This window comes from Actinopolyspora mortivallis, from assembly GCF_003001495.1.
Classification (GTDB): Bacteria; Actinomycetota; Actinomycetes; order Mycobacteriales; family Pseudonocardiaceae; genus Actinopolyspora; species Actinopolyspora mortivallis_A.
In genome coordinates this window covers 461,373-552,861 of record NZ_PVSR01000001.1, presented here as the reverse complement: position 1 = coordinate 552,861, position 91,489 = coordinate 461,373, and the positions used below count along the sequence as shown (strand labels likewise).

At 66.7% G+C, this 91,489-nt stretch carries 69 protein-coding genes, 1 tRNA gene, 4 pseudogenes and 1 riboswitch (1 of these 75 running past the window's edge); of the genes and pseudogenes, 49 read left to right on the top strand and 25 right to left on the bottom strand.

Going from position 1 to position 91,489, the window contains the following annotated elements; all coding sequences use genetic code 11:
* Together CEP50_RS02460 and CEP50_RS02455 are read left to right on the top strand one after the other, a co-directional pair.
* Window positions 1-1,643 (top strand): DUF2339 domain-containing protein (locus CEP50_RS02460; RefSeq protein ID WP_258174700.1); only part of this gene is annotated, 1,643 nt, incomplete at its 5' end.
* A gap of 267 nt (window positions 1,644-1,910) precedes the next feature.
* A complete protein-coding gene (locus CEP50_RS02455; RefSeq protein WP_106112239.1) occupies window positions 1,911-2,675 on the top strand; it encodes a MerR family transcriptional regulator in 765 nt (254 codons plus the stop codon).
* Between the two features lie 38 nt (window positions 2,676-2,713).
* On the opposite strand, the gene CEP50_RS02450 is transcribed toward CEP50_RS02455, so the two are convergent.
* A complete protein-coding gene (locus tag CEP50_RS02450) occupies window positions 2,714-3,160 on the bottom strand; it encodes an RrF2 family transcriptional regulator (protein ID WP_106112238.1) in 447 nt (148 codons plus the stop codon).
* Between the two features lie 142 nt (window positions 3,161-3,302).
* Between CEP50_RS02450 and CEP50_RS02445 the strand changes: the two genes are divergently transcribed.
* Window positions 3,303-4,424 carry an NADH:flavin oxidoreductase gene (locus CEP50_RS02445; protein WP_106112237.1) on the top strand — a complete coding sequence of 374 codons (1,122 nt, stop codon included), beginning with the start codon at window positions 3,303-3,305 and terminating at the stop codon, window positions 4,422-4,424.
* A gap of 66 nt (window positions 4,425-4,490) precedes the next feature.
* Here CEP50_RS02445 and CEP50_RS02440 read toward each other — a convergent pair whose 3' ends face one another.
* Window positions 4,491-5,708 (bottom strand): metal-dependent hydrolase family protein, encoded by a 1,218-nt coding sequence (locus CEP50_RS02440; protein WP_106112236.1) that lies wholly within the window; start codon window positions 5,706-5,708, stop codon window positions 4,491-4,493.
* 437 nt (window positions 5,709-6,145) lie between these two features.
* Between CEP50_RS02440 and CEP50_RS02435 the strand changes: the two genes are divergently transcribed.
* From CEP50_RS02435 to CEP50_RS02425, 3 genes are all read left to right on the top strand, one after another.
* Complete coding sequence (locus CEP50_RS02435; RefSeq protein ID WP_106112235.1) at window positions 6,146-6,778, top strand: DUF4360 domain-containing protein; 633 nt, start codon at window positions 6,146-6,148, stop codon at window positions 6,776-6,778.
* A gap of 507 nt (window positions 6,779-7,285) precedes the next feature.
* On the top strand, window positions 7,286-8,257 hold the full coding sequence (locus tag CEP50_RS02430; protein ID WP_106112234.1) for a 3-oxoacyl-ACP synthase III family protein: 972 nt from the start codon (window positions 7,286-7,288) through the stop codon (window positions 8,255-8,257).
* Window positions 8,258-8,288: 31 nt separating this feature from the next.
* Window positions 8,289-9,116 (top strand): SDR family oxidoreductase, encoded by an 828-nt coding sequence (locus tag CEP50_RS02425; RefSeq protein ID WP_106112233.1) that lies wholly within the window; start codon window positions 8,289-8,291, stop codon window positions 9,114-9,116.
* Window positions 9,117-9,271: 155 nt separating this feature from the next.
* On the opposite strand, the gene CEP50_RS02420 is transcribed toward CEP50_RS02425, so the two are convergent.
* Entirely contained in the window at window positions 9,272-9,988 is a 717-nt protein-coding gene (locus CEP50_RS02420; RefSeq protein ID WP_106112232.1) for a spermidine synthase, read from the bottom strand.
* Between the two features lie 398 nt (window positions 9,989-10,386).
* Between CEP50_RS02420 and CEP50_RS02415 the strand changes: the two genes are divergently transcribed.
* Entirely contained in the window at window positions 10,387-12,024 is a 1,638-nt protein-coding gene (locus tag CEP50_RS02415; protein WP_106112231.1) for an ABC-F family ATP-binding cassette domain-containing protein, read from the top strand.
* Window positions 12,025-12,221: 197 nt separating this feature from the next.
* On the opposite strand, the gene CEP50_RS02410 is transcribed toward CEP50_RS02415, so the two are convergent.
* A complete protein-coding gene (locus tag CEP50_RS02410) occupies window positions 12,222-12,491 on the bottom strand; it encodes a YdeI/OmpD-associated family protein (RefSeq protein WP_106112296.1) in 270 nt (89 codons plus the stop codon).
* A 310-nt stretch (window positions 12,492-12,801) separates the two neighbouring features.
* Between CEP50_RS02410 and CEP50_RS02405 the strand changes: the two genes are divergently transcribed.
* From CEP50_RS02405 to CEP50_RS02380, 6 genes are all read left to right on the top strand, one after another.
* Window positions 12,802-19,011, top strand: coding sequence for a protein kinase domain-containing protein (locus CEP50_RS02405; RefSeq protein ID WP_106112230.1), 6,210 nt, complete (start codon window positions 12,802-12,804; stop codon window positions 19,009-19,011).
* Window positions 19,012-19,050: 39 nt separating this feature from the next.
* Window positions 19,051-21,948: a DEAD/DEAH box helicase gene (locus tag CEP50_RS02400; RefSeq protein ID WP_106112229.1), complete on the top strand. Its 2,898-nt coding sequence runs from the start codon at window positions 19,051-19,053 to the stop codon at window positions 21,946-21,948.
* Window positions 21,948-26,069: an Eco57I restriction-modification methylase domain-containing protein gene (locus tag CEP50_RS02395; protein WP_106112228.1), complete on the top strand. Its 4,122-nt coding sequence runs from the start codon at window positions 21,948-21,950 to the stop codon at window positions 26,067-26,069. Before CEP50_RS02400 ends, CEP50_RS02395 begins: the two co-directional genes overlap by 1 nt.
* A 225-nt stretch (window positions 26,070-26,294) precedes the next feature.
* Window positions 26,295-28,112, top strand: coding sequence for a DUF4357 domain-containing protein (locus CEP50_RS02390; RefSeq protein WP_106112227.1), 1,818 nt, complete (start codon window positions 26,295-26,297; stop codon window positions 28,110-28,112).
* Window positions 28,109-29,305 carry an McrC family protein gene (locus tag CEP50_RS02385; protein WP_106112226.1) on the top strand — a complete coding sequence of 399 codons (1,197 nt, stop codon included), beginning with the start codon at window positions 28,109-28,111 and terminating at the stop codon, window positions 29,303-29,305. The genes CEP50_RS02390 and CEP50_RS02385 overlap by 4 nt, the downstream gene beginning before the upstream one ends.
* A gap of 8 nt (window positions 29,306-29,313) precedes the next feature.
* Entirely contained in the window at window positions 29,314-31,446 is a 2,133-nt protein-coding gene (locus CEP50_RS02380; protein ID WP_106112225.1) for a UvrD-helicase domain-containing protein, read from the top strand.
* 36 nt (window positions 31,447-31,482) lie between these two features.
* Here the strand turns inward: CEP50_RS02380 and CEP50_RS02375 are convergent, their stop codons facing one another.
* On the bottom strand, window positions 31,483-33,372 hold the full coding sequence (locus CEP50_RS02375; protein ID WP_106112224.1) for an N-6 DNA methylase: 1,890 nt from the start codon (window positions 33,370-33,372) through the stop codon (window positions 31,483-31,485).
* A gap of 703 nt (window positions 33,373-34,075) precedes the next feature.
* Between CEP50_RS02375 and CEP50_RS02370 the strand changes: the two genes are divergently transcribed.
* Complete coding sequence (locus CEP50_RS02370) at window positions 34,076-35,089, top strand: Shedu immune nuclease family protein (RefSeq protein ID WP_219905273.1); 1,014 nt, start codon at window positions 34,076-34,078, stop codon at window positions 35,087-35,089.
* A 268-nt stretch (window positions 35,090-35,357) separates the two neighbouring features.
* On the opposite strand, the pseudogene CEP50_RS20810 reads toward CEP50_RS02370, so the two are convergent.
* Window positions 35,358-36,857 (bottom strand): annotated as a pseudogene (locus tag CEP50_RS20810) (flavin-containing monooxygenase).
* 125 nt (window positions 36,858-36,982) lie between these two features.
* On the opposite strand from CEP50_RS20810, the gene CEP50_RS20260 reads away from it, so the two are divergent.
* From CEP50_RS20260 to CEP50_RS02350, 4 genes are all read left to right on the top strand, one after another.
* Complete coding sequence (locus CEP50_RS20260) at window positions 36,983-37,303, top strand: hypothetical protein (protein WP_219905272.1); 321 nt, start codon at window positions 36,983-36,985, stop codon at window positions 37,301-37,303.
* A gap of 416 nt (window positions 37,304-37,719) precedes the next feature.
* Window positions 37,720-38,223: a helix-turn-helix domain-containing protein gene (locus CEP50_RS20255; protein WP_219905271.1), complete on the top strand. Its 504-nt coding sequence runs from the start codon at window positions 37,720-37,722 to the stop codon at window positions 38,221-38,223.
* 180 nt (window positions 38,224-38,403) lie between these two features.
* A complete protein-coding gene (locus CEP50_RS02355) occupies window positions 38,404-39,048 on the top strand; it encodes a TetR/AcrR family transcriptional regulator (RefSeq protein WP_106112222.1) in 645 nt (214 codons plus the stop codon).
* A 237-nt stretch (window positions 39,049-39,285) separates the two neighbouring features.
* Window positions 39,286-40,569, top strand: coding sequence for a DUF2254 domain-containing protein (locus CEP50_RS02350; RefSeq protein ID WP_106112221.1), 1,284 nt, complete (start codon window positions 39,286-39,288; stop codon window positions 40,567-40,569).
* A 376-nt stretch (window positions 40,570-40,945) separates the two neighbouring features.
* Here the strand turns inward: CEP50_RS02350 and CEP50_RS02345 are convergent, their stop codons facing one another.
* Window positions 40,946-41,629: a TetR/AcrR family transcriptional regulator gene (locus CEP50_RS02345; protein WP_106112220.1), complete on the bottom strand. Its 684-nt coding sequence runs from the start codon at window positions 41,627-41,629 to the stop codon at window positions 40,946-40,948.
* Between the two features lie 189 nt (window positions 41,630-41,818).
* Here CEP50_RS02345 and CEP50_RS02340 point away from each other — a divergent pair, with 189 nt between their 5' ends.
* Window positions 41,819-42,208, top strand: a complete 390-nt coding sequence (locus CEP50_RS02340) for an NAD(P)-binding domain-containing protein (RefSeq protein WP_258174728.1) — start codon at window positions 41,819-41,821, stop codon at window positions 42,206-42,208.
* Between the two features lies 1 nt (window position 42,209).
* The gene (locus CEP50_RS02335; RefSeq protein ID WP_106112218.1) at window positions 42,210-43,523 is read left to right on the top strand and encodes an NAD(P)/FAD-dependent oxidoreductase; all 1,314 of its coding nucleotides are present in this window, start codon (window positions 42,210-42,212) and stop codon (window positions 43,521-43,523) included.
* Window positions 43,524-43,643: 120 nt separating this feature from the next.
* Here the strand turns inward: CEP50_RS02335 and htpG are convergent, their stop codons facing one another.
* Window positions 43,644-45,554, bottom strand: coding sequence for a molecular chaperone HtpG (gene htpG / locus CEP50_RS02330; RefSeq protein WP_106112217.1), 1,911 nt, complete (start codon window positions 45,552-45,554; stop codon window positions 43,644-43,646).
* 347 nt (window positions 45,555-45,901) lie between these two features.
* Here htpG and CEP50_RS02325 point away from each other — a divergent pair, with 347 nt between their 5' ends.
* The 6 genes and pseudogenes from CEP50_RS02325 (at window position 45,902) to CEP50_RS02300 (ending at window position 52,126) form a co-directional block, all read left to right on the top strand.
* Window positions 45,902-47,131: a glycosyltransferase family 87 protein gene (locus CEP50_RS02325; RefSeq protein ID WP_258174690.1), complete on the top strand. Its 1,230-nt coding sequence runs from the start codon at window positions 45,902-45,904 to the stop codon at window positions 47,129-47,131.
* Between the two features lie 257 nt (window positions 47,132-47,388).
* Window positions 47,389-48,009 (top strand): CHAP domain-containing protein, encoded by a 621-nt coding sequence (locus CEP50_RS02320; RefSeq protein WP_258174688.1) that lies wholly within the window; start codon window positions 47,389-47,391, stop codon window positions 48,007-48,009.
* A 164-nt stretch (window positions 48,010-48,173) separates the two neighbouring features.
* Window positions 48,174-48,346, top strand: a riboswitch (cobalamin riboswitch).
* A gap of 20 nt (window positions 48,347-48,366) precedes the next feature.
* Complete coding sequence (locus tag CEP50_RS02315; RefSeq protein ID WP_258174686.1) at window positions 48,367-49,404, top strand: ABC transporter substrate-binding protein; 1,038 nt, start codon at window positions 48,367-48,369, stop codon at window positions 49,402-49,404.
* A 122-nt stretch (window positions 49,405-49,526) separates the two neighbouring features.
* Window positions 49,527-50,546, top strand: coding sequence for a FecCD family ABC transporter permease (locus CEP50_RS02310; RefSeq protein ID WP_106112215.1), 1,020 nt, complete (start codon window positions 49,527-49,529; stop codon window positions 50,544-50,546).
* Window positions 50,547-50,629: 83 nt separating this feature from the next.
* A pseudogene (locus CEP50_RS02305) lies at window positions 50,630-51,328 on the top strand (ABC transporter ATP-binding protein); the annotation flags it as partial.
* Between the two features lie 51 nt (window positions 51,329-51,379).
* Complete coding sequence (locus CEP50_RS02300) at window positions 51,380-52,126, top strand: (2Fe-2S)-binding protein (RefSeq protein ID WP_106112213.1); 747 nt, start codon at window positions 51,380-51,382, stop codon at window positions 52,124-52,126.
* Window positions 52,127-52,264: 138 nt separating this feature from the next.
* Here the strand turns inward: CEP50_RS02300 and CEP50_RS02295 are convergent, their stop codons facing one another.
* The 8 genes and pseudogenes from CEP50_RS02295 to CEP50_RS02255 all read right to left on the bottom strand — a co-directional run bounded on the left by CEP50_RS02295 (window position 52,265) and on the right by CEP50_RS02255 (window position 65,159).
* Window positions 52,265-55,195, bottom strand: a complete 2,931-nt coding sequence (locus CEP50_RS02295; protein WP_106112293.1) for an FAD-binding and (Fe-S)-binding domain-containing protein — start codon at window positions 55,193-55,195, stop codon at window positions 52,265-52,267.
* A gap of 43 nt (window positions 55,196-55,238) precedes the next feature.
* Window positions 55,239-56,363 (bottom strand): enolase C-terminal domain-like protein, encoded by a 1,125-nt coding sequence (locus tag CEP50_RS02290; RefSeq protein ID WP_106112292.1) that lies wholly within the window; start codon window positions 56,361-56,363, stop codon window positions 55,239-55,241.
* 5 nt (window positions 56,364-56,368) lie between these two features.
* The gene (locus tag CEP50_RS02285) at window positions 56,369-58,162 is read right to left on the bottom strand and encodes a thiamine pyrophosphate-requiring protein (protein ID WP_106112291.1); all 1,794 of its coding nucleotides are present in this window, start codon (window positions 58,160-58,162) and stop codon (window positions 56,369-56,371) included.
* Between the two features lie 198 nt (window positions 58,163-58,360).
* Window positions 58,361-59,380 carry an SDR family oxidoreductase gene (locus CEP50_RS02280; protein WP_106112290.1) on the bottom strand — a complete coding sequence of 340 codons (1,020 nt, stop codon included), beginning with the start codon at window positions 59,378-59,380 and terminating at the stop codon, window positions 58,361-58,363.
* A 168-nt stretch (window positions 59,381-59,548) separates the two neighbouring features.
* Window positions 59,549-59,884 (bottom strand): plasmid stabilization protein, encoded by a 336-nt coding sequence (locus tag CEP50_RS02275; RefSeq protein ID WP_106112212.1) that lies wholly within the window; start codon window positions 59,882-59,884, stop codon window positions 59,549-59,551.
* A gap of 137 nt (window positions 59,885-60,021) precedes the next feature.
* A complete protein-coding gene (locus CEP50_RS02270) occupies window positions 60,022-60,825 on the bottom strand; it encodes an SDR family oxidoreductase (RefSeq protein WP_106112211.1) in 804 nt (267 codons plus the stop codon).
* 827 nt (window positions 60,826-61,652) lie between these two features.
* Window positions 61,653-62,405: pseudogene (locus CEP50_RS20805) on the bottom strand (DUF6603 domain-containing protein); the annotation flags it as partial.
* Between the two features lie 738 nt (window positions 62,406-63,143).
* Window positions 63,144-65,159 carry an endo-beta-N-acetylglucosaminidase gene (locus tag CEP50_RS02255; protein WP_219905269.1) on the bottom strand — a complete coding sequence of 672 codons (2,016 nt, stop codon included), beginning with the start codon at window positions 65,157-65,159 and terminating at the stop codon, window positions 63,144-63,146.
* Window positions 65,160-65,626: 467 nt separating this feature from the next.
* Here CEP50_RS02255 and CEP50_RS20430 point away from each other — a divergent pair, with 467 nt between their 5' ends.
* The 7 genes from CEP50_RS20430 (at window position 65,627) to CEP50_RS02220 (ending at window position 70,503) form a co-directional block, all read left to right on the top strand.
* Complete coding sequence (locus CEP50_RS20430; protein ID WP_258174682.1) at window positions 65,627-65,749, top strand: hypothetical protein; 123 nt, start codon at window positions 65,627-65,629, stop codon at window positions 65,747-65,749.
* A gap of 165 nt (window positions 65,750-65,914) precedes the next feature.
* Complete coding sequence (locus CEP50_RS02250; RefSeq protein WP_106112207.1) at window positions 65,915-66,163, top strand: hypothetical protein; 249 nt, start codon at window positions 65,915-65,917, stop codon at window positions 66,161-66,163.
* 905 nt (window positions 66,164-67,068) lie between these two features.
* Window positions 67,069-68,571, top strand: coding sequence for a sensor histidine kinase (locus CEP50_RS20250; protein WP_146134721.1), 1,503 nt, complete (start codon window positions 67,069-67,071; stop codon window positions 68,569-68,571).
* A gap of 20 nt (window positions 68,572-68,591) precedes the next feature.
* A complete protein-coding gene (locus tag CEP50_RS20245) occupies window positions 68,592-69,008 on the top strand; it encodes a roadblock/LC7 domain-containing protein (RefSeq protein WP_219905268.1) in 417 nt (138 codons plus the stop codon).
* On the top strand, window positions 69,005-69,361 hold the full coding sequence (locus tag CEP50_RS02230; protein WP_106112203.1) for a DUF742 domain-containing protein: 357 nt from the start codon (window positions 69,005-69,007) through the stop codon (window positions 69,359-69,361). The genes CEP50_RS20245 and CEP50_RS02230 overlap by 4 nt, the downstream gene beginning before the upstream one ends.
* Entirely contained in the window at window positions 69,339-69,926 is a 588-nt protein-coding gene (locus CEP50_RS02225) for a GTP-binding protein (RefSeq protein ID WP_106112202.1), read from the top strand. Before CEP50_RS02230 ends, CEP50_RS02225 begins: the two co-directional genes overlap by 23 nt.
* A gap of 16 nt (window positions 69,927-69,942) precedes the next feature.
* Complete coding sequence (locus CEP50_RS02220; protein ID WP_106112201.1) at window positions 69,943-70,503, top strand: GAF domain-containing protein; 561 nt, start codon at window positions 69,943-69,945, stop codon at window positions 70,501-70,503.
* Between the two features lie 144 nt (window positions 70,504-70,647).
* Here the strand turns inward: CEP50_RS02220 and CEP50_RS02215 are convergent, their stop codons facing one another.
* Window positions 70,648-71,847 (bottom strand): acyl-CoA dehydrogenase family protein, encoded by a 1,200-nt coding sequence (locus CEP50_RS02215; RefSeq protein ID WP_106112200.1) that lies wholly within the window; start codon window positions 71,845-71,847, stop codon window positions 70,648-70,650.
* A gap of 473 nt (window positions 71,848-72,320) precedes the next feature.
* On the opposite strand from CEP50_RS02215, the gene CEP50_RS02210 reads away from it, so the two are divergent.
* Window positions 72,321-72,503 (top strand): hypothetical protein, encoded by a 183-nt coding sequence (locus tag CEP50_RS02210; protein WP_106112199.1) that lies wholly within the window; start codon window positions 72,321-72,323, stop codon window positions 72,501-72,503.
* Window positions 72,504-72,522: 19 nt separating this feature from the next.
* On the opposite strand, the gene CEP50_RS20005 is transcribed toward CEP50_RS02210, so the two are convergent.
* The gene (locus CEP50_RS20005) at window positions 72,523-72,666 is read right to left on the bottom strand and encodes a hypothetical protein (RefSeq protein WP_181188163.1); all 144 of its coding nucleotides are present in this window, start codon (window positions 72,664-72,666) and stop codon (window positions 72,523-72,525) included.
* A gap of 383 nt (window positions 72,667-73,049) precedes the next feature.
* Between CEP50_RS20005 and CEP50_RS20240 the strand changes: the two genes are divergently transcribed.
* Together CEP50_RS20240 and CEP50_RS02200 are read left to right on the top strand one after the other, a co-directional pair.
* Window positions 73,050-73,442 carry a hypothetical protein gene (locus CEP50_RS20240; protein WP_219905266.1) on the top strand — a complete coding sequence of 131 codons (393 nt, stop codon included), beginning with the start codon at window positions 73,050-73,052 and terminating at the stop codon, window positions 73,440-73,442.
* Window positions 73,443-74,073: 631 nt separating this feature from the next.
* Entirely contained in the window at window positions 74,074-74,976 is a 903-nt protein-coding gene (locus tag CEP50_RS02200; protein WP_146134720.1) for a GNAT family N-acetyltransferase, read from the top strand.
* 703 nt (window positions 74,977-75,679) lie between these two features.
* Here the strand turns inward: CEP50_RS02200 and CEP50_RS19745 are convergent.
* Window positions 75,680-76,021, bottom strand: coding sequence for a hypothetical protein (locus CEP50_RS19745; protein ID WP_146134719.1), 342 nt, complete (start codon window positions 76,019-76,021; stop codon window positions 75,680-75,682).
* Between the two features lie 464 nt (window positions 76,022-76,485).
* Between CEP50_RS19745 and CEP50_RS20000 the strand changes: the two genes are divergently transcribed.
* The gene (locus tag CEP50_RS20000; RefSeq protein ID WP_181188162.1) at window positions 76,486-77,376 is read left to right on the top strand and encodes a hypothetical protein; all 891 of its coding nucleotides are present in this window, start codon (window positions 76,486-76,488) and stop codon (window positions 77,374-77,376) included.
* Window positions 77,377-77,432: 56 nt separating this feature from the next.
* Here CEP50_RS20000 and CEP50_RS02185 read toward each other — a convergent pair whose 3' ends face one another.
* Together CEP50_RS02185 and CEP50_RS02180 are read right to left on the bottom strand one after the other, a co-directional pair.
* Window positions 77,433-78,401, bottom strand: a complete 969-nt coding sequence (locus tag CEP50_RS02185) for a hypothetical protein (protein ID WP_146134718.1) — start codon at window positions 78,399-78,401, stop codon at window positions 77,433-77,435.
* A gap of 147 nt (window positions 78,402-78,548) precedes the next feature.
* Window positions 78,549-78,929: a transcriptional regulator gene (locus CEP50_RS02180; protein WP_084134173.1), complete on the bottom strand. Its 381-nt coding sequence runs from the start codon at window positions 78,927-78,929 to the stop codon at window positions 78,549-78,551.
* A 158-nt stretch (window positions 78,930-79,087) separates the two neighbouring features.
* On the opposite strand from CEP50_RS02180, the gene CEP50_RS02175 reads away from it, so the two are divergent.
* The 7 genes and pseudogenes from CEP50_RS02175 (at window position 79,088) to CEP50_RS20220 (ending at window position 84,090) form a co-directional block, all read left to right on the top strand.
* Window positions 79,088-79,330, top strand: coding sequence for a DNA-binding protein (locus tag CEP50_RS02175; RefSeq protein WP_106112195.1), 243 nt, complete (start codon window positions 79,088-79,090; stop codon window positions 79,328-79,330).
* Entirely contained in the window at window positions 79,330-79,695 is a 366-nt protein-coding gene (locus CEP50_RS02170) for a WhiB family transcriptional regulator (protein WP_106112194.1), read from the top strand. Before CEP50_RS02175 ends, CEP50_RS02170 begins: the two co-directional genes overlap by 1 nt.
* A complete protein-coding gene (locus CEP50_RS02165) occupies window positions 79,685-80,032 on the top strand; it encodes a hypothetical protein (protein ID WP_106112193.1) in 348 nt (115 codons plus the stop codon). Before CEP50_RS02170 ends, CEP50_RS02165 begins: the two co-directional genes overlap by 11 nt.
* Window positions 80,029-82,181 (top strand): annotated as a pseudogene (locus CEP50_RS02160) (cell division protein FtsK). Before CEP50_RS02165 ends, CEP50_RS02160 begins: the two are co-directional and overlap by 4 nt.
* 150 nt (window positions 82,182-82,331) lie before the next feature.
* A complete protein-coding gene (locus CEP50_RS20230; RefSeq protein ID WP_219905263.1) occupies window positions 82,332-82,556 on the top strand; it encodes a hypothetical protein in 225 nt (74 codons plus the stop codon).
* A complete protein-coding gene (locus CEP50_RS20225; protein WP_219905262.1) occupies window positions 82,532-83,605 on the top strand; it encodes a recombinase family protein in 1,074 nt (357 codons plus the stop codon). The genes CEP50_RS20230 and CEP50_RS20225 overlap by 25 nt, the downstream gene beginning before the upstream one ends.
* Window positions 83,602-84,090, top strand: coding sequence for a DUF3131 domain-containing protein (locus CEP50_RS20220; protein WP_219905261.1), 489 nt, complete (start codon window positions 83,602-83,604; stop codon window positions 84,088-84,090). The genes CEP50_RS20225 and CEP50_RS20220 overlap by 4 nt, the downstream gene beginning before the upstream one ends.
* Here the strand turns inward: CEP50_RS20220 and CEP50_RS02150 are convergent.
* A tRNA-Leu gene (locus CEP50_RS02150) sits at window positions 84,072-84,158 on the bottom strand. The genes CEP50_RS20220 and CEP50_RS02150 overlap by 19 nt on opposite strands.
* Window positions 84,159-84,278: 120 nt before the next feature.
* Here CEP50_RS02150 and CEP50_RS02145 point away from each other — a divergent pair.
* Complete coding sequence (locus CEP50_RS02145; protein ID WP_106112192.1) at window positions 84,279-85,640, top strand: M20/M25/M40 family metallo-hydrolase; 1,362 nt, start codon at window positions 84,279-84,281, stop codon at window positions 85,638-85,640.
* A gap of 97 nt (window positions 85,641-85,737) precedes the next feature.
* Window positions 85,738-86,745: a tyrosine-type recombinase/integrase gene (locus tag CEP50_RS02140; protein ID WP_106112191.1), complete on the top strand. Its 1,008-nt coding sequence runs from the start codon at window positions 85,738-85,740 to the stop codon at window positions 86,743-86,745.
* 3 nt (window positions 86,746-86,748) lie between these two features.
* Here CEP50_RS02140 and CEP50_RS02135 read toward each other — a convergent pair whose 3' ends face one another.
* The gene (locus tag CEP50_RS02135; protein ID WP_106112190.1) at window positions 86,749-87,414 is read right to left on the bottom strand and encodes a VOC family protein; all 666 of its coding nucleotides are present in this window, start codon (window positions 87,412-87,414) and stop codon (window positions 86,749-86,751) included.
* A gap of 146 nt (window positions 87,415-87,560) precedes the next feature.
* A complete protein-coding gene (locus CEP50_RS02130; RefSeq protein ID WP_084792070.1) occupies window positions 87,561-87,923 on the bottom strand; it encodes a hypothetical protein in 363 nt (120 codons plus the stop codon).
* Between the two features lie 177 nt (window positions 87,924-88,100).
* Between CEP50_RS02130 and CEP50_RS02125 the strand changes: the two genes are divergently transcribed.
* The 3 genes from CEP50_RS02125 (at window position 88,101) to CEP50_RS02115 (ending at window position 91,305) form a co-directional block, all read left to right on the top strand.
* Window positions 88,101-88,967 (top strand): glycerophosphodiester phosphodiesterase family protein, encoded by an 867-nt coding sequence (locus CEP50_RS02125; protein ID WP_106112189.1) that lies wholly within the window; start codon window positions 88,101-88,103, stop codon window positions 88,965-88,967.
* Between the two features lie 88 nt (window positions 88,968-89,055).
* Window positions 89,056-90,465, top strand: coding sequence for an MFS transporter (locus CEP50_RS02120; protein WP_106112188.1), 1,410 nt, complete (start codon window positions 89,056-89,058; stop codon window positions 90,463-90,465).
* A gap of 483 nt (window positions 90,466-90,948) precedes the next feature.
* Window positions 90,949-91,305 carry an RNA polymerase-binding protein RbpA gene (locus CEP50_RS02115; RefSeq protein WP_019853830.1) on the top strand — a complete coding sequence of 119 codons (357 nt, stop codon included), beginning with the start codon at window positions 90,949-90,951 and terminating at the stop codon, window positions 91,303-91,305.
* A gap of 69 nt (window positions 91,306-91,374) precedes the next feature.
* Here CEP50_RS02115 and CEP50_RS02110 read toward each other — a convergent pair whose 3' ends face one another.
* On the bottom strand, window positions 91,375-91,489 hold the 3' portion of the coding sequence (locus CEP50_RS02110) for a polyprenol monophosphomannose synthase (RefSeq protein WP_106112187.1). It continues 677 nt past the right edge of the window; the window shows 115 of its 792 coding nt (coding positions 678-792); its start codon lies off the right edge, out of view — the gene reads right to left on this strand; it ends in the stop codon at window positions 91,375-91,377.

Here is a 91,489-nt window from a genome sequence, read left to right as displayed (position 1 = left end):
CGTCGGAGGTCTCCCCCTCCCCCGCCGGGTCGGCGTGGCACGCACCACCGATGCCCGCCCAGGAGGCTGTCCCGGGCGAGGAACAGCGCCCCCCGGAGTCCCGGCCGGTGGGCCACGGTTGGACTCCGAGCAGACTGCTGGCCTGGATCGGCGGGGCGGTGACGCTGCTCGGCGTGGTGTTCCTGCTGGTGCTCGCTGTCCAACGTGGTTGGCTCGGCCCCCTCACGCCGGTGCTCGGTGGCGCCGGCCTGGGAGCGGTGCTGCTGGCGGCCGCCTTCCGCGTGCGCGGCAGACCCGGCGGCACGTCCGGCAGTTACGCGCTGGCCGCGACGGGCTTCGCCGTGTTGTACCTGGATGTGGTGGCGGCCACCGTCCTGTACGACTACCTGTCGGTATTCGGTGGTCTCACGGTGGGCTTCGTCCTCGCCGGTGGCGGGTTGCTGTTGTCCGACCGGTGGCGGGCCCAGCCGGTGGCCCTGGGAGTGGTGGCGGGTTGTGCGGTGTGCGCGCCGCTGGTCACCGGCGAGCCGAACGCGGTGCTGGTCGGTTTTCTGGCGCTGCTGCACCTGGTGGCCACTCCGGTGCAGCTCCGGAACGGATGGAGTCAACTGGCCGGGGTCGCCGCGTTGCCCGTGGTGGTCGCCGCGGTCCTCGCCGACCTCTGGGCGATGCTGACCGCGACCGACCACCTCGCCGTGGTGCTCGTGGTGAGCGCCGCCTCCCTGCTGGGGGTGGTGGTCGCCACGGTCACCTCCGCTCTCCGTCCGGAGGACAACACCGCGACCGCCTCGCTGGTGGCCGCACCGGTACCGGTCCTGCTGGCCACCCCGCTGGTGGAGCGTCCGTTCGCGGCCGCCCTCGCGGCGGGCGTGGCCGCGGCGCTGGCGGTCCTGTGGGGCTCGCGGTTCCTCCTGAGCCGGCGTGATCGGCTGCCCGAGGAGTTCACCACCGCGGCGGGCGGAATCGCGGCGGTGGCCGCCGCGCAGTCCACGATGACCTCGCTCGACGCCTCGGCTTGGGCCACGGCGCTGTTGTGCGAGGCGCTGCTGCTGACCCTCGGGGCACTGTGGCTGCGCAGCCCCGGTGTGCTGCTCGGGGCGTTGTGTTACGCGACGCTCGGTACGGCGATGGCGCTGTACCACGACGTCCCGCCGCGCCACCTGGTGCTGGTCTCGCACTCCGCGAGTGCCGCCGGAACTCTGGTGGGCGCGCTGACCGCGCTGGTCGCGGTGGCGGTTCCGATCGCGGGAGTGCGCCTCGGTGTGCTGTCCCGCCCGCCGGCGGCGAAGACCTTGTGGAGTCTGGCGGGAGTCCTGGTGTTGTACGGCACGGCCAGCGCGACGATGGCGCTGGTCTCGCTGTTCCAACCGGATCGTTCCGGATTCCTCCTCGGGCACGTGTCGATCACGTTGAGCTGGGTGGTGGCCGCGATCGCGTTGCTGCTGCGGGGGATCAGGCTGACTTCGCTTCGGGTCGCGGGCATGGTGCTGCTTCCCGTGGCGCTGACCAAGCTGTTCCTGTTCGACCTGGCCACGCTGGACGGCTTCGCGCGGGTGGTGGCGTTCCTGTGCACCGGTCTGGTGCTGCTGGCGGCCGGGGTGCGTTACGCGCGTTCGGTGAGCACGGACCCGACGGCCGGATGAGCTGCGTGCCCGGGTGTCTCCCGGGCGGTCTCGACCGTCTGGTCCGCTCCCGAGGGCAGAACCTCGGCCGTGGGAGCCGGTGGTCCGCCCGGACGGATCACCGGACCGGTGGTGCGCGGTAGGCGCCCCGAAAAAGCACTCGGGACGGGCCGGTTCCCCGCGCGACGTCCTCCGTCATGCCCGACACTTGAACCTGACGTCGCGTCAGGACCTAGCGTCGACGGCACCGACACGGAAGGTCGGTAGGAAGAAGGAAGCGGGTCACTGATGTCCACGGCGAACCCGGGCCGGTTCTGGAAGGTCGGCGAGCTCGCGGCAGCCACGGGGTTGACCGTGCGCACGCTGCACCACTACGACCACGTGGGGCTGGTGTGCCCCTCGCGACGCACGGACTCCGGCCACCGTCTCTACGCGGAAGCCGACGTGCGGCGGCTCTACCAGGTGCTGGCGCTGCGCCAGCTCGGCCTCTCGTTGGAGGAGACGGCCTCCGTCCTGGCCGGCTCGGCCGACATCGACGAGGTGCTCACCGCACACGAGCGGCACCTGCGGCAGCGGCGTGAGGCGCTACGTCGACTCCAGGCCCAGGTGAGCACCCTGCGCGCCGGCCTGCGGGAGTCGCCGCCGACATCGGTCGACGGTTTCCTGGACCTGATCCGAAAGGTGGTCGTCGTGGACGAGACCGTGAAGCGGTACTTCAACGACAGTCAGCTCGCCGAACTGGCCGAACGTCGTCAGCAACTCGGCGAGCAGACCATCGCCGAGGTCGAGCGGGCCTGGAGCGAGCTGATCCCACGCGTGGAAGCGGCCGTAGCCTCGGGCATGGATCCCACCACTCCCGAGGCGCAGGAGATGGCCCGCGAGTGGATGGGGCTGCTCGAACAGTTCCACGGCGGTGACGAGGGACTGCGGGAGAGCCTGCAACGGATGTACGAGGACAACGCCGAGCAGATCGAGCAGCGCTACTGCGGACCCACCCAGGCCCAGCTCGACTTCATCGGCCGCGCCGAGGCCGCCCGGCGGAACGGGCGGTGACCCACGCCGCCCGCATCGCGCCACGGTGCGGGCGGTGCTCACTGCCGTGGCTGTTCCCTGTCGAACCGACGCAGTTCGCGGACCCCATCGGCGAGCGTGCGGTCGCCGAGAGCGTCGAGCACGGCCCGCTCGGCCTCGGCGGTCAACTCGGCGAAGTAAGCCTGCGTGTTCGCGGCGATCCGGCAGTCGTGCTCGTCCCCGGAACGGCAGTTCCAGAGCGGCTTGTCCCCCGCCGAACAGCGGTAGATCTCGGCCAGGGTGATCTCCTCCGCGGGACGCGCCAACCTGGCTCCGCCGGCGCGTCCCTTGGTGCACACGACGAGTTCGGCCCGGGTCAACGGGATGAGCAGCTTGCGCACCAGGCTGGCGTTGGTGTCCATCCGCTCGGCGAGCTGGGCGGAGCTCAGCGTCGGGTTTCCCTCCTCCTCGGCGACCGCGAGGATCAGCATCGCCGTCAGGGAACTGGAAAAGCGGATGTCCAGCACTGCGACGACACCTCCCTCATCGGCCGTCCCGGCGGCTCCGCCTCGACGGAGTCCCAGGTTAGCAACACCCGGCGGGAAGCCCCCACAAAGAAGTGTATCTTTGTCAATAACACTTTTCCGTGTGCACCAGGAGGACCTCCCCATGTCCGCTCGCGCAGCGCAGGCGCTGTCCCGACCACTCACCCTCGGCTCGGTGGAGTTGCCGAACCGACTGGTCATGGCCCCGATGACCCGTGCCCAGTCCCCCGGCGGGGTTCCCGACGAGAACGTCGCCGCCTACTACGCCCGGCGTGCCGCGGCCGGTACCGGTCTGATCATCACCGAGGGCACCTACGTCGACGCCCCCTCGGCCGGTGACCAGGAGAACGTGCCGCGCTTCCACGGTGAGCAGGCACTGGCCGGCTGGGGCGAGGTCGTCTCCGCCGTCCACGCGCACGGCGGAAAGATCATGCCGCAGCTGTGGCACGTCGGCATCCAGCGACGGGCGGGCACACCGCCGGTCCCCGAGGCCCCCTCGGTCGGCCCCTCCGGCATCGCGCTGGACGGGACTGCGGACAGGGGCGAGGCACTGTCCCTGGCCGACATCGAACGCCTCGTCGAGGCCTTCGCCGAAGCCGCGCGACAGGCCGAGCACATCGGCTTCGACGGCGTGGAGCTCCACGGCGCGCACGGCTACCTGATCGACCAGTTCCTCTGGGAACGCACCAACCGACGCACCGACGCCTACGGCGGTTCCCCGGTGGAACGCACCAGGTTCGCCGCCGACATCGTCGCGGCGGTGCGCGAGCGGGTCTCGGCCGACTTCCCCGTCGTGCTGCGGTTCTCGCAGTGGAAGGCCGACAACTACGACGCCCAACTCGCCGACAACCCGGACGAGCTGCGGGCGATACTCGCCCCGCTGAGCGAGGCCGGGGTCGACGCCTTCCACGCCTCCGGACGCCGCTACTGGGAACCCGAGTTCCCCGAGTCCGACCCGGAGCTGAACATCGGCGGCTGGACCCGCAAGCTCACCGGCAAACCGGTCATCACCGTGGGCTCGGTCGGACTGGACGCGGTGTTCGACCCCGCCACCCTCGGCGAGGGCGCGGGCACCAACGTGGCCAGCGTCGAAGGACTGGCCGAACGGCTGGAGCGCGAGGAGTTCGACCTCGTCGCCGTCGGTCGTGCGATGCTGGCCGACCCCGAGTGGAGCCGGAAGGTCCTGGAGGGACGCGAGACCGAACTCGTCCCGTTCACCCGCGAGGCACTGGCCACCCTGTACTGAGCCGGCCTTTTCCCTCCGCCCTCGTCCGAGGAGGCTACCGCCGCATCCCCTCGGGTGGGCCGGAGGCTAGGAGACCCGCTGTCCGACGGCGGCGTCGGGCACGACCGCCTGTCCCCGCGCGAGCACGAGGCGCTGCCGGTGCAGTGCGGTGATGTCGGACAGCGGGTCACCGTCGACGACGAGCACGTCCGCGGCACAACCGGGAGCGAGCCGCCCCACCCCCTCCAGCCCGAGAGCGCGGGCCGCGCCGGTGGTGGCCATCTCGACCACACGGGCGGGAGACCAGCCGACCGCCTCGACGTAGTAGCTCAGCGCACCGACGTAGTTGTCGAACACCGAGGTGGGCAGTCCCGCGTCGGTGCCGGGCACGAACCGTATTCCGTGCTCGTCCATCCAGTGGATCCGCTCCAGCACGGCCCGCGCGCCTTTCTCCCCGACCACCACCCGCTGGAAGCTCCTCCAGTCGGGCGGATAGGCGTGGCACACCGCGATGTCCCGTGCGGCGATCTCCCGGGCGACGTCCTCACGCAGGTCCGGACCGGAGTTCCGCGCACCCTGCCACGAGCAGTGCTCGATGGTGTCCACACCGGCCGCCGTCGCCGCGGCGATCGCCTCGGTGCCGTGCGCGTGCGCGGCCACGGGCAGCCCGGCCGCGTGGGCTTCTCCGACCACCAGGTCCAACTCCTCGGCGGAGAACTGGCTCTGCCAGGTGGGAGGCGAACCTGGGGTCATCTGCCCACCGGAGGCCATCACCTTGATGACGTCGGCGCCGAGCGCGACGTTGCGACGGATGCGAGCGCGGATCTCCTCGGGGCCGGAGACCTCACCACCGAAGAACCAGCAGTGCCCCTCCGGCGGCGTCAGCGGCGGACCCGATCCGAGCAGCCTCGGCCCCACGAGGTCACCGCGTTCGATCGCGTCACGCACCCGCAGCACCAGCCCGTCCCGGTCGCCGAGGTCCCGCAGGGTCGTCACACCCGCCCGCAGGGCCCGCTGCGCCCGACCGGCGATGCCGAGCAGCAGTTCCGCGTAGTCAGCTGCCCGGTAGCGCTCGAGCATCCCGAAATCCGCGTCCCAGGACAGGTGAACGTGGGCGTTGACGAGGCCGGGCAGCACGGTGCCGCCGACCGCGGTGCGGCGACACGTGTCCTCGGCCCGTCGTTCGACCTCGCGGCGGGGGCCGACGGCGCTGATCGTGTCGCCGTCGACGAGTACCGCGCCATCGGCGACGCGCTGTCCGGCCGGTCCGACTACGACCTGTTCGGCGGTGATGAGCTGTTGCATGCCGACCTGCTTCCGACGGTGATCGGGGGCTGGGGCGGAATTCCGCCCGCACCACGGTATCCGCCGGTGGCCGGATTCCGGTCCGCCCCGGGGAAACGGGCGAAACGTCGTGATCACACGATCGGTCCAGTCGGGATCCGATGACGGAGACGACGATGCTCCGAATCCGGCAGAGAACGGGCCCGAACGCTTATTCTTCTTCCCCCGGCTCCGCACAACGAGGCACCGACATGCCCTTTCTTCACGAATCATCCTACCATCGGATCCGAAGTGTTTCCGTACTACCGGAACACCACCAGAATTACTCCGAAAGCATCTGCAAACTCCCGAAATCGCTCCCATACAGTGATCCGCGACCGCCACCCGAAGAGGCGGTCGACAATCCGTGTCACGGAGACGAACAACAACGCATTGTCGGACCGGAGAGGCGAAACACGATGTTCACCAGCATGATCGCGGCAGGAATGGCGTTGTCCACCTTCTTCGCTCCCGCCACGGGAGAATTCAAGAACCCCCCCTCCGACGAGATAGTCATCGACGTCGCCACCGTGAACGGTTCCGGCTGCCCGGAGGGGACGGCCGAGGTGTCCGTCTCCCCCGACAACAAGGCCTTCACCGTCACCTACAGCGACTACCTCGCCGAGGTGGGCCCCGACTCCGACCCCACGGCTTTCCGGAAGAACTGCCAGCTCAACCTCGTCGTGCACGTCCCCCAGGGATTCACATACGGGATAGCCCGGGCCGACTACCGCGGTTTCGCCCACCTCGCTGAGGGAGCCACCGGCACCCAGAAGGCCAGCTACTACTTCCAGGGTGACTCCGAGACGACCCACACCAGCACGACGTTCGAAGGAGCCTACAGCGACAACTGGCAGGTCACCGACGAAACCGACATCGCCGACATCGTCTACAAACCCTGCGGGGTGCAGCGCAACTTCAACATCAACACGGAACTGCGCGTAGACGCGGGCAGTTCCGACTCCGAGGAGACCAGTTTCATGACCATGGACTCCACCGACGGGAGCATCAAGACCACCTACCACTTCTCCTGGAAGAAGTGTGAATCCTGAGAAAAACCGTGAAAGATTCCCGAGCGTTTCTCCCGACCCTTCCGCGAGGAAGGTCCGGGACGACGGAATAATCCGGTGACCCCGGTTTTCGGGAAGCGCTCCCCGAAGAGCCTCGCGGAACGGTTGTTCTCCGCCGGCTGCCAGAATGCTCCGCCCACGTGGAGCACGTGAGGGGTGCCCTTCGGTTCCGTCCCCGAAGGGCACCCCTGTTCGTCTTCCACCTCGGCCACCGTGCCCGAAACACTGCCCCCACGACGCCGCAGTGTTTCGCCCCTCCCGTCGGCAAGCGTCCGACGAGTCGACACGTTCCCACCCGGCCTCCCGGCGGCCGCTCCACTCCCGCGCCGTGTCAGCGCCGAGTCAGTGCCATGTCAGCCGTACCTCGTAGGTTCCGCACCCGAGAGGACGGAAACCCGACAGCCCTGCGACCGCGAGCCCGCCACGGGGGGGCACAAGCTGACTCCGTCGTTTTCGGCCACCGATGACAGAGAACGCGAGGGATCTGGTGTGAACATCGGAATACGGGACGTGTCCGGATACGTCCCCTCCACCGTCATCGACAACGACACGGTCGCGCGATGGACCGGAGCCGACGAACAGTGGATCGTCGACCGCACCGGCGTTCACGAACGACGGTATGCTCTGACGGACGAGAACACCTCCGCCCTGGCGGCCAGTGCGATCCAGCCTCTACTGGAACGCGCGGAGTGCCCCGTCGACGCGCTCGTCCTGGCGACCTCGACGCCCGACCAGCCCCAACCGGCGACCGCGGCGATGGTCCAGGCCTTGTTGGGGTTCGAACGACCTGTCCCCGCCTTCGACGTCAACGCGGTCTGCTCGGGATTCCTCTACGCACTCGACCTGGGGCGTTGCCTGCTCACGACACACCATGACTGGACCGCGGTCATCGTGGCCGGGGCCGACAAGTACTCATCGATCATGAACACCCGCGACCGGCGGACGGTCTCCCTGTTCGGTGACGGCGCGAGCGCGGCACTGCTCACACGCGTCCCCGACGACCGGGGCATCAGGAGCGTCTCCCTGATGGCCGACGGGAACGCGGCCGACCTGGTCAGAGTACCGGGCGGGGGATGCCGGCAACCCACCGACGGCAGCAAGGGCTCGCCCACGAACCACTTCGAGATGGACGGTCGTGCGGTGCTGGAGTGGAGCCTGAAGAACCTGCCCCGGGTGGTCGAGTCGGCCCTGGCGGAAGCGGATCTGAGCGCAGCGGATATCGACCGGGTCTTCCTGCACCAGGGAAACGCGCTCATGGTACGGCGACTCGCGGAGGAGCTGGGAGTGGACCACAGTCATGTCGCTCTCACCGCCCCTCGGTTCGGGAACACGGCCAGCGCCTCCATTCCCCTGACGATGAGTCACGACCGTCAGTACCGCGACTTCGCGCCGAACGAGAAGTTTCTGCTCGCCTCCGTGGGAGGCGGAATGACCGCCGGTGCCGCGGTCATCACATGGTAGTGAGCGGATGTCCACGACGAAGGGGCCGCCGATGACATTCGGGAAACGCTCCGTGGCCAGCCACGAGAACTTCGCCGCCAGGGTCGCGCTCATCACCGGGGGATCGCGCGGCATAGGGCGGGAGATCGCACTCACCCTCGGGGCAGCCGGAGCGACCGTGGTGCTCACGTACAAACGCAGTCAGGACGCGGCCGAACGAACGGCCGAGGAGGTGCGGCGCAGCGGAGGGCGGGCTTTCGCCGTGGCCGCCGACCTCGAGGTCACCGACGACATCGAGGCACTCTTCGAGTTCGTCACCAGACGCTGCGGGAGACTGGACATCCTCGTCGCCAACGCGGCGGCCTCGAGCTTCCAGCGGGTCATGGACGTGAAACCCCACCACCTCGAGCGTGCCTACGCGACGAACGTCCGTTCCTTCGTCCTCGCCGTCCAACGGGCGTTTCCCTTGCTCTCGGAAGCCGGCGGAGGTCGCGTCATCGCCATGACCAGCTACGGGAGCATGAGGGCCTACCAGAACTACGCCGTGCTCGGCCAGGCGAAGGCCGCCCTCGAAGCCTGGGTTCGTTACATGGCCTCCGAGTTCGCTCCGTACGGCATCAACGTCAACGCCGTGAACGGAGGACTCATCAGCACGGACTCCCTCCGGTACTTCCTCGACACAACGGACGCGGAAGACCGTGCGGCACTGGCGAAGCGCATCCCCAAAGAACGGTTCGGTCTTCCGGAGGAGGTCGCCGAGACCGTGATATTCCTGCTCTCCCCCGGAGCCGAGTACATCACCGGGCAGACAGTGGTGGTGGACGGCGGACTGAGCACGGTCGCACCCCCCTACGCGACGGAGCCACCCGGTGACCGGTGAACCGTCGTTCGGCGTTCGGACATGAACGCCCCTCGTCCGAGGAGCGGGCCGAACGACGGCGGCGCCCCCACCCGTTCAGGGTTCGGGTGCCGCTCGGCGAGTTCCCCCGCCACGGTGGAGACGAGTCGCCCCGGAACGGCCGCACCGCCGGTCGTTCACTCCAGCACGGCCGTGTAGACGGTGTTGGCGGACCGACCACCGGTGTAGGGGTTGTCGAAGGTGACGACGTGGGACCGCACCGTGGCGAACACCTCGGCCAGGGCCGCCGTGACCTCCTCCTGCGGCGGATCGTCCGACCACAGCGCGAACACCCCACCGGGACGCAGCTGACCGGCGAGCCGACGCAGCCCTTCGACCTCGTAGAACCCGGCGTGGCTCTGGTCCAGCACGTGTTTCGGCGAGTGGTCGATGTCGAGGAGAACGGCGTGGAAACGCCGCCGCGGCTGTTCGACGTCGAAACCGGTCCCGGAGTCCGCCATCGCGAAGAAGTCCCCGTGCACCAAACGGGTCCGGGGATCCGCGGTCAGCTCCGCGCCGAGCGGCAGCAGACCACGACGGTGCCACTCGATGACCTCCCCGAGGGACTCCACCACGTGCAGCGAGCGCACTCGTGGGTCCGCGAGCGCGGCGTGGGCGGTGTAACCGAGTCCGAGTCCGCCGACGACCACGTCGAGCTCGGCGGCCGAGGACGCGGCGAGCCCGAGCCGCGCGAGTTCGACCTCCGCCACCGTGAACAGGTCGGACATGAGGAACTCGTCGTCCAGTTTGATCTCGTGCACTTCCCGGTCCAACGTCCGGTCCCAGCGGCGACGCAGACTGACCAGCCCGATCGGCGTCCGGCGCCAATCGAGTTCCTCGAAACGGGCACTCACTGACGGCATCCCTTCCGTGCGACCACGCCGCGGTGCCGCTGACGTGCCGCGACACGCGGAGTTCGGAGCGTTGTCATCCAGTGGGGGACGAGTGGGACTGTCTTGCCGGGTGACCACACGTCGGTGACGAGCTCCCCTGAAGCATACGCGCGCCCGCGAGATATCCGTTCGCGGCAGGCTCCGGAGGCTGATACGTTCCGTCCCGCTCGGCCTGTCGAGGAGATGTGGACATGGTGATCGAGGACGACCTCTCGGAGTGATTCCGAAAACCCCGCGGTGATTCCACCCGCACGGCCACCGCGAACGCCGCCTTCGACGCGGCCGGCGCGTGGCCGGGTCTTCGTCCCTGTTCCACGCGCGGGCCCCTGGGGTCCGCCTCGCTCGGGAGAGCACTCGTCATGTCCGAGGCACCGATCACCTGTTCGAACCTGTCCTTTTCCTGGCCGGACGGCACTCCGGTCTTCCGGGGCCTCTCCTTCACCGTCGGACGCGGTCGCACGGGGTTGGTCGCGCCCAACGGTGCGGGCAAGTCCACGCTGCTCACCCTGATCGCCGGGCTGCGCCGACCCGACCACGGCTCGGTCGGAACCGCCGGAACAGTCGGCCATCTGTCACAGACCCTGCCGCTGGACGGTGCGTTGACGGTGGCCGACGCGCTGGAGATCGCCCCGGTGCTGCGGGCCCTGCGCGCCATCGAGTCCGGGGACACCAGTGAGGAGCACTTCACCACGGTCGGATCGGACTGGGACGTCGAGGAACGCGCCCGGGTCGAACTGGACCGTCTCGGCCTCGGTGACGTGTCGCTGGACCGCCGGCTGCACACGTTCAGCGGCGGACAGGTCGTCTCGCTCGGTCTGGCGGCCCAGCTGCTCAAGCAACCCGACGTCCTGCTGCTCGACGAACCGACCAACAACCTCGACCGCGCGGCGCGCCACCGGCTCTACGCCGTGCTCAAGGACTGGCCGGGATGCCTGCTGCTGGTCAGCCACGACCGCCAACTACTGGACCGGACGGACCGGATCGCCGAACTCCACCAGAGCGAGATGCGCTTCTTCGGTGGGAACCTCACCACCTACGAACGGGCCCTGCGCAACGAGCGCGAGGTCGCCGAGAGGAACGTCCGCCACGCCGAGCAGGAGGTCAAACGGGAGAAACGGGAGAGGCAGCGGGCACGCGAACGCGCCGCGCGCCGTGCCGGCACCGGTGCCCGCAAGGCCGGCTCCGGGGGGATGCCGAAGGTCGCCGCCGACGCCAGGCGACGACGAGCGCAGGAGTCGGCGGGCAAGGCGGACGACACGCACGCGCGACGCCTCGGTGAGGCCGAGTCCCGGCTCGAGGAGGCGGAACGGGCGCTGCGCGAGGACGAGACGATCTCGCTGTCCCTGCCCGCCACGAACGTGCCCACCGAGCGCGTGGTGTTCCTCGGGGAACGGATGCGGGTCGACTACGGCGGTCACCCCGTTTTCACCGGCGAAGGCGTGGACCTGACGATCCGCGGTCCCGAGCGCATCGCGCTGCTCGGCGCCAACGGGGCCGGCAAGTCCACGCTGCTGCGGGTGATCAACGGCGATCTCGAGCCGGAGGGCGGCCGGATCAGACGGGGCGAGGGTCGGGTCGCGTACCTGTCGCAACGGCTGGAGCTGCTCGACCCGGAACGCACGGTGGTCCAGAATCTGCGCGCCTTCGCACCGCGAATGCCGGAAACGCGGAGGATGCACCACCTGGCGCGGTTCCTGTTCCGGGGGCCGGACGTGCACCTGCCGGTCGGCGTGCTCTCCGGGGGTGAACGACTGCGCGCCACACTGGCCTGCGTGCTCAGCGCCGAACCCGCACCACAGCTGCTGCTGCTCGACGAGCCGACCAACAACCTGGACCTGGTCAGCATCGAGCGGCTGGAAAACGCGCTCAACGCCTACCGGGGCGCGTTCGTGGTGGTCAGCCACGACGACCGGTTCCTCACCGAGATCGGGGTGAAGCGCTGGCTGCGGCTGTCCGCGGGCACCCTGCTCGACGCGGAAGCGCCGGACGGTGACTGAGCACCGGGTGGACTCCCCGGTCAGGACGAGACCGCAGTTCGGGGAGCAACGCACCGCGCGGGGCGTTCGCGGCAACGTGCCCCCGGGAGGAGAACCTCGCCCCGCGTTCCGGGGACACCGCTCGCCACGGGCGAGCTCGGTTCGTCACCACAGGCATCTCACGCTGCGCCTCCGACGGGCCACACCACCGACGGCGACTACCGACGCGAGGGGCGTTCACGGTGCGCACACCCCGGCCAACAGCAGGGCCGCCGCTGTCCCTGCTCCAGCTCCTCCCGGCACCGACGGATACGACGCTGGCGGGTGCTGTCCTGTTTGGCGTCCTCGACCCAGCAGATGAACTCGTTACGCGCCAGCGGAGTGATGTCGTTCCAGGCCTCCAGGGCGGTGGTGCTGTCGACCAACGCGGCGCGCAGGTCCGCGGGCAACGCGTGCACCACCCCACCGGGCAGCGACCGAGTGTTCACGGCACCCATGATAGCCGGCCTCCGGCGGAAGCGCGAGGTTCTCACCGTCTCCGGAGCGAACCTGCTCGATCGTGCAGCACCGCGTACAAGCATGCGGGATATCCAACCCGCGAGAGTGACAGTCGGGCACAGCAGCCTCATTGGTTTCGGGATTCTGCGACGATGTCACCCGCTTACGATCAAGAGTGTTGACGATGTTAACAATCAATTCTAGGGTTGACCTGACCTCGCTAAGTATCATGACGCCCCATATGGTCCCGCCGCATCAAGTGTGGGAAGCTTCGTCGAGCACGACACTGGAGGGTTTAGCGTGCCACCAACTCCGAAGATCGTGGCGGGACGGTTCCGCATCCTCGGCCCCGTGGGGCGAGGAAACATGGGCGAGGTGCATCGCGCGGAGGATCTCAAGGCGGAGCCCGAATCCCCCACTCGGACCGTCGCGCTCAAACTGATCCTGCAACACCGCCTGAGCAACACCGCCGGTACTGACACTTCCCTGGTCCAGCGGTTTCAGCGCGAAGTCGCCATCATGAATCGGCTGGCCCACAGTCACCCCAACCTCGCCCACATCGTCGACGGGGACATCGACGAAACCGGACTACCTTACCTGGCGATGGAGTATCTCGAGGGGCGTGTGCTGCGTGACCTCATCGAACATCAGCCACAGACACCAGTTTCGTGGGTAGCCGCGATCGGAGCACAGATCGCTGACGGATTGGCGGTCGCACACGACGAGGGGATCGTGCACCGCGACCTCAAACCGGCAAACATCATGCTTCTTCGCGGTGGCCAACTCAAGATCCTCGACTTCGGCATGGGACGGATCGTCGGCAGTCCCGACAGCGAGAGGATCACCAGCACCGGCGTAACGGTCGGCACGGCGCGTTACATGGCCCCAGAACAGTTCACGTCGTCCAAGGTGTTGCCGGCCGCGGACCTCTACGCCCTCGGATGTATTCTCTACGAACTCTTGGTCGGCGTTCCCCCCTTCCACAGCAACAGCGCTCAGGAACTCGGGGAGAAACACAAGCACGACGAGGTGCCTCCGCTGACGCCGCAACGTTCGGACCTACCGGCCGGTTTGACGCGGTTACTCGACCAGCTGCTGGCAAAAGACCCCGCAGATCGCCCCATCGAGGCGGCTGTGGTCCGTGACGAGCTTCGGCCGTGGACTGACGACGAGACGACTGTGCCCGGCTGGGAGAAGTTCGCGCCGCGCCGCCAGCGGATCCCCGCCATACCCGCCGAACCGACGGAGAACGAAGAGAGCACGAACGGCCCATCGTCGAGTTCTGTGATGGATGTCTTCGGCATCCACGAAAACCTCATCAGGGAGTACCGTGCGTTCACCGAGGGCGGCACGGTCATCCGGGACGAACGCATCGCGGAGTTCGTCAAGAAGGAGCTCGACTCCAAAAAGCAGTGGCCCGATCCGTGGGTGTCGCTGAACCCTTTCTTCGCCTCCGGCGGAACCGTGCTCGAACTGGCTCAGGCCGGAGTGCTGCACGAAGAGTGCACGCGCATCTTCCAGTCCGGCAAGTCCGCGGACAGCACGATCTGCAGGGGTAAGCCGATCACCCTGCACCGACACCAGCGTGACGCGATCGAGGCCGCGCAGTCCGGTTCCTCGTACGTGCTGACCACCGGCACGGGCTCCGGTAAATCACTTTCCTACATCGTCCCGATCGTCGACAAGGTACTGCGGGAGCGGGAACACGAATCCGCGAAGGCCCGCAAACGAGTCCGCGCGATCATCGTGTATCCGATGAACGCACTGGCCAACAGCCAGCTCAACGAACTCGACAAGTTCCTGCTCCACGGCTACGGCAAAGGCCGTGAACCGGTCACCTATGCGCGCTATACCGGCCAGGAAAGCCAAGAGGCCCGCCAGGAGATCCGGGACAACCCACCGGACATCCTGCTGACCAACTACGTGATGCTCGAGTTGATGCTCACGCGGCCCGACGACCGCAAGTCCCTGATCAGGATGGCCGAGGGCTTGGAGTTCCTCGTCTTCGACGAGTTGCACACCTACCGCGGTCGTCAGGGAGCCGACGTGTCCCTGCTGATTCGGCGTGTCCGCGAAGCCTGCGGTAGCGAGAACATGCAGTGCGTGGGTACCTCGGCCACCATGTCAACCGAGGGGACCTTCGAGGACCAGCGACAGCTGGTCGCGAACGTGGCCACGACCATCTTCGGCACCGAGGTCAGTCCGGACAACGTCATCGGCGAGACCCTCCAGCGCGCCACCGAGGAAGCCCCCGAGGAGGTACCGGCTTCGCGGTTGAAGACCGCACCACCGCTGACCTATGCCGACCTCGTCGCCGACCCGCTCGCCCGTTGGATCGAGACCCGCTTCGGTCTCACCACCGACAGCTCCGGTCGTGTCGTACGCCAGCGACCGACACAGATCGAATACGCGGCCAAGGAACTGGCCATCTCGAGCGGCCGGACCGAGAAAGAGTGCACGAACGCGATCCGCCGAACGCTCGAAGCCGGGTCCCAGGCCGCGAATCCGGTGACAGGACGACCGTTGTTCGCCTTCCGACTGCACCAGTTCCTGTCCAAGGGTGACACCGTCTACGTGACCCTCGAGGAACCGAGCGAACGCCATCACACGCGGAACTATCAACGAGTGTTGCCGGGTTCAGACGGCAAGATCCTGCTGCCGACAGCGTTCTGTCGCGAGTGCGGTCAGGAATACCTCACGGTGTGGCGCAGGCCGAACCATGACGGAACCGTCGTCTACGAACCCCGGCGTGATGCCACCGCCTCCGGAGGCCGTGCCGAGGACGGATACCTCTACATCGGGAAGTGGCCGAGCACTGTTCAGGAGGCCGTCGACGACAAACGTCTGCCGGACTCGTGGCTGGAGCAGGACCAGCACGGCCACTCCACTGTTCGCGACTCGTACCTCAAGCGCCTGCCCAAGGCCGTAACGGTCGACGCGCTCGGCAACGAAGGACAGGGGGAGCTCGAGGCCACGTTCATTCCGGCACCGTTCGGGTTCTGTCTGCACTGCGGTGTCACCTACGAACAGGTTCGTGGCAAGGACTTCGCCAAGCTCGCCACGCTCGACCAGGAGGGGCGTTCCTCGGCCACCTCGTTGGTGTCGGCTGCGATCGTCCGTTCGCTGCAACAGGCGGAGGCCCTGGATCCCGAAGCTCGCAAGCTGCTGACATTCATCGACAACCGCCAGGACGCGGCGCTACAGTCCGGTCACTTCAACGACTTCGTCCAGGTGACCCAGCTGCGTGGTGCCCTGTATCGAGCGGTACTCGACGCCGGCGAGGACGGACTCCGTCACGAAGAGCTGGCCGCGCGGGTCACGAATGCCATGAAGCTCGACGTTGCCGACTACACCGGCACGAGCGACCTGCCGCCTTCCTTGAGACGCAACGCCGCGAAGACGCTGCGTGACGTCATCTCCTTCCGCCTCTATGTCGACCTACAGCGAGGCTGGCGTGTGACCATGCCGAACCTGGAGCAGACCGGGCTGTTGCGGATTGACTACGAGGATCTCGAGTGGCTTGCCGAGCAGGATTCCCGGTGGAGTGGCGCCCACGAGAGACTGCGGGGGGCGGACCCGCAGCAGCGCGCGGAGATCATGCGTGTGCTGTTGGATCACATGCGTCGCGAGCTGGCCATCGACGTGCAGTTGTTCCGTGACGAGTTCGAGAACCTACGACGTGCCAGCGAGGAAAGACTTGTCCCACCGTGGGTACTCTCGGAGAGTGACCGCCCGGCGATCGGCACAGCCTATCCACGTAGCTCCACACCGGGGATGGATCGTGCCGGTCTGTTCCTCTCCGGTCGCGGCAAGTTCGGCAAGTACCTCCGGCGCACTCACTTCAAGGACGTTTCCGTCGACGAGGCACAGGACATCATCGTTGACCTGTTGGAGACGTTGACCCGTGCCGAACTGCTGGTCAAGGTCACGTCCCAGCCCGAGTACGCCCGCCGTTACAAGCGGAAAGCCACGACCACCACCGGTTATCGGATCTCCGCCCGTGCCCTGGTCTGGCGAGCCGGTTCGGGCAAGACCGGCGTGCACGACCCGCTGAGCCGTACCTATGCCAGCGGGGACGGTCCGAAGGTCAACACGTTCTTCCGTGAGCTGTACCAGCAGACCGCGTTGGAACTCTCCGGTCTGATGGCCAAGGAGCACACGGCCCAGATCGCTCCCCAAGAGCGGGAAAAGCGGGAGGCCGAATTCCGCACCGGAGAGCTCAAGCTGCTGTACTGCTCGCCCACGATGGAGCTCGGTGTGGACATCTCACAGCTCAACGCCGTGCTCATGCGCAATGTTCCGCCGACGCCCGCCAACTACGCGCAGCGCAGTGGCCGTGCCGGTCGTTCCGGTCAGCCCGCGCTGGTCACGACCTACTGCGCCACCGGGAACAGCCACGATCAGTACTACTTCCGTCATTCGGATCGAATGGTCTCGGGAACCGTCGCGGCGCCCCGCTTGGACCTGGCCAACGAGGACCTGGTCCGTTCGCACGTGCAGGCGATCTGGCTGGCGGAGACCGGAGTCAAGCTCGGTGCGGCGATTCCGGCCGTCATCGATATCACGGACAGCGAGGAGGTCACCCGCCCGAACCCGACGCTGGAGCTGTACGAGGATATCGCCAACACGATTCGCGACCGCGACGCACAGCGCAGGGCGATCGAGGCCTCCCGCGAGGTTCTCGGGCAACTCTTCGAGCAGTTCGCCAGCACGACCTGGTGGGACCACCAGTGGATCGAGACGACCGTGCGCAACGCCCCGGACAACTTCGACCGGGCCTTCGAACGGTGGCGTGACCTGTACCGGGCAGCCGTGCAGGACCAAGCAGAGCAGAATCGCCGCGTGCTCGACCACACCCTGTCCGAACGGGAACGCAGGATCGCCACGAACAGACGCCGAGAGGCGGAGACCCAGCTGCACCTGCTCAAGAACGAGAGCGTGGACAGCAAGTCGGTCCTGTCAGACTTCAACCCCTACCGGTATCTGGCCGGTGAGGGCTTTCTGCCCGGCTACTCGTTCCCACGGCTGCCGCTGGCGGCTTACATCCCCCATCCACGTCGCTCTCACGACGGCGACTACCTGCAACGACCGCGATTCCTGGCCATCCGCGAGTTCGGACCGGGTGCGCTCGTCTACCACGAAGGAGCCCGCTACCAGGTCACGCGCATCCAGCTGCCGCCGGATTCCGCCGGCGACGTCGAAACCACCACCGCACAACGGTGTCACTGCTGCGGCTATTTCCACGACGCCCGCGACAACCCCGAGAAGTGCGAGCTGTGCGGGGAGAGATTGGGAGAGAAGACCCAGGGTCTCCTTCGGCTGCACACCGTCTACACCAAACGTCGCGAGCGCATCTCCTCCGACGAGGAGGAGCGCCGCCGTGCCGGGTTCCGTCTGGTGACCTCCTACCGCTTTCAGGACCACGGGGATCGCCCCGGTCGGCGGGACGCGATCGTCTCTGACGACTCCGGGAGGCTGGCGACCCTCAGCTACGGGGATTCGGCGACGGTGCGCATCACCAACATCGGCCGGCTGCGGGCCAGGGAGAACGAACCCGACGGTTTCTGGCTGGACCCCACGGATGGCCGCTGGTTGAACGAGCGGGAGGCCAAGGAGGCTTCCGGTGATTCCAGCGAGATGGCGGTGGTCGACGAGGAGGGTAACGAGAAGCGACGCAAGAAGCGGGTCATTCCGTTCGTCGAGGACCGCCGCAACATCATGGTGTTCAAACTCGACACCCCGCTGGACGAGTCGGTGGCCCTGTCTCTGATGTACGCCCTGGAACGCGGCATCGCGGCGGCTTTCGAGCTCGAGGACAACGAGCTCACCAGCGAGCTGCTGCCACCCGATGACGGACCACGGGACCGGATGTTGTTCACCGAGGCCGCTGAGGGAGGCGCCGGTGTGCTCCGTCGCATGCAGGCCGACCGTCACGCCCTGGCCACCGCGGCCAGGACCGCGCTGGAGATCTGTCACTTCGACGAACACGGCAACGATCTCGGAGGACCGGACACGGACCGCTCCTGCGCCAAGGGCTGTTACGACTGTCTGCTCTCCTACGGAAACCAGGTCGACCACGGCAAGATCGATCGCCACACGATCGGTGAGCTGCTGGTGCGGCTCGCTTCGGCCACCGCCCTCGAGACGGGACGTGGGGAGAGCAGGACCGAACAGCTCGAACGGCTGTCCGAGCGAGCCGAGACGAAGCTGGAGACCAGGTTCATGGCATTCCTGAAAGAACACGGTCTGCGGCTGCCGGACGAGACCCAGCAAATGGTCCCCGATGCCTTGGCCAAGCCGGACTTCGTCTACAGGCGGCAGAACGTGAACGTGGCCGTGTTCGTCGACGGACCGGTGCACGAGTACGCGAACGTGGCACAGCGTGACCGGGAAGCCGAGGACCGACTCATCGATCTCGGCTGGGAGGTGGTCCGCTTCCCGGCCGACTCAGACTGGTTCGAGATCGTCCAGCAGCACCCGAGCTACTTCGGTGCCCAGACACACGGCTGACCCACCACTTCGCTGTTGTTCTGAAACGAGACGTTACTGATGACCACGACATTCACCCCCGGTTCCCTGGTTTCCACCCGCGGGCGGGACTGGGTTGTGCTTCCGGAAAGCGCAGCGGACATGCTGGTGCTGCGCCCACTCGGTGGCAGTGATGACGACGTCACCGCTGTTTTCCCCGCCTTGGAGGAGGTTCGCGGGGCGGAGTTCCCACCGCCCTCGCCCGAGGACCTCGGTGACTCGCAGGCCGCCGGGCTGCTGCGCTCGGCGCTCCGCATCGGTTTCCGATCCGGTGCGGGCCCGTTCCGTTCCCTGGCCGGCATCGCGGTCGAACCGCGTGCCTACCAGCTCGTGCCGTTGATGATGGCCCTGCGACAGCGGACGGCGCGGATGCTCATCGCCGACGACGTCGGTATCGGCAAGACCATCGAAGCCGGTCTCATCGCCGGTGAACTACTCGCACAGGGCACGGCGCAACGACTGGCGGTGCTGTGTTCACCGGCACTGGCCGAGCAGTGGCAGGAGGAGCTGCGCACCAAGTTCGGCATCGACGCCGAACTGGTACTGGCCTCCACCGTATCCAAACTGGAACGTGACCTGGAACTCGGGCAGTCCCTGTTCGACAAGCACCCGCACGTGATCGTCTCCACCGATTTCATCAAGTCGACCCGCCATCGGGACGATTTCGTCAAGCACTGCCCGGACCTAGTCATCGTCGACGAAGCCCACACCTGCGTGACCGCGGACGAGGCGATGACCACGCAGAGTCAGCTGCGCCACGAGCTGCTACAACGTGTCGCCGCTGATGAGGAACGCCACCTGCTGCTGGTCACCGCCACTCCGCACAACGGCAAGGAGAGCGCCTTCCGCGCCCTGCTGGGGCTGTTGCGCCCCGAATTGGAGACCGCGGACTTCGAGACCGAGAGGGGCAGGCAACTGCTGGCGCGCCACTTCGTGCAGCGTAAACGCGCCGACGTCCGCCAGTTCCTCACCACCGACGACGGTCTGTCCGACAACAGCCTGCAGGAGAATACCTCGTTCCCCTCCGACCGGTACTTCAAGGACGAGACCTACAAGCTCTCTGCCGCCTACCGTGACCTGCTGGAAGACGCCATCGCCTACGCCAGTGAACGTGTGCGGGCGTCCGGTGAAGGAGACCGCAGGGAGGCGCGCATCGCCTGGTGGTCGGCGATCGCACTGCTGCGCTCGATCGTGTCCTCCCCACGGGCGGCTGCCCAGACTCTGCTCACCCGATCCGGCGCGGCCAACGCCGCCTCGGCGGAAGAAGCCGACCGGATCGGATCGCCGCCCACCAAGGACTCGGTCGACACCGACAGTCTCGAAGGCACCGATGTCGCCCCGGGCGCCGACACCGACGTGGCCGATGCCCGGCTGCGCGAGTTGGCCGAACGTGCCACGAAGTTGGAAGGCACCGCCCAGGACAGGAAACTCGCCGCGCTGATCAAGCACCTCAAGACGCTGATCGCCGAGGGGTACAACCCGATCGTCTTCTGCCGCTACATCCCCACGGCGGAGTACGTGGCTGAGCACCTGGACGGAAAACTCGGCAAGAACACCCTCGTTCGCTCGGTGACCGGGACCCTCTCCCCGCAGCAGCGTGTGCTGCGTGTCGAGGAGCTGGCCGAGGCCAGCGGGGACGATCCGGCGGCCCGGCGTGTCCTGGTGGCCACGGACTGCCTGTCCGAGGGCATCAACCTACAGCATCACTTCGACGCGGTGGTGCACTACGACCTGGCGTGGAACCCGACCCGGCACGACCAGCGGGAAGGCCGCGTCGACCGCTTCGGGCAGAAGCGCGACGAGGTCAAGGTCATCACGCTCTACGGTGCGGACAACGGCATCGACGGCAAGGTCCTCGACGTGCTGATCAACAAGCACCGGAGGATCCAGAAGACCCTGGGTATCTCGGTGTCGGTACCGGACGCGTCCTCCTCGAAGGTCACCGACGCGATCGTCGAGTGGGTGCTGATGCGCAGCAAGAACCCGGACCAGGCCGGTTTGTTCGAGATCGACACGCTCGAACACACCGTCAACGAGGTGGAGGCCGACTGGAAGTCGGCGGCGGAGAAGGAGACGATCTCCCGCTCACGGTACGCTCAGAACAGCATCCGCATCGACGAGGTTGCCCGGGAGGTCGCGGCAATCCGCGACACCATCGGCCGTTCCGATGAGGTCCGTACCTTCGTCCGACGCAGTCTGCGCGCGATGGACGGTGTGTTGTGGGAGGACGCCGAGGACGATTTCCACGCGGATCTCGGTTCCACTCCGGCGGGCCTGCGCGACGCCCTCGCACCGGTGCTCGGCAACGATGTGATCGAACGGAACAAACCCGTGCCGTTCCGTGACACCGCCGCCGTCGCCCGCGGCGAGGTCGCCCTGGTACGTACCGATCCGACCGTCGGTGCCGTGGCAGGGTACGTGCTCAACTCCGCGTTGGATCCGCAGGTGGAGGGCGCACGTCCGGCACGGCGGTGTGCCGTGATCCGCACGCGAGGGGTCTCGATCCGCACCACGGCCCTGCTGGTGCGCTACCGCTTCCATCTCTCGCTGCCGACCCGCGGTCAGGAGCGGCAGATCGTCGCCGAGGACGTCCGGGTGTTGGCGTTCAGCGGATCCCCGACGAACGCGAGCTGGTTGGCCTCCGAGCAGGCGGTGGGACTGCTCGATGTCGAACCCGACGAGAACACCGACCCGGACTTCGCGCAGAACACCATGCACCGCATCCTGAACGACCTGCCGACCGTGCAACCCCAGTTGGACTCCTACGGTGACGAGCTCGCCGACGAACTGTTGGCCTCGCACCGCCGCGTACGCCAGGCCTCCGGCGAGATCGTGCGCGGGGTCCGCGTTACTGCCCAGAAACCCGCCGACGTCCTCGGCACCTACGTGTACCTGCCGGCCTCGGGAGGGGCCGCCTGATGTCGTCGATCACTCGCAACCAGGTGTTCTCCGCCGTCCACACCATCGGCAGCCTGCTGCCCGCCGATCTGCTACTACGTGTCTCCGAGGGCAAGGACATCTCCGGAAGCACCCCGTCGGACTACCGCGTGGTCGGTGCCCGTTCGGTGCGTGACGAGGCCGAAAGGCACTGGGAGTTCCTACGGTCGGTGTGGGCGGACCTGCGGACGAAGCTGCCCGCCGCACCACAGGGCGAAGCCCCGGCCGACCCGACCGGGCTGGCCGTCTCACAGTGGTTGATGCCGCTGTTCACCGAGCTCGGTTTCGGGGAACTCACTCCGCTGGCCGAGGGCATTCCCGCGGACAACGACAGCAAGACCTTCCCGATCACGCACCGCTGGAACCACGTTCCGATCCACATCGTCTCCTGGAACTCCGAGCTGGACAAGCGCCCCGGCGGGGCCGGCAGCGTACCGCCGCAGTCGCTGGTGCAGGAACTGCTCAACCGCACCGACACGCACCTGTGGGGGGTGGTCACCAACGGCAGACAGGTGCGGATCCTGCGGGACTCCAACGCGCTGTCCACCGCCTCCTACGTCGAGTTCGACTTGGAGGCCATCTTCGACGGTGACCTGTTCAGCGAGTTCGTGCTGCTCTACCGGATGCTGCACGTCTCCCGGTTCTCCGTCGCCGACGGCTCCGGCCCGGCGACCTGCTGGCTGGAGCGCTGGCGCTTGGATGCCATCAGCTCCGGGACCCGTGCCCTGGACCAGCTGCGTGAGGGGGTGGAGAACGCGGTCACCACGCTCGGCACCGGTTTCCTACGTCATCCGGCGAACACAGTGCTGCGCGAGAACGTGGCCCCCCAGGAGCTGCACCGGGCGTTGCTGCGTCTGGTATACCGGATGCTGTTCCTGTTCGTCGTCGAAGATCGCGGCGTGCTGCACCCGAGCCCCACGGCCGAAACCGAGGAGGGCAAACGCGCCGAGGAGTTGGCACGCGAACGTTATGCCGAGTACTTCTCGACAGCGAAGCTGCGCGCGCACGCCCGCCGTCGCCGTGGCAGCACGCACGACGACCTGTTCCGCGCCTTGCGGCTGGTTCTCGACGCGCTCGGCGAGGAGCACGGCCGTCCCGAACTCGCGCTGCCCGGACTCGGCGGCATTTTCGACCGTACCGAGGCCGACGCGCCGCTCGAAGGTCTGTCGCTGTCCAACGAGTACCTGTTGAGCGCGATCCGGCACCTGTCCCAGGTGCGTGATCCCACGTCGAAGCGGCTGCGCACGGTCGACTACCGACACCTGGACGCCGAGGAGCTCGGCTCGATCTACGAGTCGCTGCTGGAACGCGTGCCCCGGCACAGTGCGGTGGACCGGGAGTTCACCCTGACCGGGGTCGCCGGCAACGAGCGCAAGACCACCGGTTCGTACTACACCCCGGCCTCGCTCATCGAGTGTCTGCTGGACAGCACGCTCGACCCGGTCCTGGATGACGCGGTCAAGCGCGGTGAACAGCGCACCCCCCAGGTGGGAAACACCGACCCTTCCGAGAGCATCGTCGCCGAGCTGCTGTCGTTGACGGTGTGCGATCCGGCCTGCGGTTCGGGGCACTTCCTGCTCGCAGCGGCACGTCGTATCGCCAAACGGGTCGCCTCCGTGCGGGAACGCAACCCGGAGCCGACCATCGACTCCGTGCGTCAGGCTCTGCACGAGGTCATCGCCCGCTGTATCTACGGCGTGGACCTCAACCCGATGGCGGTGGAGCTCGCCAAGGTCTCGCTGTGGCTGGAGGCCATGGAACCGGGCAAGCCGCTGAGCTTTCTCGACGCCCACATCAAGGTCGGCAACGCACTGATCGGCGCCACCCCTGCGCTGATTCGCAAGGGAATTCCGGACGAAGCGTTCAAGCCGATCGAGGGCGACGACACGAAGGTCGCGCGCTCACTGCAGAATCGCAACAAGAAGGAACGTCACGGCCAGTATGTCCTGTTCGAGACCGGAACCGAGACGAAGGTCGTCAACACCGCGTTTGCCGACAGCCTCCGTGACATCGTGGACGCACCCGCCGCCACTCTGTCCGAGGTGCGTAAACAGGAGGCCGACTACCGGAAACTGACCGGCTCGACGACGTACTCGTTGGCCCAGCACATCGCGGACGCGTGGTGCGCGGCGTTCCTGTGGCCCAAGACCTCGGAAGCTCCCTTGGCCGTCACCCACGACGTGTTCACCGGACTGCAGGATCCCGACACCGACGCGGCACCGCGGCGTACCCACGAGGAAATCCGCCGGCTGCGCGAGCAGCACCGATTCTTCCACTGGCACCTGGAGTTCCCGGACGTGTTCACCGTCTCCAAGGAGGAAGGAGCCAACGGGGACCACGGTTGGAGCGGCGGTTTCGACTGCGTGCTGGGCAACCCGCCGTGGGAGCATCTGGAACTCAAGGAGCAGGAGTTCTTCGCATCACGTGCCCCGGAGATCGCGAAGGCGAGCGGCGCGAGGCGCAAGCAACTCATCAACGAGCTCTCCACCGCGAATCCTGATCTCCACCACCACTACGCCGCTACCAAACGTCAGATCGACGGCACACGTCACTTCATCGGCAACTCGACCCTGTTCCCACTCTGCGGAAGGGGACGCATCAAGACCGACACTGTTTTCACCGAAGAAGGCCACCGACTTACCGGCCCCCATGGACGCATGGGCGTCATCGTTCCGACCGGCATCGCCACCGACGCGACGACGCAGCACTTCTTCAAGAACCTCGTCGAGACCGGCACGCTCGCCGCGCTCTACGACTTCGAGAACGCATCCGGCCTCTTCACTGATGTGCATCGCTCGTACAAGTTCTGTATCCTGTCCCTGACCGGAGGCGGGATCCGCACGCAGCAGGGCAGCTTCGCGTTCTTCCTCCACGACCCGGCGGAGCTCGATGACGCGAACAAGGCGTTCTTCCTCACACCGGAGGAGATCACGCTGCTCAACCCCAACACCGGCACGTGCCCGGTTTTCCGTTCCCGGCGCGATGCGGAGATCACGGTCGACATCTACCGTCGCGTGCCAGTGCTGGTCAAGGAACCCGACGAACGGGGCCGGGGCGGCAGCAACCCCTGGGGCGTGTCGTTCATGCAAGGCCTGTTCAACATGACCAGCGATTCCCACCTCTTCCACACGCGCGAAGAATTGGAGCAAGACGGCTGGCAACTCGACGGCAACGTCTTCACCAAGGACAACAAGCGGATGCTACCGTTGTACGAGGCGAAGATGCTGCACCACTACGACCACCGCTGGGCCAGCTACGACGCCAACGACAACGCCCGTGAGTTGTCGCTACCGGAAAAACAAGATCCAACCACAGTCGCGCTCCCGCGCTACTGGACCTCCGAACACGATATTCCCACCGAAAAAAGGGACGGAAAAGGCAACACTCGCTACGAATCGGGTGTCACTTCACGTCTCACATCGAAGAACTGGGATCGTGAATGGCTTTTAGGCTGGCGCGATATCTGCCGAGCGACCGATATACGCACCATGATTTCTTCAATCCTAGGAAAAAATTATTCACCTGAAGGTGGAACCCTTCTTGCTTTGCCGCAGAAAGCAACCGATAAAGCAACCGCTCTTTTGGCGCAGTGGAACTCTTTCGCTTTTGATTTTGTAGCCCGCCAGAAAGTCGGAGGAACCCACCTCAAATATTTCACGATCCGACAACTACCAGCGCTAACTCCAAGTAGCGTCGAGCAACACGACCACTTCATCACCCCCCGGGTCCTCGAGCTCACTTACACCGCCTACGACATGACTCCGTTCGCCCGCGACCTCGACGACACCGGCCCGCCGTTCCGCTGGGACGAGGAGCGCCGGGCGGTGATCCGCGCGGAGCTGGACGCGCTGTTCTTCCACCTCTACGGAATCTCTCGGGAGGATGCCGACTACATCCTCGACACGTTCCCCATCGTCAAACGCAAGGACGAGGCCGAGTACGGCACCTACCGCACCAAGGAGCTCATCCTCGCCGAGTACGACCGCATGGAGGCCGCCGGAGTCTCCCTCGACACACCGCTGGTCGACGGCGACCACTACACCTCCACCCTCACCCCGCCTCCCGGCCAAGGTCCCCGCCACCCGAGCCGGAGCACCTCGTGATCGGCACTGATCCGACCGAACCGCTCGGCGAGCTCACCCCAGCCTCCACGCGGGGACAGCATCGCTTCCGGAGGTCGTCGGACAAGGAAGACCACCCTGATACCGAGGCGTTGCCGATCACCGCCGGGACGCGGACATCGGAGGAGGTGGAAAGGCGGGCGCGAGACTCGTTTCCCGATCACGAAACAACCCCATAATCCGAGATCACGTCGATATCATTCCCCTATGGCGCACGGAGACTACCCCGATTTTCAGCTCAAGCTGCCCCACGGCGGACCACGGGCCAGCGGGCGGTTGCTGGCGGACAAGGGAACCAACGGGAGTCAACAGTTCCTCGTGCTCGCCGGCTCACCGGTACGGTCAAAGGTCGTGCCCTCGTTCTCCTCGAACCCGAACGAGTCCTACCGCCTGCGCGAGGACCTGATCGAGGAGGGCGTGATCGTGCAGTCCGATGAACACCCCGGCTATTACGAGTTCGTCCGGAACCACACCTTCGGTTCTCCGTCCTCGGCGGCTTCGGTGATTCTGGGCAGCACGGTAAGCGGTTACACGTCGTGGAAAACCACTGACGAACGCCCACTGGGTGATTTTCTGGCCCTGCCTCCCTGGGGACCCAGCCGGGCGTGGCTGGTGCGCGGCTCGAACGTCTTCGGGTGGGACCTCGTCCAGCGACTCTGGCTACGGGAGGGGCTCGTCAGCCTGGCCGCCACTCACCTACGTGAGGTCGACCAACTCATCAGCAAAGAAGAGCTGCGCACCATCGTGGACGAGGACTACGAGGGTGTTCTCACCTACAACCAACGCCAGCGGATGATCGACGAGCTGTACCTCTTCCTGGCCAGGATGAAACCGGGCGACAGGGTATGCACGATCTCCGAAGGGGCTTTGTACCTCGGAGAGATCACCGGGGACACCGACCGAGTGCGTTCCGAGGGCAACAGGTCAAACCTACGCCGCCCGGTGTCCTGGAACGAACCCGGTTTCCCCTACGAGGAACTGCCGGAGGAACTGCAGCAGAAGCTGTCCATCCAGCTCGACGTCGTCGACCTCACACCGGTCAAGGCCTACGTCGACGGACTCGGCCGCAGCGACGAGGAGCTCGCCGCCGACACCGAGGGCAGCGACCCCGAAACCGACACCGCTGCCCTGATGGTGCGGCGCGAACTCGAACTGCCCGAGCCGACAGACAAGCTCGCCAACGACCTCCTGGTGCACGACGTGGCGTGGCTGCGGGAGATCCGCGAGCTGCTCTGGGACGACAAGCAGCTCGTCTTCCACGGCCCGCCCGGCACCGGCAAAACCTATCTCGCACTCAAACTCGCCGAGTTCTTCGGCGGTGGTCCCGAACAGGTTTCACTCGTACAGTTCCACCCGTCCTACTCGTATGAGGACTTCTTCGAAGGGTTCCGGCCGCGAGAAGACCCCGGAACCCGGGAGGTGGCCTTCCGACTGCAGGACGGACCGCTGCGCGAACTCGCCGACCACGCCTCGCTGGAAGGCAATCGGCACCTGCCACACTTCCTAGTGATCGACGAGATCAACCGTGCGAACCTGGCCAAGGTGTTCGGCGAACTGTACTTCCTGCTCGAGTACCGCAACCGCTCGGTGCGGCTGACCTACTCCGGGGACGACTTCGCGCTGCCGCCGAACCTGTTCATCATCGGCACCATGAACACCGCCGACCGATCGATCGCCCTGGTCGACGCGGCGATGCGACGACGGTTCTCGTTCGTCGAACTCTCCCCGAGCACCGAACCCACACGTGGTCTGCTGCGCCGCTGGCTCGCCGAGCACGAACGCGAATCCGAACCGGCCGACCTGCTCGACGAGCTCAACCGCCGGATCCCGGACCCCGAGTTCCGCATCGGCCCTTCCTACCTCATGAACAGGAGCGTCTACCGAGAAGGCGGGTTGGAACGCACCTGGCGCACCAAGATTCTCCCGCTCCTCGAAGAACACCACTACGGCGAGGGCCTCGACGTCGAACACCGTTACGGTCTCGCCGCCCTGTGTGCCGCACTCGGCAACGAGACGACGTCATGATCAACCTGTCGCTGACCGAAAACGCCCCGGCGCGAACCGTGTCGCTGCCCGAGGCGGTCGGGCGAGCCCTGGCCCACAGCGGGATCGTCGACGCCTCCCCACATCCCGACCGTGCCGGCTACTGGCAGCTGCGTGCCGCCGGTGTCATCGGCACCGCCCGCATCACCACCGACGACGACACGGTCGTCGTGCACATCACCCCGAAAGTGCCCATCGCGCGAGTGCTGTTCCTGCTCGAATACCGCCGCAGCTGCCGGATCTGGCTCGACGAAACCGTGCCCGCCACCGACGAGCGGGACCTGCTTGCCGTAGTGGCCCGGCTCTACGCGGCGCGAGCCGAACACGCCGTACGGCAAGGCCTCATGCACGGCTACCGGGAGACCGACGAGACCACGCACGTCATGCGCGGCCGCCTGCGGCACAGCGACCAACTCCGCGCGCACCACGGCAGACCACTACCGCTGGAGGTCACCCACGACGAACACACGACCGACATCACAGAGAACCGCCTACTGGCCAGCGCGACGCGGGCCCTGCTCCGCATCCCCACCGAACTCCCGGAGGACGTCCGCCTGCGCCTACTCCACCTGCGACGTCGTTTCTCCGAGATCACGCCGCTTCCCCGTGGTCAGCGACTCCCCAACTGGCAACACAGCCGGCTCAACGCCCGCTACCACCATGCACTTCGGCTGGCCGAACTCGTCCTGCGCGGCAGCTCTGTCGAACACCGACCGGGCCATCTCGCCGTGCACGGCTTTCTCGTGGACACCGCGAAGCTCTTCGAAGACTTCGTCACCGTCGCGCTGCGGAACGCCCTTGCCGAAGAACCCGGTCACAGCGTGCTGCAGGAACACGGCCATCTCGACGAAAACCACGCGATCCCGCTGACTCCCGACTTCGTGCACTATGCCCCAAGCGGCGAACCCCGTGCGGTCGTCGACGTCAAGTACAAGGCAGAACGTCCCTCCGGCTACCCGAACGCGGACCTCTATCAGATGCTGGCCTACTGTGTCGCGTTCGGCCTGCGCGCGGGACATCTCGTGTACGCCAAGGGGAACTCCGCCCACGGCACGCACCGCGTCAGACGCGCGGGAATCACGATCCACCAACATGCTCTGGAGCTCGACCAACCACCACCTCAACTGCTGGACGATGTCGACCTGCTCGCTCGACGGCTCACCGAAAGGAGCTGATTCCACCCATGGCCCAGCTCGCCTTCGCCTCCAGCTTCTGGGAGACCTACGACCGGCTCGAAAAGCCGGTCAAGGCCGGTGTCCGCAAGGCGATGGCGAAATTCCAGCAGTTACCCATCGCCGAACTCTACGCGGACAAGGGACTGCATCTGGAGTCGGTCGAGAACGCCCGCGATCCACGGGTACGAACCATCCGCATCACCCAGTCCTATCGGGGCGTGGTGCTCGCACCGGACGACGGCAGTGACATGTTCCTGCTGTTGGCCGTGGACTCCCACGACGAGGCCTACAACTGGGCGGCGAAACGCCTGTTCACCGTCAACACCGCCACCCGCGGTCTCGAGGTGCGCAACGTCGTCGCCCTGGAGGAGCTCACGCCCTCGCTGGAAACCGCAGCGGCCGAAGCCCCGGAACTGCTCTTCGAGAAGCATTCCGACACGGTGTTGCGCCAGCTCGGTATCGACGACCAGGTACTGCGTGCCGCCCGGGTCATCACCAGCACCACACAGCTGGAGGCATTCGGAGGTCTCCTGCCGGAGGACCAGTTCGAAGTGCTACAGTACCTCGCCGAAGGCTTCAAGCCCGACGACGTCTACCGCGAGATCGTCGCCGAACGTCGTCCTGCCGACGCCGACTCCAATGTCGACGACAGCCTGTCGATGGCCATCACCAACACACGCGGTCGGATCACCCTGGTGAACGGCCCCGAGGAGCTCGAAGAGATCCTCAACCAGCCCTTCGCCGTATGGCGGGTCTTCCTGCACCGCTCACAACGTCGCGTGGCCTATCGGAACTCCTACAACGGTTCCGCCCAAGTCACCGGCGGACCGGGCACCGGCAAAACCGTTGTCGCGCTGCACCGGGTCAAACACCTGTTGTCCCGCGATCCCAAAGCCCGGATTCTGCTGACGACGTTCACCAACGCGCTGGCCACGAGTCTGCGGGACAACCTGCGGCGACTCCTGGAGGACGACACACAGCTGGAACGTGTCGAGATCACCACGGTTGACTCACTCGCCCACCGCGTCGTGCGGGAGCACACCGGAAGTGCTCCGTCACCGATCGGTGACGCCGACGAACGGCACCTGTGGCGCCGCGTGTCGCGCAAACTCGGACTACCCTGGTCCGAGCAGTTCCTGACCCAGGAGTATCGCCACGTCGTTCTCGCGCAGAACATCCGGACTGAGGAAGAGTACCTGGCCGTCAAACGCCGTGGTCGTGGTTCACAGTTACGGACGGCACAACGCAAACAGCTCTGGCGTGGAGTCGAGGCGTTCCACTCCGAGCTGGATGCTCAGGGAAAGCGCACCCACATGCAGATCTGCGCGCACGCCGCCACCGTGCTCGGCGCGGAGCAGCAGTTCGACCACGTGGTGGTCGACGAGGCCCAGGACCTGCATCCGGCACAGTGGCGCCTGCTGCGCGCCGCCGTGCCGATGGGAGCCGACGACCTGTTCATCACCGGTGATCCGCACCAGCGGATCTACGACAACCGGGTCTCACTGCGTTCTCTGGGCATCAACGTCACCGGCCACAGCAGCCGACTACGGTTGAACTACCGCAGCACGGCGGAGATCCTGAGCTGGTCGGCGAAACTTCTCGGCAACGAACCTGTCGACGACCTCGGGGGTGATGGTTCGGACAGCCTGATCGGTTACCGCTCGCTGTTGAGCGGTCGCCGCCCGCTCGTGACCACTCACTCCTCGGAAAGTGAGGAAGTCGCCGCCCTTATCAAGCAGGTCCGTTCCTGGCTCGATCAGGGCGTGCTGACCAACGAGATCGCGGTGTGCGCACGGTTCAACGTGCTGCTCGACAAAGCAGCGGAGCACCTACAGGCCGACGGTGTGCCCGTCGTCCGGGTGAAGAACCGCCCCGCTACCGAGGACGAAGGTGTGCGGTTGGCAACGATGCACGCGATGAAGGGGCTCGAGTTTCGGTGTGTCGCCGTGATCGGAGTGACTGCGAAGGCCCTTCCCTTCGAGCGGGACATTACGCCGCACGAGATCGACGCCCAGCAGCACCGCAACGACCTGTTCAAACAGCGCTGCCTGCTCTTCGTCGCCTGTACGCGCGCCCGCGAGGAACTGGCGGTCTCGTGGAGCGGCACACCAAGCCCGTTCCTGCCGGGCGGAACAGCGTGATCCTGGTAAACAGCACGAGCTCCAGGGAGTTGGACACTACTCCGACAAGGTCACAGTGCCATCGGCGAGACCTGAGATGAGCTGGCGGGTGAGCCGCGTGTTGATTTCCACGGCTTTGTTGAGCTCAGACTCCCACTCCGTGAGGCGACGGAAGGCCGCACCGATACGGCGTTGCTCATCGATCCCGATGACCGGGATCTCGGCCCGACGAATATCGATGCGGTGCACGCCCGAAGCGGTAACGGAGTTCGCCGCGTGTCCTCCGGCACGGAGCTGACCGGAGAGGAACCAGGGGTCCAAGCGTTCGGTGTCCACCCGAATCAAAAACAGGTTCGCTCCGAGTGACCACTCCTCGGTGTCTATCACCCGTGGGACGGTGTGCCCCTCACCGGCGGCGACCACGGGCACCACGAGATCACCACTGCGCAGGGGCACTGCCTCGGCATCCTCGGAACACCGCAGCCTCGGTTCCGTTCCGGTGACGACGTCGTTGCCGGTCAACACCAGCCGCCCAGTACCGTTTTCGTCGGCATCGACCGGGCTGGTTTGCCGAATGAGTCCGAGAGCACCGACTTTGGCCAGTTCGCCGACCGTGGTGACCGCGCGGGGTACGGGCTCGGCGTCCCGGAGGTCGAGCCAGTCGCCCGCGATCCTGTCCAACAGGCGGCGCAGTTCCGCCCGATCGCGTTCCATCTTGGTAAAGTCGACCTCACGCGGTGGTGCGGGGAGATGCCGTACCGGGGTGAAGTCCACCTCCTCGCCGAGCAGCTCGATCGGCTCGGTGACACGCCGCCGTGCGGGGAGGTCTCCGACACCGGTGTCGTGCTGGAACAGTCGCCAAGCCTCGAGAATCTCGGAACCGATCACCGACCAATCCACCTGACCACGTCGTGCGGGTTGGTGGTGTCCGGTATCCATCAGTAGCACCGGGCCGACACCTTCCGTGTCAGGCCGGCGCAGCACCCAGAGGTGAATCGCGATGCCAGTCGACATCAACACGCCGGCTGGCAGGGCGAACACCGCCTGAAGGACACCACGCCGCACGAGTTCCTGCCGGATCGGCCGTCCGGAACGACGAGCAGCCGCGCCAGCCGGCATAGCGAGGACGACCGTGCCGCCGGGTTTCACATGAGCCAGGCAGTGCTGCGCCCAGGCGAGTTCGGGCTCCCCCTTGGCCGGAATCCCGAACGTCCAACGCGGGTCCACCTTCAGTTCGTCATATCCCCAGTCGCGGTAGCCGAACGGTGGGTCACATACGACCGCATCAGCACGCAGGTTCGGAAACATGTCCGAGCGCAGTGTGTCAGCGACCCGAACGGTAGCCGTGATGTCACTTAGCCGGGATTCGGCGAGAGAAGCCAGCGAGGCCTCGATCTCCTGACCAGCAACCTCCGTCGCACCGGCGTTCACAGCGGCCCGCAGCACATTTCCGGCTCCACAAGCCGGGTCGAACACCGTTCCGGAGGCCCCAGCCAGCTGCACCATCAGTTCGGCGAGTTCCGGTGGGGTCACAAGATGCTGGCGCTGTTGACGATTGAACAGCATCGAGATCAGTAATTCGATCAGCTCACCGGTGTCTTCGTCGCCGACTTCCTTCAACGCGGCTCTGATCGTCTCCGGCAGCTCAACCGACTCCGGAGCTCGTAGGTGGGAAGCGACCTGGGCGACCAATTCGACCACATCACGTTCACCACGAGCGGCATCGAGCGCGCGCCACAACGCCTCGTGTGGCGGCAACTCCGAGAGTTTGCCCTGTTTCCGCAGCCAATTGCGCACTTCAGCAAGGGAGAACACCGGATTGTTCCCAGCCCCCAGCACAGGTTTGGGAAAGTCCGGGTACCGCCGTCGCCAGTTGCTCACCGCAGCCCGTCCCACGTCTGCGATCCGAGCGATCTCCGCCGCGGTCACCAGCGCCTCATCTGACATGCCCACCTCCCACAGAAGTAGGCGTTAGCCTAACATTCGGGGAGTTGCATGTTAACTAAGCACACATACCATATTTACTCCATCCGGGCCACATTGGGGTAGATACTCCGGTTCTGGAGATCCTGGTCAGTCTCCACACGCCCGAGATCGGACCCTCTCGGAGATCTCGCCCATGGGGTCAACCCCCACACCCCACCGGACCTCATGGGGCAACAACGAGACTTGACTTTATGTTTACCATGTTCACAGATTATAATCCAGTCTACTGCGTTAACATCACCATGAGGTCAACACCCACACTCGGAGTTCTCCACCACCCTCCCGTGTTCCGGGACAGTGGGTACTCATCACGTCCCCGCCAACAGACCTCGGGAGCACACCACGAACAACACGTCTCTGACCACACCGGAAGGCAAGCACTCACGGCATCTCCACTGGAACGAAGGGAGACACGACAGTGCACCCCTCTCGTAGCAAGGCTCCTGCCGAGCTGAACGAAGTCGATTACGCGAACAGGCGCCTGACAACGAGAACGTACGTATCACGCAGCTTCCGTACACCATTCGGTAGAGATCGAGGGTACCCCGGGCGTTACATCTACCGTGTCTTCGACGAACCCTCGAACGATGAGGACGGCAACTGGGATTGGACATGTGAAGTGGTCTCCACGACACCAGGCAAACGAAAGCAGCTACAAATCCACGTGGCCCGTTCGGAGGGAGTCGTCCGCCAGTTACTGATACAGCAGGTACCCACGAACGGCGACAACACGAGACTCAAGACGATCCTGAAACTGGACCGTAACCAGGCGAGCGCTCTCATCGAGACACTTCGCGCTCTCGACGGTATACCCATTGAAGACGAAAAAACGGTTCACGTCGATGACCAGCTGCTTCGGGGTCTCTTCGCGGACCCCACAGCCATCCCCAGCCTCTATGCCCAGGATCCGAAGCGGTTCCGCGCCCAGATCGAGGACGACGCCGATGCCGAGGACGTCATCGCACTGCGCCATCGCCGGAATATCGTGCAGCGCATGCGCGAGTGGCTGTATGACGAGGACGCGTTCAACACCGAGGCGCAGAAAGCCGGCGGCCAGGAACGCGCCTGGCAGAGGCTGCTGGAGGACAACCCCTGGATACTTGGGATCGGTCTCGGTGGTCAACTCCTCACCTCGTGGGACACCGAACAGCTCGAGCAGACCGTCAAAGGGTTTGACATCAAGGGTGTGGGCAAGAAGGCCGATGCTCTCCTGCGTACCAGAGGCACCATCAGCTCGCTCACATTCGCCGAGATCAAACACCATCGCACGCGACTCCTCGACAGTAAGGAGTACCGTGCCGGCTGCTGGGGCCCTTCGAAAGAGCTCACCGGAGCGGTCATCCAGGCCCAGCAGACCGTCCATATGGCCCGCAACACCCTCGACGACTATCTCCCGGACACGTCGGAAGACGGAGAGCAACTTCCCTCCGGAACCTTCACCATCCGCCCGAGGTCCTTCGTCATCGCAGGTACTCTGGAAGAGTTGACGGGAGCTACCGGCAGACCAATACCGGAAAAGTTCCGAAGCTTCGAGATGTTCCGACGCAATCTTCAGGCACCGGAAGTGGTCACTTTCGACGAACTCGTCGCCCGCGCCGAGTGGCACGTCGAGTCGGCAGCGGGAAAAGCAGCCGAGCACAGTCAGGAGACCACGGAAAACCCTCCATCAACTTCCTGACGGAGAATTGTCCACTCCCTGTTGCGGGCTCCCTCGACGAGCACACCGCAGGAACGAGCCCCACCGAGGTTTCCGCGAAGCAGTCCCGTGCCTTCGGAACGTGGAGAACAACAGCACCGGTGGTGGAAAGCGTCCGGTTACGCCGGAAGCACACCAACGGTGCCTACCCCGTGCGATAGCCCGGGAAAGGCCGCACAACCGGGGTTGGTGTCGACTGGGAAGAAGGCGGGTGTCCGCACCGAACTGCTCGTGTGTCGCGCTCCCCCTCTCAGGAGGTGGCCCCCACCGGCGTGGGGGTGGTGTACTGCAGCACCCCGTCCTCCACCGGCCCCTTGCGCAGCCGTTCGACGTCCTCCTCGTAGGTGTGTTTCAGGGTCCACAGGCCCCTGGTTCCTGCCCGGGGAAACTTCGAGATCCCGCGCTGGACATAGCCCGCACTCAGATCCATGAGCGGTACGCGTTCCATGTCCGGATCGTCCAGAACCGGTTCGACGGTGGTGAAGCCGTGAGTGTCCATGTGGTCGAGCAGGCGACAGAAATGCTCGCGGACCAAATCCACCTTGAGCGTCCAGGAAATGTTCGTATAGCCGATCGCGTAGGCGAGGTTGGGTACCCCGGAGAGCATCATCGCCTTGTAGACCATCGTGTCCGGCAAGTGTACCCGCTGCCCGTCACGACGAGCCGGATCTTGCCGAAAGGCGACATGGTGATCCCTGTGGCGGTCACCACGATGTCCGCCGGCAGTTCCCAACCGGATCGAAGCCGGATACCCGTCCTGGTGAAGTGGTCGATCCCGTCAGTGACGACGGAGGACCGCCCGGACGAGATGGCCCTGAACAGATCACCGTTGGGCGCCAGGCACAACCGTTGGTCCCACGGGTTGTAGTTCGAGATGAAGTGGATGTCGACGTCGAAGTTCCTGGGCAAATGCCTGCTTACGTGGGCGATCAGCAGCCTGCGCATCAGGGCCGGAGCACGCCTGCAGGCCCGGTAGACCCCCCGGCGAACATGACGTTCTTGCGCCGGACGAGAGGATACGCGCGCCAAGGTCCGAGCACTCTGTTCAGCGTGTTGGCAATCGGGTCCCTGTCCGAGACCGACAGAACGTAGCTCGGGGAGCGCTGCAACATCGTGATGTGGCTTGTTTCGTCCGCCATGGATGGAATGAGCGTCACCTCGGTCGCTCCGCTGCCGATCACGACGACCCGTTTGCCCGCTTAGTCCAGCTCCCGCGGCCAGTGCTGCGGGTGAACCACCCGGCCCTCGAAATCCTCGACACCGCTGAAGTCGGGCATGAACCCCTCGTCGTAGTCGTAGTAGCCGGTTCCCAGGAAGAGAAACCGTGCGGTGAACTCGGTTTCTTCGCCGTCGTCGGAACGTCGGGCGGTGACGGTCCAGCGTTGCCGTGAGGAGGAGAACTCGGCGTCCGTCACGCGGCGCCCGAGGCGGAGGTACTCGTCCAGCCCGTTGTCGGTCATGGTCCGGCGCAGGTAGTCCCTGATGAGGTGTCCTTCGGCGATCGGCTTGTGGTGTGTCCACGCTCTGGAGCCGAAACCGAAGGTGGCCATGTCCGAGTCAGAACGGATGCCGGGGTAGCGGAACAGATCCAGGTGCCGCCGATCTCGTCCTGGGCCTCCAGCACAGCGAACGAGGTGGCCGGACAGCGGGTTCTGAGGTGACAATCCGCACCGATACCCGAAATTCCGGCTCCGATGATCAGCACGTCGAAGTCCGCAGTCGGTGTCCGAACGGTGGTCCTGGTCGTCACTGGTGCCTCCTGATCACAGCAGGGGGCTGTGATGGCTTCACCGTATGGTCCGCAACCGTGCCTCACCCATGTCCGTAGGCCCATTCTTCCCACTGATCGATGTGCGGTGGCACACTTGCGGAGTGGTGACCGGTGAAACCCCCTCTCCCGAGATCGTCGAACTCATGGGAAAGGTGGCCGAGGTGATGTTGGCCGACCTCGACGAGCTCGTCGTCCGGGTGGATGCCGCCGAAGTCGAACTGACCCCGGCGCTGGGTGACGATCCGGCGCTCACGGTGGACATGTCGGCAAGCAACCGTGCCAACGCTACGCGCCTGCTGACCATGTTAGCCCACCGACAGGACTGTGTGTCCTCCAGGGACATCCCTCCCGAGGCGCTCGACGTCGCCCGCACCGTCACACGGCGCGGGATCGACCTCGACGTCGTCTTCCAGTCGTACCGCTGAGGGCAGAACATCGCCTGGCAGCACTTCATGGCCCACGCCGCCCATGCGGCGCCCTCGGACCCAATGCTCGTGCGGCTGTTGGAGACCGCCTCGCAGCGGATATTCGAATACGTCGACCACGTGCTCGACAGCGTCATCGCCACCGCCCAGCGTGAACGGTAGGACGTACTCGGCGGCGCGCTCGCGCGTCGCACCGAAACGGTCCGGTTGATCCTCGACGGCGCCCCGATCGACAGTCGCCGGGCGGGTACACGCCTGGGATACGAACTCTCCCAGCACCACACCGCACTCGTGCTGTTAGGAAGGACATTCGACGAGGTCCAGGGCGCTCTGGAGTCCGCCGCCACCGTTCTGGCACAAGCCACTGGAACGCGGACTCCGCTCACGTTCTCGGCCGGGGCCTCCACGCTCTGGGCGTGGTTGGGGTCGGACTCCGAACCGGAACTCGACGCACGGCACCAGGCGATCGGCCGAACACCCCCGACGTCCGCGTCGCCGTCGGACACACCCGTTCCGGCATCACGGGTTTCCGCCGTTCCCATTCCGAGGCGCTGGCCGTCCAATGGCTACTCGCCGAACATCCGAAGAACGCTCGGGTCGCACTCCATCACGACCTGGAGGCCACGGTGCTGGCCGCGCAGGACCGGGAACGAGCGACGGAGTTCGTCCCACCACTCTCGGCCCGCTCGCCGCGGACACGACCGGCGCGCCTGCGTGAGACCGTGCGGGTGTTCCTGGACGAGGCCGACAACGCTCCCCGCACGGCCCCTCGCCTACACACCCACCGCAACACGGTGCTGCAACGAGTCACCCGCGCGGGCGAGCTACTCGGCTACCATCCCCACGAGCGTCGGCTTGCGCTCAGACACGCCCTGGAGATCGCCCATCGGACCGGCCCCCGAGTGCTGACCCGCCCCTGATCGTATCTCGACATGCGCACCGCAGAGTCCTCTGGTGACGCTCGGGGCGACTCCTCCCCCGATACTCAAGCGGGAGGTGTCGGCCGGGAGCACGGAGACGCTCCGGACGGTCACGCGGAGGACTTTCCGGAGCGTGACTGAACGGGCGTTCCGGACACGCGATTGATACGGTCCCGAATCGTGTTCGAGAACCAGTCAACACCCCAGGCTCCCGCCCGCCCAACCCCGGTACAGCGCCGCGGGATCGAACGCGTCCGGGCCATTCTCGACGCCGCCGAGACCCTGCTCGGCGAGCAGGGTTACGAGGCCGCCACCCTCAAGGCCATCGGCGAGCGCGCGGGCATACCGACCGCCTCCGTCTACCACTACTTCTCCGACCGGACTCAGGTCGACGCGGAACTGCTGCGGCGTCACCTGCACGAGGTGGAGCAGCGTCTCACCACGGCGTTGAGCCAGTCCGCCCCGCGCACCCTGCGGGAGGCCATCGACACGGTCATCGATCCGATGATCGCCTACTTCCGCGAGTACCCGAGCTGCGTCGAACTGTGGTTCACCGGACGCCACCAGGCACTCAGCGAACTGGTCCGCGCCTTCGACGAGGCCCAGGCGGAGCAGCTCCGGCACGTCCTCGTCGAGCGGGGGCTCCTGCCCGCCGACACTCCTCCGTTCGTCCTGCGGTTCGCCTTCGAGGCCGGTCGCAGACTCTTCGACGTCGCGTTCCGTTACTCGCCCAGCGGGGACGACGTCACGATCGACGAGACCCGGCGTCTCGTCAACGCCTACCTCGAGACGTACGCCCGGCCGACCCCGGAGGAACACGACTGAGCAGCTGCCGCACCGGGGTCGGGACCGTGTTTTCCGGGCTCGGGTGTCGTCGCGCCGGAAGCGCGAGTGCCTCTCGCCCGTTCGGGTGAGCACACCGCGCGAAGACGGCCTCTCCGGGCGACACTGACGGGGTCGGAACGCTCCCTCGGGAGCGTTCTCCCGTCGCTACGGACGCAGGAGGAGCGGGGCCCGGTGAACCGAGAATCGCCGCACAGGATCCCGCTCCGGACGTGGCGCATGCGCATACGCATGCGCCTCGCGGAGCAGCTGCGCAACAGGATCTGGATCGTTCCCGCCGTGTTCGCGGTACTGGCGATCGCGGCCGGGATCGCGTTCCCGGTCGTCGACGGGACCACGGAGTTGACGGCCATCGCCTTCGACCCGGAGGCCGCCCGCAGCCTGCTCGGCTCGCTGTCGGGCGGAATGATCACCTTCACCGGTTTCGTCTTCTCCATCCTGCTGGTGGCGGTGCAGTTCGGATCGAGCCAGTTCTCACCCCGCATGCTGCTGTTGTTCCTGCGGGATCCGGTCACCCAGCTGGCACTCGGCACCTTCATCGCGACCTTCCTGTACTCACTGCTGGTGCTGAGCTCGGTCGGCCGCGCGGAGAACCCCGACTTCGTGCCCCACAACTCGATCTCGATCGCGCTGTTGCTGCTGCTGGCGAGCATGTTCATGTTCCTGCGGCTGATCACCAACACGACCTCCGGGCTGCGCGTGGCCTCGGTGCTGGTCGACCTCGGCCGGGAGGCACGCAAGGTGATCGAACGCGCCTACCCCGAACAGGCGGTGGCCGACGAGGCCGGGGAGCGCGAACCCGCTCCACTGCCGGAGGACTCCCGCGTGGTCCCCTACCGTGGCGAACCCGGTGTGCTTCAGAGCGTGGACCGGCAGGAGCTGGTGTCGTTGGCGACCGAGGCCGACGCGATGATCGAGCTGGTGCCCGCTGTCGGTGACCCCCTCGTCCCCGGCGACCCGGTCTTCCGGGTACGGGACGGCGGCGGTTCGCTCGAGGAGGACGAGCTCACCTCCTCGATCGCGGTCGGTGACGAGCGGTCCGTGGAGCAGGACCCCGCCTTCGCCTTCCGGCTGCTCGCCGACATCTCCGCCAAGGCGCTTTCCCCGGGGGTCAACGACCCCACCACCGCCACGCAGGCACTCAACCAGATCGAAGTCCTGCTGCGGATCATCGCGCACCGCCGGCTCGGACCCGACGTCGTGCACGACACGAGGGGCGTGGTCCGATTCCGTTCGCGGACTCCCTCTTGGGAGGACTACCTGAGTCTGGCCCTCGACGAGACCCGCCAGTTCGGAGTGGGGTCGCTACAGGTCACCCGCCGGCTGTCGGCGTTGCTGCGAGGCTTGCGGGAGACCGTTCCCGGTTACCGCGCCCCCGCCGTCGAGGCGCAGCTCGAGCTGGTGAGGGCGGCGGCCCGCAGAGCCTTCGGCGAGGAGGCCGACAGGCGGGCGGCCACTACGAGCGATCCGCAGGGACTCGGCTCGTCGCGGGAAACCCCGTGAACGGTCCGACCACCGGGATGGGAGAGCCCGGGGCGAGGAGCCGCTTGCCGGCCGGAGCGAGGCTGACCCGCGCAGTGTGGCCGGCACTCGGCGGAGGAACCGGTTGGGCAACCAGCGTCGCGGCCATGACGGGCTGGGCGAGGTCGGTGTCGAGGATGGTGGTGCGGACATGCCCCGCCACCACCTGCGCGGCGGACCCGCCACCGGCTGTTCCGGCCCGAGTGGCGGGAACCCGGCCCCCGAGGCCGACCTGTGCGATGGGGTGATCGTGATGCCCAACGCGAACACGGACACGCGCAGGACCAGCAGCACCAGGGCCGCGCACCGCGTGGGCGTCACATGCGTCGATTCCGGGGCCGTTCTGGTTCGGGTGTGCTCACTCATGGTCCGGGGTGATCTGCGGCCGGGAGTGGGTGGTGGGCGGGTTGACGTGCTCTTCCGCGGTCACCGCCGACTGCGTGTGCAGGAGTGTGTGTAGCGCTCGGGTGGCTTCGACGACGTCGAGATCAGGATCCAGCAGCGCGTGCAACAGCAGCCCGTCGCAGGTGGCGAGCAGCAAGGTCGCCAGCGCTGAGGGCGCGGGTCCTGCGGGGACGGTGCCACGGTGCTGCTCGGTGCCGACCAATCCCGCCAGCAAGCGCCGGTAGTCGGCCAGCAGTGTGGAAAGGTGGTGGCGCAGCTCCGGATCCCGTGCGGACTCACGCATGGCCTCCATCAGCACACCGCTGCTCACCGTGTCGAACGCGCTCTCGTCGTGCATCCAGGCCGTGATGAGCGACAGCAGCTCTGCCAGCGTTTCGGCGGTTTCGAGCCGGTCAAAGGGAATCACGCGCTCGACCGTGCGCAACGCCGCCTCCGTGAGGAGCTCGTGTTTGCCACGGAAGTGGTAGTTCACCGTGCCGTGAGGCAGGCCGGCCCGCTCAGCGGCCGCCCGTGTGGTTACGCCGCCCCACCCGCACTCAGCGATCAGCTCCGCCGCCGCCGCGAGTAACCGTTTCCGGGTCTCATCGGAACGAGGACGTTCTCTTGACCGTCTGTACTGTCCATTTGGTTTGTCCATATGGCCAAATAATATCTCGTTCCGAGGCGACCGCGTCAAATCCCGACGGTGTCGGACAGGACACGTCCGGACACCGCGAACCCCGTGACGACTGAGTCATGCGGACCGCACTATGCGAGCTCCGGTCACGGCCGACAACGGGACGTTGACATCCCGTCAACACCCCCATAAACTCGAACTCGATTTGAAATCGGATCGACACTTCGCTTCGCCGCTCGCACGGCGCCGCGGCACGCCCACGACGTCGTCGTCCTCGGCTGCGGACTGATGGGCACCGCTCTCGCGCGGACGTTGGCCGACAACGGCCGCTCGGTGGCGGTCCGGAACCGCACTCCCGAGCGGGCGCAGGCACTCGCCGGCAAGGGCATCAGCCCCCTGCGCTCGACAGACCAGGCAACCATGCGAACCTACGCCGAAGCGGCCGGCGCGGCCCCGGCCGTCCTGCGCTCCTCGGGCCAGCGCGCCCGCCTGCTGACGGCGGCCACCGAGAACCTCCGAGCAGCCGAGAAAGCCGGTCTGGGATCGCCCGGAATCTCCGCCCAGACCGACGTCGCCGGCACCAACTCCGAGGAGTCCTGAGATGACCACCTGTGAAGTCCCGCGTTCCGAGTACGGCTGGGTCGAGCCTCTCGCCGAAGCCCGCCCCGCGCTGGAGGACGAGATCACCTGCGACGTCGCCGTCGTCGGTGGTGGCTACACCGGCATGGCGGCAGCACTGCGGCTGGCCGAGCGAGGAGCCGAGGTGGTCCTGCTCGAGGCCGGGTTCTGCTGCTGCGGGGCGAGCTCGCGCAACGCCGGACAGTTGACCGGGGCACCCGCGGGGGACCCGCAGATCCTGTACATGATGCACCCGCGCCGTCTGCGCGGGGTCGTGCGCTTCGGCGAGGCCGCGGTCGACTTCACCGAGAAGTTGATCGAACGGCTCGGCATCGACTGCGAGTACGAGCCGACCGGCAACGTCGCCGCGGCCGTCTCCCAAGGACAGCTTCGGAAGGCGCAACGAAACACGCGGATCCTCCGGGACATGGGAGCGGACGTCGAGTTCGGCACGGGCCGCGAGCTCGGTCTGCCGGAAGCGTTCCTCGGTGGCAGCTTCGAACGCTCCGGCGGGCACCTGAACACCGGAAAGTTCGCACTCGGCCTTCGCGAGGCACTTCTCGGATCGGGCGCGCACGTGTTCGAGCGGAGCCCGGTCCGAGCGGTGGAGCCCGACAGCACGGGAGCGGTCGTCAGCACGCGGAACGGGCGTGTCCGTGCCGGGCGGGTACTGCTCGCCACCAACGCCTACTCGCGCGAGCTCGCGATCACGCCGAAGCGGATGGCCGCACCGGTCCTGGTCAGCGAGGTCGAAACCGAACCGATCGACCCCGAACGCCTGGAAGCAGTGGGGTGGACGAGCCGTGCGGGCATCATCACCCAGCACAACCTCATGCAGAACTATCGCCTCACCCGACGCAGCACGATCATCACCGGTGTTCGCAGGCTACGGAAGGGACGGGGACATCTGGACCCCTGCTGCAAACCGGACCAGGCGGTCGTGGCGGACCTGCTTCGCGGTTTCCGCGACCACTTCCCCTCACTTCGTGACGTCGCAGCGCAACGGGCGTGGGGAGGATGGGTCGCGATGACACCACCCTGGCTTCCGGTCGCCGGGAAGGCTGCGGAGAACGTCTTCTACGCGGGCGGCTACAACGGTCACGGCCTCGCCCAGGCACCTTATCTCGGCACGCTGCTGGCGGACCGGATGGCGGACGAGAGGTGCCACGAGGACCTCGATGCCGTATGGCGGCGGCGCTCCTGGTTCCCACCCACCCCCGTCTCCAACGCTCTGACGCTGCGGGCCGCGTGGGCACTCGACCGGATCTCGGACCGACTGAGTCGGCTCACGAACTGAAACCACCCGGTGGGCGCACGAGGTCCGCACCGGGGCCGGATCCACCTCTCGGGTGCAGCGGCTCCTTGCTCGTCGGGGCCGGAGAGCGGTCGCTTTCCGACCCCGACGGAGCGGAAGTGATCACAGCGTCCGGGCAAGCCTGTTGGCCAGCAGGCTGGTGAACTGCGCCGGCTCCCGGAGCTCACCGCCCTCGGCCAGCAGGGCCATGCCGTGGAGGAGTTCGGCCGTCTCCTCCAGCTCCTGGCTCTGGCCGTTCTTCTCGTAGGACTCGCGCATCCCTCGCACGAGGGGGTGGTCGGGATTGACCTCGAGGATGCGTTTCACCGGCGGCAGCTCGTGGCCCATGGCGCGGTACATCTTCTCCAGGGTCGGCCCCATGTCGTTGCTGTCGCTGACCACACAGGCCGGTGAGGTGCTCAACCGCGAGGACAGCCGCACTTCCTTCACGTCGTCGGCGAGCTTGGTCGTCATCCAGGACAGCACCCCGGAGAACTCCTGTTCCCGCTGTGCCCGCTCGCCGTCCTCGCCGTCCTCGTCCTTCTCGTCGAGATCGACCTGCCCCTTGGCGATCGACCGGAACGGCGTGCCGTCGAACTCGGGGACCGACTCCACCCACATCTCGTCGACCGGGTCGGTCAGCAGCAGCACCTCCACACCCTTGTCCCGGAAGGCCTCGATGTGCGGGGAGTTCTCGACCTTGGACCGCGAACTGCCGGTGATGTAGTAGATGCTGTCCTGGCCCTCCTTCATCCGCTCGACGTACTCACGCAGCGTCGTCCTGTTCTCCGGATCGTGGGTGGACTCGAAGGAGGCGATCTCCAGGATCTGGTCGCGGTTGTCGACGTCGTTGAGCAGCCCCTCCTTGACGACCTGGCCGAACTGGTCCCAGAACTTCGCGTAGCGGTCCGGGTCCTGGCTCATCATGTCCTTGACCGTGGACAGGACCTTCTTGACCAGGCGCCTGCGCATCATCTGGATCTGACGGTCCTGCTGCAGGATCTCCCGCGAGACGTTGAGCGAGAGGTCCTGCGCGTCCACCACGCCCTTGACGAAGCGCAGGTACTCCGGCAGGAGCTCCTCGCAGTCGTCCATGATGAACACGCGCTTGACGTAGAGCTGGACGCCGCGCTTGTGGTCCCGGGTGAACAGGTCGAAGGGAGCGACCGAGGGGACGAACAGCAGCGCCTGGTACTCGATCGTGCCCTCGGCCCGCAGGTGGATCGTCTCGAGCGGGGTGTTCCAGTCGTGGCTGATGTGCTTGTAGAACTCGTGGTACTCCTGCTCGGCCACCTCCTCCTTGGGACGTGCCCAGAGCGCCTTCATCGAGTTGATCGTCTCGAGCTGCCGCGTGGTCCCGCCCTCGGAGTCGGTGTGCTCGACCTCCATTCGGATGGGCCAGGAGATGAAGTCGGAGTAGCGCTTGACGATGTCGGTGATCGTCGCGCTGTCGGTGTAGTCGAGCAGGCTGTCTTCCTGGTCCTCGGCCTTCAGGTGCAGCGTCACCGCCGTACCCTGCGGGGCCTCGTCGACCGTCTCGAGGGTGTAGGTGCCCTCACCGGTCGACTCCCATCGGGTGCCGGTGTTCTCCCCGGCCCGGCGGGTCAACAGGGTCACCCTGTCGGCGACCATGAAACTGGCGTAGAAGCCGAGCCCGAACTGGCCGATGAGTTCCCGGGCGGCCGCGCCGTCGTTGGTCTCCTTCAACTGCTGCAACAGCTCGGCCGTGCCCGACTTCGCGATCGTGCCGATGAGCTCCTGGACCTCGTCACGCGACATCCCGATACCGTTGTCGCGCACCGTCAGCGTGCGGTTCTGCCTGTCGGTTTCGATCAGAATGTGCAGATCGGAGGTGTCCACCTCCAGGTCCTTGTCCCGGAAGGACTCCAGTCGTAGCTTGTCGAGCGCGTCCGAGGCGTTGGAAACGAGCTCGCGCAGGAACGTGTCCTTGTTCGAGTAGATGGCGTGGACCATCAACTGCAACAATCTGCGGGATTCCGCCTGAAATTCGAACGTTTCCGCCTGCGTACTCACTGATCCCCTTTCCCGAAATCACGGTTCCCACGCGTCGTCCCGAACGACGACACCAGTACGACCAGGATCATAGGACCCCTGCGGGGGTGACACTCATCCCGCCACGGCTCCTGTGACCTCAGCCCCGCGCCGGGCGCCCGAGCAGCGGCGGAACCAGCGGATCACTCCGACCAGGGGCGGGAAGGCTCGGTCGTTCGCGTGGGCGTTTCCACTCGGCCGAAGGACACCGTGCCCGGTTTCGGACCACCTTCGGTTTCCCGCCGGGAACACTGTGATCGAATGTCGGAGTGGCATCTTCGAAGCACACTTCCACGACGCCATCGGTCGTTCCCGAAAGCCCGACCTCGATGGGCTTCCTGGAGGAACGGCTGCACTCTCTGGTGACACGGTACCCACGTGTCCTCATCATGGCCTCGGTTCCGCTGCTGGCCTTCTCGATATGGTCCGTGCTCCTGCCCGCCCTCTTTCACGGGGAATACGGGAATTTCTACCTCCGGGGCGATTTCGAGGTCTACCACTGGGCCGTGCACACCTGGTTGGACGGCGGCAACGTCGTCGAGAACTGGGCACCACTGCGGGGCGGCAACATGTTGCCCTGGGTGTATCCCCCGTTCGCGCTGTTGCCGCTGAGCGTGTTCGCCCTACCACCGATCACGGTGGGATCGTTCCTGATGTGGGCCGTTGACCTGACGGCCATAGTCATGACGCTCTACCTGGTCGTGCGGCACCGCTGGCCCGGTGTGGGACCCCGCGGCGCGCTGGCCGTGGCTGCCCTCGCACTCCCGCTCCCCCTGTGGCTGGAACCCGTCCACGCGTGTTTCTTCCAGGGACAGGTCAACCTGGCGCTGATGGGGCTGATCGCCGCGGACTGCCTCGTGCGGAATCCGCGCTGGCCGCGCGGACTGCTGGTGGGGATCGCCGCGGCCGTCAAACTCGTGCCCGCGGCCTTCCTGGTGTTCTTCCTGTTCCGCAGGGACTTCCGGGCCACGGTGGTCTGCACGGTCACCGCGGTGGCGTGCACGCTGCTCGGGTTCCTCCTCGACTTCGAGGCCTCGGTGGACTACTGGTTCCGGTACGGTCCGGCCAGCTCCGTGATGGGACACGCGGCCGACCCCAACCAGTCGATCCTGGGTGCACTCGCTCGTTGGGAATTGCAGCCGGCGGTGCAGTACGGGATCTGGGCGGGTGTGTGCCTGGCGCTGGCCCTCGTGCTCGCGCGCACGATCAGCCGGGTCGACCCACCGGTGGCGATGACGCTGACCGGCGTGTTCGCGCTGCTGGCCTCGCCGACGACCTGGTCGAGTCACTGGGTGTGGGTCGTTCCCGGCCTGCTGCTCCTGCTCGACTCGGCGGTGCGAACCCACAGCGTCAGCCGGTTCGTACTCGTTGTGCTGATCGTCGTCGCCGGCAGGAAGATACCGTTCCAGGTGCTGGCCAACGACGACGTCCCCACGCTGCTGTGGGTGCCGCAGCAACTCGTCGGCAACGCCTATGTCGTTCTCGCGGCGGCCCTGTTGCTGCTGACGGGGTGGCAGGCGAACCGCACCCGCCCGTCCGGAACGCTCTCGAGTCCCTAGCTGGGGCGCACCCGCCGCTTCGGGTGCGCCCTCGCAGGTCCGGCTGTCCTGATGGACACGGTGAAGAGGGCCGGCGACCCCCTTCGCCAGCGCTGCCGCTCTCGGAGGCGCACGTGTTCCGGGTCTGACCGCCCTGCGACAGGACACGAACACTCACAGAACCCCGTCTCTCCGGGGCGCTGGATGCTTACCACCACCGGGAAGCTGGGTATGCCGGGTGGGTGACCCCGTCAGCACCAAGCGTGAGGAGCCCGACGGTGACTCGGCGTGGTGATCGGAGCGGAGAACCGGCCGCACACCGGTTCCGCCGGAGCGCCACCGTGCTGGGCGTGCTGACGATCCTGGCGGTGGCGGTCGCGACCACGGTTGCCGTGCTCACGCCCTCCCCGACCGAGGCCCCCTCGGACGGCACGAGAGCACCGGTGATCACGGCCGCTCCCGGAACCGTGCAGGAGGAGATCGTCACGGCGGCACGGACGGAGCTCGGCACCGAGGAGGTCGGGAGGAACTGCCACGCCTACTCCGAACAGTGCGTGCCCTGGTGTGCGCTGTTCGCCATGTCGACCTGGGAGCGGGCGGGCGTGGACGTCGAGACCGAGGAGTTCGCCTTCACCGGCGACGTCTACACCACCGGGCGGAGCCGGGGCACGGCCTACGACAGCGCGCGGCTGGAGCAAGCCCGACCGGGCGACGTGCTGCTGTTCGGCACCGGCCCGCGGACTCCCGCCTCCAGCCGCCACATCGGCGTGGTCGAGAAGATCCGGGGTGACAGCGTCACCCTGATCGAGGGCAACACCGGCGACAACCCGGACAGGGTCCTGCGCAGGACGCACCGACTCGACGCGAACACCTTCTACGGCGGCGTACACCCCTGGTGACCAGGAGCGGGACTCGGTCGAACACCACCGCTCCCTCCTCACCCCAGGCTGACTCCCCCGCCGTTCCTCGAGCGCCACCACCGACCGGCTCCGGCACGAACCACGGCACGAGCGAGCGAGTGGGGTATGTCATCCGAAGGTCCACCACCACGCTTCGACCGTGTAGCTTCGTTGCTCGCCGCAGTGCTCGGGAAGCCGGTGAGAGTCCGGCGTGGTCCTCGCCACTGTGACCGGGGAGTGTCCCCGCACCGACGACGCCACTGGCCGAAGCGCCGGGAAGGCAGCGTGGACACGAGGATCCGGAAGCCAGGAGACCGGCTGCGGCGCAGGTATCGCTCGACGAGGGATTGAGGACAGATGCACCACCCGGCGAGACGTGTCGCCGCCCGGACCCGCGCCGGACGCGACCGGCCACGACGCGTTGTCACGGTGCTCACCGCGGTGACGCTCACCGCGCTGGTCGCCGGATGCGGCACCACCGGCGCGCGAACGACCGGCGGTGACCGGGAGAAAACCCCACCCGGCTTTCCCGTCACGGTCACCAACTGCGGGGTGAGCACCACCTACCAGCGCCCTCCGCAACGCGCGGTGACGCTGAACCAGCACACCACCGAGATCATGCTCGCTCTCGGGCTGGAGGACCACATGGTGGGCACCGCCTACCTGGACGACCGCATCCTCCCGGAGTACCGCGAGCAGTACCGCCGGATCCCGGTGCTGGCCGAGCGCTACCCCTCCTACGAGGCGTTGCTGAAGAAGGCCCCCGACTTCGTCTACGGCGGCTACTCCTCCGCCTTCAGCCAGCAGGACGGACGCTCGCGCCAACGACTGCGCGAGGCGGGCATCAACACGCACCTGAACATCGCCAACTGCACCGACGAACCGGTGGGCATGTCCGAGGTCCACGAGGAGATCCGGACGGTGGCGAAGATCTTCGGCGTGCCGCAACGGGCCGAGAAGCTCATCGACCGTATGACCGATACGTTGTCGCAGGTCCAGCGCCGGCTGGGCGACGTGCAGCCGGTGAGCGTGTTCGTCTACGACAGTGGCACGAAGTCGGCCACCACCACGGGTGGTGACGGGATCGCCAACGCGATCGTGCGGATGTCCGGTGGTCGCAACATCTTCGCCGACCAGCGCGAGAGCTTCTTCGACGTTTCCTGGGAACAGGTGATCCGGCAGCGTCCCGAGCGGATCGTGATCCTGGACTACGGTTCGACCACGGTCGAGCAGAAGAGGAACGCACTGCTGAACAAGCCCGCGCTGGCGGACGTCCCGGCCGTCGAGCACCGGCGGTTCGCGGTGCTGCCGCTCTCCTCGGCGGTGACCGGAGTGCGCGTCCCCCGCGCCGTGGCCGAGCTGAGTGAGCAGCTGCATCCGGGGAGGTTCCGGTGAGCGGTGGCGGCGTGAGAAGTTCAGCAAGCACCGCACCGGCGAAGACGAGCCCGCCACAGGAACCCGGCCCTCCGGCTCCGGAACGCGTTTCGCCGCGCGGGCGTCGGATCCCCTACCCGGCGGTGCTGGCTCTGCTCGGCGGCGCGTTGGCGGTGGCCGTGGTGGTCAGCCTCGCCGTCGGTTCGGTCTCGCTTCCCCCGACGGACGTGGCCGCCGTCCTGGTGCACCAGGTGTTTCCGGGGTGGGTCGATCCCGGCTGGCCGGCCACCTACGACACGATCGTGCTGGACGTGCGGCTACCTCGGGTGCTGCTCGCCGGGATCGTCGGCGCCGGCCTGTCCGCCGTCGGGACCGCCCTGCAGGCACTGGTCCGCAACCCGCTCGCCGACCCCTACCTGCTCGGGATCTCCTCGGGAGCCTCCCTGGGCGCTGTGGCGGTGCTGGTCTCCGGAGCCATGGTTCTCGGGACACTCGCCACACCGATGGTGGCCGCGTTCGCCGGTTCGATGGTCACCCTGGTCGCGGTCTACGCGCTGGCCAGCTCGGGGGGACGCATGACCACCACCCGCCTCGTGCTCGCCGGTGTGGCGGTGTCCTACGTGCTGTCCGCACTGGCCGACCTGTTGCTGAGCACCGCCGCCGATCCACACCTGCTGACATCCATCCGGTTCTGGACCCTGGGCAGCGTCGCCGGTGCGGAGTGGCGGACCCTTCCGGTCCCGGCGACCGTGGTGCTGATCGGTCTGGCCGTCCTGCTGTGGCAGGCGCGCTGGCTGAACCTGCTGGTCGCCGGCGAGGAGTCGGCCGGAACCCTGGGGCTGGACGTGCACCGTTTCCGCACCGGCATGTTCGTGCTGGTGTCGCTGATGACCGGCGTGATGGTGGCGGTCAGCGGCTCCATCGGGTTCGTCGGTCTGATGGTGCCGCACGCGGTGCGCATGCTGGTCGGGGCCGACCACCGGCGCGTACTGCCGACCGCGGCGCTGCTGGGAGCGACGTTCCTGATCCTCGCCGACCTCGCCGCCCGCACCGTGGCCGCGCCGCAGGAGATCCAGCTCGGGGTGCTCACGGCACTGTGCGGCGGACCGTTCTTCGTGTGGCTGTTGCGTCGTCAGGCGCGTCGGGAAAGGGCACTCCGATGAGTCACCACGAAGTGCGAGCGGCCGAGCTGGACATCAGGGACGTCTCCTGCACCGTCGGGGAGCGTGAGGTTCTCTCGCGGGTGTCGCTGACAGTCGCGCCGGGTGAGATGGTCGGTGTGGTCGGCCCCAACGGCGCCGGAAAGTCGACGCTGCTGCGTACGGCCTACCGACAACTGCGACCCAGCCGGGGGCGGGTGCTGCTCGACGGGACGGACGTGTTCCGGATGTCACGCCGCTCGCTGGCACGACGACTGGCGGCCCTGCCCCAGGAGTTCCCCGCCGAGTTCGAACTGACCGCCCACGACGTGGCCGCGATGGGACGCGTTCCGCACCAGCGGGGAATCGGCGGGGACCGCCTCGGTGACGAGCGGATCACGACCGTCTCGTTGGAGATGGTCGAGATGGCCGAGTCGGCCCATCGGCCGTTCGACCGGCTCTCCGGCGGTGAGAAGCAGCGGGTTCTCATCGCTCGGGCGCTCGCGCAGGAACCGGGGGTGCTGGTCCTCGACGAGCCCACCAACCACCTGGACATGCGTCACCAGTTCGACGTGCTGACCCTGGTGCGTCGTCTGAACGTGACGACCCTCGCCGCGCTGCACGACCTGAACCTGGCCGCCCGCTTCTGCGACCGGATATGCGTGCTCGCCGCGGGTGAGGTGGTGGCGCTCGGAACTCCCGTCGAGGTGCTCACCGAACCACTGCTGTCCGAGGTGTACGGCGTGCACACCGAGATCGGCACCCATCCCCGCACCGGCGCTCCGACGGTGCTCTTCGGGAACTGACCCGCTGCCCGCGACCGCCTGGACCCCACCCTGTCTTCCTCTAGGAGAGACATGAGCACGCACGCGAACCACCTGCTCGCCCGCACACTTGACGGGATGAACCCCACCGAGCACGCCCGGCTGCTCACCGACGAGAACTGCGAGCCGGTACCCGCCCGCCTCGTCGAGGATCCCGACTGGATGACCGAGCAGATGCGGTTGCGCAGCCTGATCTGGGACACCGACGACGCGCGGGTGCTGGCCACCCTGTGGTGGTTCTCGACCTCGAGCAAACTGATCACGCCGTCGATCGCCTCGTTCGTCGTCACCGGCGAAGTGCTGTCCCCCGCGTTGGAGGACCTGTGGCTGCACTGGCATCCGGACAGTCGGTTGTCCGGGGTCACCTCGGTGAACGTGCTCACCGGCGGCTCTGCCCTGGAGTCCCTGGCCGAAGCACTGCGGCGGACCCTCGAACGCAGCATCGCCTCGGTGGCCGCCACCGCCCGGATACGGCCTCGTCCCCTCTGGGCGATCGCCACCGACGCCGTCGCCGGATGCCTGCTCTGGGCAGGACGCGCACGAGGTGAGCCGGAGCGGGCCACCGCCCTGGCCGAACCGCTGGTCGCGGCCATGGGCGCTCCGATGCCCACACCGCGTTACACCGAGGTCTCCTCCCACGGGGAGACCTCGCGGCTGTTCACCAAGCGGACCTCGTGCTGCCTGCTCTACCGGGCACCCGGCGAGGACAAGTGCTCCTCCTGCCCCGGCCGCCCTCCCGAACAACGACACGCCCTGCTCCGCGAGAACACCCCGCACTGACAGAGCCGATCCGAGTGTGCCGCGGGGCCCGACAACGTGGGGCTCAGCACGCCGTGCTCGTCCCTTCGTCGGACACTGTTGTCCCCGCGCGCACCCGCCCCACCGGCTGCTCTCCTCGGCTGCCCACCCAAGGGTCTCTCACCGGGGCCGCCGCGGGATCCAGCCCGCCAGAACCTCCGCGAGGTGCACAGCCGTGCGGTCGCTGCCGTGGGCGATCTGGGTACGGCAGCTGAAACCGTCGGCCAGCACCATCGTCGCGGGGTCCGCACGCCGCACGGCCGGGAGCAACGCGTGCTCGGCACAGGCCATCGACACGTCGTAGTGTCCGCGCTCGAACCCGAAGTTGCCGGCCAGCCCGCAGCATCCCGAGTCGAGAACCTCCGCGTTCACCCCCGCCTCGTGCAACACCGTCCTGTCCGCTCCGAAGCCCAGAACCGCGTGTTGGTGGCAGTGTGGCTGCACGACGGCCTCGGCCCCGTACCACGGTGGACGCCAGTCGACAGGGGCATAGCGGGTCAGTGCCTCGGCCACGGTGAGGAACTGGCCGCGCAGCCGCTCGGCGTCCTCGTCATGGGGAAACAGCTCGCGGATGTCCGAGCGGAACACCGCCAGGCAGGAGGGTTCCATCCCGACCACCGGGGTGCCCGCCTCGATCCAGGGGCGCAACACCCGCAACGTCCGGCGCAGCACGCGACGCGCCGACCGCAGCTGACCGGTGGAGATCAGGGTCAGTCCGCAGCACACCGGCCGCTCCGGGACGGCCACCCGGAACCCGGCGTTCTCCAGCACCTCGACCGTGGCGCGGGCGACCCTCGGTTCGAAGTGATTGGTGAACGTGTCCGGCCACACCACCACGGCGTCGCGGTCGCCGGGGTGCGGTTCGCGCCGGGCCTGCCCATGCCACTGCTGCCGGAAACTCCGCGGGGCGAACCGAGGCACCTCCCGTTCGGGAGTGACGCCGGCGACGCGCTTCCCCACCTCGGCCAGCCCGGGTGTGTGCAGCGCCGCGTTGACCAGACGAGGAGCCAGCCGAGCGCCCTGGGCCAGCGCCGGAAGCCAGCCCAACGAGTAGTGCGAGGTGGGACGCACCCGGTTGCGGTAGTGCTGGGCGAGGAACTCGGCCTTGTACATGGCCATGTCCACACCGGTCGGGCAGTCCGACTTGCACCCCTTGCAGGCCAGGCACAGGTCCAACGACTCCTTCACGGCCTCCGAGCGCCACCCGTCGGTGATCGGGGTGTCGGCGTGGCCCCGCATCATCTCGAACAGCAGCCGGGCGCGTCCGCGCGTGGAGTGCTCCTCCTCACCGGTCGCCCGGTACGACGGACACATGACGCCCCCGCTGGTGCTGCGGCAGTTGCCGATTCCCACGCACCGCATGACGCCCTGGTGGAAACTCCCTCCGTCATCGGGGAAACCCAGGTAGGTGTTCGGATGTTCGGGGCGGTAGTCCGGTCCCAGTCGCAGCTGTTCGTCCACCCGGTACGGCGCCACGACCTTGCCGGGGTTCATCCGGTTGTCGGGGTCGAAGACCTCCTTGACCTCGCCGAAGGCCCGCACGAGTTCCTCACCGAACATGCGAACGAGCAGTTCACCGCGGGCCTGCCCGTCCCCGTGCTCGCCGGACAGCGAACCCCCGTGGGAGACGACGAGGTCGGCGGCACGCCGCACGAAACTCCGGAACGTCGCCACACCAGGGCCGCTCTTGAGTCGGAACGGGATCCTGACGTGCACGCAGCCGTGCCCGAAGTGTCCGTACAGGGCGGGACGCTCGTAGCCGAACTCGGCGAACAGCGCCAGCAGGTCCCGCAGGTAGTCCCCCAGCCTCTCCGGAGGAACCGCCGAATCCTCCCAGCCCGGCCAGCTCTCGGGCATGTCCGGCGGATCGGCGGTCGCTCCGAGCCCGGCCTCGCGCGCCTTGAGCATCTGCTGCTCGCGCTCCGGATCGTCGGACACGGCCACGTCCGCCTCCTGCGAGGACTTGCCCAGACCGTCGAGCAGGCGGTGCACCTGCTCGTCGGCCTCGGCGGCCGAATCACCCCCGAACTGGACGAACAGCCAGCTCGCCCCCTCGGGCAGCAACGCCACCGAGTCCAGATACATCCGTTCCTCACGCAGGAAGTGCACCAGCTCGCCGCCGAGCGCTTCCAACTGCAACGGAGTGCAGTGCTCCAACAGCCGGGGGACGTCGTCGGCCGCGGCGGCCACGTCCTCGTAGCCGAGCACCACCATCGACTTGCGGGCCACAGTGGGGACGAGTTCGAGCTCGGCGTGCAGCACCGTGACGAGCGTGCCCTCACTTCCCACCAGCAGTTCGGCCGGGTCGAGGCCGTCCTCGTGCACCAGGGCGTCGAGGTTGTACCCCGACACCCGTCGCGGGATGTCGGGGTAGCCCCGCCGGATCCGTTCCCGGTAGCGGTCCCGGATCCCGCGCAGCCTCCGGTGAATCTCGCCCCTGCGACCGCCCTCGGCGATCACCTCCTCCAGTTCGGCCTCGGTGATCGGCCCGACCCAGCAGCGCGTCCCGTCGTAGGTGAGGATCTCCAGGCTGCGCACGTTGTCGACGGTCTTGCCGTACATCTGGGCGCTGCCGCCGCAGGCGTTGTTCCCGATCATGCCGCCCAGCGCGCAGTGGCTGTGCGTGGACGGGAACGGACCGAACACGAGATCGTGCCCGGCGAGCTCGGCGTTGAGGGCGTCCAGCACGATGCCCGGCTCGACCACGCACCTACGCCGTTGTGGGTCGACGGAAACGAGCGCGTGACAGTACTTGGTCCAGTCGATGATCACGGCGGTGTTCGTGGCCTGTCCGCCCAGGCTCGTGCCCCCGCCCCGCGACAGCAGCGGTGCTCCGTGCTCGTGGCAGACCCGCACCGCTTCGACTCCGGCCTCGACCGTGTACGGCACGACGACACCGAGGGGGACTTGGCGGTGGTTCGACCCGTCGGTGGCGTAGGCACCGCGAGTACCGGCGTCGAAGCGAACCTCCCCGTGCACCGCGGCAGCCAGCTCGCCGCGCAACGCCTCGGTGTCCACTCTGGCCACCCCCGGCAGGCCGGTCGCCGTCATCTCGCCTCCCACGCTCCTCTTCCCGGCCGAGCGCCGAGACGCCTCACCGCACGCGGTAGGGCTCGGCGTCGGCCTCCTTCAGCGTCATGCCGTGCCCGGGAACCGAGGGATCGGGCCGCACCTCCCCACCGGTCGGCTCGAGCACGCCGTCGAAGAGCATCACCTCGATGCGCTCGTGGTCCCGGAACCACTCCAGGTGCCGGACGTTCTGCGTCGCCACGGCGGCGTGGGCCGTCACGTTCTGGGCGCAGTGCCCGGAGATCTCGATGCCGCGGGCCGCCGCCAGCGCCGCCGCGCGGTGCCACTCCCCGATCCCACCGCACCGGGTGAGGTCGACCTGTAGGCAGTCCACGGCGCGGGCCTCCAGCATCGTGGCGAAGTAGGGCAGGTCAAAGCCGTACTCGCCCGCGGTCACGTCGGCCTCCGTGGCCTCCAGCACGCGCCGCAACCCGGACAGATCGTCACTGGAAACCGGTTCCTCGAACCACACGACGCCCATGCCGTCCAGACGCCTGCCCACCCGCACCGCCTGAGCGGCCGAGTACGCACCGTTGGCGTCGACGAACAGCCGCACCCCGTCCCCGACCACCTCGCGCGCGAACGCCGTACGCGCGAGGTCCCGTTCGGGATTACTCCCCCGCCCCTCCCCGACCTTGATCTTGACCGACGACAGGGTCCGGTCACCGACCCACCGCTCCAGCTGCTGACGCAGCTGATCGTCGTCGTAGGTGATGAACCCGCCGCTGCCGTAGACGGCGACGCTCTCGTGCGCGCGGCCGAGCAACCGGCTCAGTGCCAGCCCGCACAGACGGGCCGCCGCGTCCCACAGGGCGATCTCCACCGCGGACATCGCGCACGAGACCAGCCCCGGCCGCCCGTCGTTGCGGACCGCCCGCCGCATCGCCTGCCAGGCGGCGGGCACGTCGAGCACGTCGCGGCCCAGCACCGTCGAGGCCAGCACGGTCTCGATCACCTCGACACACGCCGGGTGCGCGTAGGTATAGCCCAGACCGGTGCTGTCGTCGGCCCGAACCTCGACGACCACGATCGTCGTGACCGACCACGCCAGGGTCCCGTCGGACTCCGGCGTCTCGGTCGGAACGCGGTAGGCCCGGGCCCGGACCTCGGTGACCTCCGAGCCGCCGGACGACGGGGCGCTCACCGGCATCCCCGTCACCGCTTCGTCCGGCCCGGGACGAACTCCTGCACCTTGGCCTTGGTACCCGCCTTGACGACCGACCAGGCGTCGGGGTCTCCCCTGAGCAGTGCGGAAACGGTGCTTTCCATCTGCTCCCAGTTGGCCTCGGGCGGAATCGGCGGCACGGCCGGATCGGTGACGAACTCGACCAGGCATGGACGGTCGGCCCGCAGCGCCTGCTGCCACGAACCGGTGATGTCGTCGGGATCGTCCACCTTGATCCCCCGCAGTCCGAGAGACTCGGCGTAGGCGGCGTACGGAAACTCCGGCAGCTCCTGCGAGGGCAGGAACTGCGGCGCTCCGCTCATCGCCCGCATTTCCCAGGTGACCTGGTTGAGGTCGCTGTTGTTGAGCACGGCGACCACCACGCGCGGGTCGGACCACTCCGGCCAGTAGTGCGCCATGGTGATCAGCTCGTTGATGCCGTTCATCTGCATGGCACCGTCCCCGACCAGGGCGAACACCGGCCGGTCCGGATGGGCGAACTTCGCGCCGGTCGCATACGGCATGCCAGGCCCCATCGTGGCCAACGTGCCCGACAGCGAGCCACGGATGTCGCCGCGGACGCGCAGGTGTCTGCCGTACCAGTTCGCCGCCGAACCGGCGTCGGTGGTCAGGATCGCATTGTCCGGCAGCATCGGAGACAGCTCGTGGAAGACCCGCTCGGGATTGATCGGGTCGGCCGAGACGTGGGCACGGCGCTCCATGACGTCCCACCAGCCGCTCACGGTCTCCTCGACCTGCCGACGCCAGGTGCGGTCCTCCTTGCGCTGCAGCAACGGCAGCAGCTGCGACAGGGTGGCCTTGGCGTCGCCGAGCAGGTTGACCTCGAACGGGTACCGCATTCCGATCAACGTCGGATCGATGTCGATCTGCACCGCGCGAGCCTGGTCGAACTCCGGCAGGAACTGGCTGTAGGGGAAACTCGCGCCGATCATCAGCAGCGTGTCGCAGTCGCGCATCAGCTCCCACGAGGGGCGCGTGCCCATCAGACCGGACACACCCGTCACGTACGGTAGCTCGTCGCTGAGCACGTCCTTGCCCAGCAGGGCCTTCGCGACACCGGCCCCGAGCACGTCGGCGACCTGCTGGACCTCCTCGGCAGCGCCGCGAGCGCCCTGACCGACCATCATCGCCACACGCTGTCCGGAGTTGAGGACCTCCGCTGCGTGCTCCAGGGCCTCCCGGTCCGGGACCACCGTCGAGCCCGAGATCCCCAGGCTGGAGGGCACCATCTTGAACGCGTGCGTCGGCGGAGAGTACTCGGCCTCCTGCACGTCCCCCGGAATGATCAACGCGGTGAGCGTGCGCTTGGCCATCGAGGTGCGCATCGCCCGGTCCAAGGCGTTCGGCAACTGCTGGGGGGTGGAAACGAACTGCACGTACTCGCTGGCCACGTCCTTGTACAGCGAGTTCAGGTCGATCTCCTGCTGGTAGGCCCCGCCCAGCGAGGTGCTGCCCTGCTGGCCGACGATGGCCACCACGGGCACGTGGTCCATCTTCGCGTCGTACAGCCCGTTGAGCAGGTGCACAGCCCCAGGCCCACCGGTGGCCATGCACACCCCCACCCGACCCGAGAACTTCGCGTACCCCACGGTTTCGAAGGCCGCCAGTTCCTCGTGGCGCGCCTGGATGAAGCGGGGTTCGTTACCGGCTCGCTGCCAGGCGGCCAGAATCCCGTTGATCCCGTCCCCGGCGTAGGAGAACACCTTGTCCACGCCCCACTCGCGCAACCGGCGCAACACGTAATCCGACACCAACTCGGCCATCGTGACGCTCCGTTCCTTCACAGCGCGTTCGTCCGTGGCTGTCGAGCGCTTCGCGCACGCGTCCGGACGGCCAGTCTTCGACGGTGTCGTACCCGTGAACGCCTCACGCCTAAACGCGACCGGCCCACCTCGGCCGACGAGGCCACGCCCGAGCAGTGAGTCGTCGTCGGCCAGGAGTGCGAGACTGGTCGAGCACGTTCAGCGCCGCCGTGCCCGCGACACCAGCAGGCCCACCGCTCCGGCCGCCCCGAGGACCGTCGCCAGGGTTCCGTGGTGCCGGGAAGCCCACCACTGTCCACTCCGGACCTCGGACGATTCGTCGAACACACCGTGCGCTCCGTAGTCGTGTCCCGAGGAACCGTCGGCGGGGGCCCACAGGTTCGCCGCCCGGTCCGGATCGGACACCTCCTCGTTCTGTTGGGCCGCGACACCGTTGCGCGCCAGGTACCGATCCAGCAGGCCCGGTGCGAGAGCGTTGGCGATCAGCGTGGCCACCGTGCTGCCCCCGCACCAGTACTCGCGACGGTGTGGATGCTCCGCGGCGTACACCACGGCCCGCGCGGCCACCTCGGGTTGGAAGATCGGCGGCAGCGGCTGCGGGTGTTTCGGCAGGCGGGACAGCACCCACGAGAACTGCGGTGTGTTGACGGCGGGAAGCTGCACCATCGTCGTTCGAACACCGCTGCCCTCGTGCAGCAGTTCGCACCGCAGCGACTCGTGGAATCCCTGGATGGCGTGTTTGGAGGCACAGTAGGCCGACTGCAACGGCACTCCCCGATAGGCCAACGCCGAACCCACCTGCACGATCGCGCCCCGGTCACGGGGACGCATCCGCTCCAGTGCCGCTTTCGTCCCGTGCACGAAACCGAGGAGGTCCACCTCCACGACACGACGGAATTCCTTCGGGCCGACCTCGGAAAACGGTGCGAACACCGAGGTGAACGCCGCGTTCACCCAGACGTCGATCGGCCCCAGCAACCGCTCGACCTGCTCGGTGGCGTCGGTGACCTGCCCGTCGTCGGCGACATCGACCTCCAGCGGCAACGGCTCGCAGCCGGCGGCACGCACCTCCTCGGCCGCTGCCTTCAGCCCGGCACTCCCCCGAGCCAACAGGGCCACCGCCCTGGCCCGTCGGGCGTAGGCGCGAGCCACTGCCCGCCCCACACCACCGCTCGCTCCCGTGACCACGACAACCCGGGACCGTGCTGCGGCTCGCACCGGCACCCCCACCTTCCTGACAGCGCGCGCCGACCCCGGCGCACGCCCCTTGTCCGCGGAGAGGAGACGTGGAGCGGGCCCTGAGTGAGGCGTTCACCCCACGAGAGCATCCCGTGGTGGGTGGGGCCGTGGTGGCCCGCCCGGAAGGAACCCCACAGGGCACCGTCCTCACCGCCGCTGCAGGGCGTCTTCCAACTGCGCCTTGGTCATCTTCGAACGACCGCGGACACCCGCGCGTTGGGCGTCGGCGTACAGCTGGTCCTTGGTGCGTCCCCCCGGTCCGTAGCGGTTCCCGGACCGTATCCCACCCCGGCGCTGCGGTGGGATGTCCTCCGTGGCGGTCCTGCTCCGCCTCGTGGAGCTGCCCTGCTGGGCCCGGTTCTTGTTGACCGTGCGAGCAGCGATCTCCTCGGCGCGCTCGGTACTGGATCCACGCTGCCGGGTCTGCTGCTTGATGTGCTCGTACTGGCGCTCCTGCTTGTTGTTCCACGCCTGTTGCGGCATCGGTGGACACCTCGCTCTCGTGTTGGTCGACCTCGTGTTCCCGGAGTACCCGCGAAACGGTTCCTCGCAACACCGAGCGCGGCGGCACTCGGGGTTCGGGCGCGGACTTTCCGAGGTCGGCACGGAAGGGCCCACCCTCATCCGGGGTGCGTCTCACCGCCGACCGGGGCCAGGACCTCGCCCGTGTAGTAGCTGGACAGCGCCTCGGCGGCGAAGAACACGTAGGACGGGGCGATCTCGTCGGGGTGAGCCATCCTTCCCATCGGTGTCTGCTCCCCGAAGCCCTCGACCTGCTGCTCCGGCAACGTCGACGGGATCAGCGGCGTCCACACCGGGCCGGGTGCCACGCAGTTGACCCGCACCCCGCTCCGCGCGAGCGACTGGGCCAACGACTTCGTCAGGGTGTGGATCGCGCTTTTGCTCGTGGCGTAGTCCATCAGCGACTTGTTGCCGCGCAACCCGTTGACCGATCCGGTGTTGATGATCGCGTCCCCGGACGACAGGTGCGGCAGGGCCGCCCGGATCACCCAGAACGGACCGTAGACGTTCGTTTTGAACGTACGGTCGAACTGCTCGGTCGTGATCCGGCTGAAGTCCGACTCGACAGCCTGGGTTCCGGCGTGGTTGACCACGATGTCCAGGCCTCCCAGGACACTCACGGTCTCGTCGACCACCCACTGGCAGTACTCCTCCGAGGCCAGGTCACCCTTGAACAACCGGCAGCGGCGATTCCGCTGCCGCACGAGAGCCGCCGTGTGCTCGGCGTCCTCGTCCTCGGAGGTGTCGAAGTACACGATCGCGACGTCGGCGCCCTCCATCGCGAAGGCCACCGACACCGCCCGACCGATCCCCGAGTCACCCCCGGTCACCAGGGCACGCTTGCCCTCCAGCAGGCCGCGTCCCTCGTAACCGCGCATCTCGTCGTGCGGCTGCGGATCCATCTCGCCGGTGCTGCCGGGGGGCGCTGCTGCTGGGCCGGGGGTGCCTTCTCCTTGCTCGTCACGCTGGTTCCCTCCCTACGACCCCGCACACTGAGCGTTTTCGTACCACGTACGGAGTTCCCGACGAGCCCCGAGCCGAAACCGAAGGCACCGCCCGTACCAGCAGCCCCGTGTGCGGATCCGCCCCGCACCGGGTACGGAGGTGCCCAGTCCGTTCGTGACAGCGGGTGACGTGCTCGGCCACGAGTCGAGCGGCATCGGCCGACTGCGCGTGCCGCCCCACCCAAGAGCATCGACACGGTGCGGTGTCGCGCCCAGCGGGGTGCACGAAGGTGTGACAGACACGAGTCCCATGCTCACGCTGTTCGACCAGGGCGTGACGACCACGAGGTGTCAGCCACCTCAAACGGTGGATCGACGACGTCCTCCCCGGCTCGACGACCCGACCGATCCGCTCGGCGTCGACGACCTGGCCACACACGTTGGCTGGAGCAGACCCCACACGGCTACGAGATCGGAAGAAGGAGACAACGCCGTCGGTCGTCCTGCGCCCCTGACAAGGGGCCAGTCCGCCACTGCCTCAGCCGGCTCGACACGCTGCTGTGTCGGGTTCGAGTATCGGGCTGTTCTTGGTGGGAGCGTTCCGAGCGTGTGGTGAGGCCGGTCGCTCACGAACCGTCGACGCTGCCGCTGGTTCGGGGATCCGGTTCAGGTGCCCGGAACCGAGGTGTCATCGAATGCTGTGACGGACTCGTCAGTCTCATCCCCACCTCCCCGAACCCATCCGTCCCGACCACACCTCCGCACACCAAGCACAGCCTCCTCGGTCACCGCCGCACCCACCAGAGCCGTGGAAAAGACCACCGACGGGACCCACCGATCAGCGTTGAGCACTGATTCGGGACAGAGTTCCCACCACAGTGGACATCAGTGGAGATTTCGTGTTGCTCGAGACAATGGAAACCATCATTCGAAACGCTGGTCGGTGGCTGGCGAAGTACACCCGCAACGCACGGATCCGGCGGGGCCGTGGTGCGTCGAGCAGTTATGCGGCCTCGCCGCTGGTCCGGCGGACGTGAGCGCGAGTGACACGAGCGCGGTCGTGCTCGACGGGCCCGGTCGAACCCGACACGTCGTGCGGACGGGGAGTGAACGGGTTTCCTGCCTTCGTCGAGGCTACGGTGGTAGCCGCCGACGGTGCGCACGAAGTCACCGGGACGGGCACTGCGCCCGAACCAGCCCCAGAACCGCGTTTCACCACTGGCCCGGCACATCGGACCCACCAGGAAGAAGTCCTTGGCCAGGATCGCGTTGATCTCGAGCACGTCGTCCCTGGAGCGGTAGTCGGCGGCGATGTCGATGCTGAGCTTCCCCCAGGGGCGCTTGGGTTTCTTCGGGAACTGCGCACCCGCCGTCCCGTACAAGCCGATGCGGAACTCTGAACCGAACTGGACCATCGCCAGCGCGGTGATCTCGACGAGTTCGAACGACACCGCCCGAACACCACCGGCCAACCACAACGCCCCGTCGGTCACCCGAACCCACGGATTCGGCCCGTCCAGCAGTGTCCTGAGCAGTTGCTCGGGCGGCGGGGTGAACGTGGCAGGCCACCACCGCCATACCGGCTACCGCGAAGGAGAACCCCTCCAACTGCTTGCGCACGAACGCTCCGACCACCTCGACAGGAGGTCGGGCGTAGCCGACGCTGATCCCGTCCAATCGGGGCCATGGGCTCCTGGACGTGTCGATAGGAACCTCAAGTCCGAGACCGTGCCTCGCGAAGCACAGTCCCGCTGCCACGCCTCGACATCGACCAGGATCAGGACTGTTCTCCCGTCGCAGCCGAGCCCGACCCGGTGCACGCGGAGCGAGCCGAGGGTGCACTGCACCTCCCACCACGCCATCGCCACCGGATTGCCGGTCACCACCCGGGGATCCTGTCCGATCGCCACCACCATCACCGGACCATGGGCCGACTCCCCCCCCCCGGGGGGGGTCGGTGCGAGTGGAGTCTGCTTGCCCCGCTGAACGGCTACCTCCAGCGACTTGCGTTGCAAACCCACGGTCACGACCGCACCGACGTACAGGCCCTGTGGCAGTGCCCCCTCCGGCAGACGCAAGGACGTACTCAACAGCGCGAACAACTTGTTGATCTCCTTGGCGCGCGATGCCGAGATCCGCTGAGAGGCGGCTCGTCCGGAGAACGCCCGTACCTCGGCAACTCGCGAGTCCGGAAGCACGGAATCGAGCAGTGGGATCGACACCCCGAAATCCGGGGTGTCGAAGCGTGCGATCAACACCCACGACTGCCGAATCGATCAGGTCCAGCACACGTCTGCCATCGCCGGGGTCCGCGAACGCACTCCTTCGGGCGTGACCGAGTAAATCGCCAGGGTGGTTCTTCTTTCGTTGTTCCGACGGAGCAGCCGGGGTATGAAGTAGGTGGACAGAGGCGTGCCGCCGAGGAAGGTCCGGCTGCCGTCACCGTTGGTCCGGTAGACCTCGTAATGGTGGGCGCGGAACGCCGAACTGACCGGTTTCCACGCGAGGCGGACCGCACCGGTTGCGGTGCCGGCCTCGGGTTCGGAGGAATTGTCCTGCTCTGCTGCGGTGTTGGTGTGATGGAGTCGCGCGCTGAACGCGCGCGGAGCCGGCGGGACTTCCACGGTATGGTCGTCGTGGAGTCGAAGCTGGCCCAGTCGTACCGCGACGTTGTCTATCGTCGTGGCAGCGCTGAGCCGAAGCCCGAGACGGGCGATCATCGTGCCCGCTCCCGGAGCGTGCGAACCGGCGAGTGCGGTTTTCCACTCCTGCCAGCGGGTTCCACTGAGTCCGTGTAGGTCGAACTCGACGTCTTCGGAGGTGTTCCCGTCCTTGACGAAGGTGACGACGGCTTTGAGAATCACCGACATGGCACCCGCTGCCTGCACCATGAACGACAGCGTCGTGTTCTCCCCGAGTGGAACCCACGTCTGGTAGAGCCATGCGGTGGCGGGTTTGTTCTTCTCCAGCTTTCCGCTGAACAAGATGGACGTGGCACCTTCGTAGGCATCGGTGAAATCGAAACTCGCCGTCAGGGCGGGTCGGTCTCCTTCGATGTACCAGCGGTACGTGGGCAGCACGTCCTGAAGTGCGAGGTTGTTCCAGGCAGCGGTGCTTACTTGGTGGCCGTCGGCCCAGTAACCGTTTCCGTGACCGGTGTTGAAGTTCGTCGTGAAGGGGGACGACAGCACCGGCGTGGATTCGGCGATGTAGTGGGCGATGCCTTTCGATTCGCTCGTACCGCGTGACCAGAACTTCTCCTCGCGTTCGTGGAACGTGCCCGGGTCGGTCAGAGTGCTTACCGGTGGATCGGGCCGGTGCAGGGCCAGTGACGTGAGATGGTTCGCCGTGCCGGTGGCGTTTCCCGGCAACGCCGTTTGGCATCTCGTGTCGTCGGGAAACTGGCCCTCCTGCACGTCCAGACCCGCGCAAACCTGGTAGGGACTGCGCTCGAGACCGGTCGCCAACGCGGCTGAGCGCTCCAGTTTCGCCTTGTTCCACCCGTAGTCCAGAAAGATCGACCGCGAGAGCGCCGAGTTGCCGTGGTGGAAGAACATCACGTTGCGCGCGTTGAGCTCGCACTCGTGGGAGACCGTTCCGTCGTCGACCATGCTGTCGTACCACATGAATTCGAGCGCTCCACCGCTTCGCCATCTGGCGTGGGCGAGGAAGTCACGAAACGAGTTCGCAAGTGCTCGCCCGCCGAGTTCGCCACCCGCGGGAGTTTCCTGGTTGATGAACCAGCCTTCGAAACCGTAGAAATCCGCGATCTCGACCAGTTTGTCGGCGACGGGATAGGAACCACCGTCCCGGCGCACGAACTGGTGCAACCAGGCGCTGCGGCCTCCGGCGACGGTTTCGGGAAAGAAGACGTTTCCGTAGACTCGGACCCCGTTGCGGTGCGCGGCGTCGATGACGTGCCCGTTCGGGGCGAGGATCAGTCCCTCGTCGGCAGCGCCTCCCCAGAAGACCAGTGTGTCCACGTACTGCCAGAAACCGAACGCGTAGTAGGCGGCCGTGGCTGAACCCTGGGACGGGTTGTTCGAGGTCTCGGCGAACCTCGCCAGCGAATACACCCGGCCTTGGTGCGCACGGGCGTAGGAGTCGGAACGAAACCGAGCGTCCTGACGACGGGGCTGCAACGGCACGCTGGACCGATTGAACGGAGCGTCCGGATCCGTGCGCGGGTCCCAGTCCAGGATCGTGTCGGGATGCCAGAACGACGCGTAGGGCTGCCCGGACAGGAAGTACTGACCTGCGCCCTGCCCGGTCGTCCGCGGGTCGTCCTGCATGGCTGTACCTCCTGAACATCCCGAATCGAGCACGCGTACGCGTGATTTCCAAGATCTATAGGACCGTCCGCGCAGCCTACTTTCACCGACAAACGATCCTGGCGCCTCCAGTATCCGACGCAGGACAGCGGGCGCATGCCGGAAAACCGGTATATCACTGACATGAGTGACTCGCGTCTCGCCAATGTCATCCGGAACATTCACCTGGATGTGATGACATTTCGGCGCTATTCCAGTAATTGACACGATCCCCTGCCGATCGTGACCAGATGACAACGTCCCAGCGCGTGTGAGACGGTTCATGACGAAACTGTCGACGAAGGATCGTGGACGAACGCGATTCGCCTCCGTCTTTCAGCAGTTTCTATCCGGGCTAATGGTCCGCGTAGAAGAAGAACAGCACGCTGGTCGTCGTCGACGCCGGTTCGACCAAGAACCGCCTTCTGGTCAGAAAGAACCTCGCCGAGGTGATCGGCTACTACTACGGCGCGGCCGGAGACGAGATCGGCTGTCTGGTGCTCACCCACCCGGATAACGCCACCGCCGCCCCGAAGATCGCGGTGGACGAATCCCGCTGGGGATCGGCATGAGTGCCGAGGCGCTTTAGAAGCGGGCGTTGCACGTTCAGATCCGCGGGGAATCGTGGACAGTCGCCGACAAACTCGCACTGGAATCGGTGCGGTTCGACATCTCGGAACGGGCCGTCGAGTGGATTCGGCCGGCTGGTCGTCTTCTCCGCGGTCGGCAGCGGCGGCGTGCTCCTACTCGAGGCCGAGTACTCGGCCTCGGCGAAGAAATGGCTGTTCGTCGTTCAGGGGCGCGACCTGGCTCCACGGTCGCTGCTGGCGCTGTTCGGGGCGAACCTGCCCGAAGTGCTCGCCGGGCTGACGGTCGACGATGTCGTTGTGGAGTTCGACCACCTCGTCACCGCGATCACCGTTGTCTGCTTCGCCGACCTCACGATGGACGGTAAGAAGGCCACGTTGCACTTTCGATCGGCCTGAGCCCGAAAACCGGAGAAGGTTACGGAACGACACTGAGCGGGTCGGTCCACGTGCCCGCCCCCGTCCAAGGACCAACCTTCCCGAGATGTGGTCTTCAAGGTGAGCCGGTCACAGGGCGAGGCACTGGTGGCCTCGTGGCAGGCGGACACCGGAGCAGAACTGCGCTTCGTCGACCTCGCACGCGCCTTCGGGATCACAGATCCCGGTCTGGTGGACCCCGGTCGACGTCCGGGTGTCGAAAGCCGACGTCGCGTTCTCCAGAAGCCGGTCTGGCGTGGTCGGCGACAACCCCCAAGGCACAACTGGCGGGTTTCCTTGAGTACGAACAGAAATCGTGACCGACGAGGGACGTGATCGCGGCGCTCGGGCCACTTGAACCCAGACACTCCGCAGTCCACAAGTAACGGGTTCGGTAACGGCCAACAGTATCCTGTCCTCACGGCGCGCACGGTTCTCGGCGGACACTCCTCCGCAGCCTCCCCCGTGACGGTTTCCGTGCTCACCGTCCCGGCAGGTTCCACAGCAGAACCATCGGGGGTACTCACACCACACGAGTGTGCTCGTACACCGACGAGAACACACCGACTCACCAACCGAGACACGGCCTCGGCTCGCCGCACCGGCTGGATCTCCCCGATCGGGACGTACACCCCTACCTGCGCGGTCACGAGTTCGTGATTGCTCCTCACGGAGGATCCGACTACGCACAACCGGCTGAGGTACGATCTGTGTCCGCAATGTCACACAGGATGATCCATCCGAGGGAGCTGCGAGGAGTGGCGAGCATGGTCGGTGGCACCGTCCGTGGACGCGTGGAACAGGGTGAGCCGGAGACACCGCGTTCGTCTGTTCGAGTATGACGTCATGCCACTCTTCCTTTGTACGTCACTGCGTTGAGGACCTTGATGTCTGCACTGCTACCTACTGCCGGCTGTCCTGAGGACAAGGGTCCTGAGGGGCGCTCGGATCAAGCTGCCACGGATCTACGGAACCGCATCCTGTGGCTTGCTCTGCTGCCAGCGGTGCCTCTGGTCGTCGCGCTGGGCGCTGTCACGACCATGCTCGTGACCGCCGACCGGTCGTTCTCGGCAGCAGCGCTCACCCTGTGCGCGCTGGCGATCGCCTCGGCCCTGCTGATCGGTTTCGTCACCGTCAAGCGGGCCGGGAACGGTGTCGGGCAACTCCGGCGAGAGCCCGAGGCGGTCAGCGGCGGCGATGCCGTCCCCGCTGCTGACACGGCTTCTGCGGCCGAGGAGCCTTCCTCCCCGTCACACGGCAACGACGCGCTCCAAACCGCCTTCGCCAAGTTGGCGCGGGGCCTGGAGGCTATGGCCGACCGAGCGATCACCGAAATCGACGAAGCCGAACACCAGGTAGAAGACCCCGATCTTCTCGCACGCCTGTTCCGCGTGGACCACCTCGTCAACCTGTCCCGCCGACAGGCGGAAAGTCTGGCCATACTCGGCGGCAAGGCACCGCAGCGGCAAACGCAGGAGGATGTGAGCCTCCAGACCGTGCTGCGTTCAGCCGTGGCTGAGATCGAGCACTACTCCCGAGTGAAGATGACCGCAGTCGGAGGGATGCTCAAGGGGCCCGCCACCGCTGAGGTGATTCACCTGCTGGCGGAGCTGTTGGAAAACGCCACCCAGTTCTCCAGTGACAACACTCCTGTGGTGGTGCGGACCGAGACCGTCACGGCCGGCGTGGCCATCGAAATCCAAGACCGTGGTCTCGGTATGACGAGCGAGGAGATCCATCGGTACAACCGCCTGCTCGAGGACGCCGATCGGGTCGAGCTCGACGAGCTTCTCGCGGACGGACGGATCGGACTGTCGGTGGTCCGAGTCCTCGCTCAGCGCTACGGCATCAGGGTTCGTCTCCAGAGGAGCATCTACGGAGGGATGGAGGCAGTCGTCCTTCTGCCGGACAGCTTGCTCACCACCCCGCCCCGAGAACCCGCGCAGCCCGGTCCCGCCACCCACGATCCGACGACCACCCCGCCACCTGCCAGCGGGCCACCACCGCCGGTTTCCCGGTCCTACGCTCCCAGCCGGATGCAATGGACCGGCGAGGTAACGGAGCCAACTGCCGGCCCCTGGCCCGGAGAACACACACCGACACCGCCCGCTTCCGAACCGGCACCGACGTCACGGCTGGCGCCGGGTGCTCCCCCCTCGGCAGGGACGACGAGCTCCCCCGCGGGCGCGCATCGCCGTCGAGGCGACGCGTCACAGCTTCCCCAACGCAGGCCCGGCACGGACAACCTTCCGGAACCACTGCGGGCACCACGGGAGAACGTCACCCCGATCCCTGGCCACAACACGGGGTTGCTGAGCGCCTTCAGCCAGTCCGAGACCGATCAGTCAGCGTCCGCAGAAGACCGACACGACCCCTCGACGTCCGCCTGAAACGCCCCAAGGAGCCGACCGTGACCCAGCCACAGGATCTGACCTGGCTGCTCGCGAACCTGGTCAACCAGGTTCCCCACACCCGAAGCGCCCTCTTACTGTCCACCGACGCGATCCCGCGGTTCTACTACGGTCTGGACCGCGACGACGCGGACCGGCTGGCTTCCCTGGCCAGTCCCCTGTGCTCACTGGTCCAGGAAGTGGGCAAGTGCTTCGGGGGTGGACACGGGATGCGCCAAGCCAATGCGGAACTCGGTGACGGCAGTATCCTGGCGATCACGGCCGCCAGCGCCGGCAGCATTCTGGCTGTCCTGGCCGACGGCACGGTCAACGCCGGGGTTCTCAGCTACGAGATGCAACAGCTCGGCAAGAAAGTGCCCAGCAGTCTGGCCACGCCGCCACGACACTTCTCGGCGGAGGAGAGTCGGCCGGTATGAACGAGTTCGATCGTCACCCGCCGCGGGAACAGGGGGTACGCCCCTACCTGGTGACCAACGGGCGCACCCACCCCAGCGCGCCACTGGACCTGCTGTCCATGGTGTGCAGCACCGGACAGGTTTCTCACGACGTGCTGGGGCCCGAGCACTCCCAGACGTTGCGGTTGTGCCGCTCCCCGACCACGGTCGCCGAGGTAGCAGGGCACTTACGACAGCCCGCCGTGGTCGTCAAAATCCTGCTTTCCGATCTCATCGGCACCGGTGCGGTCACCACTCACGATCCCACCGCGACCGCTGACGTCACCCCGGACTTGATCGAGAAGGTACTCCATGGGCTTAGAAGCCGACTCTGACGTGTTCCCCTGGCAGCTCAAGATTCTCATCGCGGGCGGGTTCGGTGCCGGGAAGACCACCTTCGTCGGCGCGTCCAGTGAGATCGAGCCGTTGAACACCGAGGAACACCTCACCACGGCCAGTCTCGACACGGACAGTCTGGCCGGTGTGGAACGCAAGTCCACCACCACGGTGGCCCTGGACTTCGGTCGCATCACCTTCCCCGAGGACAACATCGTGCTGTATCTGTTCGGCACCCCGGGCCAGGAGCGCTTCTGGTTCATGTGGGACGAGTTGTCCCGCGGCACCGTCGGTGCGATAGTGCTGGCCGACACGCGTCGGCTTCAGGACTGCTTCGGATCGATCGAATTCTTCGAGCAACGAGGGATCCACTTCCTGGTCGCCGTCAACGAATTCGACAACGCGATGTACTACACCCCCGACGAGGTCCGTAACGCTCTCGCGCTGCACCTGAGCGTTCCGCTGGTGATGTGCGACGCCCGCGACTCCCACTCCACGACGCGGACACTCATCACGCTGCTCGAACACGTACTGACGACGTCGTCACAGCACCCCGTCAGCTAACCCCAGGGAGAACATGATGTCTGCCACCAACATGCGCCTCGTGGCCACCCCCCCGGATCCGCACGTTCAGCACCGAATGGAACGTTTGCGCGAACTCGGCATCCGAGAGGAACCGGATCCACAGTTCGACGCCGTGGCGCGCCGGCTCGCCGATGCCGCGGGCGCCCCCTACGCGATGGTGAACATCATCAGCGGCCAGCGGCAGTACTTCACCGGGCTGTACACACGAGCCGAATCCCAGACCAGTGCCGCGATGGAAGCGGCGCAAACGGCTGTGTCACCGGGACGGGAGATGCCGAAAGACCACGGGTTCTGCCCGCACGTGGTGGCCCGCGGACTGCCACTCGTCCTCGGCGACGTCTGCTCCTACCCACGGTTCACCAGCAATCCCGTGGTGGACCAGATCGGGATCCGGTCCTACATGGGAGCTCCGCTCATCGACCACACCGGCCTCACGCTGGGCACGGTCTGCACCGTCTCGCCGGAGACCCAGTCGTGGGGCCGGCCCGAACTGGAGACGATCAAAAGCTTCGCGACCGAGGTGATGGAGCTGATGCACGGCCGCGAACGCCCGTGACCCGTGTGACGACGGAGGGACGCACAGCGCAGCTGCTCCTGCGGGGCCCACAGGGGCACCCGCCGCTCGGCACCTCACAGCGTTGAGGATCCGTGTCCGCCACGGTAGGTACACACTGGCGGGCACGGACCCCGACCAGCGTTGTCAGCCCGAACGTGGAAAGACACCGAGCCGGGAGGCCAGTCGTTCCGACCACGGGGTACGCGAGGTCCCCAGGGCCGTTTCGGCCAGCCGCAACCGTTGAATGTCGGAGGTTCCGGCCGGGGCGAAGATGTGGTGGGCGTCGCGGAGGTAACGTTCCACCGGGCTGTCGGTGCCGAGCCCGTGCGCGGCGTGCACCTCCATCGCGGTCCGTGCCGAATCGAGCGCGTACTCCACGTTGACGAGTTTGGCGTTGATCAACTCCGCGTCACACGGCATGGCGTTGTCCAGCAGGTGCGCGGCGTGATAGGCGGTCAGCTGGGCCGTCATCAGCTGGGACTGCATCTGCCCCAGTTTCTGCTGGACCGTCGGCAGCTGGGACAGCGGTTGCCCGTAGCGGTACTGCCGCTCCGCGAAGGCGACGGTCTCCTCCACCAAGGCACGGTGGATGCCCAGAGCGACGGCAGTCAGGTTGGGCCGCCCGTAGAGGATGCTGGAGCTGTAGGCCACCGCCAGGCCCTGTCCTTCGTCGCCGAGTCGGTTCTCGGCGGGGATGCGGCACTCGTCGAAGACGAGCTCTCCGTAGCTGAACCCGTGCAGCCCCATCGACTCCTGGTGCTCCCCGAGGGAAAACCCGGGCCGGTCCGGTTCCACCAGAAACGCCGACAATCCCCGAGAGCCCTCCCCGGTGCGAGCCACCACCCCGTGCAGATCGCCCACGTGGCTGTTGCCCACGAAGACCTTGTGCCCGTTGAGCACGTACTCGTCGCCCTCGCGACGCGCGGTCGCCGTCATGCCGAGTACGTGGCCGCCGGATTCGGGCTCGGTGACAGCGATGGTTGGCAAGCAGCGTCCCGCGCTGATCTCCGGAAGCCACTGGTGCTGCTGCTCCGCACTCCCGAAGTGCAGGATCTTCGCCACCCCCAGTTGGGAGGCCTGCACCATGGCACCCATCGCTCCGCTGACCCGCGAGAGCTCTTCGATGATGATGGACTTCGCCAGATGCCCCAAGCCCATGCCACCGTACTCAGGCCCGATCGTCACCCCGATCCAGCCCTGTTCGGCGATCAGACGGGAGAGCTTGTACTGGACCGACCTGTAGCGCTCCATCTCCGGAACGTGCGGGCGCACCTCGGTCTCAGCGAAGCGACGCACCTCGTCACGAAGACGATCGTGACTCGCAGTGGTGAACAGGCTGTCCATCGAGACTGCAACGTTCATGCTTCTCCAATACCCGGTCCGGGCCGTCGCTGCCTGCCGTCTGGGGTGCACGGATGATCAACAGGCTCGCACGAGTGCTCCAGGCGAGGTACCACCTTCATGGGGATTGACCCGAGAACTCGCACCACGCGACACGCGGACTCCGCGACAGGTTCCCCTCCGGCTCTGCCCGAGGGGCGACCTCGTCGAGGGGACGGCCGGGAAGGGGGTGAATGCGGTGCGGATAGTCGGTGGTCGTTGGAGGTACGGGCTTCGGCTGTGACGGCGAACGCGTTCGGAACGGGTTTTCCGCGGGTCACCCCCGTGCGACGACCACTGCCGCCTGCGTTCGGTCTTCGGCTCGAACGATCCCTCCCGGACACGGGGGCCACGGGTTCGACCGGGCCGACCTCGGTGGTCACCGTCTCCGACTGAGTGCCGAGGCGGGCGTTCCCGCCGTCGCGGTCGGGCCTCTCATGCTTGTCGTAGTCGAGGTGCTCGCTTCCCTCGAACTCGGGGTCTGCTTCCAGGATCGGCTTGGTCAACTGCTGCAACAGGTCACCGTGTTCGACCGGATCCACCGACGCGGGGAAACCCCCTCGACTCCCCCGCAGCTGCTCTCCGGCCGAACCTTCCAGGCAGCGTGGTTACACCGCTAGATCTACGCTCCGGACGTGGTCAGCGGCGGGACACCAGAAACAGCCCCCTACCGGCCTCGATCAACACCGCGTTGTCGAACACCCGGATCGTCAACCGGTGGCCCGGCCACCACTCCAACACCGCGATCATTCCGGAGTCGGCCAACCGGCCACGTTCCGGCATCACCGCGAGCCCAGTCTCCCAGCACGGGCACCACGCCAATGGTCTCGCCAGTACCCCGGCTCCGAGCCCGACACACCACCGATACCCGCACGAGCACCGGACACCGAAGGGGCCAGGCCGGGAATCACCGACTCGGACACACGCCTCACCCGGGACACCAGCACTGGAAGGACGATGAGAGGAAACAGCTGACGCGACACCACGCACCAACTGTCAAGAAAAGAAGAAAAAGAATCACCTACTGTGGGAGGGATCCCACACCACGGTGTCGGAGGGGCGCGCTGCGCACTATCCACCCGGATCAGGCTTCCCGGAGTGGCATAACGAGTGCACACGCAATCACCCTTGATGTCTCCCATGCACTCGCCCAGTACCTGGCCGGGTTGTTGCACGCCGAACGCCGCTGGCGGGCCACGCCCAGCGGGACACAGAAGTTGAGCTGTTTCTGGCAGACCGTGGGGTTACGTTGGTTCCGCGACCGCACTCGCCCGGACCGGTTGGCGTGCGACCACGGGATGTCACGGGCGACGAGCTATCGCTATTTCGATGAGGTCATCGCCGAGCTGGCGGCTCACGCACCGAACCGACAGCAGACACTGCAGCGCGCCCAGCAACAGCATTTGGCTTACATCATCCTGGACGGCACGATCATCACCACCGACCGGTTGACCGAGGAGATCACCAGTGTGCAGGGACAACCCCTCGACCTGTGGTATTCGAGAAAAGCCAGCACCCACAGCGACACCATCCAAGCGCTCTCCGCTCCCGACGGATAGCCATTATGGAGGCCGACGTCGAGCCCGGCTCCGCCCATGCCCTCACAGCTGCCCGCGAACACACCCTCGGTGCGCTTTGCGCCGCCGCCTCCCATGGACTGCCCACCCTGGAGACGCCGACTACGACGGAGCCGACATTGGCGTGCACACCCCATCAAGCAAGCCCGCCGGCAACCAGATCCTCGACCTCAACACCCGCGCCTGCAACGCCCTACTCCATGGGCTACGCAATCTCGGCGAACACGGCTTCGCCCTACTCACCCAACGCTAGCACACCCTGGACAACATCACCGCCAGCCCCCACAAAAACGGCGACATCACCCAAGCCGCACTCGTCCTCACCCACTACGAACACGGTATAATATAACTCGTTGGTATCATTTCAATCAGACAATCCACCTCGCATCCCCATCACTAACCACCAGAACAGATACAACCCATTAAAGGAATTTTGGCTGATCGAAATGCCACAAAGGAACCAAAATAAAAATGCGGTATATAGTTTTCTAATCGGCAGATTTGGCCTGACTTTCTGCTTAGATCAAGTTCATTATCGGAACTTTGGGTGCTGACGGCTCCATATCAAACAAGATTCAGAGACTGGCAGATATCCATTACGAAAGGAAAATCAGTGTCTATTGAAACTGGTGCCGTTCTGACCGTGGATCTTGCAGTGTTGACCCCTGGAATCGGTGGCTGGGAAGTGCTGTTGACAAAGCGAGGTAAAGAACCGCATCGGGACGCTTGGGCGCTGCCCGGTGGGAAGGTTGGCTATGTCGAGCCACCTGATGTTGCGGTCTGCCGGGAGCTCGCCGAAGAGACCGGGGTATCGCTGCAGCAGCACGACTTGATGCCGCTGGCCTGGTACGCAGATCCGAACCGTGACCCACGCGGCCGTTATATCAGTCTCTCCTACGTTGCTCTGTTGCCTCAACAGCCCACTGCCCAGGCCGGCAGTGACGCGGCGGATACCCGGTGGTGGCCACTAGACCCGGCCGAATTGCCCACACTAGCTTTCGACCACGAAACGCCCCTCACTGCCGTACGTCGCCTCATCCCGCGTGACTGCCCCGGTACACTGACACTACGCAGGCCCGTACAGACCGATACATCTGCAGTCATTGATCTGCACCACCACGCGCTCAACGCGGCCGGCGCCAACGCCGGACCGGGACCCTGGGACGAAGATCTGGAAGACATCCCAGCCCACTATCTGCACGAGGGAGGTGAGTTCGTTATCGGATCCCTCGGCGGTTTCCTGCTCGCCATGGGAGCTCTCCGTCACGCATCTGACGATATCGGGGAAATCAAACGGATGCGAGTCCATCCCCGATGGCAAGGTCGAGGTTTCGGCCGTCGGGTTTTAGAACACTTGGAGCGACGCGCTACCGAACTCGGTTACCGGCGCCTGATCTTAGACACCACCGAGGACCAGCACGCTGCCCTCTCCCTTTACCGACGCCATGGCTACCGTCAGACAGGCGAGGATACTGTGGCAGGCCTGTCGTCGCTGCTCTTCGAAAAGCGATTGTAGCCCCCTGTTGACCAGGCACATGAACCGTACTGGGCAGACTGTGGACCGCATGCTGTCTGCACTGGCTACTCGACGGATCATAGGCTCATGAGGCTTATTCATGGAGGTCAGACGGCTTCGTAGTGGCACAACCGAGCAGTTGCGCCGTGCGACGGCAGCGTTGTGGCCAGGTCGTTCAGGAGACTTCCGACGCACCGCCGCGTAACACGCGTTCATCGCATGCCGATGCTGTGATCTCGCTGAATAGGCCTCACTGAACTACAGCTGGTGAGGCCGAAGCTCTGCCACTGCTGACACCGGGATAAGACGAGTAACCCAGCTGGTACCATATGTTTAGCTGTCCCGTGTGTCCCGGCGAAGCCTGCGCGGGACAGCTCGCCGGGACAGGTCTACAAGCTTGGTGAACTGCGGAAACGTCCCATATGAGCCAGGTGGGACGGGGACGTGGTGGATGTCCCAGCTGTCCCCGAGCCCCGGACACGGAGAGCGGGGACGGCCGCTGAGGCTGGGACGGGACACGTGCACACGATCGGGCAGCGCTCTCTCGAGAGTACCCGCCGCTACAGGCGTCGGAGGCCGTTGAGGACGCGGTTCAGCAGGGTGAGGGAGGGTGTGTAGATCTCACCGCGGAGGACGGTCACGTAGCCGACCGGTTCGCTTGTGTGGTGGTGTTTGCCGTTCGTGCTTCGTCCGGGGTGCGGGGTCAACGGTGCTCGTCTCCGATGCTTTTGCGCACGAGCTGAAGCAGTTCTTCGAGAATCTCAACCAGCTCCACAGCCTGCGCGGTGCTGTACCGGTCGCCGGAGACATCGTGGGCGGCGTCTTCGAGCAACCATTGTGCTTTGCGCATCGAGACAGCAAGGAGGGATTTCGACGGAGAGTCGTCCGGAGCGCCTTCGACGACGCTCGTCGCTGTCGTCGAACCGGACGGTTTTGCGGCGAACGCATCAGACAAGTCACCGGGCACAGTCGCACTCGCACCGCGCATTTCGCCGAGCTTGTTTCCGTTTCTCGCTCCCCCGTTCGTCGCGCCCATGACCAGCATCAAGCACGGAACACACGGGGCTCCTGGAGACGCTTGTCCCGTCTCCGGCGTCGCGCCGGGCTCAGCGACTCCTTCCATCTCCGCTGGGTCGAACTCGGTACGGCACCACGACCACAGTCCTTCCCCTGCGGACTGGTCCTCGCAGTGCGCGACACGTTGGCGCTCGCCCACGATGCCGCTCCGGTACTGAAACCACCGCATTCCCTCGTCCACAGCTGATCTCCAGTCGTAACGGACCGCGGGCGGAGCCGGACTGCTCAACCGGCTCCGCCCGCGACCGGATGTCCGGCAGCGGCGTCTATGAGGCGAAGCGCGCCGCTGCCGGACGGTTCGGAAAGGACCACGCCTCGCGCGGTCCGTGGCAGACTGACGACAACCGGTCAGCGGCAACGGAGCACCAGAACGACTTGCGCACGACATCGCGACGACACGAGACCGACCGGGCAGCACGAAGGAGAACGACAGTGCGGACTTTTCGGACCGTGCTCGAACAAAGAATCCGGGAGCGCCGACAAACCCTCGAAGAGTTCACCGAGTACGCCGAGACGTTCGCCCGTGAGCACGGTGAGCCCGGAACACTTGGGCTACGTCATCTGCAACGTCTCGCATCCGGCCGCGGGACCGGCGGAAAACCACTCGGTCCGGTTCGCCCGGCCACGGCTCGACTGCTCGAACGCATCTTCGATGAGAGCATCGACGACCTTCTCGCCGAACCATCCGTCCCCGTACCCTCCAGCGAGTTCACGAGCGGCCGTTCTCAGCTCATCGCAGGGCAACTTCCCAGCACCACGGGGACAGCCTTGCGGGAGCACTCCACGAACACCGGGCTGGAGACGGCCTGTGACTGGCTCGATCAGCGCGCGCGGTGGTCATCCCGGGCAGCAGAGCAACAAGTACGGTCACAGCTCGCCCAGTCGCCCCCGACAGACCTGCACGACTGGCACGCGCAGCGGGGCAAGGTGGGCCGCAGCCAACTGGTCGACGCATTGTCCGACTACTACGGACCCGCAGAGACACGGCGGAACACGTACCACGTGCGATGTGACGATCGCGAGATCGCGACCAGCATCCTCACGCGCCCGGACTGGCTCGACCTGGCGTGCCCACTGGCTCCGGACAACGACCGATTGACGTTCACAACCACCACCGACCACGCCGCTCCCGGCGAGTTCGATGCGGCTCGCGCGGTGGACCGGCTCACCGAAGCCGCCGCCCTGGACGTGCGGATCTCCAACGAGCCGCTGTACCGGTTGCTGGACGTCGACAACGGTTGGTGGAAACCCTTGGGGATCACGGCCAGGCTCTCGGCAGCGTTGATCACCTGGTTGGAACGCTGTTGGACGAGCAAGGCGTAGTCTGCTTCGCCGCGGTAGGGGCTGGCTGGGCGGGCGATGGCGCACAGGGCGAGCGTTCAACCTGCGCAGAGCCGTCCGGGCAGGTCGAGAACCGAAGCGAGATCCGGGAGATACCTGTCGCGGAGGGGCAGCGAGCCGGAGTGGGTCGCGTTACCGGACGCGAGCGCATCGACCAGTTCCCCTTCGAGGAGATCCGCGGTCAACGCGTACTCGACGAAGTGGGCGATACCGACCGAACCGGAAATCAATCCCTTGCTGATGTCCGTTCCGAGGAGCGGGTACAGAGGCATGTCGACGAGTCGGGGTCCCAGCGTCAGGGTCTCGGTCAATCGTTCAACGGCGTGTTCCGCGGCTTCCGCGTCCAACGATCTGCTGGAATCCATCGCGGCTCGGGTGACGGTGAGCCGATCATTGGCCGCGACCAGTGAAGCGTCGAGATCCAACCATTCGGGGCAGGTGAGGACACTGCTGGTGATCCCACCATCCCGACCGCAGGTAGCGCCGTAAAGGCCGTAACTTCGGGTTCTGTCGCCGTAGTACTCGCTCAGGGCTCGCGCGATGTCGCGTTGGTTCACGCGTCCGCGTCGCTTTCCGCGATCCTGCAACGAGTGGGCGTTCTGACCAACCAGCCTCGCAGCGGTCTTCCGACGAGCCGTTCCCGGTTGCCAACCGCTCTGGCGGTCGAGCCAGTCCAGTGCGGCGACGATGTTCTGATCAGAGCTGAGTCGCTGCTCGGCCTCGGTTACCGCTTCGTCGCGCTCCCCGTCGCTTCGAGCGCGCTCGTCGTCCGACGAGTCGGACATGAGGGCTGCGAACCGCTCCCTGACCGACGGGGAGGCTTGTTCCAACGCCGTGTCGAGAAGTTGTTGCATCTCGGACTTCGGTCGCAGATTCGGCTTCTGATGCCACGTGGCGACCGTCCTGACGGCGATTCCCAGGCGTTCCGCGAACGACTCGTTACTCAGCCGTAAAGCTGACTGTAACGCGCAGGCACTACGTCCTGTCCAATCGCTCGTCTGCTCCATGCCTCACGCCTCCACAAATGCGTCGTGCATCGAATCTGCACCGCTCGTGCACCGTAATTGCGTCGTCGATTCATGGGGATCAACGCGAATGTCGGATGAAATCAATGGCATGGAAAAGCCAATTCCGACACAGAAGTGAGACCGGCGCTATCGAGTCGTTCGGACATGCTCGACCACCGTGTTCAGGTCGGCTCTCAGACCGTCCACGCGCTCGGTGAGCTCGGACAGCCGTTGTTCGATCCCGTCCAAACGAGCCCGGAGGGCGTCATCATCGCCCTCAGCTTTGTCCGGTTCGGGTGGCCTGCGTCCGTGCAACACGGCTTCGAGGTGCTTGGGATGCCAACCAAGCGTGACGGACAGCGACTCCAACGTCCGCTGACTCCGACGCCGTTCGACCGTGTGGTGCTGGATCTCCCGGACTATCGCTTGCGAGACCAGGGAACGATCCGCGAGTTCCCGTTGACGCCACCCCAACGCTTTTACGCGCTCGTCGATGGCCGCGGCGACTGCCGCCCAGTCTTCTGACACTTATTCCTCCGCGCTCCGCCTCAGCGCCGAGGCTAACGGTTCTCTTCCAGCTCCACGTAACGACATTTCATTCATCGCCCCGTGGATCACACGTCATTCCACAAACGCGCTGAAATCAGTGCAAAATCGCTGAAATCATCAACCAACTAAGGATTCTCATGCGTTTCGCCATGTCCGAAGTCAGGCGTTCGGACTGCTACACGATCCGAGAAGTCGCCCTGATCCTCGATGTCGATCCCTTACGGGTATCGCACGCGATCCGAGCCGGGAGCCTCCGCGCCGTGCTGCGGAGCGGTCGGCTGCTGATCCCGGCCAAGGCGCTCATGCAGGCACTCGACGGTCCGACCGACCACGGGGAAACCAGCACCGGAAGCAACCGGCGGTCCGGAGGTGGTCTGTGATGACGAATTCGTACGACGACCTCCGACTGATCGGCATCGCGTGGCGGTTGGACCGGCTGCGCTGGGTGCCACGTGCCGCACTCACCGAGCTCGTCCAGCGCGACGGATCCTGCATGTGGCCCTCGCCCGCGGATGAGCGGCCACCGGGCCACGAGCACCCCATCACGGACGCGGAACTCGCCGCACTGCTCTGCGCGGGGTGTCCGGTGCAGGACGAGTGCCTGGAGCTGAAGTTGCGCGCGGAAGGCGAACACACGCTCGGGGTTTGGGGAGCTCTGTCCCAGGACGACCGCCGAGAACTCCATCCGCACTGGCTCCGCCGCGGAGAGCGCGCCGAGGACACCGAAGGAGGTGATGCGTGGTGACCGTGCACCTGACCCCACTCAGGTACTCGCCGCTCTCGGTGTCCTGCTGAACCTGGTGTTGGTGCTGGTCCTCTCCTGGCGCTTCAGCGTGCGAGCCGCCCGACGAGCCGCGGACACCGACCGCACCGGTACGCGCCTCATGTCGCTGACCGGACGAACGGCACTCACCGCCGCGGGAATCGTGGGCGTGCAGTGGATCGTGATCACTCACCCCGGGAACACGACGTTGTTGCTGGTCGTGCTGGGACTACCGGCGATGATCGCGTCGTACACGCTCACCCGGGCTCTGACGGTACTGACGGAGGAGACCCCTCGTTCGAGGCGTGATCGGCGATGAACGAGCAGGACAGGAGTCTTCGCACCACGACCACCGCCGCGGAGATCGAGCCGCACGTGTTCGAAGGCGAGCTGGTCGAGGACGTTTCGGGGGTTTCGACGTCGAGGCTGTGGCGGCGGTTCGTGAACCGGTGGCAGCGTTCATCACGCGTACCGGCAGCTCTGAAGTCACGACAGGCCGCGAAACAAGCGGGTCAGGACGCCACGGCGTTCGCGCTGCGAGCGCCGTGGCGGTTCACCACCACGGCTGGTCGGGGACTGTTGGCGGCCGTACGCGGTTGGCGTCGATGGGTTCGGGTGCACGACTACCGGGAGGCCGCCGAGCACTCGGAAAAGCTCGCCGACAAGTTCACCGAGATCCGCGCCCTGACGCTGTTCCGCTGGAAGGTCACGGTGGCCGTGACGATCACAACCGCCGTGCTGGTCGCCGTGGCCGATCTCCTCTACGGCTCTGCAGCGCTGTGGATCACGGGGAGCTGTTCGCGGCCGCGCTGGTGTTCCTCGGGCGTCGCAAGGACGGATCACCGGGACGGAAACCGTCCCTGTCCGGGTCGAGGACACTGGCTTGGACGATGGACCCGCAACTCCTCGTCGATGCCTTGCGCGACGCGAAACTGATCGGCAAGGACGAATCGTTGCGGCTGGTCGAGCGAGCCGCGCACGACGGAACGGGCTGGGCGGTCACCGTCGACCTCCCGGCCACCCGCAAAGCCGCCGATGCGATCAAGAACCGGGAGGCGCTGGCAGTGGACGAGATGCAGCTCATCGTTGAGCGGGTGCGCGGTCGCGGTGGTCACGCGGGGCGGGTCTTTTTCTGGATCGCCGACGAGGACCCGTACTCAGGACCACCGGTCCGCTTCCCGCTGCTCGACGCGAAGCGGTGGGACGCGTGGCGCCCGATCCCGTTCGGGCAGGACGCGCGGAACCGGCGAATCGACCTGCAGCTCGTGTGGACGTCGTTGGTGGTGGGCGCGATCCCACGACAGGGGAAGACCTTCGCCGCACGGCTTCCGGCCGCCGGACTGATCCTGGATCCGTACACACGGCTCTACGTCTTCGACGGCAAGGGCGGCAAGGACTGGGAGGCGGCCGCAGCCGTCGCGCACCGCTTCGTCCGCGGTGACGAACTCGAACATGTCGAAACCGTCCGTGACCGTCTCGTCGAACTGGTCGCCGAGGTGCAGTCCAGGTTCACCAAGATGTCTGCGTTGGACGACGAGGTCTGTCCCGAATCGAAGATCACCCCGAGTATTTCCCGAGATCCCGAGCTCGGAATGCCGATCACTGCCGTGATCATCGACGAGGTTCAGGTCTACTTGGAGAACACGACGCGGCAGGACGTGGGCGGAAAGAAGACCACGCTCGGCGCCTACATCACCGACCTTCTCGCCTACCTCGCCCGGAAGGGACCGGCGGTCGGGATCGTGGTCGTCCTCGCCACCCAGCGACCGGATTCGAACACGATCCCTCCGCGACTGCGCGCCGTGCTCGGTTCCCGGTTCGCGCTGCGCGTCATGGACTGGCGGGACTCCAACATCGTGCTCGGGGAACAGATGAACACCCGCGGCTACGATGCCTCTGGGCTGCTTCCCAGACACAAGGGAGTCGGCATCCTCCGCCCGGACTCCGAGTCCGACACCGGCTCCGAGGTACTCGCCGTGACCGTGCAGACCTACTACATGGACAACGCCGAGTGGCGGAGCATCTGCACCCGCGGCCGAGCGCTCCGCGAAACCGCCGGAACCCTGGGCGGACACACCGCCGGTGACGACAGCCTCCAAACCGTCGACCAGAGCAGCGTTGTCCAAGCTCTCGGCAGCGACACCGGCGGCTGGAGCGGACGCGAGTCCCTGGAATTGACGGAACCACTGGCCTCCGTCGTGAGCTACCTCGGTGGTGATCTCGATCCCGGGGTACGTGAGTTCGTCCCCACCGCCGAGCTGACCGAGGCGCTCGACGCGGAACCGAGCACGTTCGCCCAGCGGATGGGTGAGTTCGGCTGTCGCCCCGTCCGGCATCGCGTCCAGAACGGAGACGGCGACACACGCCGGGTGCGTGGTTACCTCACGGCCGAGATCCGCGCGGCCGTCGAGCGTGCGGCGAACGATGAAATCAGCTCTCCTGACGACGGGGACAGCGATCCGTCATGAACAGTGCTGATCGAAAGGAGCAAGCCCCGACTGTTCACTTACCGGAGGAACTTCCTGTACTCACCCCGACGAGAAGCCGAATACTGCTTGCCGTGCTGATCGAGCTGACCGAGACGCAGCTACCGCACGAAAGCACGGAGGAAGGATCACATGACCGCTGATATCAGCCAAGACCCGTGGGCGACGCTCGATGGCCTGCTCGGCGTCGAGGTCGCCGAAGCCGCGGACACCGGTCTCGGAGCGGTGGCCTTCTACGGCCGTTGTTCCACTGAGGACAACCAGGACCCGGAAACCTCGTACAACTGGCAGCGAGCAACGCCCGCAAGTTCGTCGAGCCGCTCGGCGCAAGCGTGGTCGCCGAGTTCTTCGACATAGGACAGTCCCGTTCCGTGCCGTGGGAGCGACGCGAAGAGGCCGGACAACTGCTGAATGCTCTGAAGGACCCGGAGCGGGGATGGGACGCGGTGGTCGTCGGGGAAGGGACACGGTGTTGGTTCGGCAATCAGTTCTCGCTGATCGCCCCCAAGTTCGCCGCGCACGGGGTGGACCTGTGGGTCCCGGAGCTGGGTGGCAAGTTCTACTCCCACAATCCCTCGCACAAGATGCTGATGAGCGTGCTGGGCGGGATGAGCGAGTCGGAACGCCAGCACATCCAGACCCGGGTCCGGGCCGCGATGGATGCCCAGGTCCTCAATGAAGGGCGCCACCAGGGAGGCAGGGCTCCCTACGGGTACGTCGTCGTCGACGGTGGCTCTCCCCCCAACCCGCGCAAGGAGTCCGAGGGCTACCGGCTGCGCGTGCTGGCCGTCGACGAGTCCGCGGCCGAGGTGGTGCGCCGGATCTTCGCCGAGTACCTGGCCGGTCAGGGTGATCGGGCCATCGCCAACGGCCTCAACCGCGAGGGCCTCCCCTGTCCCTCGGCACAGCGGCCGAGGCAGAACCGGCACCGGCTGGCCGACGGCTGGCAGGCCAGCACCGTCCGCGCCATCCTGGACAATCCGCGCTACACCGGCTACGCCTTCTTCGGACGCTGGACCAGGCACGAGACCCTGCTCGACCCCGACGACGTCGCCGCCGGGCACGTGACCCGCTTCCGCCGCTCCCAACCGGACCGGGTGGTCCGCTCCCGACAACCGGCCCACCCGGCCATCATCTCCGTGGAGGACTTCACCCAGACACAGCTGCTCCGCCGATCGAAGTCGACCGGCGGACTGCGGACGGCGCGGAAAGCCGAGCGCGGCGGGCGGCCCACGAAGCGGACCTATCTGTTCCGCGGCCGGATCCGGTGCGCGCTGTGCGGCCGCAAGATGGAGGCTAGTCCTCGCAAGCACGCGGTATACTACCGGTGCCCGGCCCACACGCTCGCCCCGGTTCCCCTGCTCTGGAGTCCCATCCCCCGGCGATCTATCTCCGCGAGGACATGATCCGGGATGAGATCAACGGATGGCTCGCCGACCTGTTCCACCGTGACAACATCACCCGAACCGTGAAAGCGCTGGCAGCCTCTCAGGACCAACCCGGCGTATCCAGCAGCCGCGAGGCCACGAAGAAACGCGTCACCGACGCCGAGACGCGACTCCGCCGGTTCCAGGAGGCCATCGAAGCGGGCGTGGACCCCGCGGCATTGGCCGAGACGATCAACGAAGTCCAAGCCGAACGGGCAGCGGCCACCGCCGAGCTCGACGCCACCCCCACGAGCAGCGCTCTGAGCGAGGCCGAGATTCACGCACGGATCGACTCACTCGGAGAGATAGGCCCGGCACTGGCCAACACCAGCCCGGATAAACTCGCGAACCTGTACACAGCCGTTTCCCTGCAGATTCGCTACCAACCCGACGACCACGCGGCCGATGTCACCATCGAGCCTGTGGGTCGGGTGAATAGTAAGGGTGTCGGAGGGGGGACTTGAACCCCCACGACCATTAATAGGTCACTAGCACCTCAAGCTAGCGCGTCTACCGTTTCCGCCACTCCGACGTGCAGCCCGACCGGATTCCCTTCCGGCCCCTCGCTGCGTTGTGATTCCACGATAACCGATCGGTTCCCCCACGCGTTAACCACCCCCCTCCTCCTGACCATGGATGGTAGAAAGGCCAGGTGAGCGCACATGTTGATCCCGAAAACGGCGGCTCGGCGAACACCGACCCGGGCCTGCGACGCGCCGAGGACGAGGTCGTCGAGCTCGCCTCCGAACTGATCCGTTTCGACACCACCAACACCGGCGACCCGGACACGCTCAGCCCGGAACGCCCCGCGGCCGAGTACGTCGCCGAGAAACTGGGCGAGGTGGGGTTCGAGACCACCTACGTGGAGTCCGGCGACACCCCGGGGCGGGGCAACGTGATCGCCCGACTCCCCGGAGCCGACCGGCAGCGCGGCGGGCTGCTGGTGCACGGTCACCTGGACGTGGTCCCGGCCGAGCCCACCGAGTGGTCGGTCCACCCCTTCTCCGGCACGGTGCGGGACGGCTACCTGTGGGGACGCGGTGCGGTGGACATGAAGGACATGGTCGCCATGACCCTGGCCAGCGCCCGCCGTCTCAAACGCGACGGCATCACCCCACAACGCGATCTGGTGTTCGCCTTCCTCGCCGACGAGGAGGCCGGGGGGCTGCAGGGCGCCCAGTGGCTGGCCGACCACCGCCCCGAACTGTTCGAGGGCTGCACCGAGGCCGTCAGTGAGGTCGGAGGATACTCGGTCACCTTCGAGGACGGGGTCCGCGCCTATCTGATCCAGACGGCGGAGAAGGGCATCCGGTGGCTCAAACTCCGGGTCCGCGCCCGGGCGGGACACGGTTCGATGGTGCACGAGGACAACGCGGTCACCAAGCTGGCCGAGGCGGTGGCCCGTCTCGGCAACCACCGCTTCCCCATCGTGCTCAACGACAGTGTGCGGGAGTTCCTCGACGGGGTGACCGAACTGACCGGCTGGGAGTTCCCGGAGGACGACCTCGACGGGGCCCTCGCCAAGCTCGGCAACCTCTCCCGCATCATCGGCGCCACCGTGCGCGACATCGCCAACCCGACGATGTTCGACGCCGGTTACAAGGCCAACGTCATCCCCTCCGTTGCCGAGGCCTCTGTGGACTGTCGCATCCTGCCCGGGCGGGAGGAGGCCTTCGACCGGGAGCTCGCCGAGGTCCTCGGCCCCGAGGTGGAACGCGAGTGGGTCGGGCTTCCCCCGGTGGAAACCCGCTTCGAGGGTCAGCTGGTGGAGTCCATGAGCCGTTCCCTGCTCACCGAGGACCCGGCCGCCCACACCCTGCCGTACATGATGTCCGGCGGTACCGACGCCAAGTCCTTCAGCAGGCTGGGCATGAACTGCTTCGGCTTCGCCCCGCTGCGGCTTCCCCCCGACCTGGACTTCTCCGCCCTGTTCCACGGGGTGGACGAGCGCGTTCCGGTGGACGGTCTGCGCTTCGGCACCAGGGTGCTGGACCACTTCCTGCGCACCGCCTGAGCCCGGAAGGCCCCTCCCGCGGCACAGCGCCCCGCGCCGTGCCGCGGGCCCTGCCCGACGACCAGCACGGACACGACCACCCCGGAGGTGCTCTCGGATGTCCACGGAATCCGCTTCCGACGCCGACCTCACCCTGGCCCAGTGGAGCGCGAGATACCTGGAACACCTCCAGGCCCGGAAGATGGCCGAGAACTCGCTGCGCGCCTACCGACGGGATCTGGAGTCGGTGGCCGCGGAACTGGCCGAGGTCACCGGCCGCCGAAGAGACGAACTGTCGCTTTCCGAGGTCACCTCCCACTCGCTGCGGTCGGCCTTCGCCCGTTACGCCGCCACCCGCTCGGCCTCCTCGGTGACGCGGGCGTGGTCGAGCTGGAACGGGTTCTTCCGTTTCCTCGTGGTGGAGGGAGCCAGCTCGGGAAACCCGATGCCGGTGGTGCCCAAACCACGCACCGCGGACACCACGCCGAAACCGCTGGAGGGCGAGCAGACCCCGGAAAGGCTGCTGCGCTCGGCCGCCCAGGGTGCGCGCAAGGCCCGCGACCCATGGCCGGAACGGGACCTGGCGGTGCTGGCGACCCTGCTGTGCACCGGGCTGCGCTCGTCCGAGCTGCTCGATCTGACCGTGTCCTGCCTGGCCGGGCGGCACGGAGAACGCAGACTGCACGTACGCGGCAAGGGCGGGGCCAACAGGTCCGTGCCGATCGACGAGTCCCTCGAGGGGATCCTGGAGGACTATCTGGACAGTCGCAGGCGACGTTTCGGGCGACGCCTGCCCGGCACAGAGCCCCTGTTCGTCAACCACCGCGGCGAGGCGCTGCGCCGCGGCGGTCTGCAGTACCTGGTGCAGCAGTCCCTGAAGGCCGCCGGGGTTTCCGACCGGGTGCGGCGCGGGGCGATGGTGCACGCGCTGCGGCACACCTTCGCCACCAGACTGGCCGAGGACGGCGCCAACGCCGCCGAGATCGCGAAACTGCTCGGGCACGCCTCGATCAGTTCCAGCCAGTCCTACATCGACGTCACAGCACGCGAACAGCGGCTGTCCGTACGGGCCAACCGCACCAACCGGGTGCTGGGCGAACTCACCTCCCGCCGACAGGACGAGTGAGTCTCATCCTCCCCAGCCTCCGGCCCCTTCGACCAGGGCGGAGACCGCACCGTCGGCGTCCGCGATCACCAGTGTCCTGCCCAGCGTGTCGTGGTGCCCCCGCTCCAGCACCGAGCCTCCGAGTTCGGGAACCCGTTCGGCGGCGCGGTCGAGCTCGTCGACGGTGAAGTAGCACAACCACCCGGTTCCCGCGACCGAACCACGCTGGGCGGTCCGGCCCGCTATCGCCGAGTCCCGCACCGTGTAGAGAACTCCCGGCGTCCCCTGCCGCACCGACCAGAACAACGAACCGCTCCAGAACTCGTCGGCCGAGCGTTCCTCGCTCGTGTGCAGTTCGATCCAGCACGGTTCCCCCCGCCGGGGACGGGGTGCCCACGGGCCGTGCTGGGCCCGCCCGGTGACCATGCTGGCCGGGGTGTCCTCGGGGCCGGTGAGTTCGGCGGTCTCGGAGGCTCCCGCGAACACGGGACGCCATCGCGGGGTTTCCGTGGGGGAACCGTCGGCACGTACCGTCGCGCACCTGCGCTCGCCGACCCAGCATTCGAAGCCGTGCTCGGACTGCAACACCGTCCAGTCCAGCAACCTTCGGTAGAACAGCGCGGTTTCCGCAGGGTCGGCAGAGCGCAGTTCGGCACGGCGCAGACCACAGACCGTCGAGTGAGGAGGCAACTTCGTAACTTTCTGGCCGGACCTGGAGGGACCGTCGACATCCTCGCACGGTGTCGGTCACTCCGTTGGGGCAAAGTTCGGCGTCTCATCCTGGCCGCGTCCGACGGGCACGGCAATGCTCCGTTCGGACGAATGTCGCCGTGCGTTCACCGGATACGTTCCAGATCCCGTGCGCTGTCCAACAGTCGCTGGGCCAAAGCGTGCACCTCCTGTGGTCGGGCTCCCTCTCCGGCCGCCGTCGCCACGTCCTCGGCAGCGCACCTCAGTTGGAACAACCGGTCCTGCAGGCTGTCCAGCTCTCCGGCGGAGAGCACCACGGCGTCCTCGGGAAGTCCGCCACGCTGCACCGCGGCACGGCGTTCGTAGGCTCGCTGTCTGCAGGACTGGGCACAGTACATCCGGGGGCGACCGACGTTGCCCGCACCGGGTATCCGGCGGCCACACCACGAGCAGTGCCGGGGTGGGCCACTTCGCGTGCCGAGTGACTCGGTGTCCGATGTCGTCTCCACGGAGGACCACGCTAGTCCGAAACAGGCTCATTTGCGGAGCGCCACGCCGAAAAAATCCCCGCCTCCTTCGGATTCTCGTAGCATCCCGCACGGCGGACGAGCCCGTGGCCTCAGCGCCCGGGCCCGTCCTCGCCGTCCCGAGCGGCTGGTCAGACGAACACACGAGAGACGGGAACGATGTTCACAACGCTATCCTCCGCCCCCGACCACCCCTTCCTGCACGGGCCGTACCCCCGTGCCTTCGCCCACCGCGGCTGGCACATCGGTGACCTGCGGGGTATGGAGAACTCGTTGAGCGCCTTCCGCCGCGCCTTCGCGGAGGGATACCGCTACCTGGAAACCGACGTGCACGCCACCAGTGACGACCACGTGGTGGTGCATCACGACCCCGACCTGGGCCGCACCACGGACGGACGGGGACGGATCCGGCGACAACCCTGGTCCCGCGTGCGCACGGCCCGGATCGCGGGGCGGGAACGGATCTGCTCCCTGGACGAGCTCCTCGAGGAACTACCCGAGGCACTGCTCAACATAGACGTCAAGGCCGACTCCGCTGTGGTGCCGACACTGCGCACCGTCCGCAGGCACGACGCCTGGCACCGGGTCTGCCTGGCCGGTTTCGACGACAGACGCCTGCGGATGTTGCGCCGCAACGGCGAGGCCCGACTGCTGACCTCCATGGGCCCGGGTTCGGTGGCGTGGCTGTGGGTCGGTTCCCGCCCGGTGATCGGCCCCGTGGCGAGGTCGGTGGGCTCGGTTCTGGCGCGGGGGGCGGCCGCCCAGGTTCCCCGCGGATGGGGCGGTTTGCGGGTGGTGACACCGCGCCTGGTGGAGCTGGCCCGCCGGTGGGGGACCGAAGTGCACGTGTGGACGGTGGACGAGGCCGAGGAGATGACGCGGCTGTTGGACCTGGGGGTGGACGGGGTGTTGACCGACCGGCCGGACGTGCTGCGCGAGCTGCTGCGTTCCCGGGGGCAGTGGTCCGCCGCGCGGGAGGACCGCCCCGGCGTTCCCGCCTCCGCGGCGGAGAAGTCCGACGTCTGAGTGGAACTACGCATTGTCCCGTCCGGTAGTGACCGAGAAAGGTACTCGGGGTAGTCGCCACGGCAGGTCACACGAGGACGGGACACGCATGTACGCCGACCGCACGGAGACAGCGCCGGGAAACGCCCGCCGCGACGCACAGCGGGGCTGGTGTTGGTACGACTGGGCCAACTCGGTGTTCCCCACCTCGATCACCACCGTCTTCCTCTCGCTGTACCTCACCGAGGTGGCCACCAGGGCCGCCGAGTCCGACGTGGCCCGCAACGGGAGCGCGGCGTGCCCGGGTGGGGACGCGCTGCGCCGGTGTGACGTGGCCTTCCTCGGTTGGCACTTCCCGGCGGGGTCCCTGTGGGGCTATCTGCTGTCGGTGGCGGCGGTGCTCCAGCTGCTGGTGCTTCCGCTGGCCGGGGCGGTGGCCGACCGTACCGGCGACAAACGCGGAATGCTCGGCCTGTTCGCCTTCGGCGGGGCCGCTGCGACCACGTTGTTGGCGTTGACCGGAGGCACGGAGTGGCAGCTGGGGGCCGCCCTGTTCGTGGTGGCCAACGTCTGCTTCGGCGCGGCCGTGGTGGTCTACTACTCACTGCTTCCGGAGATCGCCACCGCCGACGAGCGCGACGGGCTCTCCGCACGCGGGTGGGCCTTCGGCTACCTGGGGGGCGGGACCGCGCTGGCGTTGCACCTGGTGCTCTACACCGGACACGGGGTGCTGGGTGTCGAGCGGGAGACGGCGGTGCGGTTGGTCTTCGCCTCATCGGGGGTGTGGTGGGCGGTGTTCACGGTGTTCCCGTTGGTGTTGTTGCGCGGGCACACCTCCCCGGCCGGGGGTGGTCCCCCGGTGGGAGGGTCGACGTTGGGGGGCGGTTTCCGGCAGTTGGCGACGACCCTGCGTCAGGCGCGGCGGCTGCCGCTGACGCTGGCCTTTCTGGGTGCCTACATGGTGTTCACCGACGGGATCAGTACCGTGTTCAAGGTTTCCGCCCAGTACGGCAACATGGAGCTGGGGCTGAGCCAGGACGTGCTCATCGGCACGATCCTGGTGGTGCAGTTCATCGCCTTCCTCGGCGGACTGCTGCACGGTTGGGTGGCCGCTCGCATCGGGGCCAGAAGGACCGTCGTGATCAGTCTGCTGGTCTGGATCGCCGTGCTGACGGCGGCCTTCCACACCCGGGAGGGGGATCCGGCTCAGTTCTACGCGGTGGCGGCCGGGATCGGGCTGGTGCTGGGCGGTACCAACGCGTTGTCCCGGTCGCTGTTCAGCCAGATGATCCCTCGGGGCAGGGAGGCCGAGTACTTCTCCCTGTACCAGATCGGCGAACGGTCGACCTCGTGGGCGGGTCCGCTCGTGTTCGCGGCGGTGGGGCAGGCCACCGGCTCGTTCCGGTTGGCGATCCTCTCGCTGATCGGGTTCTTCGTCGTCGGCCTGGTGCTGCTCTGGCCGATTCCCGTGGAACGCGCCGTTCGCGAGGCGGGCAACGACCCCCCGGCGAAGCTGTGAACGTGGCCGGGGCCCGGCCCGTGCTCGCGACCCGTGGTCCCGCCCCTGCCGGACCAGGGGGTTGCTCCACAACGGTGAGGGCGGGTTCCCCCGGGGCCCACGGTTCGGCATATTCCAGTACCTTCCGTCACCACCGGAACAAGAACCACCACAAACACGAAGAGTGAAGACAACTTTGTTCATCACTGGAACGGAGGACGTGATATCGGTCCCAATCTCGTTCGTGACCGCGTCCGCACTTGGTCATGACGCCGGGTGCTCTGGCACTATCACCCGTTCGGACGCACCTGTGGGTCACAAGAGGGATAACGCGTCATGAACGTTCCGCTGATGCATCCCACGGGTAGTCAACGCTGTTGACGAGTGAATGCCGTCACCGACGGCAACCAAACCCCCCAAACCGGGAACAGACGACACCCCCCTGTCGTTGCACTCGGTGAGCAAAGCCCCCGGAACCCCCGGGCCGAAGCGAAAGGAACCGTCATGGCCGATCGCGTTCTGCGTGGCAGCCGGCTCGGAGCAGTCAGCTACGAGACGGACCGTAACCACGACCTCGCACCGCGCCGGACGGTGCGCTACGCCTGCTCCAAGGACCACGAGTTCGAGGTGCCCTTCTCCGACGACGCCGAGGTCCCCACGACCTGGGAATGCCGCCTGCACGGCACCGAGTCGAAGATCGTCGACGGCAGCCAGCCGGAACAGAAGAAGGCCAAACCACCGCGCACCCACTGGGACATGCTGCTGGAACGCCGCAGCATCCCCGAGCTCGAAGAACTGCTCAACGAGCGGTTGGAGGAGCTGCGCTCCCGTCGCAGCCGGTCCGGAGACAGCGCGAACTGACCCAGCGCACGCGGACTCGGGCGCCCGGTTGTCCGGCGAACCGGGCGCCGGCGAGGAACCGGCCACACCTCAACGCCGGAACACGCCGGAGCTCCCCAGGACGGCGCGGAGCCTGGTGCCCCATCGACGCGCCCCCCATCCGGTCACCCGCAGCAGTGCCTCCCGGACTATGGCCCCGTTCATC

What these genes read in the sequence shown, in the direction of transcription:
- CEP50_RS02455 (WP_106112239.1), top strand. Translation starts at nt 1,911, where the DNA reads ATGTCCACGGCGAACCCGGGCCGGTTCTGGAAGGTCGGCGAGCTCGCG.
- CEP50_RS02445 (WP_106112237.1), top strand. Translation starts at nt 3,303, where the DNA reads ATGTCCGCTCGCGCAGCGCAGGCGCTGTCCCGACCACTCACCCTCGGC.
- CEP50_RS02440 (WP_106112236.1), bottom strand. Translation starts at nt 5,708, where the DNA reads ATGCAACAGCTCATCACCGCCGAACAGGTCGTAGTCGGACCGGCCGGA.
- CEP50_RS02435 (WP_106112235.1), top strand. Translation starts at nt 6,146, where the DNA reads ATGTTCACCAGCATGATCGCGGCAGGAATGGCGTTGTCCACCTTCTTC.
- CEP50_RS02425 (WP_106112233.1), top strand. Translation starts at nt 8,289, where the DNA reads ATGACATTCGGGAAACGCTCCGTGGCCAGCCACGAGAACTTCGCCGCC.
- CEP50_RS02415 (WP_106112231.1), top strand. Translation starts at nt 10,387, where the DNA reads ATGTCCGAGGCACCGATCACCTGTTCGAACCTGTCCTTTTCCTGGCCG.
- CEP50_RS02400 (WP_106112229.1), top strand. Translation starts at nt 19,051, where the DNA reads ATGACCACGACATTCACCCCCGGTTCCCTGGTTTCCACCCGCGGGCGG.
- CEP50_RS02395 (WP_106112228.1), top strand. Translation starts at nt 21,948, where the DNA reads ATGTCGTCGATCACTCGCAACCAGGTGTTCTCCGCCGTCCACACCATC.
- CEP50_RS02390 (WP_106112227.1), top strand. Translation starts at nt 26,295, where the DNA reads ATGGCGCACGGAGACTACCCCGATTTTCAGCTCAAGCTGCCCCACGGC.
- CEP50_RS02385 (WP_106112226.1), top strand. Translation starts at nt 28,109, where the DNA reads ATGATCAACCTGTCGCTGACCGAAAACGCCCCGGCGCGAACCGTGTCG.
- CEP50_RS02380 (WP_106112225.1), top strand. Translation starts at nt 29,314, where the DNA reads ATGGCCCAGCTCGCCTTCGCCTCCAGCTTCTGGGAGACCTACGACCGG.
- CEP50_RS02375 (WP_106112224.1), bottom strand. Translation starts at nt 33,372, where the DNA reads ATGTCAGATGAGGCGCTGGTGACCGCGGCGGAGATCGCTCGGATCGCA.
- CEP50_RS02350 (WP_106112221.1), top strand. Translation starts at nt 39,286, where the DNA reads ATGCGCATACGCATGCGCCTCGCGGAGCAGCTGCGCAACAGGATCTGG.
- CEP50_RS02345 (WP_106112220.1), bottom strand. Translation starts at nt 41,629, where the DNA reads ATGGACAAACCAAATGGACAGTACAGACGGTCAAGAGAACGTCCTCGT.
- CEP50_RS02335 (WP_106112218.1), top strand. Translation starts at nt 42,210, where the DNA reads ATGACCACCTGTGAAGTCCCGCGTTCCGAGTACGGCTGGGTCGAGCCT.
- CEP50_RS02325 (WP_258174690.1), top strand. Translation starts at nt 45,902, where the DNA reads ATGGGCTTCCTGGAGGAACGGCTGCACTCTCTGGTGACACGGTACCCA.
- CEP50_RS02315 (WP_258174686.1), top strand. Translation starts at nt 48,367, where the DNA reads ATGCACCACCCGGCGAGACGTGTCGCCGCCCGGACCCGCGCCGGACGC.
- CEP50_RS02300 (WP_106112213.1), top strand. Translation starts at nt 51,380, where the DNA reads ATGAGCACGCACGCGAACCACCTGCTCGCCCGCACACTTGACGGGATG.
- CEP50_RS02295 (WP_106112293.1), bottom strand. Translation starts at nt 55,195, where the DNA reads ATGACGGCGACCGGCCTGCCGGGGGTGGCCAGAGTGGACACCGAGGCG.
- CEP50_RS02290 (WP_106112292.1), bottom strand. Translation starts at nt 56,363, where the DNA reads ATGCCGGTGAGCGCCCCGTCGTCCGGCGGCTCGGAGGTCACCGAGGTC.
- CEP50_RS02285 (WP_106112291.1), bottom strand. Translation starts at nt 58,162, where the DNA reads ATGGCCGAGTTGGTGTCGGATTACGTGTTGCGCCGGTTGCGCGAGTGG.
- CEP50_RS02275 (WP_106112212.1), bottom strand. Translation starts at nt 59,884, where the DNA reads ATGCCGCAACAGGCGTGGAACAACAAGCAGGAGCGCCAGTACGAGCAC.
- CEP50_RS02270 (WP_106112211.1), bottom strand. Translation starts at nt 60,825, where the DNA reads ATGGATCCGCAGCCGCACGACGAGATGCGCGGTTACGAGGGACGCGGC.
- CEP50_RS02255 (WP_219905269.1), bottom strand. Translation starts at nt 65,159, where the DNA reads ATGCAGGACGACCCGCGGACGACCGGGCAGGGCGCAGGTCAGTACTTC.
- CEP50_RS20250 (WP_146134721.1), top strand. Translation starts at nt 67,069, where the DNA reads ATGTCTGCACTGCTACCTACTGCCGGCTGTCCTGAGGACAAGGGTCCT.
- CEP50_RS02230 (WP_106112203.1), top strand. Translation starts at nt 69,005, where the DNA reads ATGAACGAGTTCGATCGTCACCCGCCGCGGGAACAGGGGGTACGCCCC.
- CEP50_RS02225 (WP_106112202.1), top strand. Translation starts at nt 69,339, where the DNA reads ATGGGCTTAGAAGCCGACTCTGACGTGTTCCCCTGGCAGCTCAAGATT.
- CEP50_RS02220 (WP_106112201.1), top strand. Translation starts at nt 69,943, where the DNA reads ATGTCTGCCACCAACATGCGCCTCGTGGCCACCCCCCCGGATCCGCAC.
- CEP50_RS02215 (WP_106112200.1), bottom strand. Translation starts at nt 71,847, where the DNA reads ATGGACAGCCTGTTCACCACTGCGAGTCACGATCGTCTTCGTGACGAG.
- CEP50_RS02210 (WP_106112199.1), top strand. Translation starts at nt 72,321, where the DNA reads ATGCTTGTCGTAGTCGAGGTGCTCGCTTCCCTCGAACTCGGGGTCTGC.
- CEP50_RS20005 (WP_181188163.1), bottom strand. Translation starts at nt 72,666, where the DNA reads ATGCCGGAACGTGGCCGGTTGGCCGACTCCGGAATGATCGCGGTGTTG.
- CEP50_RS19745 (WP_146134719.1), bottom strand. Translation starts at nt 76,021, where the DNA reads ATGCTGGTCATGGGCGCGACGAACGGGGGAGCGAGAAACGGAAACAAG.
- CEP50_RS02185 (WP_146134718.1), bottom strand. Translation starts at nt 78,401, where the DNA reads ATGGAGCAGACGAGCGATTGGACAGGACGTAGTGCCTGCGCGTTACAG.
- CEP50_RS02175 (WP_106112195.1), top strand. Translation starts at nt 79,088, where the DNA reads ATGCGTTTCGCCATGTCCGAAGTCAGGCGTTCGGACTGCTACACGATC.
- CEP50_RS02170 (WP_106112194.1), top strand. Translation starts at nt 79,330, where the DNA reads ATGACGAATTCGTACGACGACCTCCGACTGATCGGCATCGCGTGGCGG.
- CEP50_RS02165 (WP_106112193.1), top strand. Translation starts at nt 79,685, where the DNA reads ATGCGTGGTGACCGTGCACCTGACCCCACTCAGGTACTCGCCGCTCTC.
- CEP50_RS20230 (WP_219905263.1), top strand. Translation starts at nt 82,332, where the DNA reads ATGACCGCTGATATCAGCCAAGACCCGTGGGCGACGCTCGATGGCCTG.
- CEP50_RS20220 (WP_219905261.1), top strand. Translation starts at nt 83,602, where the DNA reads ATGATCCGGGATGAGATCAACGGATGGCTCGCCGACCTGTTCCACCGT.
- CEP50_RS02140 (WP_106112191.1), top strand. Translation starts at nt 85,738, where the DNA reads ATGTCCACGGAATCCGCTTCCGACGCCGACCTCACCCTGGCCCAGTGG.
- CEP50_RS02125 (WP_106112189.1), top strand. Translation starts at nt 88,101, where the DNA reads ATGTTCACAACGCTATCCTCCGCCCCCGACCACCCCTTCCTGCACGGG.
- CEP50_RS02120 (WP_106112188.1), top strand. Translation starts at nt 89,056, where the DNA reads ATGTACGCCGACCGCACGGAGACAGCGCCGGGAAACGCCCGCCGCGAC.
- CEP50_RS02115 (WP_019853830.1), top strand. Translation starts at nt 90,949, where the DNA reads ATGGCCGATCGCGTTCTGCGTGGCAGCCGGCTCGGAGCAGTCAGCTAC.